This window comes from Streptomyces sp. NPDC006925 (assembly GCF_042869575.1).
GTDB lineage: Bacteria > Actinomycetota > Actinomycetes > Streptomycetales > Streptomycetaceae > Streptomyces.
This window is the reverse complement of record NZ_JBIAGB010000007.1, coordinates 201,129-293,635: the sequence shown is the minus strand read 5'-3', so window position 1 is coordinate 293,635 and position 92,507 is coordinate 201,129. Positions and strand designations below refer to the sequence as shown.

Annotated in this window: 79 protein-coding genes and 4 pseudogenes; 43 read left to right on the top strand and 40 right to left on the bottom strand. The window is 73.8% G+C overall.

Annotated elements, in window-relative coordinates; translation table 11 throughout:
- Positions 1–142: 142 nt before the first annotated feature.
- A complete protein-coding gene (locus ACFYNS_RS13315) occupies positions 143–1,042 on the bottom strand; it encodes an FAD-dependent oxidoreductase (protein WP_360291036.1) in 900 nt (299 codons plus the stop codon).
- Between the two features lie 218 nt (positions 1,043–1,260).
- On the opposite strand from ACFYNS_RS13315, the gene ACFYNS_RS13310 reads away from it, so the two are divergent.
- Entirely contained in the window at positions 1,261–3,309 is a 2,049-nt protein-coding gene (locus tag ACFYNS_RS13310) for a prolyl oligopeptidase family protein (protein WP_388602646.1), read from the top strand.
- A 33-nt stretch (positions 3,310–3,342) separates the two neighbouring features.
- Here ACFYNS_RS13310 and ACFYNS_RS13305 read toward each other — a convergent pair whose 3' ends face one another.
- On the bottom strand, positions 3,343–4,812 hold the full coding sequence (locus tag ACFYNS_RS13305) for an FAD-dependent monooxygenase (protein WP_388602643.1): 1,470 nt from the start codon (positions 4,810–4,812) through the stop codon (positions 3,343–3,345).
- A gap of 114 nt (positions 4,813–4,926) precedes the next feature.
- Between ACFYNS_RS13305 and ACFYNS_RS13300 the strand changes: the two genes are divergently transcribed.
- The gene (locus tag ACFYNS_RS13300; protein WP_360291090.1) at positions 4,927–5,523 is read left to right on the top strand and encodes a TetR family transcriptional regulator; all 597 of its coding nucleotides are present in this window, start codon (positions 4,927–4,929) and stop codon (positions 5,521–5,523) included.
- Between the two features lie 107 nt (positions 5,524–5,630).
- Here ACFYNS_RS13300 and ACFYNS_RS13295 read toward each other — a convergent pair whose 3' ends face one another.
- The gene (locus ACFYNS_RS13295) at positions 5,631–7,214 is read right to left on the bottom strand and encodes a glycoside hydrolase family 3 N-terminal domain-containing protein (protein WP_360291027.1); all 1,584 of its coding nucleotides are present in this window, start codon (positions 7,212–7,214) and stop codon (positions 5,631–5,633) included.
- A 574-nt stretch (positions 7,215–7,788) separates the two neighbouring features.
- On the opposite strand from ACFYNS_RS13295, the gene ACFYNS_RS13290 reads away from it, so the two are divergent.
- The 5 genes from ACFYNS_RS13290 to ACFYNS_RS13270 are packed head-to-tail and all read left to right on the top strand — an operon-like array spanning position 7,789 to position 13,297.
- The gene (locus tag ACFYNS_RS13290) at positions 7,789–8,913 is read left to right on the top strand and encodes a phytanoyl-CoA dioxygenase family protein (protein ID WP_388602641.1); all 1,125 of its coding nucleotides are present in this window, start codon (positions 7,789–7,791) and stop codon (positions 8,911–8,913) included.
- Positions 8,895–10,217 (top strand): DUF6271 family protein, encoded by a 1,323-nt coding sequence (locus tag ACFYNS_RS13285; protein WP_360291021.1) that lies wholly within the window; start codon positions 8,895–8,897, stop codon positions 10,215–10,217. The genes ACFYNS_RS13290 and ACFYNS_RS13285 overlap by 19 nt, the downstream gene beginning before the upstream one ends.
- Positions 10,214–11,509 carry a type III PLP-dependent enzyme gene (locus ACFYNS_RS13280; protein WP_388602638.1) on the top strand — a complete coding sequence of 432 codons (1,296 nt, stop codon included), beginning with the start codon at positions 10,214–10,216 and terminating at the stop codon, positions 11,507–11,509. The genes ACFYNS_RS13285 and ACFYNS_RS13280 overlap by 4 nt, the downstream gene beginning before the upstream one ends.
- Positions 11,502–12,122, top strand: coding sequence for a GNAT family N-acetyltransferase (locus tag ACFYNS_RS13275; protein WP_388602636.1), 621 nt, complete (start codon positions 11,502–11,504; stop codon positions 12,120–12,122). Before ACFYNS_RS13280 ends, ACFYNS_RS13275 begins: the two co-directional genes overlap by 8 nt.
- Positions 12,122–13,297 (top strand): MFS transporter, encoded by a 1,176-nt coding sequence (locus ACFYNS_RS13270; RefSeq protein WP_388602634.1) that lies wholly within the window; start codon positions 12,122–12,124, stop codon positions 13,295–13,297. Before ACFYNS_RS13275 ends, ACFYNS_RS13270 begins: the two co-directional genes overlap by 1 nt.
- Positions 13,298–13,348: 51 nt before the next feature.
- On the opposite strand, the gene ACFYNS_RS13265 is transcribed toward ACFYNS_RS13270, so the two are convergent.
- Complete coding sequence (locus tag ACFYNS_RS13265; protein WP_388602669.1) at positions 13,349–15,418, bottom strand: SpoIIE family protein phosphatase; 2,070 nt, start codon at positions 15,416–15,418, stop codon at positions 13,349–13,351.
- 626 nt (positions 15,419–16,044) lie between these two features.
- Here ACFYNS_RS13265 and ACFYNS_RS13260 point away from each other — a divergent pair.
- From ACFYNS_RS13260 to ACFYNS_RS13250, 3 genes are all read left to right on the top strand, one after another.
- Positions 16,045–16,638, top strand: coding sequence for a hypothetical protein (locus tag ACFYNS_RS13260; protein ID WP_360291010.1), 594 nt, complete (start codon positions 16,045–16,047; stop codon positions 16,636–16,638).
- 98 nt (positions 16,639–16,736) lie between these two features.
- The gene (locus tag ACFYNS_RS13255) at positions 16,737–17,354 is read left to right on the top strand and encodes a hypothetical protein (protein WP_360291007.1); all 618 of its coding nucleotides are present in this window, start codon (positions 16,737–16,739) and stop codon (positions 17,352–17,354) included.
- A gap of 154 nt (positions 17,355–17,508) precedes the next feature.
- Positions 17,509–17,694 (top strand): hypothetical protein, encoded by a 186-nt coding sequence (locus ACFYNS_RS13250; protein WP_360291004.1) that lies wholly within the window; start codon positions 17,509–17,511, stop codon positions 17,692–17,694.
- Here the strand turns inward: ACFYNS_RS13250 and ACFYNS_RS13245 are convergent.
- The 6 genes from ACFYNS_RS13245 to ACFYNS_RS13220 are packed head-to-tail and all read right to left on the bottom strand — an operon-like array spanning position 17,678 to position 25,258.
- Positions 17,678–18,922 (bottom strand): beta-ketoacyl-[acyl-carrier-protein] synthase family protein, encoded by a 1,245-nt coding sequence (locus ACFYNS_RS13245; protein ID WP_388602632.1) that lies wholly within the window; start codon positions 18,920–18,922, stop codon positions 17,678–17,680. The genes ACFYNS_RS13250 and ACFYNS_RS13245 overlap by 17 nt on opposite strands.
- Positions 18,919–20,349 (bottom strand): beta-ketoacyl-ACP synthase 3, encoded by a 1,431-nt coding sequence (locus tag ACFYNS_RS13240; protein ID WP_388602630.1) that lies wholly within the window; start codon positions 20,347–20,349, stop codon positions 18,919–18,921. The genes ACFYNS_RS13245 and ACFYNS_RS13240 overlap by 4 nt, the downstream gene beginning before the upstream one ends.
- A 4-nt stretch (positions 20,350–20,353) precedes the next feature.
- Entirely contained in the window at positions 20,354–21,211 is an 858-nt protein-coding gene (locus ACFYNS_RS13235) for an SDR family NAD(P)-dependent oxidoreductase (protein WP_360290994.1), read from the bottom strand.
- Entirely contained in the window at positions 21,208–22,302 is a 1,095-nt protein-coding gene (locus tag ACFYNS_RS13230; protein WP_388602626.1) for a 3-oxoacyl-ACP synthase III family protein, read from the bottom strand. Before ACFYNS_RS13230 ends, ACFYNS_RS13235 begins: the two co-directional genes overlap by 4 nt.
- Positions 22,299–24,179 (bottom strand): hypothetical protein, encoded by a 1,881-nt coding sequence (locus tag ACFYNS_RS13225; RefSeq protein ID WP_388602624.1) that lies wholly within the window; start codon positions 24,177–24,179, stop codon positions 22,299–22,301. Before ACFYNS_RS13225 ends, ACFYNS_RS13230 begins: the two co-directional genes overlap by 4 nt.
- Positions 24,176–25,258, bottom strand: coding sequence for an acyltransferase domain-containing protein (locus tag ACFYNS_RS13220; RefSeq protein WP_360290986.1), 1,083 nt, complete (start codon positions 25,256–25,258; stop codon positions 24,176–24,178). Before ACFYNS_RS13220 ends, ACFYNS_RS13225 begins: the two co-directional genes overlap by 4 nt.
- Before the next feature lie 545 nt (positions 25,259–25,803).
- Between ACFYNS_RS13220 and ACFYNS_RS13215 the strand changes: the two genes are divergently transcribed.
- The 7 genes and pseudogenes from ACFYNS_RS13215 to ACFYNS_RS13185 all read left to right on the top strand — a co-directional run bounded on the left by ACFYNS_RS13215 (position 25,804) and on the right by ACFYNS_RS13185 (position 32,749).
- Positions 25,804–27,186, top strand: coding sequence for a hypothetical protein (locus ACFYNS_RS13215; protein ID WP_360290983.1), 1,383 nt, complete (start codon positions 25,804–25,806; stop codon positions 27,184–27,186).
- Between the two features lie 89 nt (positions 27,187–27,275).
- Positions 27,276–27,821, top strand: coding sequence for a hydrogenase maturation protease (locus ACFYNS_RS13210; protein ID WP_388602622.1), 546 nt, complete (start codon positions 27,276–27,278; stop codon positions 27,819–27,821).
- Between the two features lie 181 nt (positions 27,822–28,002).
- Positions 28,003–29,181 (top strand): 4Fe-4S dicluster domain-containing protein, encoded by a 1,179-nt coding sequence (locus ACFYNS_RS13205; RefSeq protein ID WP_360295816.1) that lies wholly within the window; start codon positions 28,003–28,005, stop codon positions 29,179–29,181.
- Positions 29,178–29,632, top strand: a pseudogene (locus ACFYNS_RS13200) (cyclic nucleotide-binding domain-containing protein). Before ACFYNS_RS13205 ends, ACFYNS_RS13200 begins: the two are co-directional and overlap by 4 nt.
- Entirely contained in the window at positions 29,629–30,429 is an 801-nt protein-coding gene (locus ACFYNS_RS13195; protein WP_360295822.1) for an FAD/NAD(P)-binding protein, read from the top strand. Before ACFYNS_RS13200 ends, ACFYNS_RS13195 begins: the two are co-directional and overlap by 4 nt.
- 1 nt (position 30,430) lies before the next feature.
- Positions 30,431–31,216 carry an oxidoreductase gene (locus tag ACFYNS_RS13190; RefSeq protein ID WP_388602619.1) on the top strand — a complete coding sequence of 262 codons (786 nt, stop codon included), beginning with the start codon at positions 30,431–30,433 and terminating at the stop codon, positions 31,214–31,216.
- Between the two features lie 90 nt (positions 31,217–31,306).
- Positions 31,307–32,749, top strand: coding sequence for a Ni/Fe hydrogenase subunit alpha (locus ACFYNS_RS13185; RefSeq protein ID WP_388602616.1), 1,443 nt, complete (start codon positions 31,307–31,309; stop codon positions 32,747–32,749).
- Here ACFYNS_RS13185 and ACFYNS_RS13180 read toward each other — a convergent pair.
- Positions 32,669–33,088, bottom strand: a complete 420-nt coding sequence (locus ACFYNS_RS13180) for a hypothetical protein (protein WP_360295831.1) — start codon at positions 33,086–33,088, stop codon at positions 32,669–32,671. The genes ACFYNS_RS13185 and ACFYNS_RS13180 overlap by 81 nt on opposite strands.
- Positions 33,089–33,130: 42 nt before the next feature.
- Positions 33,131–33,763, bottom strand: a complete 633-nt coding sequence (locus ACFYNS_RS13175) for a GAP family protein (protein ID WP_360295833.1) — start codon at positions 33,761–33,763, stop codon at positions 33,131–33,133.
- Between the two features lie 305 nt (positions 33,764–34,068).
- Here ACFYNS_RS13175 and ACFYNS_RS13170 point away from each other — a divergent pair, with 305 nt between their 5' ends.
- Positions 34,069–34,350: a metal-sensitive transcriptional regulator gene (locus ACFYNS_RS13170; RefSeq protein WP_388602612.1), complete on the top strand. Its 282-nt coding sequence runs from the start codon at positions 34,069–34,071 to the stop codon at positions 34,348–34,350.
- Between the two features lie 122 nt (positions 34,351–34,472).
- A complete protein-coding gene (locus tag ACFYNS_RS13165; RefSeq protein ID WP_360295839.1) occupies positions 34,473–34,868 on the top strand; it encodes a DUF302 domain-containing protein in 396 nt (131 codons plus the stop codon).
- Between the two features lie 138 nt (positions 34,869–35,006).
- On the opposite strand, the gene ACFYNS_RS13160 is transcribed toward ACFYNS_RS13165, so the two are convergent.
- Positions 35,007–35,669 carry a fasciclin domain-containing protein gene (locus tag ACFYNS_RS13160; protein WP_360295841.1) on the bottom strand — a complete coding sequence of 221 codons (663 nt, stop codon included), beginning with the start codon at positions 35,667–35,669 and terminating at the stop codon, positions 35,007–35,009.
- A 105-nt stretch (positions 35,670–35,774) separates the two neighbouring features.
- Entirely contained in the window at positions 35,775–37,358 is a 1,584-nt protein-coding gene (locus ACFYNS_RS13155; RefSeq protein ID WP_360295883.1) for a molybdopterin-dependent oxidoreductase, read from the bottom strand.
- A gap of 254 nt (positions 37,359–37,612) precedes the next feature.
- Here ACFYNS_RS13155 and ACFYNS_RS13150 point away from each other — a divergent pair, with 254 nt between their 5' ends.
- Genes ACFYNS_RS13150 through ACFYNS_RS13130 form a run of 5 tightly spaced genes read left to right on the top strand, consistent with a single transcriptional unit; the run spans position 37,613 to position 43,091 of the window.
- The gene (locus ACFYNS_RS13150; RefSeq protein WP_388602609.1) at positions 37,613–38,911 is read left to right on the top strand and encodes an NAD(P)/FAD-dependent oxidoreductase; all 1,299 of its coding nucleotides are present in this window, start codon (positions 37,613–37,615) and stop codon (positions 38,909–38,911) included.
- Positions 38,912–38,931: 20 nt separating this feature from the next.
- Positions 38,932–39,693 (top strand): DUF1365 domain-containing protein, encoded by a 762-nt coding sequence (locus tag ACFYNS_RS13145; protein WP_360295885.1) that lies wholly within the window; start codon positions 38,932–38,934, stop codon positions 39,691–39,693.
- Positions 39,694–39,695: 2 nt separating this feature from the next.
- Complete coding sequence (locus tag ACFYNS_RS13140) at positions 39,696–40,958, top strand: class I SAM-dependent methyltransferase (RefSeq protein ID WP_388602665.1); 1,263 nt, start codon at positions 39,696–39,698, stop codon at positions 40,956–40,958.
- Positions 40,958–42,262, top strand: a complete 1,305-nt coding sequence (locus tag ACFYNS_RS13135) for a class I SAM-dependent methyltransferase (protein WP_388602663.1) — start codon at positions 40,958–40,960, stop codon at positions 42,260–42,262. Before ACFYNS_RS13140 ends, ACFYNS_RS13135 begins: the two co-directional genes overlap by 1 nt.
- A gap of 7 nt (positions 42,263–42,269) precedes the next feature.
- Positions 42,270–43,091, top strand: a complete 822-nt coding sequence (locus ACFYNS_RS13130) for a DUF1295 domain-containing protein (RefSeq protein WP_388602607.1) — start codon at positions 42,270–42,272, stop codon at positions 43,089–43,091.
- 181 nt (positions 43,092–43,272) lie between these two features.
- Here the strand turns inward: ACFYNS_RS13130 and ACFYNS_RS13125 are convergent, their stop codons facing one another.
- Both ACFYNS_RS13125 and ACFYNS_RS13120 read right to left on the bottom strand, forming a co-directional pair.
- Positions 43,273–44,037, bottom strand: a complete 765-nt coding sequence (locus ACFYNS_RS13125) for an anti-sigma factor (RefSeq protein WP_360295855.1) — start codon at positions 44,035–44,037, stop codon at positions 43,273–43,275.
- The gene (locus ACFYNS_RS13120) at positions 44,034–44,618 is read right to left on the bottom strand and encodes a sigma-70 family RNA polymerase sigma factor (protein WP_360295858.1); all 585 of its coding nucleotides are present in this window, start codon (positions 44,616–44,618) and stop codon (positions 44,034–44,036) included. Before ACFYNS_RS13120 ends, ACFYNS_RS13125 begins: the two co-directional genes overlap by 4 nt.
- A 288-nt stretch (positions 44,619–44,906) precedes the next feature.
- On the opposite strand from ACFYNS_RS13120, the gene ACFYNS_RS13115 reads away from it, so the two are divergent.
- Positions 44,907–46,466: an SDR family oxidoreductase gene (locus tag ACFYNS_RS13115; RefSeq protein WP_388602604.1), complete on the top strand. Its 1,560-nt coding sequence runs from the start codon at positions 44,907–44,909 to the stop codon at positions 46,464–46,466.
- A gap of 193 nt (positions 46,467–46,659) precedes the next feature.
- Complete coding sequence (locus ACFYNS_RS13110) at positions 46,660–47,349, top strand: pyridoxamine 5'-phosphate oxidase family protein (protein ID WP_360295864.1); 690 nt, start codon at positions 46,660–46,662, stop codon at positions 47,347–47,349.
- A gap of 129 nt (positions 47,350–47,478) precedes the next feature.
- Here ACFYNS_RS13110 and ACFYNS_RS13105 read toward each other — a convergent pair whose 3' ends face one another.
- Positions 47,479–48,381, bottom strand: a complete 903-nt coding sequence (locus ACFYNS_RS13105; protein WP_360295866.1) for a universal stress protein — start codon at positions 48,379–48,381, stop codon at positions 47,479–47,481.
- A gap of 320 nt (positions 48,382–48,701) precedes the next feature.
- Here ACFYNS_RS13105 and ACFYNS_RS13100 point away from each other — a divergent pair, with 320 nt between their 5' ends.
- Positions 48,702–49,589 (top strand): universal stress protein, encoded by an 888-nt coding sequence (locus ACFYNS_RS13100; RefSeq protein ID WP_360295869.1) that lies wholly within the window; start codon positions 48,702–48,704, stop codon positions 49,587–49,589.
- A 130-nt stretch (positions 49,590–49,719) separates the two neighbouring features.
- Here ACFYNS_RS13100 and ACFYNS_RS13095 read toward each other — a convergent pair whose 3' ends face one another.
- Complete coding sequence (locus ACFYNS_RS13095) at positions 49,720–50,925, bottom strand: low temperature requirement protein A (protein WP_360295872.1); 1,206 nt, start codon at positions 50,923–50,925, stop codon at positions 49,720–49,722.
- Between the two features lie 267 nt (positions 50,926–51,192).
- Positions 51,193–52,101: a universal stress protein gene (locus ACFYNS_RS13090; protein ID WP_360295874.1), complete on the bottom strand. Its 909-nt coding sequence runs from the start codon at positions 52,099–52,101 to the stop codon at positions 51,193–51,195.
- A gap of 512 nt (positions 52,102–52,613) precedes the next feature.
- Between ACFYNS_RS13090 and ACFYNS_RS13085 the strand changes: the two genes are divergently transcribed.
- A complete protein-coding gene (locus ACFYNS_RS13085) occupies positions 52,614–54,158 on the top strand; it encodes an alanine/glycine:cation symporter family protein (RefSeq protein ID WP_360295877.1) in 1,545 nt (514 codons plus the stop codon).
- Positions 54,159–54,723: 565 nt separating this feature from the next.
- Here ACFYNS_RS13085 and ACFYNS_RS13080 read toward each other — a convergent pair.
- The 4 genes from ACFYNS_RS13080 to ACFYNS_RS13065 form a co-directional block, all read right to left on the bottom strand.
- Positions 54,724–56,535, bottom strand: coding sequence for a GAF domain-containing protein (locus ACFYNS_RS13080; RefSeq protein WP_388602597.1), 1,812 nt, complete (start codon positions 56,533–56,535; stop codon positions 54,724–54,726).
- Positions 56,536–56,651: 116 nt separating this feature from the next.
- Positions 56,652–57,338: a response regulator transcription factor gene (locus tag ACFYNS_RS13075; protein ID WP_360302120.1), complete on the bottom strand. Its 687-nt coding sequence runs from the start codon at positions 57,336–57,338 to the stop codon at positions 56,652–56,654.
- Positions 57,339–57,632: 294 nt separating this feature from the next.
- Complete coding sequence (locus tag ACFYNS_RS13070; protein WP_388602595.1) at positions 57,633–58,325, bottom strand: universal stress protein; 693 nt, start codon at positions 58,323–58,325, stop codon at positions 57,633–57,635.
- Between the two features lie 206 nt (positions 58,326–58,531).
- Positions 58,532–58,987, bottom strand: a complete 456-nt coding sequence (locus ACFYNS_RS13065) for a pyridoxamine 5'-phosphate oxidase family protein (RefSeq protein ID WP_388602592.1) — start codon at positions 58,985–58,987, stop codon at positions 58,532–58,534.
- Positions 58,988–59,199: 212 nt separating this feature from the next.
- Here ACFYNS_RS13065 and ACFYNS_RS13060 point away from each other — a divergent pair, with 212 nt between their 5' ends.
- Positions 59,200–59,592, top strand: a complete 393-nt coding sequence (locus tag ACFYNS_RS13060; RefSeq protein WP_360302111.1) for an STAS domain-containing protein — start codon at positions 59,200–59,202, stop codon at positions 59,590–59,592.
- Between the two features lie 102 nt (positions 59,593–59,694).
- Here the strand turns inward: ACFYNS_RS13060 and ACFYNS_RS13055 are convergent.
- From ACFYNS_RS13055 to ACFYNS_RS13040, 4 genes and pseudogenes are all read right to left on the bottom strand, one after another.
- Positions 59,695–60,264: pseudogene (locus ACFYNS_RS13055) on the bottom strand (ABC transporter ATP-binding protein); the annotation flags it as partial.
- Between the two features lie 85 nt (positions 60,265–60,349).
- Positions 60,350–60,799: pseudogene (locus ACFYNS_RS13050) on the bottom strand (iron chelate uptake ABC transporter family permease subunit); the annotation flags it as partial.
- Between the two features lie 227 nt (positions 60,800–61,026).
- Positions 61,027–61,681, bottom strand: a pseudogene (locus ACFYNS_RS13045) (FecCD family ABC transporter permease); the annotation flags it as partial.
- A 443-nt stretch (positions 61,682–62,124) separates the two neighbouring features.
- Positions 62,125–62,610, bottom strand: coding sequence for a hypothetical protein (locus ACFYNS_RS13040; RefSeq protein WP_360302108.1), 486 nt, complete (start codon positions 62,608–62,610; stop codon positions 62,125–62,127).
- Positions 62,611–63,025: 415 nt separating this feature from the next.
- Between ACFYNS_RS13040 and ACFYNS_RS13035 the strand changes: the two genes are divergently transcribed.
- Positions 63,026–63,943 (top strand): phosphatase PAP2 family protein, encoded by a 918-nt coding sequence (locus ACFYNS_RS13035; RefSeq protein WP_388602660.1) that lies wholly within the window; start codon positions 63,026–63,028, stop codon positions 63,941–63,943.
- Between the two features lie 142 nt (positions 63,944–64,085).
- Here the strand turns inward: ACFYNS_RS13035 and ACFYNS_RS13030 are convergent, their stop codons facing one another.
- The 3 genes from ACFYNS_RS13030 to ACFYNS_RS13020 form a co-directional block, all read right to left on the bottom strand.
- The gene (locus ACFYNS_RS13030) at positions 64,086–64,775 is read right to left on the bottom strand and encodes a TrkA family potassium uptake protein (RefSeq protein ID WP_360295681.1); all 690 of its coding nucleotides are present in this window, start codon (positions 64,773–64,775) and stop codon (positions 64,086–64,088) included.
- Positions 64,768–66,087 carry a TrkH family potassium uptake protein gene (locus ACFYNS_RS13025; RefSeq protein WP_388602590.1) on the bottom strand — a complete coding sequence of 440 codons (1,320 nt, stop codon included), beginning with the start codon at positions 66,085–66,087 and terminating at the stop codon, positions 64,768–64,770. Before ACFYNS_RS13025 ends, ACFYNS_RS13030 begins: the two co-directional genes overlap by 8 nt.
- A gap of 282 nt (positions 66,088–66,369) precedes the next feature.
- Positions 66,370–68,100 (bottom strand): BCCT family transporter, encoded by a 1,731-nt coding sequence (locus ACFYNS_RS13020; protein ID WP_360295687.1) that lies wholly within the window; start codon positions 68,098–68,100, stop codon positions 66,370–66,372.
- Positions 68,101–68,604: 504 nt separating this feature from the next.
- Between ACFYNS_RS13020 and ACFYNS_RS13015 the strand changes: the two genes are divergently transcribed.
- Positions 68,605–71,187 carry an ATP-dependent Clp protease ATP-binding subunit gene (locus tag ACFYNS_RS13015; RefSeq protein WP_360295690.1) on the top strand — a complete coding sequence of 861 codons (2,583 nt, stop codon included), beginning with the start codon at positions 68,605–68,607 and terminating at the stop codon, positions 71,185–71,187.
- A gap of 95 nt (positions 71,188–71,282) precedes the next feature.
- On the opposite strand, the gene ACFYNS_RS13010 is transcribed toward ACFYNS_RS13015, so the two are convergent.
- Entirely contained in the window at positions 71,283–72,431 is a 1,149-nt protein-coding gene (locus ACFYNS_RS13010) for a PP2C family protein-serine/threonine phosphatase (RefSeq protein ID WP_360295693.1), read from the bottom strand.
- A gap of 265 nt (positions 72,432–72,696) precedes the next feature.
- A complete protein-coding gene (locus ACFYNS_RS13005) occupies positions 72,697–73,182 on the bottom strand; it encodes a MarR family transcriptional regulator (RefSeq protein ID WP_360295696.1) in 486 nt (161 codons plus the stop codon).
- A 90-nt stretch (positions 73,183–73,272) separates the two neighbouring features.
- On the opposite strand from ACFYNS_RS13005, the gene ACFYNS_RS13000 reads away from it, so the two are divergent.
- Positions 73,273–73,722 carry a MarR family transcriptional regulator gene (locus ACFYNS_RS13000; RefSeq protein WP_388602585.1) on the top strand — a complete coding sequence of 150 codons (450 nt, stop codon included), beginning with the start codon at positions 73,273–73,275 and terminating at the stop codon, positions 73,720–73,722.
- Between the two features lie 101 nt (positions 73,723–73,823).
- Here ACFYNS_RS13000 and ACFYNS_RS12995 read toward each other — a convergent pair whose 3' ends face one another.
- The 3 genes from ACFYNS_RS12995 to ACFYNS_RS12985 form a co-directional block, all read right to left on the bottom strand.
- Positions 73,824–74,840 (bottom strand): alpha/beta hydrolase, encoded by a 1,017-nt coding sequence (locus ACFYNS_RS12995; protein ID WP_360295698.1) that lies wholly within the window; start codon positions 74,838–74,840, stop codon positions 73,824–73,826.
- Positions 74,841–75,000: 160 nt separating this feature from the next.
- Positions 75,001–75,840 (bottom strand): helix-turn-helix transcriptional regulator, encoded by an 840-nt coding sequence (locus ACFYNS_RS12990; RefSeq protein WP_388602582.1) that lies wholly within the window; start codon positions 75,838–75,840, stop codon positions 75,001–75,003.
- Positions 75,841–75,902: 62 nt separating this feature from the next.
- On the bottom strand, positions 75,903–76,658 hold the full coding sequence (locus ACFYNS_RS12985) for an SDR family oxidoreductase (RefSeq protein ID WP_360295704.1): 756 nt from the start codon (positions 76,656–76,658) through the stop codon (positions 75,903–75,905).
- A gap of 243 nt (positions 76,659–76,901) precedes the next feature.
- Between ACFYNS_RS12985 and ACFYNS_RS12980 the strand changes: the two genes are divergently transcribed.
- Positions 76,902–77,747: a DUF4232 domain-containing protein gene (locus ACFYNS_RS12980; RefSeq protein WP_388602579.1), complete on the top strand. Its 846-nt coding sequence runs from the start codon at positions 76,902–76,904 to the stop codon at positions 77,745–77,747.
- Between the two features lie 45 nt (positions 77,748–77,792).
- A complete protein-coding gene (locus tag ACFYNS_RS12975) occupies positions 77,793–78,077 on the top strand; it encodes a hypothetical protein (RefSeq protein ID WP_388602576.1) in 285 nt (94 codons plus the stop codon).
- Between the two features lie 26 nt (positions 78,078–78,103).
- On the opposite strand, the gene ACFYNS_RS12970 is transcribed toward ACFYNS_RS12975, so the two are convergent.
- The 3 genes from ACFYNS_RS12970 to ACFYNS_RS12960 all read right to left on the bottom strand — a co-directional run bounded on the left by ACFYNS_RS12970 (position 78,104) and on the right by ACFYNS_RS12960 (position 81,544).
- Positions 78,104–79,348 (bottom strand): cytochrome P450, encoded by a 1,245-nt coding sequence (locus ACFYNS_RS12970; RefSeq protein WP_360295711.1) that lies wholly within the window; start codon positions 79,346–79,348, stop codon positions 78,104–78,106.
- A gap of 457 nt (positions 79,349–79,805) precedes the next feature.
- Positions 79,806–80,003, bottom strand: coding sequence for a hypothetical protein (locus ACFYNS_RS12965; RefSeq protein WP_360295713.1), 198 nt, complete (start codon positions 80,001–80,003; stop codon positions 79,806–79,808).
- Between the two features lie 134 nt (positions 80,004–80,137).
- On the bottom strand, positions 80,138–81,544 hold the full coding sequence (locus ACFYNS_RS12960; protein WP_360295716.1) for a hypothetical protein: 1,407 nt from the start codon (positions 81,542–81,544) through the stop codon (positions 80,138–80,140).
- A 716-nt stretch (positions 81,545–82,260) separates the two neighbouring features.
- Between ACFYNS_RS12960 and ACFYNS_RS12955 the strand changes: the two genes are divergently transcribed.
- From ACFYNS_RS12955 to ACFYNS_RS12940, 4 genes are all read left to right on the top strand, one after another.
- Positions 82,261–82,641: a hypothetical protein gene (locus ACFYNS_RS12955; protein ID WP_360295719.1), complete on the top strand. Its 381-nt coding sequence runs from the start codon at positions 82,261–82,263 to the stop codon at positions 82,639–82,641.
- 88 nt (positions 82,642–82,729) lie between these two features.
- Positions 82,730–83,335, top strand: a complete 606-nt coding sequence (locus ACFYNS_RS12950; protein WP_360295722.1) for a DUF5134 domain-containing protein — start codon at positions 82,730–82,732, stop codon at positions 83,333–83,335.
- A gap of 135 nt (positions 83,336–83,470) precedes the next feature.
- A complete protein-coding gene (locus tag ACFYNS_RS12945; RefSeq protein WP_388602573.1) occupies positions 83,471–84,412 on the top strand; it encodes a M56 family metallopeptidase in 942 nt (313 codons plus the stop codon).
- Positions 84,413–84,503: 91 nt separating this feature from the next.
- Positions 84,504–85,196, top strand: coding sequence for a phosphatase PAP2 family protein (locus tag ACFYNS_RS12940; RefSeq protein WP_360295726.1), 693 nt, complete (start codon positions 84,504–84,506; stop codon positions 85,194–85,196).
- Between the two features lie 47 nt (positions 85,197–85,243).
- On the opposite strand, the gene ACFYNS_RS12935 is transcribed toward ACFYNS_RS12940, so the two are convergent.
- Positions 85,244–86,044, bottom strand: a complete 801-nt coding sequence (locus tag ACFYNS_RS12935; RefSeq protein WP_360295729.1) for an SAM-dependent methyltransferase — start codon at positions 86,042–86,044, stop codon at positions 85,244–85,246.
- A 363-nt stretch (positions 86,045–86,407) separates the two neighbouring features.
- Here ACFYNS_RS12935 and ACFYNS_RS12930 point away from each other — a divergent pair, with 363 nt between their 5' ends.
- A complete protein-coding gene (locus tag ACFYNS_RS12930) occupies positions 86,408–87,112 on the top strand; it encodes a helix-turn-helix domain-containing protein (protein WP_360295731.1) in 705 nt (234 codons plus the stop codon).
- A 178-nt stretch (positions 87,113–87,290) separates the two neighbouring features.
- On the opposite strand, the gene ACFYNS_RS12925 is transcribed toward ACFYNS_RS12930, so the two are convergent.
- Positions 87,291–87,914: a DUF6214 family protein gene (locus tag ACFYNS_RS12925; RefSeq protein WP_388602658.1), complete on the bottom strand. Its 624-nt coding sequence runs from the start codon at positions 87,912–87,914 to the stop codon at positions 87,291–87,293.
- Between the two features lie 400 nt (positions 87,915–88,314).
- Between ACFYNS_RS12925 and ACFYNS_RS12920 the strand changes: the two genes are divergently transcribed.
- The 4 genes from ACFYNS_RS12920 to ACFYNS_RS12905 all read left to right on the top strand — a co-directional run bounded on the left by ACFYNS_RS12920 (position 88,315) and on the right by ACFYNS_RS12905 (position 92,464).
- The gene (locus tag ACFYNS_RS12920) at positions 88,315–89,421 is read left to right on the top strand and encodes an exo-alpha-sialidase (RefSeq protein WP_360295737.1); all 1,107 of its coding nucleotides are present in this window, start codon (positions 88,315–88,317) and stop codon (positions 89,419–89,421) included.
- A 55-nt stretch (positions 89,422–89,476) separates the two neighbouring features.
- Entirely contained in the window at positions 89,477–90,154 is a 678-nt protein-coding gene (locus tag ACFYNS_RS12915; protein WP_360295740.1) for a uracil-DNA glycosylase, read from the top strand.
- A complete protein-coding gene (locus tag ACFYNS_RS12910; RefSeq protein ID WP_388602569.1) occupies positions 90,151–91,299 on the top strand; it encodes an N-acetylglucosamine kinase in 1,149 nt (382 codons plus the stop codon). The genes ACFYNS_RS12915 and ACFYNS_RS12910 overlap by 4 nt, the downstream gene beginning before the upstream one ends.
- 196 nt (positions 91,300–91,495) lie before the next feature.
- On the top strand, positions 91,496–92,464 hold the full coding sequence (locus ACFYNS_RS12905) for a hypothetical protein (protein WP_360303236.1): 969 nt from the start codon (positions 91,496–91,498) through the stop codon (positions 92,462–92,464).
- The last annotated feature ends 43 nt before the right edge of the window (positions 92,465–92,507 follow it).

Genomic DNA, 92,507 nt, shown 5'->3' with positions numbered 1-92,507 from the left:
CACACCAACGCAACACCACCGCCACACCACAGCGGCGCACCACGGAGCGGGCAGGCGGGAGGAACACACCTCCCACCCACCCGCTCCCTCACGCGTCCGTCCACACAGCAGGCGTAGCGGACGAGGCGGCCGGTGAGCCGCTTCAGCCGGCACCGCCCCGCCCCGCGTAGTAGTGGGTGAGCACCGCCTCGGCCCCGGAGCCCTGGGCGGTGACGATGCGTTGGTGGCGGGCCGACCGGAGGTCACCCGCGACCAGGAGGCGGGGATGCTGGGCCGCGGGCGGGCAGTAGCCGTCGGGACCGGGCGCGAGGTCGCCGTCGAGCGGCGCGGCACGGGAGCCGAGATTGCCGAACAGCGCCCGGGTCCGTACCTCGTGCACCCGGCCGTCGGTGCACCGCGCCGCGATCCGATAACCGCTGTCCAGGGACACCACGGTGGCGTGCTCGACCTCGTACAGCCGTACCCGGGCGTCGTCGGCGACCTCCGTCGTCTTGTACGCGTCTCCCGCGGGGTGCAGTACCTCCAGCCGCGCGGCGGTCTCGGGGCGGGTCCGCAGCCAGGTGCCGAGCGGGCGGTCGGCACCGAGCACCACTGCCGGATCCCCCGCCCCGACGTCCTCGGACCGCGCCCGCCACAACGAGGGCGGCCGCAGCCCCTCCGGGGCCTCGATCCACGCCGCGTGCCCGGGTGTCAGCGCTGTGGCCCCGGTGGCCACCAGCACGGCGGCCGCGGTGAGCGTGCGGCCGTCCGCGAGGACGGTCTCCGCCCGGCCCCGGTGGGCTCGTACCCGGAGGGCGCGCGCCTGCAGGAGGGTGCACCGACCGGTCTCCCGCACCCGATCGACGTCCGCGGCGAGCGCCCGGGCGAGGGCGGCGCCGTCGCTCCAGCCTCCGGGAACGTTCTCCAGCGCGCCGATGTCCCACGTCTTGCCGCCCACCCGGTCGGCCTCGACGAGGACCGTGCGCAGTCCCAGCCCAGCCGCCATGAGCACCGCCGCGACCCCTGCCGGTCCGGCGCCGACGACCACCAGTTCCGGCTCCACGCACACTCCCTCGTCCGCACACCGGCGCCGGGCCGCTCCCGGAGTGCCGTGCCCCACACGGTCCCATCCCGGACGCGAGCGGCCCGTGACCGGCTCCATCCGATCACCGGCTCGCCTCCGGTACACCGCCGTGCTCCCGGTCGCCGTTCCCGCCGGAGTCAGGTCGCGGCAGGTCCCCGGTCCGCCGGTCGCCGGCCGCGGGGGACAATCGTGCGGTGATGGACGACGACCCGTATCTGTGGCTGGAAGAGGTCGAGGGCGACGCCGCGCTCGGCTGGGTGCGCGAACGCAACGCGGAGACCGTGGCGGAACTGACCGCCGACCCCGGGTTCGAGACGCTGCGCGGGGAAGTGCGGGAGATCCTGGGCGATCCCGCGCGGATTCCGTACGTCAGGCGCCGCGGGCCGTTTCTTTACAACTTCTGGCGCGACGCCGACCACCTCCGAGGGATGTGGCGGCGCACCACCCTGGAGGAGTACCGGCTGCCGGAACCGCGCTGGGAGACGCTGCTGGACCTGGACGCGCTGGCCGCGGCCGAGGACGTGCCCTGGGTGTGGGCGGGCGCCTCGGTGCGGCGGCCGGATCGGAGGCGGGCGCTGGTGGAGCTGTCCCGGGACGGGGCGGACGCCGCCGTCGTACGGGAGTACGACCTGGAAGCCCGCGCGTTCGTGGAGGACGGGCGACACGGCTTCGCGCTGCCGGAGGCCAAGAGCTCGGTCGGCTGGATCGACGAGGACCACCTCTTCGTCGGCACCGACACCGGCCCCGGTTCGCTCACCGCGTCGGGCTATCCCCGCACGGTGCGGCGGTGGCAGCGCGGCACCCCGCTCGCCGAGGCCCCGGTGGTCTTCGAGGGGCGGGAGGAGGATGTGTCGGTCGCCGCCTGGCACGACCCCACCCCGGGGTTCGAGCGGAGCCTGGCCGCCCGGAACCGGGACTTCTGGCACCGCGAACTCTTCCTGCTGGGCCCGGACGACACCCCGGTGCGGATCGAGGTGCCGGACGACTCGCTGGCCCGGGTGCACCGCCAGTGGCTGCTGGTGCGGCTGCGCTCGCCCTGGCTGGAGCGGCCTGCCGGAGCGCTGCTGGCCTTCGACTTCGACGCGTTCCTGGGCGGCGAGCGGTCACACGAGGTGCTGTTCACGCCCGACGAGCGCACCGTCCTGGAGGGCTACGCCGCCACCAGGCGCCATATCGTCCTGGAGACCCTCACCGACGTCTCCTCCGGTCTGCATCTGCTGACCCCGAACGCGGGCGGCGGCTGGTCGCGCAGTCCGCTGGGGGAGGTGCCGCCGCTGTCGACGGCCACCGTGACCGCGACCGCTCCGGACGAGGAGGACGAGAACGCGGAGGAGGTCCTCTTCGACGTCGACGGGTACCTGCAGCCGTCCGCGCTGTGCCGGGTGGCGGCCGACGCGCCGCAACCGGAGACGCTGAAGCGGGCACCGACCCGCTTCTCCGCCGAGGGGCTGTGCGTACGGCAGCACTTCGCCGTCTCGGCGGACGGGACCCGGGTGCCCTACTTCGTCGTCGGACCGGACCACCGGGAGGGCCCGGAACCGACGCTGCTGTACGGCTACGGCGGGTTCGAGGTGTCGCTCACCCCCTCCTACTCGGCGGTGACGGGCCGGACGTGGCTGGAGCGCGGCGGCACCTACGTGGTCGCGAACATCCGCGGCGGCGGCGAGTACGGTCCCGCGTGGCACCGCGCCGCGCTCGGTGCCGAACGGGACCGGGCCTTCGAGGACTTCGCCGCTGTCGCACGGGACCTGACGGCTCGGGGCATCACCGTTCCGGAGCGGCTCGGTATCGCCGGGGGCAGCAACGGGGGCCTACTGACGGGCGTGATGCTCACCCGCTGCCCCGAGCTCTTCGGTGCGGTGGTCGCCGAGGTGCCGCTGCTGGACATGCTGCGCTTCCACAAGCTTCTCGCCGGCAATTCCTGGATCGCCGAGTACGGCGACCCCGACGACCGTGACGAGCGGGCGCACCTGCGACGCTGGTCGCCGTACCACAATCTGGCCGCCGACCGCCGGTACCCGCCGCTGCTGCTGACCACCTCGACCCGTGACGACCGGGTCCACCCGGGCCACGCGCGGAAGATGGCCGCTCGGATGCGCGACCTGGGACTACCGGTCCGGTATTACGAGAACACCGGGGGCGGGCACGCGGGTGCCGCCGACCACGAACAGGCCGCCTTCGTCGAGGCCCTGGTCCACACCTTCCTCTGGACCACCCTGAGCGGCCCGGGCAGGGTTCCGGACTGAGCCGGGGCCCGGACTGAGCCGGGGCCCGGCGCCTCAGCCCAGGTGCGCCCGGAGTGCCTCGCGGACGGCGTCCGGGCCGGGCGCCTCGGCGGCCCACGCCGCGTACCCGTCGGGGCGGACCAGGAGGGCCGTGCGACGGTCGCTCGCCCAGTGCCGTACGGCCAGTGGGCCGGTTCCCCCGGCAGCCGGGGGCGTGGCCGCCTTCGGGGCGATCAGCACGAACCGGCCGCCGCGCAGGGCCTCGTGGAGGCGGCCGCCGCCCGCGAGGCGCACGTCGGGGACGCGGCGGCCGGTGAGCCGGTGGGAGCCGCGCGGCGCCGGGTAGCGGTAGCCGATGCCGGTGATCCGTCCGGTGACCGCGCGGCGGACCGGGCCGACGGTGTCGAGGACGGTGGTCAGGACCCCGCGCGCGGCACGCGCCCAGGGGGTCTTGGCCATGGCGAGCCGGACGATTCCGCCGCTGCTGCGCAGGACGGAGGCCCCGACGGGGTGCCGTTCGGAGTGGTAGGTGTCGAGCAGTGCGTCGGCGGCGTGCCCGTCCGCGACCCGGGCGAGCTTCCAGCCGAGGTTCGCCGCGTCCTGCAACCCGGTGTTCATGCCCTGGCCTCCGGCGGGAGTATGGACGTGGGCGGCGTCGCCCGCCAGGAATACCCGGCCGACCCGGTAGGCGGGCGCCTGGCGTTCGTCGCTGTGGAAGCGGGACATCCAGCGTGCGTCGTACATCCCGAAGTCCCGCCCCAGTGCGCGGCGGGTGAGGTCCTTGACCTCGTCGAGTGCGACCGCCTCGTGGTCGGGGAGGGCTCGGCCGCGGTGCCATCCGATGACCCGGTGGTAGCCGTCGCCGAACGGCGCGATGAACGCGAAGGCGTCCCCGACGGCGTTGACGGTGAGGAGCGACTCGGGCTGCTCGGCCAGTCGCACATCGGCCAGCACGACGGAGCTGATGACGGAACGGCCGGGGAAGGGGAGCCCGATCGCCTCGCGTACGGCGCTGCGCATGCCGTCGGCGCCGACCACGTAGGAGGCTCGGAGGGTCCCGGAATCCGCGGCCGGTCCGCGTACGTGGACCGCCACGCCGTCCGTGTCCTGGGTCAGACCGGTCAGTTCGGTCTCGTACCGGAAGTCGACACCGGCGTCGACGGCGCGCCGGTGCAGGACCTTCTCGACCTCGTACTGCGGGAGGACCAGGAGGTGGTTGAAGCGACTGGGAAGAGTGTCCAGCCCGATGGTCAGCCTTCCGAAGAGGCGCAGCCGCTCCAGAGGCCGGCCGACGGCCTCCAGGTCGTCGGCGAGTGCCCGCGCGTCGAGGAGTTCGAGGGTGCGGGCGTGCAGGACGAAGGCGCGGGAGAGGTTGCTGATCCCCGCACCGCGCTTCTCCAGGAGCGTCACCGGGAGGCCCGCAGCGGCCAGGTCACCGGCGAGGAGGAGGCCGGTGGGGCCTGCGCCGACCACGATCACGGTGCGGGTGCCGGGGGTGGTGGCGGATTCAGTCGTGCTGCTCATCAGGACCTCCTGGACTGCCAACGACTGTTGGCCAACACTCGTTGACCACACGGCGGCAACGTTAGGACCCGGGGCAGGAGTCGTCAACACTTGTTGGCCAACGCACGTTGGCATATGCTCGCCGACGTGACGCGAAGCAAGCCCCCCGCCCCCGCCGCCCCGCGGCGCTCCGCGACGACCCGGACCGCCATCCTCGAAGCCGCCCGCGAGCGCTTCGCCGCCGACGGGTACGAGCGGGCGACGATCCGCGCCATCGCCCGGGACGCCGGCATCGATCCGTCCATGGTGATGCGCTACTACGGCAACAAGGAGGGGCTGTTCGCCGCCGCCGTCACCGTGGACCTGGAACTGCCGGATCCGGGCGCCCTGCCGCGCGAGCGCATCGGACACACCCTGGTGGCGCACTTCCTGGGGATCTGGGAAGGCGACGGAGAGCTCACGGCGCTGCTCCGGGTCGGCGCGACCAACGAGGCCGGAGCGCAGCGCATGCAGCGCATCTTCCAGGAACAACTCCTCCCCGTCGTCCGGGAGATGCACCCCGACCCGGAGCAGGCACCGGTACGGGCCGCGCTGGCCGCCTCCCAACTGCTGGGCCTCGGGCTGACCCGCTACGTGCTGCGGCTGCCACCGGCCGTGGCACTGGAGCGGGAGGAGATCGTGGCATGGCTGGGGCCCACACTGCAGCGCTATCTGACCGCGGCCCACCCGTAGGCGACCGCGGACGGGCCTCTTCGGCGCCCGGCGGCGCCCGGCGGGGCCGCACCGGGGCCGACGGGCACCTGAGCGGCGGCCTCGAGGCCGCCGGGAGCCGCCGCCCCTCAGGCCGCTCCGGACACGCTCCCGGAGACAGCGGCCCGGGAGGCCGCCTCACCCGTCCCTGCGCCCGCCTGCCCCCGGACACCTGCCAGCACCTCGGCCGCGGCCACCCCCGAAGCGGCGCTGGCGCCGTGGGTGTAGATCTGCGCGGCCCCCTCGGCGGTGTCACCGGGCAATCCCATCTCCACCACGATCGCGTCCGGTCGCGCGGCGGTGAGCGCGGCGGCCGCCCGGCTCATCCACGCGTGCCGGGACGCGTCCCGGACCACCACGACCAGCGGCCGCCCCGCGGCGGGCGCCAGCGCACAGCCCTCCAGTGTGACGGCGCGCTCCTGCAGTTCGTCGCCGCGCACCCGCGCGGACGTCGTACCCGGAAGCCGCTCCTGCAGCGGAGCTGCGACGCCCCACGGGGTCTGCTTGCCGACGGCCATGTTGGTGACCGGCACCAGCTCCACCACGTGCGGCGCGGCGCGCAGGGGCAGACTCTCCCCGGCCGCCCCGCCGAGCCGGACGGCACGGCGGGCGGCGACGTGACCGATGTCCTCACCCGCTCCCCGGGCACTCCGGTCCGCGCGCAGCCGCGCCGACCAGTCGGCGAACTCCGCGACCCGGGCCGCAGCTTCGGCCAGCCGCTCCCCGGACAGGCCACCGTCGGCGACGGCACCGGCCAGCGCGTCGACCAGCTGCCCCACCGTGGCCTCCTCGGCGCTCTCCCCGCCGACGCAGATGGCGTCCACCCCGGCCGCGACGGCCCGCACCGTTGCTCCCTCGATCCCGTAGCGCCGGGTGACGGCACCCATTTCGATGGCGTCGCTGACGATCAGGCCGTCGAATCCCAGCTCCTGCCGCAGCAGCCCTTCGAGCACGGGCCGGCTGAGGGTGGCCGGGAGTTCGGGGTCGTAGGCGGGGACCAGCAGATGACCGCTCATCACCGCGCGGACACCGGCCTGAAGCGCCGCCCGGAAGGGGGGCAGCGCCTGCGCGGTGATCTCGGCCGCGGCGGCACCGTAGGTGGGCAGCTCGTGGTGCGAGTCGGCGGCGACGTCCCCGTGCCCGGGGAAGTGCTTGACGCAGGCGGCCACGCCGGAGGACTGGAGTCCGCGGATCCACCCGGCGGTGTGGCGGGAGACCAGCTCGGGGAACGCGCCGAAGGACCGGACCCCGATGACGGGGTTGTCGGGGTTGGAGTTGACGTCCGCGCTGGGTGCGTAGTCCAGGCTCACTCCGGCGGAGCGCAGTTGGCGGCCCAGGTCGGCGGCGACGGCCTCGGTCAGCTCCGGGTCGTCGACGGTGCCGAGGGCGAAGTTGCCCGGCCGCGTCGAGCCGGTCGCCCACTCCATCCTGGTGACGTCGCCCGCCTCCTCGTCGATGGCGACGACGAGGTCGGGGTTCTCCGCGCGGAGCCGGGCCGTCAGCCGGGCGACCTGGTCGGGCGAGGCGATGTTGCGGGAGAAGAGCACGACGGACGCCAGCCCGTCGCCGATCTCGCGCAGGATCCAGTCGGGCGCCTCGGTGCCGACGAATCCCGGCTGCAGGACGGAGAGCGCGAGTCGGCGCAACTCGCTGCTGTGTTTCTTGGCGGACATCGACCGCGCCTTTCGGTGAGACGGGTACGTCAGCGGCGGCAGGGAACGGTCTCCGCGCCGCCGATCATCTTGGTATAGACCAACGCTGTACGCCCCAGATTAACCACACGCGTCAAGGAGTGCCTCCGCACTTCGGAGGACCGCGCCCCGGCACCGCACGGCGCGATACCGCCACCGGGCTCCGGGCCGACGGGAGTTGACATTCGATTTGGTCTAGTCCAACTTTGGTGGGGCGCGAGCCAAAGGAGAGACACATGTGGCACGCGTTCCGTTTCGCAGCGGAGCGCCCCGCATCGCTGCGCCTCCGGACCGTCGCAACGTGACCCGCCCGTGGACCAGGGGACGGTCGCGGGCGCCCGCCGTCCGCGACCGGCGACCGGCGACCGGCGACCGGCGCCGAGCGCCCCGTCGTACCTCGCCCTCCGCGCCGCAACCCGGCCGCGAACCGCACCCCTGCCAGCCGGCCGGTCACCTGCCACCGCACACCCACCGGACGTACGACTACCGCACACCCACCGGCCGTACGGCTGCCGCTCGCCCTCCCGGGGACGGCAGTGAGCACCTGGAGTACCGCATGGCGACGTCTGACCCCTACCTCTATCGAGCCGCATCGAACATCCCCTACTTCAGCACGGACGGCGACACCTACCTGGCGCGGACGCCGCTGCGCGAGCTCCGCAAGACCCGCCCCCTGCGGGTGCTGTCCGAGGAGGACTTCACCTTCTGGCAGACCTTCGGCTACATCGTGGTGAAGCAGGCGATCCCCGCTTCGTCCGCACGGCGCCTGCTGGACTTCGCCTGGGACTTCCAGGGACTCGACCCGGACCGCCCGGAGACCTGGTACCAGGAGCGCACCTTCCGCTCCGACCTGGAACGGGAGCTGCACATCTACGGGTTCGTCGAGGCCTACCACCACCAGCTCATCTGGGACAGCCGCCAGACTCAGCGGGTGTACGACGCCTTCGTCGACGTGTGGGACTGCGAGGAGCTGTGGGTCACCCTGGACCGGCTCAACCTCAATCCGCCCAACATCCGCAACCGGGACCGGGCCCTGATCGAGCGCCGGGAGCGGGGCTTCGACATCGAACTCCACTGGGACATCGACACCTCGCTCGGCGTCCCGCCGCAGCGGGTGCAGGGCATCATCGCGCTCAACGAGACCGAACCGACCCTGGGCGGCTTCCAGTGCTGCCCCGAACTCTTCCGGCGGTTCGACCGGTGGAAGGCCCTGCAGCCGGAGGACCGCGACCCGATCCGGCCCGCGGTCGACCGGCGGGAGATGCCCGTGGTGCGGCCCGAACTCGCGGCCGGTGACCTGCTGATCTGGAACGGGCTGCTCGCGCACGGAGTCTCGCCCAACGCCTCCGAACAGGGGGTGCGCTCGGTCCAGTACCTGTCGATGATGCCCGCGCTGGAGAGCCACCGCGGCCTGCGGCGGTCGCGGACCGACTCCTGGCGCCACCTGAGCACCCCGGACTGGAACCCGACCCTGGTCGGTGATCCGGACCGGCACGAGTCCCAGCGGTACGGCCCGGCCGAACTCACCGGACTGGGCGCCAAGCTGTTGGGGCTGGAGTCCTGGCACGGCCCGCAAAGCGGCGCCGGCACCGGCACCGGCGCCCGCGAAGGCACCAACGAGAGCGAAGGCACCGAGACCACCGCGGCCACCGGGGAAGAGACATGCGCCGTATCTGTCTGACCCTGCCCACCAACAGGCCCTGCGCCGCCACGATCGCAGCCGTCGGCGCGGAGGCCGTCTACGCCGCCGCGCACTTCGGCATCGAGGTCCGGCTGCTGATCCTCGACTCCTGCTCCGCGGCCGTGTACGCCGAACACGCCGCGGCCGTGCGGAACCTGCCGCCCTCCCCCGGAGTCACCGTCCACCACCTGGACGAGGGCCGGCAGGCCGACTTCCTGCGGCGGGTGACCGAGCGCACCGGGTACGCCGAACCCGCTCTGCTGCGCGAACTGCTGCTGCCCGAAGCGCTCTCCTACGGCGCCTGCACCGACCGCGCCTTCCTGCTCGCCGCCGCGCTCGGCTGCGAGTCGGTGCACCGCAGGGACTCCGACAGCCGGTACCAGACCGTGGACGGCTCCCCCGTCTTCCCCGTGCACCAGGAGCTGATGTCGCTGGGCGAGCGGGCCGGTGACGCTGCGGCGCACGTGGCGGAGACCGCGCTGGCGGCGGAGCACATCGGCAGGCGCATCGCGCTGGTGGGCGGTTCGTTCATCGGGGCACCGTCGGTGGACCTCGGGGACATGCCGAGCACCGCCCCGGACATCCACCACGAGGTCGTCGCCCTGTGGGCGCCCGCGCACTGGTCCACTCGGCAGAAGCGGGAGCTGGTGCGGGAGTCGTTCCTGGGCGCCGGCACCCGGCCCTTCGAGCGGGACCACTCGCTGCTGACGCTGGTGGACCCGATGCGGGTGGACATGTGCAACGTCAGCTTCCACGGCGTGCACGAAAGGGTGCCGCTGCCGCCGGCACGGGACACCATCGGCAGCGACTACTTCCTGCTCCACCTCGTCCGTCACGCCGGGCTGCCCGGTGTGCTGCACAACCGGAACATCATCAACTACCACACCACCGAGCGGCGCACGGACCAGGGCTTTCTCGCCTACCAGCGGCGCTTCACCAAGTTCCTGCTGTCGATGCTCTACTTCCACTCCCTCTACGAGGCGATGGCCCGCGCGGGCGACGCGCTGCTCGACGGCGACGGGCAGGTGCGCGGCTCCGCGATCGCCGAACTCGCCGACCGGAGCACCGCACTGGACCAGCGGGAGAACGTCCAGCGGCTCGACACGCTGGAGACGGCCTACCGCAGGCTGGGCGGCCGCTACGCGACCGTCGCCGACCAGTTGAGCACCGACCGGGAGCAGCTGCTGGACGAGGCACGCAGCGACATCGCGGACTTCGCGCTGCTGACCGGGGCATGGGCGGAACTGGTCGCCGCCGCCCGGCGCACACCGGTGACCGCCGAGCCGGAGGTGAGCCACCGATGAGCACGGACACCCCGGTGCGGCCCGGGCCGGCCCTCCCGGACGCCGCCGCCCCCGGTGCGCACCCGGCCACGGCGCTCACCGCGGCGCTCACCGCGGCGGACACCGACCGGATCGTCTTCGACCTGGCGGGCATCGCGCGCAGCTACGACACCCTGTGCCGGGAACTGCCCGGCGTCCGGGTCCGGTTCGCGATGAAGGCGTGCCCGGTGGAGGAGGTGCTGGCCGTACTGGCGCGCAGGGGCGCGGGGGTCGACGCCGCCGGACCGAACGAGGTGCGGCAGGCGCTGCGGGCGGGGGTGCCGGCCGGGCGGATGCACTACGGGAACACCGTCAAGTCCGACGCGGACATCGCCGCCGCGTACCGGCTCGGTATCCGGCAGTTCGCCACCGACAGCCTGGAGGACGTGGCCGCCGTCGCCGCCCACGCCCCCGGATCGCGGGTCTTCTGCCGGGTGCTGACCAGCGGCGAGGGTGCCGTGTGGGGGTTCGGCACCAAGTTCGGGTGCCCGCCGGGCGAGGCAGCGGCGGTGCTGGAGGCCGCCCGGGCCGCGGGGCTGGTGCCCTCGGGTCTGTCGGTGCACGTCGGATCCCAGCAGATGACGGCAGAGGCGTGGCGTGGCGCTCTGCAGGAGCTGGACGGGGTGCTGCGCACCCTGGTCGGGCGGGGCATCCGCCCCGAACTCGTCAACCTCGGCGGCGGGCTGCCCGCGCTCGGATATCTCGACCGGCACGGGCGGCCCCTCGAACCGCCACTGGACAGGATCTTCGCGGTGCTGCGGGAGGGCATGACCCAGCTGCGGCGCACCGCGGGCGGCTCCCTGGAGTTCGTGGTGGAGCCGGGGCGCCATCTCGTCGCCGACCACGGGGCGATCCGGGCCCGGGTCAGCCGCCTCGCCAGACGCCACGGGCCGGACGGCGAGGAGCAGTACTGGCTGTATCTGAGCTGCGGCAAGTTCAACGGCCTCTACGAGATGGACGCTGTGCAGTACCGGCTGGTCTTCCCGGGGCACGCCTCCGGCCCTCAGGTGCCCGCGGTGGTCGCGGGCCCCACCTGCGACAGCGACGACGCCTACTCCGCCGAGCACGGGCTGGTGCCGGTACCGAGGGCGCTGGCGTCGGGCGATCCGGTCTGGGTGCTGTCCTGCGGCGCGTACGCGACCAGCTACACCACCCGCGGGTTCAACGGGATCGCCCCGCTCCCCCACCACTGCACGCCCGCGCCGGGCCGGCCGGCCGGGCAGCGGGCGGCACCGGAGAGCACCTCCGTCGCGGAGGAGGTGCTCGATGGCTGAGCCGGTGCGCTCGACGGCCGAGCGGGCGCGCCGCGACGCCAACGTCCGCATCCGCCCCATCGTGGAAGGCGACTGGGACGCCCTCGCGGAACTGGAGCGGGACGCCTACGGCAGCATCGGCCTCTCCGAGGGGCGGGCCGCGCTGCAGGCGCGGGCGAACGCCTCACCGGCCACCTGCTTCACGCTGGATCTCGGCCTGCGGACCGTCGGCTATGTGCTGGCGCTGCCCTACCCCGCCTTCCGCTACCCCGGCCTGGAGCGGACGGACGAGGCTTCGCACACCGTCCCCTCGGCGGCGGGCAACCTCCATCTGCACGACATCGTCGTCGCCGGGCCGCTGCGCCGCAGGGGTCTGGCGCAACACCTCCTGCGCCACCTCGGCCGGATCGCCCGGGCACGCGGGGACGAACGCATCTCGCTGGTCTCCGTCGGCGGCAGTGAAGGGTTCTGGTCGGCGCGGGGGTTCGTGCCGCATCCGCACGTCGTCCCCGCCGGGAGCGGATACGGCCTGGGTGCGGTGTACATGTCCAAGCCGGTCCGCGCTCCCGGCACCCCGTCCGCTCCGAGGAGCGCACCAAGGCGCGGCCCGGCGATGCATCACGAGGTGAGTTGATGCACGTGTCCACCGCAGCCGGTTCGTTCCTCAGAGCCCAGACGGCGATCGCCGCGCTGTTCTGCTCCCTGGGATTCCAGTACGCCACCTGGGCCTCCCGGATCCCGGCGCTCAAGAGCGGACTCGGCCTGACCGCCGCCCAGGTCGGCATGCTGCTGATGGCCGCCGGGGTCGGTGCAGCAGTGTCCTTCCCGCTGGTGGCCGTGCTGATGAGACGGCTGGGCTCGCTGCGGCTCGCGCTGCTCTCCCACCTGTGCCTGACGCTGCTGCTGCCGGCGCTGGCGGCGGCGCCCGACTACCCGGTCGCGCTGCTGGTGCTGTGCGTCGACGGGGTCTTCGTCGGATGCCTCAACGTCGCGATGAACGCGCAGGGGGCGGCGCTGGAGGAGCGGTTCGGGCGCAACGCCATGGCGCGGCTGCACGCGGTCTTCAGCGGCGGGTCTCTGCTGGCGGCCCTGCTCGCCTCGGCCATGAACGCGCTGACCCCGTCGGTGGGGGCGCACTTCGGTGCCGCGGCGGCCGTCCTGCTGGTGCTGGGCGGATACGCGCGGACCGGGTTGCCGGCGGACGGCGGTGCCACCGCGGAGGCGGAGAAGCCCGGCCGCGGCCGTTGGGCGCCGCCGTCCCGGGTGACGCTGTGGATGTGCTGCGCCATGGTGCTCGGTACGGTCACCGAAGCGGCCATGAACGACTGGTCCACGCTCTATCTGCGGGATGTCGCCGAGGCGTCGGCCGAGATCGCGCCGCTGGGGATCGCGGTGGTCTCGGGGATGATGGTCCTGGCGCGGCTGTTCGCCGACGGCTGGCGCAACCGCTGGGGCGACCGGCGGGTCGTCCTCCTGGGCAGCGCCCTGGCGGGTGCCGGGCTGGCCTGCGCGCTCGCGGCCGGCGGTGTGGTACCGGCCCTGGCGGGGTTCGCGTGCGTGGGCCTGGGCATCGCCGCGGTCACCCCCTGCGTGTACGCGGCCGCGGCCAGGGCGGGCTCGGACGCGCTGACGCTCGTCGCCGCCATGGGGACGACCGGGCTGCTGGCCGGGCCGCCCCTCATCGGCTTCATCGCGAGCGCGAGCAGTCTGGCCTGGGGCATGGCGACGGTCGCCGCCTCGGCTGTGGTGGTGTCGCTGTGCAGCACCCGGATCCGGTGGACCCCGCAGGTGACCACCACGTCCGGCTGAACCCCGCCGTACCGCACCGGGCGCCCCCGGCCGCGGCCCGTACCCACCGGGCTACGCGCCCGTGGGACGCAGCAGGAGCAGCGCGATGTCGTCGGTGACCGGCACCTGCCGCGCGGAGGGGTCGGCGAGGGCGTCGGCGAGGGCATCGAGGTCGGACTCGGTGGCCTCGGCCAGTCGGCGGGCCAGTGCGGCGGTGCACGCTCCGATGTCCGCCCCGGGGACCTCGACGAGCCCGTCGGTGTAGAGGGCCAGGACGGATCCGGGTTCGAGCGGGACGCGGACCGTGGAGTAGGCGCTGCCCGGCTCGATGCCGAGCAGCAACCCGGGGGGCAGGTCGAGGATCTCGGTACGGCCGTCCGGGTGGCGCAGCAGGGGCGGCGGATGTCCCGCCGTGGCAAGGCTGACCTCGTTCCGCGCCAGGTCGAGGTGCGCGTACAGGCAACTGGTGAACAGGCCGGTGTCCAGGTCGATGAGGAGTCGGTTGGTGCGGGCGAGGATCTCACCGGGGGGCGCGCCGCCGGTCGCGTGGGTGTGGACAGCTGTGCGCACCTGCCCCATCAGCGCGGCTGCTGTGGTGTTGTGTCCCTGGACGTCGCCGATGGCGGCGGCGGCGCATCCGGGGCCGCTGCGGACGAGGTCGTAGAAGTCGCCCCCGATGTCCAGTCCGCGTCCGGCGGGCAGATAGCGGGCGGCGACCTCCAGCGACGGGATGCGGGCCAGGCTGTGCGGCAGCAGTCCGGTCTGCAGGCTGTGGGCCAGGTGCCGCTGGGTGTCGTAGAGCCGGGCACGGTCGAGCGCCTGTGCGATCAGTCCGGCCAGGGAGGTGAAGAGGGCCCGTTCCGGAGAGGTGAAGGAATGGGGCTGGTCGTAGGCGAGCACGAGGGTGCCGATGGGCCTGCCGGACGCGGTCAGCGGCAGGAACGCCCAGGCGGACATCCCGTCCCGCTGGGCGTTGTGCGCGTGAGCCCGCTCCAGGTCGGCGGCGCTCGCGAAGAAGGCCGGGACGCCGGAAGCCAGGACGCGTGCCGCGGGTGCTCCGGAGGAGAGCGGCACCGCGTCCGAACGCTCCATCGCCTCGGCCCCGAAGCCGCGGTGCCCGACGATGTGGAGACGCCCCTCCTCGGCCGTCAGCAGGGCCATGGCGCCCGGGCCGAAGGCGGGCACGAGCTGGTCGGCGACGAGTTCCACGACGTCGGCGACACCGACCGCCTCACTGAGCACGGCCGCCAGATGGGTGAGGTGGTAGAGGGCGGCGGCGCCGCCCGGCGGGCTCGCCTCGGCCGGTGGCTGGTCCGGCGGTTGGAGGGCCTGCTCGGTGGCGGCGGGTGTGATGTGCACGCTCACCCCGCCCTCGCCGGGGAACAGCCGGAAGGAGAGCCAGGTGTCGGGTGGACGCCGCGCGGTGAAGGTCGTGGGCTGCCGGGCGATCACCGCGGCCCGGTACCGGTCCTCGAACACCGGATCGTGCAGCCACGGCAGCGACTCCCAGGGCCGGGTTCCCAGCAGCGACTCCGCATCGGCACCCACCAGCGCCGCTGCCGCCGGATTGAGGAGGACGATCCGGCCCTCCACGTCCAGGGAGCAGCAGCCGTCCGGGAGGCGTTCGAGGAACGTGAAGGCGGCCACGGCCTCGGCGGGTCCGGGTTCACGCGGCGGCCCCGGCTCCAGCAGCCGGGGTTCGTCCCCGGGCAGCAGCGGACGGCCGGTGTCGGCGGCCTGCCGCAGGACGCGGCTCGCGCTGCGGCAGCTGGCCCCCATGACGTGGCGTTCGTGGGTGCTCAGCTGCGTCGGGTGGGCGGACGGCCACAGCAGCACGATGCCGCCGCGCGCCGAACCGGAGGTGAGGATGGGTGCGGCGGCCAGCCGGAAGTCGTAGGGCAGCACCAGGCCGACTCTCGGATAGCGGCGGGCCATCTCCTCCTGGCTGGCCAGCCACACGATCCGCCGCTGGCGCATCGCGACGGCCACCGGGATCGGTGCCTCCAGCGGCACCCGGGCCCACGGCGCGGCGATCCGCCGGGAGACCCCGACCACCACGGCGAGGCGGAGCACCCGCTCGCCGGGCGGCAGCAGGTACAGCAGCCCCATCGAGGCGCCGGTGGCAGCCATCGCCTCGGACATCACCGCGTCCAGCCGCCCCCAGTCGGGTTCGTCGGCTTCAGCGGACCGCACCGTATCGCTCACACCGCTCCCGGAACTGGACGCAGGTAGCCAGGGCAGCCGGTGCGGCGCACTGTGCGCACCCGGCCGCCGCCTGACATTGTTCCGGTACAGGTCCGCGCTCCGGTGGCGGCGCACCGACGGGCGGCCAGGTAGCCGCGCGGGCGGGAGACCGGAGGGCGCCGCCGGACACGGCGCCGCCCGCGCGTGTCACCGGACCGGATGGGCCGGGCGGGATCCCGGGGGACGGCGGTACGCGGTCCGGCATCCGTGCTGCCACGGGGCTCCCGCACCCCCGCCGGCCGGACGCGCGTGCGACCTCCCGGGGCGGCGCAATCGGGCGGGGCGCGGGCTCCGGATCCCCAGAGCGGTCCGGCTGCCCGGCAGGCATCCCTCCCCGTCCGCGCGGCCCGCGCGGACGCTCTGGCCCGGGCCCCACAATTCCGGGCACCTTCCGGGAATCACCCCTGTTACGTCCGGTAACTTCCGGGCAATACCGGGCTTGCTGTTTCAGCCGGGAACCAGCGAGCACGCGTACTGCTGTTCCACGCCAAACCGGCGTGCCCCACGAACAGTTGGAGGATCACATGCACTCCCGGCCGAGACACCGCACTCGACGTACGGTCACCCTGGCCGCCTCCGTACTGCTGGCCGGGGCCGTGACGGCACCGGTCGCCCAAGCCGCCCCGCCGAGCGGCGGAGGCGGACCGCGACACTGCACCCTCGACCTCAACACCGGCGCCGAGCGCTGCTTCGCCGACTTCACCGCGGCAGTCGAGCACGCCAGCGACGGACGCATCGACGACGCTCCCGCCTCCGCCCGCGCGGCGGCCCACGACAGCGGGCTCCGTGCCCGGGCCCGGTCGCTGGCGGCGGACAGCGACCGGCAGGCCGACGGCGTCATCCAGGGCACCTTCTTCGAGGACGTCGACTTCGGCGGCGACTCGCTGACCATCACCGGCGAGGGCCTGTGCGAGAAGGACGGCTGGGTCGACTACCAGTACGACCTGCAGGACGCCTGGAAGAACCGCATCTCCTCGGTGCAGCCCTGGGGCAACTGCTGGCTCTGGCTCTACCCCGAGCCCGACCTCGGCGGCGACCGGGACGGACCGTTCAAGGAGAACACCGCGGACATCGGCTCGTTCATGAACGACCGCACGCAGTCCATCGGGTTCAGCTGACGCCGAGGGGAGGGACGGGCGCCCGGTGCACTCCGCCCTGCCCCGCCACCGCCCCGGCACTCTTCCGCCGCCCCCACCTTCCGTGAGGAGAAGCCCCCATGAACCAGCGCGTCAAGTGGTCCGTCCTGTTCGCAGCCCTGGCCACCGCGGGCAGCGCCGCGCTCGCCCCCGGCGTGGCGCAGGCCGACGACAATCCGCCGACCATCCGCGAACTGCTCGACAAGTGCGACAACGGCACCGACGTCTGCGTCTTCCACCCGGACGGGCCGCCCCGCGACTCGATGGGCGAGGCGCACCAGGTCGGCGACAGCGCCTTCAACTGCACCCAGGACCTGCAGCGCTCGACCGTCGGCTGGTCCGACACCACCAGCGAGAGCAACAGCGTGGGCGTGTCGCTGAGCGCGGAGTACGGCTTCGCCGAGGTGTTCAAGGTCAGCATCGAGACGAACTACCAGCACACCTGGGAGAGTTCGCACACCGAGACGGACCAGACGAACATCGACGTCCGGCCGGGTGAGGTCGGCTGGGTCACGCGCGAGGCGCAGCTGCAGACCGTCAGCGGGCAGTACGAGATGCACTTCCCCGACCGGTTCCACGGCCACTACATCTGGTACGTCCCCTTCGAGGCCACCGGCCCGGCACCGGACGCGCCCAGCACCAAGACCCAGCACACCCGCCAGATGACCGACGACGAGCGGGCCCAGCACTGCGGCTGACGCCGCGCGCCTTCCCCGGCCGGTCCCCGGTACGCCGAACAGGGGGACCGGCCGGGGCCACTCGGGCGGTCGGCCGCGGAGTGCCGTACCACAGCATGGGTGATACCCGGCGAGGCTCTCCGGTGCCGGGGGCCGGGCGCGGTACCCCTGTGGCATGACCGATCCGGAGCACTACGCGCTGGCCATGGCACACCGATCCGCACCGTCCGGCGACCCGGAGCCGGCCCCCGAGCGCCACGCGGCGGCGCCCCGCACCGGCACCGAGCCGGACGAGAAGGCGCCCGCACCGCAGCACACGGCGGCCCCGCCCCGAATCGGTCCTCTCAACCCGCCGACGTAGCAGCGGAGACGAACGCCAGCACCACGTTGTGGCCGCCGAATCCGCAGGAGTTGCTGAGGGCCAGTCCCACGGGCCGCGCACGCGCGGTCCCGTGCACGAGGTCGAGCTCCCGGGCCCCGGGGTCGGCCCCGCGGAAGTTGGCGGTCGGCGGTACCGTTCCGCGCTGCACGGCCAGCACGGTCAGCGCCGCCTCCACGGCACCGGCCGCGCCCATCATGTGCCCGGTGACCCCCTTGGTCGAGGTGACCGCTGCACCACTGCCGAAGAGGGAGTGCAGCACGGCCCCCTCGGTACGGTCGTTGAGCGGGGTTCCGGTGCCGTGGGCATTGACGTGGTCCACGTCCGCGCGGGCGGCACCGGCCCGGTCCAGCGCCTGCTCCGCCGCTCTCCGCAGCCGGCGGCCCTCCGGCTCCGGCGCCACCGTGTGGTGCGCGTCGGCGGACGAACCGTGCCCGGCGAGCAGGGCGCGGACGGGGGCACGCCGTGCCGCCGCGTCCGCGGCGCGCTCCAGCACCAGCGCTCCGGCGCCCTCCGCCAGCACGAAGCCGTCCCGCTCGGCGTCGAACGGGCGCGAGGCGCCGGCCGGATCACCGACCCGGCGGGAGAGGGCGCCCGCCCGGGCGAAGGCCGTCGCGCACAGCGGGGTCACCATGGCGTCGCTGCCGCCGGCGACGGCGATGTCGCAGGCGTCGGCGTCCAGCAACATGGCCGCGACGGCCACCGCGGTCGCACCCGAGGCGCAGGCCGTCGCGGTGTGCAGTACCGGTCCGTGCACTCCCAGGTCGATGGCGAGCCGGCCGGCGGCCATGTTCGGCAGGAAGGCCGGCAGGGTGAGCGGGGAGACCGCACGGTGCCCGGTGGTGAGGAACCTGTGGTGCTGCTCCTCGTAGGTACCCACGCCGCCGGCCGCCGAGCCCAGGACCACCGCGACCCGTGCGCCGTCCCAGGAGCGCGGCTCCAAGGCGGCGTCCCGCACCGCCTCCCGCGCCGCCACCAGGGCGAACTGGGTGAACCTGTCGTCCCGCCAGGGCTGGGCGCCGCCCACGTGCCGACGGGGCTCGAACCCCTCGACCCGGCACGAGAGCCCGACCGGCGCCCCGGCGAGTGCGGGGTCCTCCGCCGCGGTGGCCCGGCCCGAGCACACCCGCCGCCAGGTCTGCTCGGTTCCCAGGCCCGCCGGAGTCACCAGGCCCAGACCGGTCACTGCCGCGGCACCGCCGCCGCTCACTCCGGCGTCCCCTGCCCGGCGGACCGCTGCGCCCCGTTCTGCAGCTTCCGCACCAGTGCCGCGACGTCCTCGGGGGTGGCCTCGCCGGTGACGGCGTCGTCGGGCGGGCCGACGGCGTACCGCTCCTGGAGCGTGACCAGGAGCTCGGTGACGGCCAGGGAGTCCAGGCCGAGTTCGGTCAGGGTCGTGCCGGGCGAGATGCCCTCGGCGGGGATGTCGAACTTCTCGGTGAGCACAGTGATCACATGGTCGTGGACGGAGTCCATGGCGCTTCCTCCCGCTGCTGTCGGTTCTGTGGCAGGTCCGTGTCGTGGGGCAGGTCCGTGTCGTGGGGCAGGTCCGTGTCGTGGGGTGACCGGTCCTCGGCCGAAGTGGCGGGACCGGCTGGGGGGGTCGGCGCACGCCCGGGCTCCGGGCCAGGTCAGGGCGATCGACCCCCAGGTGAGCCCGCCCCCGAAGGCGGTCAGGAGGGTGGGGGCACCCGGCCGCACCACGCCGCGGGCCGCGGTGTCGGCCAGCGCCAGCGGAACGGAGGCGGCCGCGGTGTTGCCGACGTCGCGGATGTTGCCGAACCGGCGCTCGGCCGCGACGCCGAGCCGGTCGCCGACCGTGTCCAGAATCCGCTGGTTGGCCTGGTGCCCGATGAACGCGCCGAGCGTCGATGCCCGCCAGTCCGCCCGCCGCAGAGCGGTACGGGACGACTCCGTCATCCGGCGCACCGCGTGCGCGTACACCTCCCTCCCCCGCATCCGCAGATACCGGTCCTCCCGCGGCGGCCGGTCCGCGGCACCGGACGCGGCGGAACCGCCCGCGGCGATGGCGATCAGATCGCTTCCCGCACCGTCCGCCCCCAGGTCCCAGGCGAGCACCTCGCCCGGTTCCCCGCGTTCTCCGGCGCGCAGCAGCACGGCGCCCGCGCCGTCGCCGAAGACGACGGCGGTGTCCCGGTCCCGGGGGTCGACGATGCTGGAGTAGGTCTCCGCGCCGATGACCAGGGGCCGTTCACAGAGCCCGGCCCGGACCAGCCCGGTGGCCACGGTCAGCGCGTAGACGAACCCCGAGCAGACCGCTGCCAGGTCGAAGGCGGGGACGGGCCCCAGACCGAGCCGGTGCGCCACCTCCGGAGCCGTCGCGGGGCAGCGCCGGTCCGGTGTCGTCGTGGCCAGGAGCACCAGGTCGGGAGCGGCGCCGCCCGCCGACTGGAGCGCGGCCCCTCCGGCGGCCGTCGCCAGGTCCCCGGTGGCGATGCCGGGGCCCGCGCGGCGGCGGCGCGCGATGCCGGTACGCGAGCGGATCCACTCGTCGCTGGTGGCGAGGTCCCCCTCGCGCGCCACATCCGCGTTGCTCCGCTCCGCGGGCGGCAGCGAGGCGCCGATGCCGCACACCACACCGGACCGTCCGTCGTGCTGGGGTGTCCGGGACGCCACCGGCTCACACCTCCGCGAAGGGGGAGGCGGGCTTGGGGATGCCGGCGAGACCGCCGTCCGGTACCGACAGTCCGCCGTCCAGCAGCAGGGCCTGTCCGGTGAGATAGGCGGCCGCGGGCGAGGCCAGATACAGCGCGGCCCAGGCGGCCTCCTCGGGTTCGGCCCAGCGGCCCATCGGCACGTGCGCCATCAGCCAGTCGGAGACCGGAGCGGCGCCGGAGGCGAACGAGGTCATGTCGGTTCGGGCCCACCCGGGGCAGAGCGCGTTCACGCGGATGCCCTCCCGTGCCCACCCGACGGCCAGGCTGCGGGCCAGGGAGACCTGTCCGGCCTTGGTCGCCGCGTAGGCCTCCATCATCGGGGTGCCCACGGCTCCGGCCACCGAGGACATCAGCACCAGAGAGGCCCGGCGGGACGCTTTGAGGTGCGGATGGGCGTGCCGGCACAGCGCGGCGGAGGCGTTCAGATTGACGGTCACCACGGCGTCCCAGTCCTCCTGCCGTGTGTGCTGCAGGGGGGCGACGTGCGGTGTGCCGTCGGGGCCGCCGGGCAGGATGCCGGCGTTGTGGACGACGGCGTCGAGCCCGCCCAGCGCGTCGGCCGCCCGGTCGACCACGGCCCCGGCGGCGGACGGCTCGGAGAAATCGGCGGGTGCCAGGACGGCTGTCCGCCCGCGGCGTGCGACCTCGGCGGCGGTGTCCTCGAGCGCCGCCGAGGTACGCGCCGACAGCGCCAGGTCGGCGCCCGCGTCGGCGAAGGCGAGCGCGACGGCCCGGCCGATTCCGCGGGACGCGCCGGTCACCAGGGCGCGGATGCCGTCGAGCCGGAACGCCTCGGCGGTGGTGGGGGTGGTGGTGTTCATCGGGGGCTCCATTCCGAGGATTCCGGGGCGGGGGCGGTGCGGATGACGGGGGCGCCGCTCCAGGTGAGCAGCGCGCTGCCCCAGGTCATCCCGGCGCCGAAGGTGGTGAGCAGGACGCGGCCGCCGCGCGGCAGGTCACCGTCGGCGGCCGTGGCGGCCAGCGCGTAGGGCGTCGAGGCGGCACCGATGTTGCCCACCTCGTCCGCCACGATCGGGAGCCTGTCCGGCGGGATGCCCAGCGAGGTGCCGACCGAACGCAGCAGCCTGGGGTTGGGCTGGTGGGCGACGAAGGCGTCGACGTCCTCCATGCGCAGCCGGTTGCGGGCCAGGCCGTCGGCGACGACGGCGGGGAACACCTCGGCGATGAAGTCCCGCACGGCGCGGCCGTCCATCCGGATGGTGTGCCGGCCCGCGGCGATCGTGCCGGAGCTGGCCGGTGCCCGGCTCCCCCCTGCGGGGATCAGCACATGGTCGGCGAGGGCGCCGTCGGAGCCGAGGTGGAAGTCGGCGAACCCCTCCCCCGCGGGAACCGGGCCCAGGACCGAGGCGGCGGCGCCGTCGGCGAACAGCACCGCGGTGGCCCGGTCGGCGGGGTCGAGGAACTTCGAGTACGCCTCGACGCCCACCACCGCCGCGTGCCGGGCACAGGCGTCGGAGCGCAGGTAGTCGTGCGCGACGCGGACCGCGAACAGCCAGCCCGAGCAGGCCGCGCTGACATCGAGGGCGACCGCGTTGCGGGCCTTGGTGAGGGCCTGGACGCGGCAGGCGGTGGCCGGTCCCAGCTCGTCGGGGGTCGAGGTGGCCAGGATCAGCAGGTCGAGCTGCTCGCTGTCGAGGCCGGCCGCCGCCACGGCGGACCGTACCGCGGCCGCCGCCAGGTCGGAGGCAGCCTCGTCCGGGGCCGCTGCGTGCCGGTTGCGCACGCCGGTCCGTTCGGTGATCCAGCCGGGACTGACTCCGGCCGACCGGGCGACCTCGTCGTTGGAGCGCCGCCGGGCGGGCAGGTGGGTGCCCATGCCGAGCACGCCGATGGCGGGCGGCCGCGTGGCGGGCGCGGAAGCGGCGCCGGGGGTGGGCAGGGTGGTGGTCACGAGTGTCCTCCGTCGGGGCGGTCGAGGGTGGCGTGGAGCGCGGCGGCGTAGTCGGGGTCGGTCAGCGGGGTGGGGGCGAGCGATTCGGGTGGGGCGAGCGCCGTCGCCAGTTCGTCGACGTGCGGGGCGAGTCGCGCGCACTGGCGGTCCGCGGCCGCGTCCAGGGAGGCGGCCGTGCGGGCGGAGACGACACCGGTCCACTGCAGCGGCCCGGCCATCCGCAGCGCCTGCGTGGTGCCGTAGAGGGCGGTCAGCGTCCGCCGGGCCGGGTCGGAGCCGGCGCGGGTGGCCGCAGAGGCGGCCACGGACTGCGCGGCGAGCCGGAGGGTGTGGACCTCGCCGAGCTGCCGGGCACGCTCCAGCAGCGGGTTCCACAGGTCCATCCCCTCCAGTCCGCGGCCGCGGCCGTCCTCCAGCGCTGTCCGCAGTCCGGCCGCCAGCCGCTGCTCCAGGGCGGTGACGGTCCGACACCACCAGGTGGGGTCGTCGGGGTCGGGCGGCGGGCAGGTGTCGGCGGGCGGTCCGTCGGCGGGACGCTCCTCGGCCAGGGCGCAGCCGACGTCGAGCAGCACGAGCCGGTTGTCGCCGCCCGCCGCGCCGAAGGAGTCCGCGAAGCCGCTGTATCCGCTGAGCCGGTTGGCGGCGAGGTAGCCCGCGACACCGCAGCGGCGGCGGCACTCCGCTGTGACGCGCTCCGCGCCGTCCACGGCGGACGCCTTCAGCGCGGACAGCCTGCGGTCGACTGCCGCCCATGGGGTGAACGCCGCCTCCTCCGCCCCGTCGGCCGTGGCGGGGCGGTCGGCGGACCGCCGCATCTGTGCGTCCTCGGCCTGCTGCCAGAGGTCCAGCGCAGTGCCCGCCACGCAGTCGAGGGCGAACGCCTCCGCCAGCGCGCCCAGGATCGCGCGCTGTTGGGTGCGGTAGGCCAGCACGGGCGCGCCCGGGGCGAGCCGGCCGTGCGAGCGACGGTGCCGGGAGTGGCGCAGCGCGGCCACGGCCGACGCGCGGGCTGCGGCGGCGGCCGCGGTGGGTACCGTCGCCCACAGGCGGCGTCCGACGTCCAGGGTGCGCCGCAGCGCCTGGCCGGGGCCGCCGCCCGGGTCGTGCAGGACACCGTCGCCGTCGATCGAGGCGGCGCCGCGCAGCCAGCGGTCGTAGGGCAGCCGTGCTCCCTCGAACCGCACCAGCGCGTACTCCAGCGGGAGGGCCTCGACACCGAGCGGTCCGCTGATCGCGACCCCGGGAGCGGTGCTCCGCTCGTCGCACAGGTCGGCGAGGAAGGGGTGGACTCCGTGGCAGGTGCCGTCCACCATCAGGCGGGCGCACACCACGGCCGACTGCGGCCTGCCCGGGACGCCGACGCCGGAGAACTTGGCGGCCCCGGCGTCCGGCGTGCGCAGGACGAACTCGCGGCGTTCCGGGTCGAACTCGGCGGTGGTGCGGAGCGCGAGGTGGCTGTTGGCATCGCCGATCTCGGTGACCAGGAAGACGCCTTTGCGGTGGCCGCTCTCCAGGGCCTCCACCGGCTGTGCGAGCTCCTCCGTGCCGAGTTGCTCCGCGTCCGCCGCGCCCGCGACGGAGCCCAGGCAGAGAAGGTGGTGGTTGACGACGGTCATGTACAGCGCCGGGTCCACCAGGACCGTGCAGGCGCTCAGCGCGGCCAGCCACTCCCGGTCCCACAGCAGTTCGCGGGCGGGCGGCAGCACCGCCGCCAGACGCGTCAGCGCGTGGTGGGTCCGGTGGTTGCGGCTGGGTCCCTCGCCCGGTGCGGGAGGGCGCTGGGCTCCCAGGGCGTCCGCGATGCGCCGGGCCTGCCGGGTGCGAAGAGGGTCGCCGTCGCACCGGTGCGGGGGCGGCGAGCCGTTCGACGGTGTCACGCGATCACCCCGTGCTGCGCGCGGCGGCTCGCACCGGGCCCCTCGCTCCCGGCCGGCCCTCGGCCGGGGCACCGGTTGAGCCGGTGCGGCCGCTCCCAGGGGAAGTCCGGTTCGGTGAGCGGGCTCTGCGCCGCGACCAGGTCGTGCCGGGCCAGGACCCGACGGGCGTTGCGGGTGAGCGCCTGACCGGTACCGGCCTCCAGCAGCAGGGCGGGCCCGGGGGTCGCGGCCCGCTCCAGCACCGGGGGCAGATGCACCGGGTGGGTCAGGCAGGCGGCGAGCCCCCGGTACGGGTCGTCCCACCTGCTGTAGGGGCCGCCGTGGACGGCCGAGTGCACGGGCGTGTGGGCCGGTCGGGACGGCAGCGTACGAATCGCGTCCGCGAACCCTTCGGCGCACGAGCCCAGCGAGGGATGGTGGGAGGCGAAGGGCAGCCGGAGCCGGACCGCGGCCACCCCGTGCTGCTCGGCGCACGCCTCGGCCTGCGAGAGCTCATGGGTCGGGCCGCTCAGGACCGTCTCCTGCGGGTCGTTGACACACGCCACGGACACCCGGCGGGGCCCCGCAGCGTCGATCAGCTCCCGCGCCCGGTCCTCGCCTGCCTCGAGCAGGGTCATGCCGCCGCGGCAGCGGCTCAGATAGCGCGAGAGCCGACAGGCGATCCGGGTCCCGTCGGGGATGCCGAAGACGCCCGCGGCGGTGAGTGCGGCGATCTCCCCGAAGCTCACGGCGACGATCCGCCGGGGTGCCGCGCCGATGGCGCACAGCGCCCGGTGGATCGTCAGGGACGCTCCGAACAGCGCCACTTGCGGGGTGCCCACCGGGCCGGCCGCCAGAGTCCGGCCGCTGGGCGGTGTGCTGCCGAGCAGCGCAGGCCCCAGCGCGGGCACTCCGTAGCTGCCGCTGACCGCATCGACCTGGGCGAACACCTCCTCGGCCGCGGCGCGGACCACGGGATGGGCGCGGGCGGCCGCCACCAGTGGCGAGACGGCGAAATCCCCCTGGCCCGGGAAGAGATGAACGAAGTCGGGAGCGGCACCCCGGGCGGGCAGCTCGGGTCGGTCCGGTACTGAGGGCATGGTGCTCTCTCTCTTTGCGCAGGGGGCGCTGTCCGCACGACGGGCGGGGACAGCCGGATACGGTGGACGGATGGCGCCTCCGGGCGCCGGATGAGGTCTTTCGCTCGGTGGGTGCGGCGACGGCGGTCACCGGGGTGGCGCGCAGGGCCGGAAGCGTGCCGGGGCGGTGCCGGTTTCTGGACTTTTTTTCCGCGGCCCCGGGGCGGCCGCACCCCGGGCCGGACCGTTCCGTGAGAACCCCTCGTGACGTGCAGCGTTGCGGTGCGCCTCGGCGGCGTGTGACGACTGGTGTCGGGGGAACGGCAACAACTGACACACGGAAACCGCCGGGGCCAGTGGCACCCCCGTGCGTGCAGTCCGAAAACACTCCCGGTTGGTGCGGAGAGGTCTCCGCCCCGGGCATGTCTCCACCGAAGCACAAGCACGGGCGCGGTGATAATCGGATCCGGTCATCGGGACGTGAACGCGTTGAAAGCCCCGGGCCCGCGTGACCGGGCGACCCCGCGGAACGGAGCGGCCGGGCAGGAGCGAGCCAGGAGACGCCCATGGGCCGGTACCGGCCGAACCGCCATCTCGCCGCGCTGCTGGCCGAGTCCGGGTGGAGTGCGGGAGAACTCGCCCGGGCGGTGAACGCCCTGGGGACCAAGCACGGGCTGCGGCTGCGCTACGACCGGACCGCGGTGGCCCACTGGCTGGACGGGTCCAGACCGCGTGCACCGGTTCCCGGCCTGGTGGCGCAGGTGTTCGGCAAGCGCCTGGGCCGTGCCGTACACATCGGTGAGACAGGGCTGGGTACGACGGCAGCCGCGGCCGCGTCCGGCACGGCGCTGCAGGCGGATGACCCGGTGGAGCGCCTGACGGCGCTGTGCGAGGCGGACGCGGATCCGACCCGCAGGCTCGCGCTCAACCGGGAGCTGTTCGCCGCCGCCGATGTCCGGCTGCCCGTCTGGCCACCGCCGCCGCCGAGCGGCACCCGTACCGGCCCGTCCGCCGCGCGGGACCGCGCCCCACGTCCCGACGCGCGCCTGGCCGACCTGGTCGCCGTCTTCACCGAGTTGACGGAGAAGTACGGCGGTGCACACGCGCGTTCCGCACTGGGCGCCTACATCGCCAAGGAGGTCGTCCCCCGTCTGGTGACCACGCACGGCGGCGGCGCGGCCGCTCCGGCGGTGCTGACCGGCAGCGCATGCCTGATGCATCTGCTGGGCACGATGGCAGCCGACGCGGGGCTGCCCAACCTCGGACACCACTGCTACCTCGCCGCCCTCGACCTCGCCCACCGGGCCGGCGACCGGAACGTCTACGCCATCACCCTGCGCACCATGGCGGTGCTGGCCCTGCGGCTGGACGACCTCGCGCACGCACACCAGTGGTCGCGGATCGCCCTGGAGGTGGCGTCCTTCGCCGCGACCCCCCATGTACGGACCTACCTGTACGCCGGGCGGGCGGTGGTGCGAGCCGCCCACGGTGAGCGGGAGGAGGCCCTGGCCGATCTGCTGGCCGCGGAGCGCTCCTACGCCGCCGAGCCGGGCACCGGCGACGGCGCGCCGGGTCCCTGGACCCGGTACGCGCCGGAAGCCTTCCACTACCAGCGGGGTGAGGTACTGCTGTCGCTGGGCGACCGCGCGGCGGCCGTCCGGGCGTTCGAGGAATCGCTGGCCGCGCGCCCGCCGGAGCACCACATCGCCCAGGTCCTCACCCACGCCCAGTTGGCCGGGGCCCTGCTGCCGCTGGGCGAGCTGGAGAGGGCGCTGGGCCGGTGCCGGGAGCTCTTCGCGCACTACCCGTACACCTCCTCGCGGCGCACCACCGCCTCCCTGACCTCGCTGCACCGGTCTCTGGCGCCCTACCGTCGGCACCCGCAGGTCCGCGAGGTCCGCGACCGCATCTCGCGCCTGGCCCGGCCGGCCGCGGAGGGCACCAGGTGAGGTCCGCGTCCGCGGAGTGGCCGGCACCGAAGCGCGGGGGCCGGCCCGGTCACGGGACCCCGCCGGCCGGCCGCGCGAGGATGGCGGCCATGGACAGCGGCGGGCCGGACAGCGGGCAGCGGGCGACGGCGGAGACGGCGCGCGTCACCGTCATCGGGGTCGGCAACACCTTCCGCGGGGACGACGGCGCCGGACCGGCGGCCGTCGCCCGGCTGCGGGCCCGGACGCCCCTCTACGGGACCCCGGCAGGCGTGCGCACGGTGTGCTGCGACGGCGATCCGGCACGCCTGATCGCCCTGTGGACGGATGCCGCACTGGCGGTTGTGGTGGACGCGGCGCGCGCCCGGCCGGCGTGTCCGGGGCGCATCCACCGGCTGGAGCCAGGCCCGGGCGCGACCTGGCCGGTACGCACCACCAGCAGTCACGGGCTCGGTCTGGGATACGCGGTGGCGCTGGCCCGGACGCTCGGCAGGCTGCCGGGGCGGCTGGTGGTCTACGCGGTCGAAGGAGCGGACGCCTCCCTGGGCGAGGGACTGACCCCGGCGGTCGCCGCGGCCCTCGACCCGCTCGTGGAGCGGGTCCGCGCGGAGATCACCCGCGCGGCCGCGGCCCTGCCGGACGAGCGGCGGTACTGATCCCGAGGGCACCGCGGGAGGCTCCGGGGCCCGGCCGAGTTACATGGGGGCACCACCGGCGACGACAGCGGCACACGGGCAGGCGGGCGCACCCTGCGCAGCGCCCGGCGCGTCCCCGTGCGGGAAGGGGACGCCGTGGTCAGGCTGGGGGCAGCACATCCACCGAACGGCAGGAGCAGCGATGGCCGCCGCGCCGGCACCCCCGGACACCGAGGAAGCGCGCTGCGTGCTGGACCGCGAGGGCATCGATGCCCTGGTGCGGGAGCTGCGGGCCGACGGGCGCACGGTGGTCGGGCCCACCGTGCGTGACAGCGCCATCGTGCTGGACGAACTCGCCGGTGCCGGGGAGCTGCCCTGGGGATGGGGGGTGGAGCTGGAGGCGGGCCACTACCGGATCGTGCGGCGGACCGACGGCGCGGCGTTCGCCCACAGCGCGGGCCCGCAGTCCTGGAAGAACTTCCTCCACCCCGAGCGGGTGCGGCAGTGGACGGCCGACCGGGCACCGGACGGAGCGATGACGGTACGGGAGGAACGTCCCTCGCCCGTCTCCTTCGCGTTCCTGGGGGTGCGCCCCTGCGACCTGAGCGCCGTGCGGATCCAGGACCGGGTGATGACCGGCGGCCGGCACCGGGACGACACCTACCGGGAGCGCCGCACGGGCGCGTTCCTGATCGTCGTGGAGTGCACCGAACCGGGCGCCACCTGCTTCTGCGTCTCCATGGACACCGGACCCGCCGCCCACCCCGGCTACGATCTGGCGCTGACCGAGGTGGTGGACGCCGCGGGCCACCGCTTCCTGGCCCGTGCCGGGACTCCGCAGGGCGCGGAGCTGCTGCGACGGCTGCCGCACCGTCCGGCCGACGACGCGACGAGCGGTGCGGCGCGCCGGAGCGTCGAGGACGCCGCCGGGCGGATGGGCCGCACGATGCCTCCTGCGAGCCTGCGGGAACTGATGGCGGGCACCTTGGACGCCGCACGCTGGGACGATGTCGCCGCGCGCTGCCTCACCTGCGGCAACTGCACGATGGCCTGCCCCACCTGCTTCTGCACCACCGCAGAGGACGTCACCGACCTGACGGGAGATCACGCCGAGCGCTGGCGGCGCTGGGAGTCCTGCTACGACCTGGACTTCTCCCATCTGCCCGGCGGCTCGGTCCGCGCCTCGCCACGCAGCCGCTACCGGCAGTGGCTGACGCACAAGCTCGGAACGTGGTGGGACCAGTTCGGCAGCTCCGGATGCGTGGGATGCGGCCGCTGCATCGTCTGGTGCCCGGTCGGCATCGACATCACCGAGGAGGCGCACGCCCTGTACCAGGAGGGGCGCCAAGGCCAGGACGGTCGAGCGGACGGTGCGCGGTGAAGCACGCCGGGGTGCTGGCCGCGCTGCGCGAGGGCCCCCGCGCGCGCCTGCTGGCGCTGGGCCGCGAGGTGTCCTTCGGCGCCGGGACGCGGATCTTCGAGGAGGGCGAGCGGGCCGACCGGTTCTGGATCATCCGCAACGGAACCGTGAGCCTCGACATCCACGTCCCAGGCCGCCCGGCGGCGGTGGTCGACACGCTGGGCCCCGAGCGGCTGCTGGGCTGGTCGTGGCTGTGCCCCCGCACCAGTGGCACCTGGGCGCCGAGGCCGTCGGGCAAGTGCGGGCCTGGGAGTTCGACGCGGCGGAGGTGCTCTCGCTGTGCGAGGGCGACCACGAACTCGACCACGAGCTGCTCAGCTACGTCGTGGAGGTGATCGGCCGACGGCTGCGCGCCGCGCGCACCCGGCTGCTGGACCTCTACGGCCCCTACGGAAGCGGACCGCAGCCGTGACCGCGGCTCCCCTCCCCTACCGCGTGGTGGGCAACCGGGCCGAGAGCACCGACACCCGGACCCTGGAGCTGGAGCCGGTCGGGGAGGTGCTCACGGGCTTCCGGCCCGGCCGGTTCGCCATGCTCTACGCCTTCGGGGTGGGCGAGATCCCGGTGTCGGTCGCGGGGCTGCGGGACGGCGTGCTCACCCACACCGTCCGGGGCGTGGGTGCGGTCTCCCGGGCACTGTGCGCGATGCGGCCCGGCGAGCAGGTGGGAGTGCGCGGGCCGTTCGGTACGGAGTGGGATCTGCCGTCTGCGGACGGGGATCTGCTGGTGGTGGCGGGCGGCATCGGTCTGGCACCGCTGCGGCCGCTGGTGCGGGCCGCGCTGTCCGAGCCGGAGGCGCACGGCAGGCTGAACGTCCTGATCGGCGCCCGCACCCCGCAGGACCTGCTGTACCGGGACGAACTGGCCGTCTGGGGGCGGCCGTACTGCGGCGTGACGGTGGACCGTCCCGCCCCGGGCTGGGAGGGCGAGGTGGGCGTGGTGACCGCACTGCTCGACCAGGCTTCCTTCACCCCGCAGGACACGACCGCGTTCCTCTGCGGCCCGGAGGTCATGATCCGGGCCACCGCCCGGGAACTGCGGCACCGCGGCGTGCCGGCGCAGCGCATCCGGGTCTCCCTCGAACGCAATATGCACTGCGCCACAGGCCACTGCGGCCACTGCCAGCTCGGGCCGCTGCTGCTGTGCCGGGACGGCCCGGTGGTTGGCTACGACCGGGCGGAGCCCCTCCTCGCCGTACGGGAGCTGTGAGATGGCCGGGTCCGACCGCCCCCGCCTGGGCGTCTTCAAGTTCGCCTCCTGCGACGGCTGCCAACTGACCCTGCTGGACTGCGAGGAGGAACTGCTCCCGCTGGCGGCCGAGCTGGAGGTCGCGCACTTCGCCGAGGCCTCGAGCGACATCCGGCCCGGGCCCTATCAGCTCTCGCTGGTCGAGGGCTCGGTCTCCACTCCCGAGCATCTCGAACGCGTCCGCCGCATCCGCGCCGAGTCCCGCCACCTGGTGACCATCGGCGCGTGCGCCACGGCGGGCGGCATCCAGGCCCTGCGCAACTCCGCGGACGGCGACGCCTTCCGCGCGACGGTCTACGCGGAGCCCGAGTACATCGAGAGCCTCGCCACGTCCACGCCCGTCTCGGTGCATGTGCCCGTGGACTTCGAACTGCGGGGCTGCCCGATCGACCGGGGGCAGCTCCTGGAGGTCATCACCTCCTTCCTGGCGGGCCGCCGCCCGGACATCCCCGATCACAGTGTGTGCTTCGCCTGCAAGCGCCGCGGCACCACCTGTCTGCCCGTCGCGCGCGGCATCCCCTGTCTGGGGCCGGTGACCCACGCCGGATGCGGCGCCCTGTGCCCGGCCTACGGACGCGGCTGCTACGGGTGCTTCGGGCCATCCGCCTCGACGAACATGCCCGCCATGATCCCGCTGCTGCGCAGCGACGGGATGAGCGACGGGGACATCGTGCGCTTCCTGCACACCTACAACGTCGAGGACTTCGCCGCGCTCGAACCACCCGGCGCGCTGGAGGAGGACGACTGAGTGGTCGTCCCGCTACACGACGGTCGGCCATCCGGCTGCGCGCCGGGGCGGCAGCGCCCAGGGGCGGCCGGGGAGAAGGACGGAGCAGCCATGGCGGACAGCGGCACACGGGTACTGAGCGTGGGCGCGCTCGCCCGCGTCGAGGGCGAGGGGGCGCTGCGGCTGCGCGTCAGCGGTGACCGGGTCACCGAGGCGCGGCTGAGCATCTACGAGCCCCCGCGGTTCTTCGAGGCGTTTCTGCGCAACCGCCGGCACACCGAACCTCCCGACCTCACCTCGCGGGTGTGCGGTATCTGCCCGGTCGCCTATCAGACCAGCGCCTGCCACGCGATCGAGGACGCGTGCGGTGTCACCGTGGGCGGACAGCTCGCCACGCTGCGGCGTCTGCTCTACTGCGGCGAGTGGATCGAGAGCCACACTCTGCACATCCATCTGCTGCACGCGCCCGACTTCCTCGGTGTCGACAGCGCCCTGGAGGTGTCCCACCGGCACCGCGCGGCCATCGAGCGGGGGCTGCGGCTCAAGCAGGCGGGAAACAGCATTCTGGAGGTCCTCGGTGGCCGCTCCGTCCATCCGGTCAACGTCCGGGTCGGCGGCTTCCACCGGGTCCCCTCGCGGGCCGAACTCCGCCCGCTGGCCGAGCGGCTGGCGGGGGCCCGGGAGGACGCGCTGGCCGCCGTGGCCTGGGTGGCCGGCTTCGACTTCCCCGAAGCGGAGTGCCGCGCCGATCTGTTCGCGCTGGCGGAACCGGGCACCTACGCCATCGAGCGGGGTGTCCCCACCGTGCTGCCGTACGGGGACGAGGAGCGGCGCAGGTCGTTCCCGCTCACCGAGTTCGACGCGCATGTCGTCGAGGAGCAGGTGCCGTACTCCACCGCTTTGCAGGCCCGGCTGGACGGCGGCCGGCATCTCACCGGAGCACTGGCCCGGTACGCCGTCAGCGGGCATCTGCTGCCGTCAGCGGTGCGGGAGGCAGCCCGGGCGGCCGGGCTGCCGGACCCGGCGTCGGGTGAGGTCTGCCGCAACCCGTTCCGCAGCATCGTCATCCGGGCGGTCGAGGTCCTCTACGCCGTGGAGGAGGCGCTGCGTCTGATCGAGTGCTACGAGCCGCCCGCGCGCGCCGCCCTGGAGGTCGCGCCGCGTGCCGGCACCGGTCACGGGGCCACCGAGGCGCCGCGCGGGCTGCTGTACCACCGCTACAGCCTCGACCGGGACGGGCTGGTCACCGATGCGAGCCTCGTCCCGCCCACCTCGCAGAACCAGGGTGCCGTCGAGGAGGAGCTGCGCCTGGTCGTCCAGGAGCGGCTGGCCCGGGGGGAGGCCACGGACGCCGAACTGGCGGGGCTGTGCGAGCGAGCCGTCCGCAACCACGACCCCTGCATCTCCTGCTCCGCGCACTTCCTGGACCTCACGGTGCTGCGGGAGCGGGAAGCGGACCGGTCGGCCGCCTCGTCAGGGCGTGTCGGGGGATTCGGGCCGGGCGACGCACAGTGCCCAGATGACGAATCCGTAGAGCGCGATCAGCACGACTGACCAGACCGGGTAGTAGGGCAGCGACAGGAAGCTGCTCACCAGGAGCAGACCGGCGATGGCGACTCCGGCGACCCGGGCCCAGAGCGTGAACCTGAAGAGGCTGAGCCCGGTCATCAGAGCCACGATGCCGAGAGCGAGATGGATCCAGCCCCAGCCCTCCACGTTGAACTCGAAGACGTAGTCGGGCGTGTTCACGAAGACGCTGTCGTTGGCGATGGCCATGATGCCGCGGAGGATGCCGAGCACTCCCCCGATGACGAGCATCACCGCGGCGAACGTCGCTATACCGGCCGCCAGCGGCTCCCGGTGCGATGCGGGGTGTTTCACAGCCTGTGTCATGAGTACTCCTCGGTTGCTCGGCCGGTGCGGCCGACTCGGATGTCACGCCAGGATCAGTACGACGAAGATCAGGCAGACGATGATGTTGACCAGCCAGCTGTTGTTGTTCATCCAGTCGCGCAGGCCGGGCATCGCGGACGCGGCCCGGTGGCCCAGGAGGACGCGCAGCAGCAGCGGGGTGGCGGCGACCAGGGTGGTGAGGCCGATGAACGGCAGCGCGTCGACGAACGAGCCGTGGCCCTGGTCCAGGTGGATGCCGACGGTGAGCATCACCATCAGGTCGGAGGGCATCAGCAGCACGACCAGCAGGCCCGTCTCGAACGCCTTCCGGGTGTCGGCCGACATCAGCGCGTGCAGCCACTTCGGCGGCTCGACGGTCTCCCGTTTCCGCCAGTTCCGCAGCGCCGCCAGGATCAGCAGGGCCACCAGCACGTACTGGATCACCCGGCCGACGGAGCTTTTGTCCCCCGAGCTGCCGAAGTCGACGGCGCCGCCCAGCGCCGTGGCAATCCCGAGCATGATCGCCACGCCCAGCGACGTGGCGATCAGCACTCCGGCCACGAAGCCCAGGGAAACCCGCACAGCCCGTTGTGCCGTGGCCAGAATGACGGCCGACATGATCTGGGGTCCTGCCATCATGGTGATGGCGAGCGGCAGAATCTTCAGGCTGTCCATAGGAAACGCCATCCGTGCAGGTGCTGACGACAGCAGTCGCGTGCCTGATGCGCAGGCCCTGACGCGGCTCCCCTCCGCTCTTGCGGTTACCTCAATTGGACCAGCGCCACCGTCAGCCGCATCCGAACGTAGTCCGAACGGGTGAACCAGACGGTCGACGGGACCGTGCCGGGGCCTCCGGTGCGGGCGGCGCCGCGGGGAGGACGGGGCGGCAGCGACGGCCTGGTCACTCTTCGTGCATGCCAGCCCTCCCGGGTAGAATACCTGGAGGGGTATACCGGACGGGGTTGGCGAACGGAGTTGCCGTGGAACTGTCGATGGCGGCCGAGGAGCTCAGGACCGTGGTCAACCGGCTGCGCCGGGGGCAGGGGCAGATCGCCGGAGTGATCAGGATGATCGAGGAAGGGCGGGACTGCGAGGACGTGGTCACCCAGCTCGCGGCCGCCTCCCGGGCGCTGGACCGGGCGGGTTTCGCCATCATCGCCACCGGTCTGCAGCACTGCCTGACCGACACGGACCTGGCCGAGGGCGAGGACCGCGAGCAGTTGCGGGCCCGCCTGGAGAAGCTCTTCCTCTCCCTGGCCTGACGCGCCGGCCGCGCCCCCCTGGCGCCCGCGGTCGGCCCCCGGCGTGTCCTCGCGCTCCCCCCGGGATCCGGTGGGATACAGGGAGACCACCGCACCCCGCCGGACCGAGCCGAGGAGTCCCCGTGCCCTACGACCGCGCTGTCACTCTCGACGCCGACTTCGCCACCGCGGTGGCCGCCGTCCGCGCGGCGCTCGCGGAGGAGGGTTTCGGCATCCTCAGCGAGATCGACGTCCGCGCGACACTGAAGGCGAAACTCGACCACGACATGGAGGACTACCTGATCCTCGGCGCCTGCAACCCGGCCCTGGCCCGGCAGGCGCTGGCGGCGGACCGCAGCATCGGCCTGCTCCTGCCGTGCAACGTGGTCGTCCGGCGCGACGGCGACCGTACGGTCGTGCAGGCACTGGACCCGGGCACCATGGTCACCCTCACCGGACTGCCCGCGCTGGAGCCCGTGGCCTCGGACGCCACCAGGCGCCTGGACGCCGCCCTCGCCGCACTGCCCGGCATCGGCTGAGCACCGCAGGGCAGCGGTGCCGACCCGGCCGGCAGACGGCCGCGGCGACGCGCGGAAACGGCGGGTACCCCCACGGTGACGGCCGTGGGGGTACCCGCCGCGCTCTCCGGACGCCGCCCGCCCGGCGGGGGCGCGCGCTTACTTGGGGGGCATCAGCACGGTGTCGATGATGTGAACGGTGGCGTTGGCGGTCTTCACGTTGCCGCAGCCGATCTTGGCGTCGTCATTGACCGTGTAGGAGTCCCCGGAACCCTTGGTGGTGAGCTTCTGCTTCTCCAGGGTCGCGTACTCCCCGTCCTTCAGCTCGGGCTTGCCCAGCGGCTTGCCGACCACGTGGTAGGTCAGCACCTTGGTCAGCATCTCCTTGTCGTTGAGCACCTTCTCCAGGTCGGCCTTCGGAATCTTGTCGAAGGCGTCGTTGGTCGGCGCGAACACGGTGATGTTCTCGCTGCTGTTGAGCGTGTCGACCAGTCCGGCCTTCTTGACGGCGGAGACCAGCGTGGAGAGCTCGGGGTTGTTGGAAGCGGCAGTCGCGACCGGGTCCTGGGCCATGCCCTTGAAGCTGCCCTTGCCGGTCTTGGGCACAGAGGCGCAGGCCGGACCGAAGGTGTCCATGGCCATGTCGTCGCCACTGTCCTGCTTGTCGCTCTTCTCGCTCTTGTCGCTCTGCTTCTGCTCGCTCTTGCTCCCCTCGGACTTGTCGCCACCGCTGTCGTCACTGCCGCAGGCGGCCAGCCCGAACGGCAGCACGAGGGCGGCGGTGGCGGCCAGCAGAGCGTGACGGGTGCGATTGCGGTTCATTCTTCACTCCTACGTGGATGATGGTGCGGTTGCAGATGCGGATCACGGGCGTGACCCGCGGGATTCGCCCGGCGCCGGAGGGATCCGGCGCATGCGACGAGCGGTTCAGGTCACGTTGACCACCACCGAGTGGCGCCCGGTGGCACCGTCGGGAACTGTGCCGACCCGGTCCGCGGTCTGGGTGCGGCCCTTCTTGTCGGTGGCACGGACCTGGAGGGTGTGAGAGCCGGGTTCGGCGTCCCATTCCCACAGCCACTGGCGCCAGGTGTCCTCGCTGTCCTCCTCGGCCAACTGCGCGGTCCGCCAGGGGGCGTCGTCCACCCGGACCTCCACGCGGGCTATGCCGCGGTGCTGCGCCCAGGCCACCCCGGCCACCGCGACCTTGCCGGAGCGGACATCGGCGAGCGGCCGGGGGGTGTCGATACGGGACTGGATCTTGATGGGCGCCTCGCGGGCCCAGCCGCGCTCGACCCAGTAGACGTCCAGGTCCTCGAAGCGGGTCAGCTCCAGCTCACGCAGCCACTTGCAGGCCGAGACATAGCCGTACAGGCCCGGGACCAGCATGCGCACCGGGAAGCCGTGCTCGAAGGGCAGCGGCTCGCCGTTCATGCCCACCGCGAGCATCGCGTCGCGGCCGTCCATCACGGTCTCCACCGGGCTGCCGAGGGTCATTCCGTCCTCGGAGCGGGCCACCAACTGGTCGGCCGGCCCGCCCTTGGACGGGGGACGCACCCCCGCCTCGCGCAGCAGCGGAGCCAGCGGGACACCCAGCCAGCGCGCGTTGCCGACGTAGGAGCCGCCCACCTGGTTGGAGACGCAGGTCATGGTGATGTCCCGCTCGATCAGGCCACGTTCGAGCAGTGCGGCGAAGTCGAGGTTCACCGGCCGGGACACGCCCTTGCCGTGGATGCGCAGACTCCAGTCCTCGGTGGTCAGCCGCGGGACCCGCAGCAGAGTGTCCACCCGGTAGAAGCGGGAGTTGGACGTGATGAAGTCGCCCAGCCCCGCCACCTGGAGTTCGGCACCCCGGGGCACGGGCGCCGCGCGCGAGGATGGTGCGGGAAGCGTCACGGCCTCGCGGGACGCCTCGGCCGCGGCCCCGCGTGCGGCCCCCAGGAAGCGGCCCAGCCAGCCGGCACCGGTCGCGGTGACGGCCACCGCCCCCGCGACGAGGACAAAGCCGCGGCGGCCGGTCGGGGCCACTCGTCCCACCGGACCGGCGAGCACCGGGCCGGTGCCGTCCGGGTCCCCGTGCAGGAAGCCGATCAGGAGGTGGAGCACGGCCGCTCCGGCCACCGCCCCCACCAAGGAGGGCACCACATCGGTGTACTCCCCCTCCGGGCGGCTGAGCGCGGTCACGGCACCGACGACGCCGAACAGCAGCACGCCGCCCGCACCGGCCCTCCGGTACCGCAGCGAGACGACACCAAGGGCCGCCGCGCACAGCGCCAGCACCACGGCCATGCCGAGTTGGAGGACGAACTTGTCGTCACTGCCGAAGGTGCGGATCGCCCAGTCCTTGACCGGAGTCGGCGTCGCGTCGATCGCCGCGCCGCCCACGACCACCAGCGGGCCGCTGCGCGGCCGCACGGCCGCGGCCACCAACTCGGCGACCGCCAGCGCGGCGTAGCCGGCCAGCAGGCCGCACAGCCCCGCCAGCCCCGCACGGGCCGCCCGTGCGGTCGGCATGCGCGGCGACTCGGGATGCTGCCCGTCGGCCGAGGTCTCTTCCGTCTCACTCACGCCCCTGCTTCGGGTCCCGGAGCACGGTGGATTGGTCGACCCGCGAAAAGAATGAATCTTTTCCCGGGAGTTGACGCCGGGGTGCGGATTTCCCCGTCCGGGCCAATCCGCCACGCGCACAGCTTCGAATCCCATGCGGCTACCCGGCCCGGGGTGGTGTCCGGACGAGCGCCCACACGCGCGACGAGGAGAGGAGCGGCATGGCGGCACAGCGGCGGAGGACGGCCGTGATCGGCAGCGGGATCGCGGGACTGACGGCGGCCTGGCTGCTGCGCACCACCGACGAGGTGACCCTCTTCGAGGCCGACGACCGGCTCGGCGGGCACACCCACACCCATGAGGTCGTCACCGGGGACGGCCGCCCGCTGCCCGTGGACTCCGGGTTCATCGTCCACAACACGCGCACCTATCCCCTGCTGACCCGACTGTTCGGCGAACTCGGCGTGGCCACGCAGGAGTCGGAGATGAGCATGTCGGTGCAGTGCCAGGGCTGCGGACTGGAGTACGCCGGGGCCAAGGGGCCCGGCGGGCTGTTCCCCCGCCCCGGGCACCTGCTGCGCGGCCGCTATCTGCGGATGCTCACCGAGATCCCCGTCTTCCACCGGCGGGCCCTGCGGACCCTGGCCGCGGAGGAGGACCTGCCGGCGGACGGCTCGGGCTCCCCGCAGACCCTGGGCGCCTTCGTGCGCGGCGGCGGCTTCTCCCCCTACTTCACCTCCCACTACCTGGCGCCACTGGTCTCGGCCGTGTGGTCGTGCGCGCCGGACACCGCCCTGCGGTACCCGGCGCGCTATCTCTTCCGCTTCCTGTCCCAGCACGGCATGCTCGGCATCGGCGGCTCACCGGTGTGGCGCACCGTCACCGGCGGCTCGCACACCTATGTGCAGCGGATCGCCAAGGAACTGCCCGACGTCCGCACCTCGGCGCCGGTGCGCGCGGTCCGCCGGCACGCCACCGGGGGCGCCGGGGCCGAGATCGTCACCGCCGACGGCCACGTGCACCACTACGACAAGGTCGTCCTGGCCGTCCACGCGGACCAGGCACTGCGGGTGCTGGAGCGGCCCACCGAGGACGAGAAGCGGGTGCTCGGCGCCTTCCGCTGGTCCCGCAACCCGGCGCTGCTGCACACCGACTGCACGGTGCTGCCCCGCTCACCGGGTGCGGGGGCGAGCTGGAACTACCGGATGCCGGACTGCACGGCACCGCCCGGCCGGGTACGGGTCAGCTACGACATGACCCGGCTGCAGCAACTCGCGGCCCCGGACCGCTACGTGGTCTCCCTCGGCGAGGGTGAGTACGTCGACCCGGGCCGGGTGCTGGCGCGGATGGTCTACGAGCACCCCGTCTACACACCGGAGTCGGTCGCCGCCCAGCGCAGGCTGCCGCAGCTCGAGAGCGGACCCGTGGTGTACGCGGGCGCCTGGCACGGCTGGGGCTTCCACGAGGACGGCTGCCGCTCCGGCGTCGCCGCGGCGCGCTCCCTGGGGGTGCGCTGGTGACCGGGCGCACCGCAGCCCGCCTGCCGGACGGACGCGCACCGGCGCGCCGGGAGGCGCGCACACCGGCCCTCTACCGGTGCGTGATCTCCCACACCCGGCTCCGCCCGCTGCGCCACTCCTTCCGCCAGGGCACCTATCTGTGGTTCGTGGACCCGGAGCGTCCGCCCCGGCTGCCGCGACCACTGCGTGGCCTGGCCCGGTTCGAGGCGCGGGACCACTTCGGAGGTACCGCGCCGAGTATCCGCGCCGGACTCGACCGGTTCCTGACCGCACACGGCATAGCGCTCGGCGGCGGCCGGGTGCGCATGCTGACCTCCGCCCGGGTCCTGGGCCACGTGTTCAACCCGCTCACCCTCTACTGGTGCCGGCCCGCGGACGGGTCGCCGGAGTGCGTCGTCGCCGAAGTGCACAACACCTACGGCGAGCGGCACTGCTATCTGCTGCACCCCGACCCGGAGGGATGCGCCGAGGTCCCCAAGGACTTCTACGTCTCGCCGTTCTTCGCCGTCGACGGCGTCTACCGGATGCGGCTGCCCGAACCGGGCGACCGGCTGCGGCTCGGGGTGCGGCTGCGGCACGGGGACGACACCAGCTTCGTCGCCACCGTCACCGGGCGGCACCGGCCCGCGACGGCCGGACAGTTGCTGCGGACCGCTGTCCGCCACCCCTGGCCGACCGCGGCCACCACGGCCGGTATCCGGCTGCACGGCATCCGCCTGTGGCTGCGCGGACTGCCGGTGCGCCCCCGTCCACGAAACCCCCGGCAGAAAGGACTGTCTTGACCCTGCACGCCTCACCCGCCGTCCCCGCCACGCACAGCGTGGACCCTGTCCGATGGCCCGACGTGGCCGCGGTGCCGCGCTCCTCGTGGATGCGTACAGCAGTCACCGAGCGCCTGCTGCGCCGGGCCCTGGGCGAGCTGCCGCTGCGCGTGCGGCTTCCGAGCGGCGAGCAGTGGGGGCGGGGCGGCCCGCTGATGGAACTGCACGACCCCGCCGCCTTCCACCGCCGCGTCGGCCGGTTCGGACTGATCGGGTTCGGTGAGTCGTACATGGCCGGCGAGTGGGACACGCCCGATCCGGTCGGTCTGCTGTCCGTCTTCGCCGAGCACGCCGACCGGCTGCTGCCCGAGTCGCTGCAGCGGCTGCGGCATCTGTGGGCGCCGCGCAAGCCCGCCGCCGAGCGCAACACCGTCGCCGGTTCGCGTGCCCACATCAGCCACCACTACGACCTGTCCAACGAGCTGTTCGCCCTCTTCCTGGACGAGACCCTCAGCTACTCCGCCGGCCTCTTCCGCAGCCTGCCGGCCGACCAGGAGGCCCTGGCGCCCGCTCAGCGCCGCAAGATCGACCACATGCTCGACCTGGCCGACGTGGGACCCGGCACCCGGCTGCTGGAGATCGGCACCGGATGGGGCGAACTGGCGCTGCGGGCCGCCCGCAGAGGCGCCGAGGTGGTCAGCGTCACCCTCTCCCGGGAACAGCTCGACGTGGCCCGGCGCCGGGTCGAGGAGGCCGGGCTGAGCGACCGCGTCTCCGTCCGGCTGCACGACTACCGGCAGGTGCGGGGTTCCTTCGACGCCGTCGTCAGCGTGGAGATGATCGAGGCCGTCGGCGCGGAGCACTGGCCGGTCTACCTCGGTGCGCTCGACCGGCTGCTGGGGCCCGGCGGCCGGGCCGCGCTCCAGGCCATCACCATGTCGCACCAGCGGATGCTGGCCACCCGCAACACCTGGACGTGGATACACAAATACATCTTCCCCGGCGGGCTGATCCCCTCCCGCGAGGCGCTCACCCGCATCGCCCACGAGGAGACCGCGCTGTGCCTGGCCCGGTACGACCGGCGCGGTCCGCACTACGCCGAGACCCTGCGGCTGTGGCGGGAGCGGTTCGCCGAGCACTCGGCGGAGGTCTCCGCGCTCGGCTTCGACGCCGTCTTCCGCCGGATGTGGGATCTCTACCTCGCCTACTCGGAGGCCGGGTTCCGCACCGGGTACCTGGACGTCCAGCAACTGCTCTTCATCAAGGACGGAGCCACCGCACCGTGATCCAGCTCGTCTCCCGTACCGGCGCCGCACCGCGCCTGGCCGCCGTCGCCGAGGAGTTCCTCGGCGGCGCACTGCCGTTCCGGCTGCGGGCCTGGGACGGCAGCGAGGCCGGACCCTCCGGCGCGCCGCTGGTCGTCCTGCGCTCGCGGACGGCGCTGCGGCGGCTGCTGTGGCAGCCCGGCGAACTCGGTCTGGCCGACGCCTACATCAGCGGCGACCTGGAGGTCGGGGGCGACCCGGCGGAAGCGCTCGCCGCCCTCTGGCAGGCCGCGCGGGAGCGCGGCCTGAGCCGGCCGCGGCTCACGGCCCGGCAGTGGGCGGAGGCGGCTGCGCTGCTGGTGCGGCTCGGCGCGGTCGGTCCTCGGCCGCGCCCGCCGGGCCGACGCGCCCGGCAGGGCGGCACGCTGCACAGCGTGGCCCGGGACCGCAGCGCCATCAGCCACCACTACGACCTGTCCAACGACTTCTACGAGCTCCTGCTCGACGAGACGATGGCCTACTCCTGCGGCTACTGGAGGCAGCCACCCGGCACCGAGGGCTACGGGGCGGCCCAGGCCCAGCGCGACAAGCTGGATCTGATCTGCCGCAAGCTGGCGCTGCGCCCAGGGGCCCGGCTGCTCGACATGGGATGCGGCTGGGGTTCGCTGACGGTGCACGCGGCCGAGCACTTCCAGGCGCAGGTCACCGCCGTGACCCTCTCCGCCGAGCAGGCGCGCCACACCCGGGAGCGCGTGAGGGCCCGCGGGCTGGAGGACCGGGTGCGGGTGCGGCACTGCCACTACCGCGACCTGCCCGACGGCGGATTCGACGCGGCGGCCATCGTCGAGATGGGCGAGCACGTGGGTGCGGACGCCTACCCGCACTTCGCCGCACGGCTGCGGCACGCGCTCGCACCGCGCGGCAGGCTCCTGGTGCAGCAGATGTCCCGGGGCGCCGACGCACCGGGCGGCGGACCGTTCATCGAGACGTACATCGCCCCCGACATGCACATGCGACCCCTCGGCGAGACCGTCGCGCTGCTGGAGGACGCGGGACTGGAGGTCCGCGCCGCCACCTCGCTGCGGGAGCACTACGTGCACACCATCGACGCCTGGCGCGACACCCTGGAAGCACACTGGGACGCCGCCACAGCACTGGTCGGAGCCCCCACGGCGCGGCTGTGGCGACTGTATCTGGCGGGCGGCCGACTGGCCTTCGCCGAGCGGCGGATGGGTGTCGACCAGATCCTCGCCGTCCGACCGGACGAGGAGGGCCGCAGCGGGCTGGGCGCGAATCCGCTGGGCGGGCACGAGGGGACGTGGTGACGTGGTCATGACTGGCGGCACCGACTGGTCCGCGCTGGGCGGGGACGTGTGGGCGACGGCCGCCGCCGTCGCCGCCGTCATGCTGCTCACCTTCGCCGTCGCCCTCCGCAAGGGCGTCCACCGCATCGTGGACATCGCCTGGGGGCTGGCGTTCGCGTCGGTGGCGCTCACCACCTGCGGGTTCTCCGCGGGCGAGGGCGATCCGGCGCGCCGGGCGCTGGTCACCACCCTCACCGGGGTGTGGGGACTGCGGCTGGCGGGGCACATCGCCGGAAGGGGGCGGGGCAAGGGCGAGGACCCGCGCTACGCGCGCATGCTCGACAAGGCGCCGGGCAGCCGGAACGCCTACGCGCTGCGCAAGGTCTACATGCTGCAGGGCGCGCTCGTGCTGGTGGTCTCCCTCCCGGTGCAGGCGGGCCAGTACGCGCACACCCCGCCCGGTCCCACCGCCTGGGCGGGGTGTGCGGTGTGGCTGGTCGGGATGTTCTTCGAAACCGTCGGGGACGCCCAACTCGCCCGCTTCACCGCACGGCCGGAGAACCGGGGCACCGTCATGGACCGGGGACTGTGGTCGTGGACGCGGCACCCGAACTACTTCGGGGACTTCTGCGTGTGGTGGGGGCTGTACCTCGTGGCGGTGACCGACGGCACGACGGCGCTCGCGGTGCTCGTCTCCCCGCTGTTGATGAGTGCGCTGCTGACCGTGGGCAGCGGAAAGCGCCTGCTGGAACAGCACATGGCCGACCGCCCCGGCTACGCCGCCTACGCGGCGCGCACCAGCGGCTTCATCCCCCGACCGCCACGGCGGACGGCCGACGGGAGGAGCTGACCGCGTTCGCTGCCCCACGCCGGCGCGCGGGGTGCGCGGACACGGCTGCTCCCGCCCGCGGCCGTGGCACAGCGCGATGCCACGGGCGCGGGTGCGAAACCCTCCGTCCCGCAGGGCAGGACGGAGGGCGGGCCGCCGTGCCGCGAGCAGAGCACGCACGGCGACCCGGGCCCGCGGCGGATCACGTCGGGAAGTCCACCAGCATCACCGGCTCGGAGGTGGGCTGCGGGGAGCCCCCGTCCGGCTCGACGGTGACTCCCATGCCGGAGGCACCGTCGAGCCCCCCTTCGAGCAGGGCCGCTTCGGAGCCGGAGCCCGGATGCATCAGGCCCGCCGGACGCATCCGGCCGTCGTCGCTCAGCCACAGTTGGTAGACCTTGCCCTTCGGCGGCGCCGGCATCCCGGAGACCACCAGGGCCGCCCGGTTCTGCGACTGCGAGAGGACCACGGTGCCGGAGCCACCGCCCGGCAGCTCGCCGCCGGAGACGGCCTTCGCGTCGGAGGCGGACAGCACCTGCGCGAGGGCCTCGGCACGGTCCTGGGCCCGCTCGCTGCGCTGCCGCGCGTCCTGGGCCTCCTGGTGCTGCCACACGGCGACCCCGCCCAGCGCCCCCGCGGCCGCGACGCATGCCGCGAGTGCCCAGATGTGCCAGGCCCGACGCCGCCCGCGCGGCGCCCGGACGGAGATGTCCTCCTCCGCCGCCCGGCCTCCCGGCGACTCCTGACGCACCTCGCCGATCCGGCGCAGTACCCGTGCGCGCAGTTCCGCGGGGGGCTGCTCGGAGACGGCCTGGCCCAGCCGGGCTGCTGTGGCCCGCAGCTCGGCGACCTCCTGGGCGCAGAAGGAACAGGCACGCAGATGCTTCTCGAACTCCTCGCGCTCGTCCCCGGAGACGGCGTCCAGTGCGTAGGCGCCGGTGAGGGTGTGCAGTTCCGCGGTCTTCATCCCTGCACCCCCAGGCAGTCCCGCAGCCGGATCAGGCCGTCCCGCAACCGTGTCTTGACCGTGCCGAGCGGCTGGGAGAGCAGTTCGGCGACCTCACGGTAGGTCAGGCCCTTGTAGTAGGCCAGTGTCACGGACTGGCGCTGGATCTGGGTGAGCGTGCGCAGGCAGCGGCGCACCTGCTCCCGCTCCAGCCGCGCCTCGACCTGCTCGACGACGTGGTCGTAGTCGCGGGAGCCGGAGAGCTGCGCCGCCCGCAGTTCCCGGTCGCTCGCGGACTGCTCGGAGCGCACCCGGTCGACGGCGCGGCGGTGGGCGAGCGTCATCACCCAGGTCATCGCCGTGCCCTTGGCCGGGTCGAACCGGGCGGCCACCCGCCACACCTCCACCAGCACCTCCTGGGTGACCTCCTCCGACTGCGAAGGGTCGCGCAGGACGGACCGCACGAGCCCGAACACCGGACCGACCACTCTTTCGTACATGGCGGCGAAAGCGTCCTGATCGCCTCGCGCCACCTGGACCAACAGGGCACCCAGCTCGACGGGCCCCACCGCGGGGGACCCGAGGGCAGCGGCTTCATCCATCCGCACTCACCCCCGGCGCTTCCGGACCGGCCGGACGGTCACCGCGTGCGCGGCCTCGTACAGGAGACACAATCTTCCCTTCCCGACATGACAGCTCCACCGCTGCTTCGGAGCCGCACGCCCCGCGGATTGGCCCGCGCCCGCACCGGTCGGGGGCACCGGGCCGCCGATGCCCCGCAGACGTGTCGCGTGCTCCGGAGGGTATCCGTCACCGGGACGATGCGGGGAAGCGGGCCGCAGCGGGTACCGCGAGCGGGGATCGCGGGACGGCCGAGGTGGAGGCACAGGATGGCGGAGCAGCGGGCGGACGGGCGGCGGTGCCTGGTGACGGGCGCGACCGGCTACATCGGGGGGCGGCTGGTACCCGAGCTGCTGGAGGCCGGATACGCGGTGCGCTGCCTGGCGCGGTCGCCGGAGAAGCTGCGCGACCATCCCTGGGCCGATCGCGTCGAGGTGGTAGGCGGCGACCTCACGGACCGCGACCCGACCGCGGCCGCGCTGCGCGGCGTCGACGTCGCGTACTACCTGGTGCACTCGCTCGGCACCGGGAGCGGCTTCGAGGAGACCGACCGGAAGGCCGCCCGCCTCTTCGCCGAAGAGGCCCGGAGGGCCGGGGTGCGTCGCATCGTCTACCTCGGCGGGCTGGCACCCGCCGGGGTGGAGGAGCGGGGACTCTCGCCGCATCTGCGCTCCCGCGCCGAGGTCGGCCGCATCCTGCTGGAGTCGGGCGTGCCGACCGCGGTGCTGCGCGCCGCGGTCATCATCGGCTCCGGTTCGGCCTCCTTCGAGATGCTGCGGTATCTCACCGAGCGGCTGCCGCTGATGGTCACCCCGAGCTGGGTGCGCACCCGGATCCAGCCCATCGCCGTACGGGACGTGCTGCGGTATCTGGTCGCGGCCGCGGCACTGCCGGCCGGTCTCAACCGCACCTTCGACATCGGCGGCCCGGACGTACTGACCTACCGGGACATGATGCTGCGCTACGCGTCCGTGGCGCGGCTGCCCCGGAGGCTGATCCTTCCCGTCCCGGTACTGACCCCGGGCCTGTCCAGCCACTGGATCGGGCTGGTCACCCCCGTGCCGCCCACCGTGGCACGGCCACTGGCCGAGTCGCTGCGTCACGAGGTCGTCTGCCGCGAGAACGACATCGTGCGGTACCTCCCCGGACCGCCGCAGCAGCCGCTGCCGTTCACCCGCGCGGTGGAGTTGTCGTTGCGGCGGGTCCGCGACCAGGACGTGGCGACCCGCTGGTCCTCGGCGTCCGTACCGGGCGCCCCCAGCGATCCGCTGCCCACGGATCCCGACTGGGCGGGCGGCACCCTGTACACCGACCGGCGGGCGCGCCGGGTGTCCGCTTCTCCGGACGCGCTGTGGCGGGTCGTCGAGGGCATCGGCGGGGAGAACGGCTGGTACTCCTTCGGCCCGCTCTGGGCTGCGCGCGGCTGGCTGGACCGGCTGCAGGGCGGCGTGGGGCTGCGCCGCGGCCGGCGCGACCCGGGACGGCTGCGGGTCGGGGACTCGCTGGACTTCTGGCGGGTGGAGGAGGTCCGGCCGGGCGAGCTGCTGCGGCTGCGCGCCGAGATGCGGCTGCCCGGACGGGCCTGGCTGGAGGTGTACGTCGACCGGACCGCGGACGGCCGTACCCGCTACCGGCAGCGCGCGCTCTTCCGTCCGCACGGCCTGGCGGGCCACCTGTACTGGTGGAGTGTCGCCCCGTTCCACACCGTGCTCTTCGAGGGCATGGCCCGCAACATCGCCCGGGCCGCCGAGCACGGCACCGCGGACCGGCCCGCCGGCCGGAAGGCCGCACGCCGTCGCCGCCACCGTTCCCGGCGCCGTCGGCGGTAGGCCCCTTCGGCCCGATCGGACCGGGCCTGCGGACCGCCGGGGCCGGAGGCGGAGGCGAAGGGGAACGGGACCCCGATCGGCGGCGCCCCGGTGGCGCGACTCGCGCCGCCCTGCTGACCTGGAGCAGGCGGCTCGCGGGCCGCGAGACGCAGACGGCACGCCGCGCCGGGCGGCGGGGTGGAGGTCGGGGACGATGCACAGCAAAGAGCCGGAGTCGGGTGGTGGCGGCGCGGACGCCGCGGGCCCGCACCAGGACTCGTTCACGAACCGCTGTGCCGTGCGCCGCGAGCAGCTGGGCCTGTCCCGGAACGAGGTGGCCCGCCGTGCGGGCATGTCCGTGGCCTATCTCGACCGGCTGGAGTCCCTGAGCGACGACTTCGATCCGGCCGCCCTGATGCGCCTCGCCGCCGTCCTTGACCTCCCCTTCGACGAGCTGAAGGAGGGCCCGCGGGAGCCCGGGCCGGGCCGACGGCCGGCCGCTGCCCACCCGCAGCTGAGCCGGATGCCGGAGGACGAGTGCTGGCGCCGGCTCGGCACGCACGGAGTCGGCCGCGTCGGCCTGACCGACGGGCCCGCGCCGGTGATCCTGCCGGTCAACTTCCTGGCGGACGGGCGCACCGTGGTCTACCGGACCGAGGCGGACGGACCGGCGGCCGCGGCGGACGGGGACGAGGTGGCCTTCGAGGTCGACCGGGTGGACGAGCGCCTCAGCAGCGGTTGGAGCGTCCTCCTCACCGGGACCGCCCGGCACGTCACCGATCCCGGCACAGTCGAGGACCTCGCCTCCCGGCCGGGCGCGGATCCGTGGGCGGGCGGGCGGCGCGAGCTGTGGATCCGCGTGCTGCCCGGCGAGGTGACCGGGCGCCGGATCCGCACCCGGTGAGCCGGGTACGGCCCCCGAACGCCGCACGCCGGGTCCGGCGCCCCGGAGGAACGGGCAGCCGCACCTTCGTACGCTGCGCACGTGCGTGCGGGTACGCGGGGGCCTGCCGCGCGACCGGCGGGCGGTGGATCACGTGTGCGGGACGACGGCGACGGGGATGCGGGAGTGGTGCATCACCGCGTGCACCACGGATCCGACATGGGGGCGGAAACGGGAGGCGCGCCGCCGTCGTCCCACCACGAGCAGCGCACCGTTCTCGGCGGCCTTCACCAGCAGCGCCGCCGGCTGTTCGAGGAACGCCCGGACATCGACCTCCACGTCGGGATGTCTCTCGGTCCAGGGCCGCACCTTCGCGGTGACGGCGGCGGCGCGTTCCGCCAGCAGTTCGTCCAGAGCCATGGTCGCCCGGGGCAGGGTGCGCGCACCGTAGTAGGCGGGCGGCTCCCAGCCGTGCCGGATCTCCAGCGGCGCCGCGCGGCGCCCCGCGGCCTCGAAGGCGAAGTCCAGCAGTTCGTCGCAGGGGCGGCTCAGGTCCACGCCGGCCACCACAGGGCGCGCGGCGCCGTGCGCCGCGTCCCCTGCGGGCGCCTCGTCCGCCTGCGGGCTTCCCGCACGGGCCCGGACGAGGACGACGGGGCACTGCGCATGCGCGACGGCGGGCAGAGCGACGGAGCCGACCAGATAGCCCCCCAGGGTGCTCAGTCCGCGCGATCCGATGACCAGCAGATCCGAGGTCTCGGACAGTTCGGTGAGCAGCCGGGCCGGTTCCCCCGTCGCCGACTTCGTACTGACGGCGAGGTCCGGGAAGCCGTCCGACAGTTCGGCGGTGGCCTCGTGCAGGACCTGCTCGGTGTGGCGGCGGGGCGCGTCACTCTCGTCCGGGGCGACGAGCTGGTCCAGCGCGCTGTCGGCGACCTGCACGTGCACGAGCTGGAGCGATGCGTTACGGGCTGTCGCCTCGCGGGCCGCCCAGCGGACCGCGGCTGTGCTTTCCGGGGTTCCGTCGGTACCCGCCGTGACGAGATGGGCCATGTTCCGCTCCCTGGCCGGAAAACTCCGTGCTCCGCATAACCGGACCTCTCCAGGTTCGCGCGGTCCCGCTGAGCTGTCCACCGACGCCGGAGCACGGGCAGGCCCGGCGCGGTCGAAGCGTGCTCAGGGCTCAGGACGCGACGCGCGCGGCGCGTGCACGCCTGTGCGCCGCCCTCGGCGCCCCGGGCGCCGAGGGGCCACGTTGCGCCACCGGCATGCCACCCAGCGGGCACACCGTGCGGGCGGCGGCGGCAGCGGGTTCACTCCTTATGAGGGAGGTACGCAATTGCCGATCCGGCAGGGCGGAGGCTGAGTCATCCATGACGGACACCATCGCAGTGGGCTTCGACGGGTCTGCGGAGAGCCAGGCAGCGATCGACTGGGCCGCGCTGGAGGCCGAGCGGCAGGGCGCGGGGCTCCGCCTGGTCCACGTATGGCGCTGGCAGCCGCACACGTCGGCCGCCGACCCGGACAAGGAGCACGAGTGGATCGCCCGGGTTCCGCGGGAAGCGGCGCAGCGGCTGGCCGAGCACCACCCCGGTCTGCGGGTGGAGCAGTTGAGCGTGCCGGGGGTGGCGGCCGATGTGCTGGTCGAGCTGACGGAGGAGGCACGGCTGCTGGTGCTCGGCTCCCGGGCCCTGGGCAGGGCGAGCGGCTTCCTCCTGGGCTCGGTCGGACAGGAGGTCACCGCCCGGGCGGAGTGCCCGGTCGTGCTGGTACGCGCGTCCTTCCAGGACGAGGAAGTGCGGGAGAGCCGGACCCCACGGGAGGGCCCGTCCCCGGGGCCGGTCGTGGTCGGGCTCGATCTGGTCAAACCCAGCCGGGCGATCCTGCAGTTCGCCTTCGAGGCCGCGGCGCTGCGGGGTACGGGCCTGCGCGCGGTCCACGTGTGGAAGCTGCCCGCGGTCTTCACCTACGGCCCCCGGATGATCGACCAGACTCAGCGCTCGGAGCTGGGGCGGCGGGAACATCAGCTGCTCTCGACCGCGGTGCTTCCGTGGCGGGAGGAATACCCGCAGGTCACAGTGGACGAGCAGGCGGCGCCGGGGAACGCGGCGCGGCATCTGATCGAGCGGGCCGACGACGCGTCCCTGCTGGTGGTCGGGCGACGTGTGCAGCGGCCCGCGCTCGGCACCCGACTGGGCCCGGTCACCCAGGCCGCCCTGCACCATGCCACTCCGCCGGTGGCGGTGGTCCCGCACATCTGAGGCGGCGTGGACGGGGTCCGCGGTGCGGCCCCGGCGGCTCCCGGCCACAACCGCGCCGCCCGGTGGACGGAACCCGCACCGGGCGGCGCACCCACAGCCCGGTGCCGGTCGCGTTCGCCGTCCGCGCGCCTCAGCCCCGCTCGCCCGCCCGGCGCCGCAGGACCACCAGGTTGGCGGTGAGCGTCGCGGCGACGGCCAGCCCCATGCCGAACACGGCGGCGCCCATCCCGAACACCGGCGGGCTGAAGCCCAGTCCCAGCACCACGAGTGCACCGGCCACCACCAGCAGGGCGTGCCCGACCGCTCCGGTCCCGGTCATCCGGTGCAGCACTCCCAGCACGAGCAGCACGATCACCACCGGTACGGCGACCGCGAGCCCCGCGGCCTGCTCGGTCAGGTGCGCGTGGTGCTCGGTCGTGTCCAGGGCGACCTCCAGGCCGCCGCCCACCGCTGCCAGCGCAGCGAAGACCACATAGTGGCCGTATCCCCACACCAGCGCGGTGCGCAGCGTGGTCAGTTCGGCGTCGGTGCCGGTGAAGTAGATCCACCACAGAGCGAAGACCAGCAGCAGCCCGCCGAGGGCGATGAGCAGCACGGTGGCGGACAGACCGTGGTCGGTGACGGCGGACTGGACGGCTGTGAGACTGGCGAGGATGACCTCGCCGAGCACGATGATGGTGAACAGGCCGTACCGTTCGGCGATGTGCCCGGGGTGCCAGGTGGTGGCCCGGCCCCGGGACTCGGCCCAGGCGGGTACGGCCAGTTCGGCCACCACCAGCAGGACGAAGGTGGCAGGTGCCCATACGCCCGTGGTCCACAGCCGGGCGATCCAGCCGCACTGCACCACGGCGACACCCGCCGCGTACCGAAGGGCGCTCCGGCGCCCTGCGGGATGCCCGGCGGCGGCCCGGAGCCACTGGGCGATCATCGCGAGGCGCATCAGAACGTAGCCGACCACGACAATCGCGAAATCGCCGTCCTGGAACGCCTCGGGCACTCCGGCGGCCAGCACCAGGGCGCCCGCCATCTGCAGCAGCGTCAGCAACCGATAGGGCACGTCGTCGGTGTCGTAGGCGGAGGCGAACCAGGTGAAGTTCATCCACGCCCACCAGATCGCGAAGAACACGGCGGCGTACCCGAGGAGTCCGGACCCCAGATGCCCCTCGGCCCAGGCGTGGTGGAGCTCGGCGGCGGCCTGGGCGACCGCCACCACGAAGGTGAGGTCGAACAGCAGCTCCAGGGGTGTGGCGGCACGGTGCTCCTCACCGGGGTCCCGTCCGCGCATCACCCGCCGCAGGGTTCCGGTCCGCTCCCCGGGATTCCCGCCTGTGCTCATCCTGCTCCTCCCGCCCGGTGCTCGTCCGCCACCCGCGGTCTGCCGCCGCGGAGGACCACAGCAGATCCAACCGGAGGTACCCGGAGCGCGGCCCTGCGACGCACCGGCCGGCCGGAACCCGTGCCGGGTCCGCCGGTCCGGCAGACGGGGGCCCGCGGCGCGGCGGGGCGGCCCCGGGTGGGGCGGCGGCTCCTCGGTGGCACGCCGCCCCGGCCGACGGCGCGCACGCGGCAGCCGTCCGGCGGCGGGGCACGGAGCCGAGGGGCGTCAGCCGTGGGCGACGACGGCGACGGGAACGGCGGCGTGGTGCAGGACGGCGTGGGTGACCGAGCCGATGCGGGCGCCGATCCGGCCGTGCCGCGTGCGGCGGCCCACGACGAGCAGCGATCCGTCCTCTGACGCCTCCACCAGGTGGCCCGCGGGACTGCCGATCCGGGACTCCTCGCGGACTTCCACGTCGGGGTACTTCTGGCACCACGGCCGCAGCGCCCCGGCGATCTCGGCGGCCTTCTGCCGGGCGAGCTCCTCGTGCAGGCCGAGGACCGCCGACATGCCGTAGACGTAGTACGGAGGCAGGTTCCAGGCGTGGACGGCCCGCAACGGGGCGGCGCGGCGGGCCGCCTCCTCGAAGGCGAAGGCGAGCACCGCGTCGTTGGGGCTGTCCGCGTCGAGGCCGAGCACGACGGGGCGGAATCCGGTCGCGGCGGAGGGGATTCCGGCGGGGTCCATGGCGTGCTCGTCCGCGGCCTGCTCACCGGCCCGCACGAAGACCACCGGCCGCTCCACCCGCGCGGCGACGGCCAGTCCCACCGAACCGACCAGGTATCCGCCGATCCCGCCGAGCCCGCGGGAACCGAGCACCAGCAGTTCGGCGTCCTTGGCGGCGGCGGTCAGCACCGCGTCGGGCGCTCCCTCGTGCAGCTCGACGGCCACCTCCACCCCTGGGTGGCGCAGCCGGATGCCGTCGGCCGCCTCGCGGGGGATCCGGTCGGCCCAGTCCTGGAACGTCTCCGCAGCGGCTGTGGGGGGCGTGTACGTGAGCGGTGCCGGGGCGGGCTCCCGTACGTGCAGGAGCCGCAGCGGCAGGCCGCGCAGCCCGGCCTCCCGGGCTGCCCACTCGGCGGCGGCGCGGCTCTCGGGCGAGCCGTCGAGGCCCACGGTCACATTGCGGGACATGGCGTCCACCTCTCGTTGCGGGTGCTGCTCCCAGCATCGGCGCCGGGCGGGGCGCCGGGCAGGGGCCGCAGGTCCCGGGCCGGTTCCCGTCGGCCCCACGCACCGCGGCCCCTCCGGCCCAAAGCGGCGGGAAGGCGGACGCGGCCGCGAGTATCCCCGCGGGAGAACATTGCCGCGCCTGAATCGGCGTTCACCCGATAACAGGATGAACCTGTCCGGATAACGGTCACGTCACGCGCCCAGGCACTTTGATTAGTTACTCGCCGTTATGTGATTTACATCACGTGTGAATCCGCAATGAACATGCTAGAACAACGCAATCCCGTATCCGGCTCCACCCCATGCCGGCTCTGCGGACTACCGGTATCAACAGCACAACCTGGGCGGTCGCGGTTCCGAGTCCGCGGACCGATTCCCTCCCCTCGCCGATCGGACGACGGCGTTCTGCTCCATGTCCGCTCACCGCGGCGCAGTCTCCCATGCGTCGGCCCGCCCTACAGGTGGTAACCACTGTGTCACTCGATTCCATAACCAACTCCGTCGACAAGGCTGTAAGCGACTTCGTCGAACCCATCGCCACCAAGCTGGGTGAGATCGTCTTCTACTCCGTCCCCGTCGGCGGAACGGAACTGCCCCTCATCGTCACCTGGCTCGTCGTGGCCGGCCTCGTCTTCTCCGCCTGGTTCGGGCTCGTCCAGATCCGCAAGTTCCGGCTCGCGGTCGACGTCGTGAGAGGCAAGTACGACGAAAAGGGGTCGGACGGCGAGGTCAACCACTTCCAGGCGCTGACCGCTGCGGTATCCGGCACCGTCGGCCTCGGCAACATCGCCGGTGTCGCCGTCGCCGTCTCCATCGGCGGTCCCGGCGCCACCTTCTGGATGGTCCTCTGCGGTCTGCTGGGCATGGCCACGAAGTTCGTCGAGGTCACCCTCGGCGTGAAGTACCGTGAGGTGCACCCGGACGGCACCGTCTCCGGCGGCCCGATGCACTACCTCCCCAAGGGACTCACCGAGCGCTTCGGCCGCAACGGCAAGGTCCTCGGCCGGGTGCTGGCGGTCCTGGCCTCGGCCATGATCCTCTTCTTCGGCCTCTTCGGCGGCAACCTCTTCCAGGTCAACCAGAGCTACGCGCAGCTCGTCTCCGTCTCGGGCGGCGAGGACGGCGCGCTGGGTTCCTCCGCCGGTGCCCTGTTCTTCGGTCTCCTGATCGCCGCGGTCGTCGGCATCGTGCTGCTCGGCGGCATCCGCTCCATCGCCACCGTCACCAGCCGGCTGGTTCCGTCCATGGCGGCCATGTACATTGTCGCGTGCCTGATCGTCATCCTGGCCAACATCACCGCCGTCCCGGACGCGATCGGCTCGATCTTCGAGGGCGCCTTCAACCCGGAGGGTGTCGCCGGCGGTATCCTCGGTGCGCTGATCATCGGCTTCAAGCGGGCCGCCTTCTCCAACGAGGCCGGTCTGGGCTCCGCCCCGATCGCGCACTCCGCGGTGAAGACCAAGCACCCCGCCAGCGAGGGCCTGGTCGCCCTGCTGGAGCCCTTCATCGACACCGTGGTCGTGTGCACCATGACGGCCCTCACCATCGTCATCGCCAGCCCCGACAGCTGGACCAAGGCCCGCACGGACGAGTCCATCGGCGGCGTCACCATCACCTCCGACGCCTTCGAGACCGTGCTCCCCTGGTTCCCGTACATCCTGACCATCGCGGTCATGCTGTTCGCCGTCTCGACGGTGCTGACGTGGGGCTACTACTGCCTCAAGGCGTGGACCTACCTGTTCGGCCGCAGCAAGCTCAGTGAGCTGTCCTTCAAGGTCGTCTACACGCTGTTCGCCGTCGCGGGCGCCCTGCTCACTCTGCAGACCCTGATCGACCTGGCGGACGCCGTTCTCTTCTCGCTGGCCGTCATCAACATCATCGGCCTCTACCTGCTCGCCCCGATAGTCAAGCGGGAGCTGAACTCCTTCCTGGAGTACATCCGCAACCGCAAGGCCGGCGCACCGGACAGCTCCGGAGGCGCCGACGAGGACAAGGACCCGGTCACCACGACCGTCTGACGGTCACACCGACCCACCGCGGAAGGGGTCCGGGTACGCCGAGCACGGCGTACCCGGGCCCCTTCCGCGTGTCCGGGGTACGGCGTTGCCCGGCCCGGTGTCCGACGGGGTGCCCGCACCGAACCGCGGAGGCCCGGAGCAGCAGCTCAGCGGCCGGACGGCGCGTCCGGGTGCCGGAGACCTGGCTCAGGCGACGCAGCAAACACGGCGTCGGTAGGCCCAGGGCAGGGATGCCGGCGACCGAGTGCCGGCGCATACTCCCCCACGACCTCCCGGGCCTCTGACCTCCCCGGTGCCCGCTGCTGTACCGAGCCTCATGTTCCTCCTCTCGGCACAGGGCCCAGGCCCGCGCCCCGCACACAGCGCTCGCGGCCTTCGGCGTGGCCCTCGCTCATCGCCACGGTGCCGGACGAGGAACAGGACTAGAGCGGGGAGCCGCCGCAGACGTTCTTGCGCTCCACGTGCCGGTGGATCTGCGGCGACCACACTTGCCGCGCGCCCGCTCCTCGGGCCACGGCCACTCGATCCGGCCGTCGACGGTGCCGGGAGGGGGAAACGGGGCTCGTCAGGCTACCCCGCGGCCTGCTTCGCGAGGGGGTGTCCGAGCCGGAGCCCCAGGGCCGTGGAGGGGCACCCGCCACACCAGTGCGGCGCCGCCCGACGGGGGACCGGCCAGCTCCAGCTCGCCGCCCAGCTGCCGGGCCCGCTCGGCCATGTTGCGCAGTCCACTGCGCCGACCGCCGGGCGGGATCCCCCTGCCGTCGTCCGAGACCGCCAGCCGCAGCTGCTGCCCGTCGGTCTCCAGCACCACCTCGGCCCGGCTCGCACCCGCGTGCCGCGCCGTGTTGGTCAGGGCCTCGGAGAGGACGGCCACCACGTGGTCGGCGACCTCGCCGGACACCTGGGTGTCCAGCAGCCCCTCCATCCGCAGGCTCGGCGGGAAGCCGAGCACGGGAGCCGCCTCGCCCACCGCACGCACCGCGCGGGCACGCAGGCCGGATCCGGCCGCGTCCTCCCGCGCCCGCAGGCCGAAGATGGTGGTTCTGATGATCTTGATGGTCTCGTCCAGATCGTCCACCGCACGCAACACCCGCTCGGACGCCTCCGCGTGGTCGATGAAGCGCCCCGCGCTCTGCAGCGTCATCCCGGTGGCGAACAGCCGCTGGATCGCCAGGTCGTGCAGATCACGGGCGATGCGGTCGCGGTCCTGGAGCACCGCGATCTCCTCGGCATCCCGGCGGCGTTCGGCCAACTCCATGGCGACGGCGGCCTGGGCAGCGAACCCGCGCAGCGGCTCGGTCTCCTTCTCCGAGAAGGGGGTCCGACCCGCCGCCCGGACCAGCAGCACGACGCCCCGTACACGGTCACCGGAGCCGATGGGCACGGCCACGGCCGCGCCGAGCCCAGCCGACGGGAGCCCGTCGCCCGGCCCCTGCCCCTCGCCCGCGGCGGGAGGAGGACCGGTCTTGCCCCCGCCGGTGCCGGAGAGGTCCGGAGCCGAGACCGCGGCGGCGCTCTCGAAGGCCCGCCCGATCAGGCCGTTCCCGGCGGGCAGCACCAGCCCGCGGTAGGCCTCCGCCTGGAGCCCGATGGCCAGTTCGACGGTGAGCGCGTCGGTCTCCTCCATCGGCACAGCGACCACGGCCAGCGCCGCCGCGGTGATCTCCCGGGCCCGTTCGGCGATCAGCCCGAGGACCTGGCCGCGGTCGCTGCCGGACATCAGGTTGTGGGTGATCTCCGCACTGGCCTGCAACCAGCGCTCGCGCAGCCGGGACTCCTCGTAGAGGCGGGCGTTGTCGATGGCCACCCCGGCCGCCACGGCCAGAGTGGAGAGGACCGACTCGTCCTCCTCGTCGAACTGCGCGCCACCACGCTTCTCGGTCAGATAGAGATTGCCGAAGACCTGGTCCCGCACCCGGATCGGGACGCCGAGGAACGTGTTCATCGGCGGGTGGTGGGGCGGGAATCCGTAGGAGGCGGGATGCGCGGAGAGCTTCGGCAGCCGCAGCGGCTGCGGATTGCGGATCAGCTCCCCCAGAATGCCGTGCCCCTCAGGGAACGGCCCGATCCCGGCGATCTGCTCGTCGGTGACGCCCACGGTGAGGAACTCCGAGAGCCGCCTGCCGCCCGGGCCGATGACCCCCAACGCGGCGTACTCGGCGTCCACCAGGACGGCTGCGGCCTGCACGATGCCGCGCAGCGCCTGTTCCAGGTCCAGTTCGCGGCCGACCGAGAGCACCGCTTCCAGCAGATTGTGCACCCGGTCCCGCGTGCCGCGGGCCGCGTCGAGCCGGGCCTGCAGCTCCTCCAGCAGTTCGTCGAGGCGTAACTGCGGCAGCCGCAGGCGGGGTTCGCGGGCCTCCCCGGAGTCTCCCACCGGTGCTCCTCCACCTCCGCTGGACCGTGCCGCGGGGCGGCGGCCGTCATGCTTGCGCACCACGGTAGCGGCCGTCGGCGGGGGGCGGTACCGGGCGCCCATCGGGCGGGGGCCGCTCAGCGCTCCGGCGTCGCCGGCCGGTGCCGGGCCTGGGTGGCGATGACGGCCGCCTGGACCCGCCGCTCCACCCCCAGTTTGGCCAGCAGCCGGGAGATGTGGTTCTTCACCGTCTTCTCGGCCAGATACAGCCGCCGGCCGATCTGCCGGTTGGTGAGCCCCTCACCGATCAGGACCAGGATCTCCCGCTCCCGGTCGGTGAGTCCCAGCAGCGCGTCCGGCTCCTCCTGCGGCCCCCCGCGCAGCCGGTCCATCAGCCGGGTCGCCGCGCGCGGGTCCAGCAGCGACTGGCCCTGCGCGACGGTCCGCACCGCCGAGACCAGGTCGGAGCCCTGGATCTGCTTCAGCACGTACCCGGACGCCCCGGCCATGATCGAGTCCAGCAGCGCCTCCTCGTCGTCGAACGAGGTCAGCATCAGGCACGCCAGGCCGGGCAGCCGGGAGCGCAGTTCGCGGCAGACACTCACGCCGTCGCCGTCCGGGAGGCGGACGTCGAGCACCGCCACGTCCGGGGAGAGGGCGGGTACCCGCACCAGGGCCTGCTCGGCCGTGGCCGCCTCCCCGACCACGTCGATGTCGGGCTCGTCGTCGAGCAGATCGTGCATACCGCGCCGCACCACTTCGTGATCGTCCATCAGGAAGACCCTCGTGGGCTCGCCGGGTCCGGGACGGTCGCCGTCCGCCATCGCATGCTCCTCGTGTTCCCGTGGTTCCCGCGTGCCGTGCTCCGGGGGCCGGCACCGCGGTGTGCGGAGTCCGGCTGCCTCCGGATCCTTGCGCGCTTCCGGCCCGGAACGCGAGGGCCGGACGGCCCTGATCCCGCGTGCGGAAGCGGGGCCACCTCGATGATGCCGGAGCGCGGCCATCCCCCGGCGGCCGTACCCTGGGGCGGTCCGACAGGGCGAGGCGTCCGACGCACCGGCGCCACGGGGCCGGTGGGTCCTCCGCCGGCGGACCGGGGTCCGCTGCCGCGACGACGCCTACACCGGTGACGCCGGTACCACGAGCACCGGGCAGCACGAGTGGTGCAGCAGGGTCTGCGCGACCTGTCCCAGCTGCGGACCGAGCCGGTGGGTGCGGCGGTGCGCCTCGACGACGGCGACGGACGCCTCGCGGGTGGCCGCCAGCAGGGCCCGTACGGGATCCGGGCGGTCGGCCCCGGTCGCGTTGCGGGAGTGCAGGAAGACCCGCAGCCGGGCGCCGCGCCGCTCCGCCTCGGCGAAGGCGAAGGCCGCGGCGTCGGCCTCGGCGTCGCTCTCCAGGCCGAGCAGTACCGCGCGTCCCTCGTCCCGTGTCCATGCCCCGCGTACGATCAGCAGCGGGCCGGGCGGGCGGGCGGCCAGCCGCAGGCTCACCGAACCGAACAGGGCACCGGCAACGGCGCCCAGTCCCCCGGCGCCGATCACGGTGAGGGACGCTCCGGCGCTCTCGCGCACCAGGGCGCGCACCGCACCGCCCTCGGCGGCCGTGGCGGCCACCGGCAGACCGGGGTGGCGGGCCCGCAGCCGGGTCCGGGCCGAGGCCAGCACGGGCGCGGCCTCGTCGCGGTCGGGGACCGCGTACACGAGGCGGAGTCCGGTGCGTCGGCGGGCGGCCTCGTCGGCGGCCCGGTCCAGTGCCCGTACCGCGGCCGCCGAACCGTCCACCCCGACGACCACGTTCGGAGGGGTCATGGCAGTCCCTTCCCCTGGCCGGCACCGCTGGGGTGCCGACGGTGAGCGAGTGCGGCGGAACCGGCGCCGGTGCGTGCCGGGTTGCGGGCGGCCGGTCCGTCCCCGTCCGCCTTCGATGGTCCGCCACCGGCCGCTACGGCGGCAGGGCCACGGGGTGTGCCGCGGCGGTACCGGACGGCCCTCTTGCGCGGGGCCGTCCGGACCCGCTATCCGGGCGGATGCGCCGCCGGGCCGGTTCCGCACACCTCGTCCGGGCGGCCGGCCAGTTCCCGCCCGGCGACCAGCGCGGGGTCGACGCGCAGGAAGAGTCCCTCGGCCGAAGGTGCCCAGGAGCCCGGGCCGTTGCGCCGGAGCCGGGCCTGTTCGAGAGGGTCGGTGACCACCGCGGCGCGCCCGGTGACGACGACGCTCCAGCCGGACGCCGCCCGCTCGTCGACATCGTCCACCTCGAACGCCACCACCACCTGGTCGATCGCGCGCGCCAGTTCGGAGGCGGCCGGTGTCCGCAGCAGCACGGCCCCGTCGTGGTCCAGGCGGAAGGTGACCGGCAGGACGGCGGGGAGTGCGTGGCGGGTGTGGACGAGGCGGCCGAGCCGCGCCGAGGCCAGACGGCGGAAGCACTCCCGCCGGTCCAGTTCACGGAAGCCGTCGTTCGGGTACATGTCCACTCCGTCATCGGGATGTGCCGGCCGGGCGGTCTTCAACCTGCCCGGGGGCGCGGAGCCGCGGTCAGGGCCCGTCGGTCCCGGGTTCGCGGCGAGCGGCCCCGCTCCGCCGTGCGGCGACGGGACCGGCCGGCCCCTGGCCGTCTCGAACACAGGCGCGGGACCGACCGGCCCTACCCGGCGGCCGGCCCCCGCGCTTACCTGGACGCATGTCCGAGAACTCCCCCGAGTCCGCGCACTGCCACACGGAACGCGTCGACGGCGGCGTGACCGTGCTGGAAGTGGGCGGAGAGCTCGACATCAGTACAGCGCCGCTGCTCGCCTCCCGGCTGGACGCGCTGACCGCGGGCCCGCGGCCCGACCTGGTGCTGGATCTGCGACCGGTCTCCTTCATGGACTGCAGCGGGCTGAGTCTGCTGTGCCGGGCCAGGAACCGCACCGCGGCACGGCACGGCCGGCTCAGGCTGGTCTGCGACAGCAACCACTTCCTGCGGATCCTGGAACACGCCCGGCTGGCCGACACCTTCGAGATACACCCCCGGCTGCCGGACGCCCCGCCCGCCTCCCGCTCCGCTTCCCGCGCCCGCACCGGTACCGGGTGACCGTGCCGACGGGATGAGCCTTCCCGACAAGGGCGGACGCACCCCGGCGGCCGAACGGCGGGCCACAGAACCCCCGTTCGGTGCCGCGGGGCGGGAGCAGCGTCAGCGCGCGGCCGCCACCCCGCTCGGCCGGGGGCGCGGCCGGGGAACGACGAGGGGAGCGGCGTCGCCGGGCGCCGGGAGGATGTCCGCCTCCAGGCCGTAGAGCTCCTCGACGAGGGCCTGGTCGACCGTGGCGCGGGGCGGCCCCTGGGCGAGGACGCGGCCGTCCTTCATCGCCACCAGGGTGTCCGGGTAGCGCGCCGCGGCCGTCAGGTCGTGCTGGACCATGACGACGGTGCGGCCGGCGGCGACGTCCCGGACGAGTTCGAGGACATCGACGGCGTGTCCGGGATCGAGTGGGCTGGTGGGCTCGTCGAGCAGCACCACGGGGGTGTGCTGCGCGAGGGCCATGGCGAGCCAGCAGCGCTGGCGCCGGCCGCCGGAGAGCCGGTCCAGGCGTTGGGCGGCCAGTCCGGTGGTGCCGGTGGCCTCCAGCGCCTCGTGCACGGCGCGTTCGTCCTCCCGGGACCACTGGCGCAGCAGCCCCTGGTGCGGATGGCGGCCGTAGCGGACGAGTCCGGCGACGGTGACGGCCTCGGGAGCGCGGGGCGACTGGGGCAGCAGGACGGCCAGGGCGGCCAGGAGCGGGGTGCCCACGTGTCCAGTCGCGGCCGCTGAGGCTGCCGACCGCCCACAGGAAGACGCCGCCCGCGGTGTTGTCGTTCTCCCGCGACATGACCAGGTCGCTGACGGCGCCGATGACGATGGAGACCCCGATGCCGACGACGAGGACCCGGTAGCCGGCCGAACCGGCTCCGCCCGCGCACAGCACGACGAGGACCGCGGCGGCCACGGCGCCGAGCGGGCCGAGCGGGCCGAGCGGGCCGAGCGGGCCGAGCGGGCCGAGCGGGCCGAGCCACCAGCGTCCGACCATGCCGGTCGACGAGCCCGCCGCCGAGGCGACGACGGCGGCGGTGGCGCCCTCGTCGACGCCGATGATGTCGGGGGTCGCCAGCCGGTTGCCCGCCAGTGTCTGGGTGAAGCAGCCGGAGACGCCGAGTGCGGATCCGACCATCAGCGCCACGCACAGGCGCGGCAGCCGGAACTCCCGCACGATCATCACCGTGCCCCGCTCCCCCGTACCGAGCAGCCCGAAGAGGGCGTCCGGCAGGCTCGTCCCGGTCGAGCTCACCACCACGCCGGCGGCGACGAGGAGGACGAGCAGCGGGAGGAGCAGGGCGGCGGCGAGCACGCTGCGGCGCGGGAGGAGCCAGGAGAAGGATCCGGCCCGCAGCAGGGTGCTGTCGGGCGGGGTGAGCCCGGGTCCGTCGGCCGGCCGGCCGCCACCGGGTTCCCGGCCGGGACGGAGGAGCGGGGTGGGGCGGGGTCCGGTCATGCCGTCGCTCCCGCGGTGGACAGCCGCCGCGAGCGGGCGACACCGATGAGCAGCGGGCCCCCGACGAAGGCGAGCAGCACGCTGACCGGGGTCTCCCAGGGCCGGATGAGCACTCGGGCGAGGATGTCGGCCAGGATCAGCCCCTCGGCCGCCACCAGTGCGGACATTAGGAGTTGGGCGGTCATCCGCGGTCCGGTCACGGCCCGCGCCGCGTAGGGGGCGAGCAGCCCGAGGAAGGCGACGGGTCCGGCGATCGCCACCACGCAGCCGCCGAGCAGCGCGACGGCACCGGCCACCAGCAGCCGGATGCGTTCGGGGTGGTGGCCCGGCGTCCGGGCGCTGTCGTCGCCGAGACCGAGCGCGGACAGCGGGCCGGGCGCAGGCCAGGGCGGTGCCCAGGCCGAGGGCGACCGGCAGCAGCAGCGAGATCATCTCGCCGGTCCCGACCCCGGCGAGGGAGCCGAGTGCCCAGTAGCGGTAGGTGTCGAACGTGGCCTGCGTGCCCAGCAGGACGTACGAGGTCAGACCGTGGAAGGTGGCGCCCGGCGCGGAGCCGACGAGCACCAGCCGCAGTGGGGATCCCGCGGTGCGCCCGGATGCGGCGAGCAGCAGCACGACGGCGCTCGCGGCGATGCCGCCCAGGAGGGCCCACCCGTGGGGGAAGAACGAGGCCGCATGGGTACTCTCACCTGCCGTATCCGCCGCACCGCCGCCCTCGCCGCCGGAAGCACGCTGGCGGCGACCGGCACCGCCGCCGCACCCGACCGCGCACCCGGACCCCGCCACCGGTCCGGACGCCTCCCCGCCCGTGACCGCCGGGCTCTACCAGTCCGCCCACTCCGCGAGGACCACGTCCTGTGGGCCACCTCGGTGGTGGGCCGCCCGCCGGTGACCACGTCCGCAGCTCGGAGCGGGCACCCGGGGCGGTGCGAGGAGAGCCGCCCCGGGCAGCGGTCCGGCGGTACCGGCACGGCGCTCGCCCGGGCCATGCCGGTACCGCAGCGCGCACTCGCGGCGGCCGCGCCCCGCCCAGCCGGGGAGCGCCACCGGGCGCAGCGGCTTCGGCGGGCGGCCGGAACCGCGCCGCCTCGGACTCAGGTACGCCCCTCGCGCTCCTGCGCCGCCTCCAGTGCCGCCGGTGCCGCCATCCAATCGGCGAGGACCACCTGGAAGCCGGCCCTCCGGTACGCGGCGACCACCTGCTCGTCGTCGTCCACCACCAGGGCCACGGTGCGCTCCACGGCCAGCCGACGCAGCAGTTCGGGCTTGACGACCCGGCCGGGGCGGCGGTCGTCCCACGGGCGCATCAGGAGCTGCCCTGCGGGGAGCCCGTGCTGTCGCAGCCACCGCACCGAATCCGTCCGGCAGCGTTCCGGCCGCCCGGTGAGGTAGGCCAGTTCGCACCGCTCGGCCGTCTCCAGAGCCAGCGCCACCCCCTTCACCAGCGGCGGATCGTCCGCGGCGGCGCGGAAGAACGCGTCCCAGTCCCGCGGCCGCCGCTGCAGGAAGGGCAACCGGTGCCGGACATCGGCCAGCGTCCCGTCCAGGTCGAACACCGCCAACGGCGCACGCACAGCCATCGCCACCTCACTCCCGTCGCGCACATTCTGGCGCATCCGACCGTGGCGGCCGAGCCGCACCGACACCGCGTCGGCCGGCCGTCCGACGACGGCACGGCGGCAGCCGCTGCGGCCCCTCGGCCGGATGCCGCAGCGGCTGCCCCCAAGGAGCGAGTGGCAGCACCTGCTGTCCGCTTTTCGGGTGCCCTGGTCGGCAGACGCGGCAGCAGCGGGGTACCGACCAAGCGTCCGAGGCAGCTCCGTCCCGCACCGTCGTGCGCAGCGATCGGCATCCCATCCCGCGCCACCCGGCGACGGGCGGGTCCCCGGCCGGTCGCCCCGGTGCCCGACCGCGGCCGGGCACCGGGGCGGCAGCAGCGCGGAACTGCGGGTCGCCGGAGCGCCGCGGGACGGAAAGGAGTGGGAACCGTTGACGGTGGGTGGAGCCTCGGCGTGGCTGCTGTCGGCGGGCGTGCCGCTGCTCCTCCTGGCGCTGAGCCTGCCGGTGTGGCACTGGCGCTGGCCGCGGGCGCCGGCGCTGCTGCGCGAGGCGGCGCTCGTCTCCACGGTCTTCCTGATCTGGCAGATCCCGGCCCGGATGTCGGCGGGGAACCTGCGGCCGGCTCTGGAGCGGGCGCGGTGGATCTACCACTGGGAGCAGCGCCTGCGCCTGCCGGACGAGGTGGACTGGCAACAGGCCGTGCTGCCCCATCCGTGGCTGGTGCAGGCCGCCAACTTCTACTACGCGGTGATGCACTTCGGGGCGATGGCGGCGCTGCTGGTCTGGCTGTTCTGGCGGCACCGGGACTCCTACGGCAGGGTGCGCACCTACGTCGTCCTGGTCACGGTGGTCTCCCTGCTGATCCAGCTCGTCGCGGTGGCACCGCCGCGCCTGCTGACGCGGCTCGGTTTCGCGGACACGGCCGAACGCTACGGGCAGTCGGTCTACGGCAGCGGTCCGGGCAGCGTGGTGGCCGACGAACTGTCGGCCGTCCCGTCCGTGCACGTGGCCTGGGCGGTCCTCGTCGCCGCTGTCGTCATCCGGGTGAGCCGCCGGCGGGTGCGCTGGCTGGTGATTGTCCACCCGCTGCTGACCCTTGCCGTGATCGTGGTGACCGCCAATCACTTCTGGCTCGACGCCGCGGCCGCCGTCGCCGTCCTGGGGGTGTGCGCGCTGCTGCAGTGGGCGGTGGGGGCCTGCGCACACCGGCTCGCCCGAGCTGTCCGGCGCACCCGCGTCTCGGCGGACAGCCCGGCGGGTGGGAGCACGGATCCGCCCGGCCCGCCGGACGGGTCAGGGAGCGCCGAGGGAGCAGACCGCGGCTCCCGGAACCCGCACCACCCGCGGGAGTGACGGCAGCCCCGCGTACGGGCGGCGATCCGGGGGCTGCCGGTGTGTCCTCTTCGTCCGGGACCGTGCGGGCCCTAGGCTGCGCGGGCCGACAGTTCCGGCGCTGCCCAGCCTGCCGGGACTGTCGGTCTCCGGCCGCCGCGGCTCAGCGCAGTTCGCTGAAGCGTTCGGTCGCCCGGGTGCGTCCGGCCACGATGAGAGTGTCGTCCGCTTGGACCACCGTGTCGGGTGTGGCGTAGCTGAAGCCCTCGCCGGGCCGTTTGATGGCGACGACGGTGACGCCGTAGCGGGTGCGGACGGCGCTGCTGGACAGCGGGATGTCGAGGATGTCGGGCGGCGGGGTGGTCTTGACCATGGCGAAGTCGTCCTCGAACTCGATGTAGTCGAGCATGCCGCCGCGGACGAGGTGCGCGACGCGCTGCCCCATGTCGTGCTCGGGGAAGACGACGTGCTGGACACCGAGCTGGGTGAGGATGCGGCCGTGGGCTTCGCTGGTGGCCTTCGCCCACACGTTCTCGATCCCGAAGGAGATCAGCAGCGAGGCGGTGAGGATGCTGGCCTCCAGATCGCTGCCGATGGCGACGACGGCGCGGTCGAACTCGTGGACCGCGAGCTGCCGCAGGGCGTCCTCCTTCGTGGAGTCGGCGCGCACGGTGTGGGTGAGCGAACCGGAGAGGGACTGGACGACCTCGGGGTTCTCGTCGATGCCCAGGACCTCGGTGTCCTCGTCCACGAGTTCGAGTGCCAGGGACCGGCCGAACCTGCCGAGCCCGATGACCACCACGGACTCGTGTTGGGAGCCGCGGCGGTTCCGGTTGCTGCGCTTCCTAGCCAATGACGGGTCGCTCCTCGGGAAGATCGTACATACGGACGCGCAGCCGCAGGGCCAGCGCGGAGGCGACGGTGATGGGACCGAGCCGCCCGATGAACATCAGTACCGTCAGCAGGACCTGCTCACCCCCGGGCAGTCCGGAGGTGATGCCGGTCGAGAGCCCGACGGTGGCGAAGGCCGAGGTCACCTCGAACAGCGACTGGTCCAGGCTGAAGTCGGTGAAGACCATGAAGACCAGCGTCGAGGTCGCGACGGCGGCCACCGAGAGCAGCACCACCGTCAGGGCCTGCCGCTGCAGGTCGCCGGGCAGCCGGCGGCGGAAGATGTCGACCGCGCCCTCGCCCCGGATCTCGGCGTAGAGCACGAAGAACAGCACGGCGAAGGTGGTGACCTTGATGCCCCCGGCGGTACCGGCACTGGCGCCGCCGATGAACATCAGCACATCGGTGCCCAGCCAGGTGGCCGGGCTCAGCGCCCCGGTGTCGACGCTGTTGAAACCCGCGGTGCGCGGCATGACGCCCTGGACGAATCCGGCCAGCAGCTTCCCCGGCACGTCCAGCGGCCCCAGCGTCGCCGGGTTGTCCCATTCGAGAGCGGTGACGAACGCGCTGCCGCCGACCAGGAAGACCGCGGAGGCACCGAGCACGATCTTGGTGTGCAGGGACCAGGTGCGCGGCCTGCGGAATCTGCGGCGCAACTCGAACAGCACCGGGAAGCCGAGCCCCCCGGCGATCACCGCGCCCGACAGCGGCAGGCAGATCCACGGGTCGGTGACGAAACCCATCAGGCTGTCGGAGTAGAGCGCGAATCCCGCGTTGTTGAACGCCGAGACGGCGTGGAAGACACCCAGCCACACCGCGCGCGGCAGGGACTCACCGTAGGCGGTGGCGAACCGCACGGCGAGGATCGCCGCGGTGACCGCCTCCAGCAGCAGGCTGACCTTCACCACGCGGACGACGACCGTGCGCACGTCCCCCAGGCCCAGGGTCTTGGTCTCGGTCGCCGCGGTGAGCCGGGCCCGCAGCCCCATCCGGTGGGAGACCAGCAGCACCAGCCAGGAGGCGAACGTCATGATCCCGAAGCCGCCGACCTGGATCAGCGCGAGGATCACCGCCTGCCCGAACCCGCTCCAGTAGTCGGGGGTGTCGACCACCACCAGCCCGGTCACACACACCGCGGAGGTGGAGGTGAAGAGCGCCTCCAGCCCGGTGGCCGAACCCGCCCCCGCCTTGGCCACCGGCAGCGTCAGCAGACCGGTCCCGATGCCGATCGCCACGGCGAAGCCGACCACGACCATCTGGGCAGGGTGCCGCACACGGGGCCGCCACCGGGTCACCACAGCAAGCCCTCCGCCCCGCAGACACGTCCGACGTTTGTTCGCACCGGGAGACGATATGCAATCGCGCCGCGTCCCGGGAACCGGTACCCCCGATGTCTCCACGGACCTGCCCCGCAGGCCGGGAACCACCCAGACGTCGCCGCAGCGGCGGGAGAACAGCCAAGGCCGCAGCAGCGGGAGAACGGCCGAGGCCGCAGCCTGGTCGGCTGCGGCCTCGGCATCCGGTACCGGCACCTCCGGTGACGGCTCCCGGGTGTACTACTTCTCGGCGTCCTTGGACGTGCTCTTGGCGGAGGACTCGACCGCGTCGGAGAGCGTTCCGTTCTCGAGGCTGTCCTCGAGCGCGGCCACCGTCTGGTCGATCAGCTCCTCCTGCTGCTTCTGCTCCTTGGCCCGCAGGTACGCCTGGCGCTCCTGGTGGAAGGACTTCAGCGTGGCGATGCACATGCCGATCATCACGATGCTGAACGGCAGCGCGATGACGATCGCCGCTGTCTTCAAGGTGTTCAGCGACGCGGCTCCGGCACCGAGATCGGAGGCCAGCAGCAGCGCGATGGCGACGGCACCCTCGGCCAGCGCCCAGAACACCCGGCTCCAGACCGGCGGGTTCGGGTCGCCGCCGGAGGCCAGCATGTCGACCACGTACGAGCCGGAGTCCGAGGAGGTGACGAAGAACAGCACGATCAGCAGGATCGACACACCGGCGACGAACTTGCCGCCGGGCAGCGTGTCGAGCATCTCGAACAGCGCGTTGTTGGTGCTGATCGCGTCGTCGTGGACGTAGTCGTGCTTGTCGTTCATCTGCTGGAAGAGGCCGGTGCCGCCGAAGATGGCGAACCAGACGAAGGTCAGCAGGGTGGGGACGAGCAGCACGCCGCAGACGAACTGACGCACCGTACGACCCCGGGAAATGCGGGCGATGAAGATGCCGACGAACGGCGCCCAGGAGATCCACCAGCCCCAGTAGAAGACGGTCCAGCCGTTGACCCAGCTGGTCCCCTCCTTGCCGTGGGCCGCGCCGGTGTCGAAGCTGAGCTGCAGCACGTTCTGCAGGTACCCGCCGACGTCCTGCGCCAGCCCGTTGAGCAGGAAGACCGTCGGCCCGGCGATCAGCACGAAGAGCATGATGATCGCTGCCACACCCATGTTGATGTTGGACAGCCACTTGATGCCCTTGCCGATGCCGGTGACCACCGACACGGTGGCGATGCCGGTGATGCAGGAGATCAGGACGACCAGCAGCAGCTTGCTGTTCGGGTCGTCCACCCAGCCGAGGAAGTGCATTCCGCTGGCGACCTGCATGACGCCGAAGCCGAGCGAGGTCGCCACACCGAAGAGGGTGCCGATGACCGCGACCGAGTCGATGACGTTGCCCAGGACGCCGTTCACCCTGTTGCCGAGGATCGGCTCCAGTGCCCAGCGGATGGAGACCGGACGCCCCTTGCGGTGCACGGAGTAGGCGACGGCCAGACCGACGACCACGTAGATCGCCCAGGGGTGGATGCCCCAGTGCAGGAACGTCTGCACCATGGCGAACTGCTCACGGTCGGCCGCTCCCTCGCCGATGCCCGGCCGGGGTGCGTGGAAGAAGTTCAGCGGCTCGGCGACGCCCCAGAAGACCAGACCGATACCCATGCCTGCGGCGAACAGCATGGCGAACCAGGAGAGCGTACTGAACTCCGGCTTCTCATGGTCCTTACCGAGCTTGATGTCCCCGTAGCGCCCGATCCCGATCCAGATGACGAAGATCACGAAGAGCGAGACCAGAGCCATGTAGAACCAGCTCAGGTTGCCGACGATCTCGTCCTGAACCTTCTGCACCTGCTCCGCGGCCGTGTCCTGGCCGATGACGGCGTAGAGCACGAAAAGCAGGATGACGACGGCCGAGGGGTAGAAGACCCACGGCGCGATCGAGCCATCTCTCGGTGGCGCCGGAGGCTTCGCCTCCGGCTCTTGGTCAGAAGTTCTGGCCGTTGTCTGCGCAGCCACGCGTTCATCCTTTGCGGTCAGGTTCATAGGCCACCAGGTCGAAGGGAGTCTCCGGCCTGTCGCGGCAGCTGCCCCAAAACCCTCATGTCATTCATTACGAAAGGATTACTGTCAACAGGCAAAACGGAACGAGACGTTCATCACAGCGCGCTCGAGTCGAGCCCAACCGCCTGACCAGCACTTCTTTCCTCACATCGGCGGACGCAGGTCAAGCCCGCCGACCCGTTCGCGCCCGAAATCCGGACCAGGCACACACAGCGATGGGTAACGGATCAGCCACACACCGCCCTGTGCGGGTGGCGTGGACAGCTCGGTGCACGGCGGTCGCCTGCTGCCCAGCCCCCGCGGAAGCGCGGCGCACTCCGGCGCAGCGCCGAACGCAGCCGCGCCCCCGAAACCGGGCTCACGTGTCATTCCCGCACAGCTGGGAACCCCCGCACCAGTAGCCACCCGTACTCAGCACAGCATGGCCCGGCCGGGCCGGGTCAGCGGGACGGATCCACCATGACCAGCGGATACACGGGTCCCGGGGATTTCGGTCGGGACCCGTTCGAGGAGTTCATCGCGCACTTCCTGCGCGGAGCCCGGCCCGGGAACGGCGGACAGTTCAGCGATCCCCGCTACTACGACTTCCTCCGGCTGATGAGCGAGCCCGCACGGCAGCTCGTCTCCGACGCTGCCTCCTACGCGGCCGAGCACGGCAGCGACGACCTGGACACCGAGCATCTGCTGCGGGCGGCGCTCGCGGCCGAGCCAACCCGCAGCATGGTCTCCCGGGCCGGGGCCGACCCCGACGCGCTCGTCGCCGAGATCGACCGCGAGGTCGGGACCGGGCAGCCCCGCAACTCGCTGTCCGTCAGCCCCGCGGTCAAGCGGGCGCTGATGGACGCGCACGAGATCGCACGCGCCCGCGGCGCCTCCTACATCGGTGCCGAACACGTGCTGGTCGCGCTCGCGGCCAACCGCGACTCCACCGCCGGGCAGATCCTCAACTCCGCCCACTTCGACCCCCGTTCGGCCACCTCGGGCGGCGGCCCCGGCGCCGGGCAGGGCGGCGGAGCGGAGACACCGGCCCGCGGCGGTCCCGAGGCCCGCCCCAGCAACACTCCCAAGCTGGACAAGTTCAGCCGCGATCTGACCGAGCTGGCCCGCGAGGGGCGGATCGACCCGGTCATCGGCCGGGACGAGCAGATCGAGCAGACCGTGGAGGTCCTCGCCCGGCGGGGCAAGAACAACCCGGTACTGATCGGAGAGGCGGGCGTCGGGAAGACGGCCATCGTGGAGGGCCTGGCCCAGCGCATCGCCGACGGCGACGTACCCGACAACCTGCTGGGCCGACGGGTGGTCCAGCTCGACTTCGGCAGCGTCGTCGCGGGCACCCGCTACCGGGGCGACTTCGAGGAGCGGCTCACCGGCATCATCGACGAGATCCGCGCCCACACCGAGGAACTCATCGTCTTCATCGACGAGCTGCACACCGTGGTCGGGGCCGGAGGCGGCGGGGAGAGCGGGTCGATGGACGCGAGCAACATGCTCAAACCGCCCCTCTCTCGGGGCGAGTTGCACGTCATCGGCGCCACGACCCTGGAGGAGCACCGGCGCTACATCGAGAAGGACGCGGCACTGGCCCGCCGCTTCCAGCCGGTCCTGGTCCCCGAGCCCACCGCGGCGGACGCCGTCGAGATCCTGCGCGGCCTGCGGGACCGCTACGAGGCCCACCACCAGGTGCGCTACACCGACGAGGCACTCGTGGCCGCTGTGGAGCTGTCCGACCGCTATCTGACCGGGCGCTTCCTGCCCGACAAGGCCATCGACCTGCTGGACCAGGCGGGCGCCCGGGTGCGGTTGCGTACCGCGACCCGCGGCACGGACGTACGGGCGCTGGAGCGCGAGGCCGAACAGGTGCGCCGCGACAAGGACCAGGCGGTGGCCGCGGAGGACTACGAGCGGGCCACGCAGCTGCGGGACCGGCTCACGGAGCTGGAGGAGGCGATCGGCCGGGACGGGCACAGGCAGGAGACCCGCTCCGGCCACCGGATCGTGGAGGTCACGGTCGAGGACATCGCCGACATCGTCTCGCAGCAGACCGGCATCCCGGTCAGCAATCTCACCCAGGAGGAGAAGGAGCGGCTGCTCGGGCTGGAGGAACGGCTGCAGCAGCGGGTCATCGGGCAGGACGAGGCGGTCACGGTCGTCGCCGACGCGGTGCTGCGCTCGCGCTCCGGCCTCTCCAGCCCGGAGCGGCCCATCGGCAGCTTCCTCTTCCTGGGGCCCACCGGGGTCGGCAAGACGGAGCTGGCCCGGGCGCTGGCGGAGGCACTGTTCGGCTCGGACGAGAAGATGGTGCGGCTCGACATGAGCGAGTACCAGGAGCGGCACACCGTCAGCCGGCTGGTGGGCGCCCCGCCCGGATACGTGGGGCACGAGGAGGCCGGGCAGCTCACGGAGACCGTGCGGCGCAACCCCTACTCGCTCCTGCTGCTGGACGAGGTGGAGAAGGCGCACCCCGACGTCTTCAACATGCTGCTGCAGGTCCTGGACGACGGGCGGCTCACCGACTCCCAGGGCCGCACGGTCGACTTCACCAACACCGTCATCGTGATGACCAGCAACCTCGGTTCGGAGGCCATCACCGGACGCGGCGCGGTGCTCGGTTTCGGCGGCGGCGAGGAGGCCGACGAAGGCGCCCGGCGGGAGCGGGTGCTGCGGCCGCTGCGCGAGCACTTCCGCCCCGAGTTCCTCAACCGCATCGACGAGATCGTGGTCTTCCGGCAGCTGGACGACGCACAGCTGCGGCAGATCACCGACCTGTTGCTGGAGGAGACCCGGCGCCGGGTGCACGCCCAGGACCTGGAGATCGAGTTCTCCCCCGCAGCCGTCGGGTGGCTGGCCCACCGGGGCTACCAGCCCGAGTACGGCGCCCGTCCGCTGCGCCGCACGATCCAGCGCGAGGTCGACAACCGGCTGTCCCGGATGCTGCTGGGCGGCGATCTGGCGCCGCACTCCAGGCTGCTGGTCGATGTGGCGGACGGGCAGCTGGAGTTCCGCTCCGAGGGTCGTGCGGACCTGGCCGGGGCCCGACGCTGAGGCGCGGCCCCGCCCACCGCCGCGGGACGGGCCGGGGCACGGTGCGGCTCCGGGCACGGCTCCGGGCCGGGTCGCCCGGCGCTGAGCGGAACAGCTCAGGACACGGGAGACGGGCCGGCCGGGGTGAGGAGGTCGCTGCGGCGGGCGGGGCGGGTGAGGGCGAGGAGCGCCTGGTCGTCCTGGGCGGGGCCGGAGCTGTGCCGGTGCACATCCGTGACCAGGAAGTCGAGCACGGTGGGCGGGTCCGCCGGGTAGCCGGTGTTGCGCCGGTAGGCGTCCAGCATCTGCGAGATCCTCTCGGCCGGCTGGTAGAAGGTACCGCTGCGGTCCCGGGCCTCGGTGACGCCGTCCGTGAAGCACAGCAGTGTCCCGCCGGGCGGCAGGTCGTAGGTCTCCACGGGCGAGGCCCAGGAGCCCAGCGTCGTGATGCCCAGCGGTGGCGCCTCCCGGGCGGGCTCCAGCACGCGGGCCGAGCCCGCCGGATCCAGCAGCAGCGGCGCGGGGTGACCGCGGTTGACGAGTCGGATCTGTTCCAGGTCCTGGGTGAACTCCACCAGCAGCGCCGTGGTGAAGCCCTCGGCCTGTTCGAGTCCGCCCTGCCGCTCCCCCTCCCGGACGAGCGTCTCCTCCAGGGTCTCGACCACGGTGGGCAGATCGGCGCAGTGGTCGGCGGCGTAACGGAAAGCGCCGATGTCGGCGCTGACGACCGCGATGGCGGACAGTCCCTTGCCGCGCACGTCGCCGATCATCGCGCGCACCCCGTAGGGCGTCTCCTGGACCACGTACAGGTCGCCGCCGATCAGGGCGGTCTCGTCGGCGGGCACGTAGCGGGCGGCGACCTGCAGTCCGCCGGTGCGCTCGGGCGGGGTGGGCAGCACCGCCTGCTGCGCCACCTGTGCGGCGTGCCGGGCCTTGTCGGCAGAGGCGTGGTGCGAGCGCAGGGTGCGGTTGAGGCCGACCGCCAGCGCGGTGATGGCCACCAGGGTGAGCTGGGTGCCGATGCCGCTCTGCGGCCCGAACGTGCCGTTGGAATAGGCGAGCCCGGCCTGTGCCGCCATCGCCGCGACTCCCACCGCGATGATCGTCGGAGGTTCCAGCACCGGCGCCGCCACCACCGGTGCGACCGCGAGCAGCGGCGCCGTGGAGACCCAGTGGCGCGCCAGCAGGTCCAGCCCGACCGCGAGCACCAGCACCCCGGCGGGCACCCACCGGTAGATCCGTCGCCACACCCACACCTGACTCACCCGGACATCCTGCCCCGCGACCGTGCCGCCGCGCGCGTCCCCGCACCGCCGGGTCGGAAGGTTGTGGCACACCTCCGCCCGCCTGCCCGCGCAGGCCGGTCGCCGAGGGGCTCCGCACGCTCTCCCGGTGGGGACGGACCGGCGGAGCGGCCCGCGCGGCCGGCCTCGGCCGGCTCCGGTACGCCGCACGGCCGCCACCCGGCCGTGCCTCCGGTGGCACCGCGCACTCCCGCGCGCCCGGTCGGCGCCCGTCGGCGCGGCCGTCTCAGGGCGCGGTCAGCGCGGTGAAGTCCCGCACGAAGCGGGTGAGGAGGCGGGCGAGGGCCGCGCGGTCCGGTTCGGGCCAGTCGCGCAGGGCTTCGGCCACGATGCTGCCGCGGAACTCCCTGACGCGGGCGAGCAGTGCTCTCCCTTCGCCGGTGAGCACCAGGAGTGAGCGCCGCCCGTCCCGCTGGTCGGCCTCCCGGCGCAGCAGCCCGGCGTCCTGCGCCTGAGCGGCCAGCCGACTGGCACGGGGCTGGTCGACCCCGAGCGCCGCGGCCGCCTCGGTGACGGTGAGGGCGCTTCCCGCCTCGTCCTCGGCCGCGACCGCGTCCACGAGTTCGACGACCGCGTCCGGCAGCCCGGCGTGCGGTCCCGTGCGCTCACCGCGCCGCTCCGCGAGCCGGGCCAGCGCCCGCCGCTTCTGCGCCCGGCGCAGCGCGACCAGCGCGGACTCCAGTGCCGCGACATCGGGTTCCGGGTTGTCCACGGCACGCTCCCCACTGCCCAGGCCACCGTATGGCCAATCACATTCACATGTTATTTTACATGTATTACTCCCTGGGGACGGAGCACCGGCATGGACGCGACCAAGCCCATCGGCTACTGGCTCAAGCACCTGGACAACCTGCTGGAGCGGCAGTTCGACGCCACCCTCGCCGATCTGGGCATCGGCCGTCGGCACTGGCAACTGCTGAACACGCTCAGTCGCGGCCCGGCCTCCCGTGAGGAGCTGACCCACGCGCTCGCCCCCTTCTGGCAGGCGGGCGCGGCGGAGCCGGCGGAGGTCCTCGACGGCCCCGGGAACAGCCTCACCGCCCGCGGATGGGCAACCACCGGGGGGCAGAAGATCGCCCTCACCGCGGAGGGCCGCGCCGCGCACGCCCGGATCGCCGACCGGATCGCGCACAGTCGCCGCACCGTACTGGGCGAGCTCACGCCCGAGCAGTACACCGCGACGGTGCGGACTCTCTCGTTCATGGCCGCGAATGTGGAGGCCGACCTCGCCTCCGGCGGGCGCCCGGCCTGAGGCCTGAACGCATGGCCTCCGGCGACAGCAGCCCCCGGACGGCCCACCCCGGCCGGGCTCCGCGAGGTCGGGCGCGGCCGGCTCCGGGCAGACGGACCGACTCAGGCAGGCGGGGCCGGCAGCGCGGCGAGCCACTCGGTCAGGATCCGGTTGATCTCCTTGGGACGCTCCTGCTGGATCCAGTGGCCGCAGTTCTCGAGGATGTGCGAGGCGTGCAGCCCGGGGAGGGTCGCGGGGTAGGCGTCGATGGCGTCGGCCATCCAGGTGGTGGAGGCGTCCCGGCCGCCGCCGACGAACAGCGAGGGCTGGGTGAGCGGTGCGCCGTCGAAGTCCGCGAGATCCTCCCAGTCCCGGTCCATGTTGCGGTAGCGGTTGAGCGCCCCGGTGAAACCGGTGCGCTCGAACTCCCCCGCGAAGAAGTCGAGCTCCTCCTCGGTCAGCCAGGAGGGCAGTCGGCCGGTGGGGAACCGGTCGCGCATCCGGCCGCCGGGGGCGACGAAGTGCGGGCCGGGCGCGTCCGCCGGCATGGTCTCCGCGGACAGCGCGGCGTAGACGCCCGCGAGCCAACCGCGCACGTCGGGCTCGATCTCGCTCTCCGCCCGGCCGGGCTGCTGGAAGTAGGAGATGTAGAACTCCTCGCCCCTGCCGATCCGGGAGAAGACCTCGGAGGGCCGGGGGCCGCCGCGCGGGCTGTAGGGAACGCTCAGCATCCCCACGGCCCGGAAGACGTCCGGCCGCAGCAGACCGGAGTTGGCGGCGATCGGCGAGCCCCAGTCGTGCCCGACGACGACGGCGGTCCGCTCCCCCAGGGCGTGCACGACCGCGACGTTGTCCTCCACCAGGTCGAGCATCCGGTAGGCGGCCGTCCCGGCGGGCTTCGAGGAGCGGCCGTAGCCGCGGACGTCGAGCGCGACGGCGCGGTATCCGGCCGCGGCCAGCACGGGCAGTTGGCGGCGCCAGGAGAACCAGGACTCGGGGAAGCCGTGCACGAGCAGCACCAGCGGCCCGACGCCCTGTTCGACCAGATGGATCCGCCCCGCCGGGGAGGGAACCAGCCGGTGCGTCGGGGTCCGGATCGGATCGGTCTGGTCGGTCTGGTCGGTGGCCTGCCGGGACATCTACCCCTCCGGAGCTGCTGAACTCGCGAACGCCGCACCCGGCCGACCGGCGACCGGGCACCCTGGCAACGATCATGGGGCCTGCCCCGCCCGAACGCCACCCCCCGCATCCCGCTGGGGCGTTGCCGGTGCCGGACGCGCCCGCCGTGCCCGCCCGCCGTCAGCTGTCCGCCCCGAAGCGCGAGCCGACGGCGGGCAGCAGCCGGAGCTTCTCGTCGCTCTCCGAGCCGGGGACGGCCGTGTACACCAGCAGTGCCTGGCCCTGGTCCGGATCGAGGAGCACCTGGCAGTCCACCTCGATCTCCCCCAGCTCGGAGTGCAGGAACCGTTTCGGCTCCACCCGGGGCGCCCCGACCTCATGGGCGCTCCAGTACCGGGCGAACTCCTCGCTGGCCGCGAGCAGTTGTTCGACCAGCGCCTCGGCCCGGCTGCCCCGGCCCTGCCGGGAGTAGGCGGCCCGCAGCCCCGAGGCGAAGAACCGGCTGTGCCGCGGATGGTCCTCCTCCGGGAACAGCAGCCGGGTGGCCGGATCGGTGAACCAGCGGTAGTACAGGCTGCGGGCCACTCCGGTGAACCGGGACTCGTCACCGAGGAGCCCGGTCGCCAGCGGGGTCTGCCAGAGCGTCTCGGCGAGGTCGTTGATGACCTGCGCCGGGGTGTCGTCCAACCGGCCCAGGATGCGCATCAGTCCGGGAGTGATGTGGTCCGAACCGGCCCGCGGAGGTGCGTTGTGTCCCGCGAGCCGGAAGAGGTGGTCCCGCTCGGGGAGCGACAGATGCAGCCCCTGGGCGATCGCGGCCAGCATCGGCGCCGAGGGCTGCGGTCCGCGCTGCTGCTCGAGACGGCTGTAGTAGTCCGTGGACATGCCGCTCAGGGCCGCCGCCTCCTCGCGGCGCAGTCCCCTGGTCCTGCGCCGCGGACCGCGGGGCAACCCCACGTCCTCCGGTTGCAGAGCCTCCCTGCGGGTACGCAGGAAGTCCGCGAGCTGCGCTCGGTCCACGGTCTGCCACTCCCTGTCCGTCGCTCGCCGGTACGGTGCCATTCTCCCTCCCCCGCGGTCGCCTACAGCAGCATGCCGCCCGATGCCTCGATGCGCTGGCCGGTGATCCAGGACGTGCCCTCGGCGAGCAGCGCCGCGGCGGCGGCACCGATGTCGTCCGCCTCGCCGACCCTGCCCCTCGCGGTGACCGCACCGAGAGCGGACCGGGTCTCCTGCCGGTCGCGGACGGCGCCGCCGCCGAAGTCGGTCGCGGTGGCACCGGGGGCCAGCACGTTGACGGCGATTCCGCGCGGCCCCAGTTCCTTGGCGAGATAGCGGGTGAGGACCTCGACCGCGCCCTTCGCCGCCGCGTAAGCGGACGTCTCGGCGGCGACGAAGCGGGTCAGCCCGGTGGAGGTGTTGAGGATCGTGCCGCCGTCCACGAGCAGCGGCAGCAGCGCCTTGGTGAGGAAGAAGACGCCCTTGACGTGGACGTTCATCAGCCCGTCGAATTCCTCCTCGGTGGTCTCCACGAACGGCCTGTGCACGCCGTGTCCGGCGTTGTTGAGCAGGATGTCGAAGTCCTCGCGGTCCCAGTGCTCCTTGAGCACCCCGCGCACGGTGTCGGCGAAGGCCGGGAAGGCGGCGGTGTCCGAGGCGTCCAGCGGCAGCGCGACCGCCGTCCGGCCCAGCGCACGGAGCTGCGCGACGACGGCCTCGGCCTCGGCCGCGTGCGAGCGGTAGGTGAGCAGCACATCGGTGCCGGCCTCGGCGAGGTGCAGCGCGGTGCTGCGGCCCAGTCCGCGGTTGGCACCGGTGATCAGAGCGATGCGGGTCATGCCGTGTTCTCCGTTCACGAAGCGGGTTCCTGCAGCTCAACGATGCTGCGGGCGGGGAACGGGAGGAAGGCAGCACCTGTCCGGGGATCGCCGGTCCCCCCCCTTAGGGTGCGAGGGGGGCGGTGGAGAACAGGGCTTCGACCACCGTGAACTTTTCCGTCCGCCCCGCCGTCGAAGGCTGTGCACGGTCCGACAGCGGGGGACAGCACGAGCAGGGACACGAGCAGGGAGTCGACGAGAGCGATGGCACCGGACGCGGACATGACCTACGCCACCCCGAGGGCGAACCGGCGCGCGCGGACGGCCCCTGCCGCGGGCGGCAGCTCCCTCGCGCGGCGCGCCCGCCTCCGGCATCCGGCGAGAGCCGCCGCGTCGGCCGCCGCGGCGCTGGTGGCGGCGGGACTGCTGGCCGGGTGCGGCAGTCAGGACGGCGGCGCCCCGGAACTCCGGCGGGTCTCCGGTGAGGCGACGCCCGCGGGGATCTCCCCGTCCGGCAAGGAGAAGGGCGACAGCGCGAAGGACGGCGACAGCAAGGGCAAGAAGGGCGACGGTGGGAGCACCGAGCCCTCTGCTTCGTCCTCCGAAGGCTCCGGCAGCTCCGCGGACGGCGGACCCGGTGGCGGCGGCACGGACGCCGGCGGCGACGGCACCGAGCCCGGCTCCGGCTCGGGAGGCGCGTGCGCGGCCTCCGACCTCACGGCGTCCATCGGCCCCAACCACCCGGGGGCCGGCCAGCACCACCACGCGCTGGTCTTCACCAACAACTCCGGCAGCTCCTGCACGATGAGCGGCTTCCCGGGGTTCGCCTTCGTCGACGCCTCGGGGAACCGGGTCTCCGTCCCCCCGCAGCGCGAGGGCAGCAGCGCGCAGCAGGTCGAGCTGGCGCCCGGCTCGAGCGCCTGGGCGCCGCTGTCGTTCGCCGACCCACGGATGACGGGTACCGCGACCGTCACCCCGGACGGCGCGCTGCTCACCCCGCCCGACCAGCAGTCCTCGCTGCGGGTCGGATGGTCCGGCGGTCCGGTGACCGCTTCGGGGGACGCATCGGTGCCGAAGATCGGCCCGGTCTCCCCCGGCACCGGCGGCTGAGCGCCCCGCCCCGCACGCGATCGGCAGACCTTTGGAAGGAACCGGATGAGCGACCGGCACACCGACGAGCCCCGCACCCCGGAGGCGGAGTCCGCACCGTGGTGGGGAGGCACTGGGCCGGTGGGCGGAATCGTGCTGATCCTGCTGGGCGTGGGGGCGGCCGCCGCCCTCTTCCTCACCGGCCACGCGGCTCCGGACACATATCCGAACCTGTACGGGGCCGCCAAGGTCGTGGCCGTCGGTCTGGTGGTCGCGGGCACCGGCCTGCTCGCCAAGCGGCGCCGCACGCGTGAGACGTGCGACGCCGCCCGGCCGGACGAGGAGCGGTAGCCGGGCACCGGGACCCGGCCGGCCGCTCAGTCCGCGGCGGACCGCGGGCGCAGCACCACCGGGAGGGTCTGGTGACCGTTGCTGATGAGAGAGGGAACGGGGCGCAGCTCCTCCTCCGGGACGCCCAGCCGGGCGTCGGGGAAGCGGGCGAAGAACTTCTCCAGCGCCGTGATGCCCTCCAGGCGGGCGAGCGGGGCGCCGAGGCAGAAGTGCACCCCGTGGCCGAAGGCGAGGTGCTCGGGGCCGGGATCGGTGCGGGTGAGGTCGAAGGTGTCCGCGCTCTCGCCGTGCCAGTCGGGGTGCCGGTTGGCGGCGGCGTACGAGGCGAGGACAGGCTCGCCCTTGGCGATGACCTGCCCGTCGGGCAGCGGGATGTCGCGGACGGCGAAGCGCAGCGGCAGGTGCTTGACGGCCGGTTCGAAGCGCAGCGTCTCCTCGACCACGCCGGCCCAGTCGGCGCGGCCCTCGCGGACGAGCGCCAGCTGCTCGGGGTGGGTGAGCAGCACGGTGATGGCTTGGTCGAGGAGGTTGACCGTGGTCTCGTAGCCCGCGCTGATCATCAGCAGCAGGGTGTCGCGCAGTTCGGCCTCCGAGAGCGCGGACCCGTCTCCCTCCTCGTCCCGCGCGTCGATGAGCAGGGAGGTCATGTCCTCGCCGGGCTGCTCGCGCTTCTCGGCTATCAACTCGTCGAGCACTCCGTAGAGGCTCGCGGTGTTGGCGGCGGCCTCCTCGGGGGTCAGCGTGGTGGCGAAGACGTTGTCGACCAGTTGGCGGAAGCCCGCACGACGCCCCTCCGGCACCCCCATCAGATGGCAGATCACCTGGATGGGCAGCGGGTAGGCGAACAGCTCCCGCACATCCGCCGCTTCCCCTTCGGGGGTGCGCGCCAGCACGTCCAGCAGGTCGTCGACGATGCTCTCGACGCGCTCGCCGAGCGCCGCCACCCGGCGTGCGCTGAAGGAGGGGGCCACCATCCTGCGCAGCCTGCGGTGGTCGCTGCCGAACGAGGTGAACATGTTCTCCACCGCGACCCACAGCGCCAGCGGCCAGGTGGGAACCGTCTCGGCGAACTGCGGCCAGTGCTGCCGCGCGTCCTTGGAGACATCCGGGCCGGTCAGCAGCTTCTTGAGGAGGACCGGGTCGCTGACCGACCAGGCGGTGACGCCCAGCAGGTCGACCCGGGTCGCCGGCCCCCGCGCATGGAGGGCCTTGTGTTCACCGTGCGGGTCGCTACCGGTGGGATCGAGAGTCAAAAGCTCGGGAACAGACACGGTGAGTCGCAATCTCCGTTCGGGGGGCGGGGAATTGACGCGGTGACGCCTGCCCACAGTACGAGCCGATCACGCGTCCGTGTAGGGGTCAGACGGTGCAAGATCATCTCACGTTGTGCGGCATGCGCCAGGGCCCGGGCGCCCCGGCCCACCGGCCGCACGCTCCACAGGGGCGCCCGGCGGGTGCGGTTCTCTCCCCGTGCCGGCCCGGACGGGCTTCCGAAGGCGGTACGCGCGGCGAAAAGTTGGCGGTGCGTCGCATCCTTCCCGGCGCGGCCGAGGCCGGGGGCGCAGTGGTGGCCCGCGGCCGATCCCCGGGCCGCTCCCGGGCGGTCGGCGGACGCACTCGGGACGGGTCATGCCGCCCCGGGCACACCGGCGGGCCGACCGCCGCCGCCCCGGCGGGAACCGGGCCGGCCGGCCGCGGTCCCGGCCGGGTACCCGGCGCCGGATCCCCTCAGTTCCCGCCCAGGGACACCGCACCGCCCAGCAGCGTGCCCAGGGCCTTCTCCGCGGCCTTGAGTGCGGCCTGTTCACGGGGGGTCAGCTCGTCGGTCTTCGGCACGGGGGCTTCGGCGGCCGCAGCGGCGGGTGCCACCGCGAGGACGGTCGTGGCCAGCAGCGTGGCCAGGGCCAGTACGGATCGACGGAACATGCGCGCTCCTCAGGAGACGTCTGGGGCAGTACGCCACCCAGCGTCCGGGAGCGGTCGGCGGCGGTGCGGGCGGCCGGTCCGGTGCTGCTGCGAACGGACCAGCCGGTGCCACTCGTGCGGCCGTTACCGAGGGTTCACTGTTCGACACCGCCGAGCAGCCGCTCCGCGCGTTCCTCCACCAGTCGTACCGCACCGGGCTGGCGGCCGGGGACCCGGCGGCGCAGGAGGACCAGTTCCGGGGCCAACTCGCGGGCGGTCTCCCCCTCGTCCAGGCACTGCCACTGGTGGTGGGCCCGGTCCACGGCGCCCTCCACCTCCAAGGCCCGCTCGGACTCGCCGCGTTCGAGACGCCCACGGGCAACCCGCAGCCACAGTTCGCAACTGCGGGCCGGGGCACCGGCCAGCCGGGCGAGGTCGGCGCGGACCTCCACCCAGTGCAGCGCTCCTTCCGAACCGGGCCCCTCCGTACGCTCGGCGGCCTCCTCCCAGCCCACCGCGAGCGTCTCGGCCTCCTCGTGGCGGCCGGCGCGGGCCGCAGCCATGATCGTTTCGTGCGGGTCCTCGGCCGGCTCCGTACGCGGACCGCGGGCCGCCGGGGGCGGCGGCGCGGGCTGGTGCCGGGAGGCCGCCCCGTTCCCGGGCACCGGCTCGGCACCGGTCTGCCCGTGCGGAGCCGGGACCGCCAGCGGGTGGGGAGCGGCAGGCTGCCACTGGGCGGGGAGGTCCGGCGGGGGCTGGTGCTCCCATCCGGTCGGGCTCACGGGTGCGGCAGCGGGTTGGTAGCCGTCCGGCGGTCCGGCCGCCGGCTGCGGGACCGCCACAGGTGCCGCGGCCGCGGACGAGGCGACGAACAGCGCCTGCTCGTGCTCCGTCGTTCCGGAGACGGCCGCCGCCCGCTGATGCAGTTCGGCGAACGGCATCCGGCCGCCCGCCCGCCACAGCCGAATGCACTCCATCAGATAGGCGGGCTCCACGGGGGCGTTGCCGCCGCGCAGCCGGCGCCACGCGGACTCGCGGCTGTGCCGGACCACGCGGCCCAGCACGGCCACCCCGTGGGCGTCCGGCAGGCCGCCCACCCGGACCGCCTCCCACGCGCCGGGCTCGGTGGCCACATCCAGCAGCACGGTGGTCGACCCGGGAGGCCGCACGGCCAGCTCCGCGGTCAGCCACTCCCAGGGCAGCCCGCTGTACCGCACCGCGGCCGAGTGCTGGCCGGGCGCTCCCAGTCCGATGTGCAGCCCGCCCTTGCGCGGGTCCTTGCGCAGTTCTCCCACCACGACCACCAGGAGCCGGCCGGAGGCACCGGCCACCAGGCGCACGCGCGCCAGCACCATCTGCGGATCGACCGGACCGGCCAGTTCCACGACGTTCACCGCGCCGGGACCGGCGGTGTGCACGTCCGCACCGGCGAGTATGCCGCTCCAGGACACTCCGCCCAGGCCCGCCATCACGACGCCGACGTCCATCAGGCCCCCGCCGACACCCGCCATCACCAGCACTCCGTCGCTCGCGCCTTCGGAGCCCGCACCCGGAACCGACACCAGAACCCCCCACACACCAAACCGATCAGAACACGGACAGTTGTCAGCCCAAGGCCCCGGTGGGCCGTTGCCGCCACGCGGAGCGCAGGCGGCCCTGCCCGGCCGTGCCGGGCCGGTGGCGCGCTCCCGCCGGGCCCGCAGCCGAGCCCCTCGCTACGGCGACCTCCAACCCTTCGACGGCGGACTCCAATTCAACACGACGGCGTCGGCGTCGGCGATCCGGCTGCCGCCACCTGCCCCGACCTCGGGGGACATTGCGGCTGATTCGGACGCGGTGCCGGTTCGCCACCCTCAAGAGTGAATTCCGCGTGGCTCACTCCGATGGTTGGCATGTGGCTCCGGCGCGGAGTGAAGAGCGACAGCCCGACCAGCAACACATCAAGAATGCTATCGAATTTGGCTAAATCGATCTGCGTCGATCACAGAAGAACAATGGCGCGGCAATTCCTCGCTCGGAGGTTCGACACCGAACCGGCTTTCATGCAGGGCGACTGCTCGTGCAATTGCCGATGAATTTGCACGGTGCAGAAGCTCGTGGCGCCCGACGCATCTGGAGCTGTAGCTTCCGCAGGAGGGGAACCGCGACGGAGGGATGGGAGGGGAGAGGAACGTTGAACGTTCGTATGCCCTTGCCGTGCGAACAGAGCGCCGCGCCCACGGCGCCGCCACAGACCTGCCGGGAGCCGCAGCACCCGGAATCCGTACCGGAACCTCCGGTGGCCTTCACCGCTTTCTGCGTCCTCTACCGGCAACGGTATCTGGAGTACGCGCACAACCGCCTGGCCGATGCACGGCAGGCGGACACCGTTGTACGCCTGGCCTTCGCCGAGTTGGCCGACCAGTGGGACCAGGCACTGCGCAGCCCCCACACCAACGCCTACGCCTGGCAGCTGCTCAGCCGCCGCATCCGCGACCACGCACACGGGGCCGCTGACGAGCGAGGAGGACACCCGGGCGGCGAAAGCCCCACCGGACACGGCGACCACGCCTTTCTCCCGGACCACACGGACGACACCCGCGTTCTCCTCCAGGACCTGGGCATGCCGCTGTTGGAGGCCACCGAGATGATGGGGCACACCGCCCCCCGGCCCCGCTGAAGCACCGGAGGCGGACGCGCCCTCACTGCGCCCGTGCGCTCCCGTGTGCTGTCCGCCGGCGGGCAGCCTTCCGCGGGGAGGTGGGCGGATGCACGGCCCTGCCACGGTCGGATGGCTGCTGACGGCGCTCTGCGCGGTGGCGGGCGTCTCATGCCTGCTGCGGGCCCGCGGCGCCGGACCGGGCCGGCGGGCGGAGGCGGGAGGTGAGGCCGCGATGGGGTTCGGGATGGCGGCGATGGCCGCACCGGCCCCCTGGAGCGGAACGCCCACGGGGCACACGGTCTCGGGGTGGGTCTTCGGCGCGCTGTTCGGCGCGCTGCTGGTGCGTGAGCTGCGGCTGACGGCGGCCGAGCGGCACACAGCCGCCTCGCCGGGACGGCATCTGCACCATTTCCTGGGGAGCGCGGCGATGGTGTACATGTCGCTGGCGATGGCCCTGGGCCCGTCCGGCGGAGCGGCCGCGCACCACTCCGGAGCGGGGGGCCTGCCGCTGGTGACGGGGATGCTGCTGGTCTACTTCGCCGGATACGTGCTCTGGACCGGGACGCGTCTGATGCCGGCGGGAGCCGCCCCGGCGAGCGGCCCCGCCGCACGGAGGACCGCGATGCCGCCCGTGGCGCGGCAGGCCGGGGTCGCGGCCGGCTGCAGAGTCGCCATGGGGACGGGGATGTTCGCGATGCTGCTCGCGCTCTGAGGAGCGCCCGCGCAGGACCGGAGGCCCTCCCCCGCGCGCGGCACCGGCCGGAAACCCGGGCAGGGTTGTGAACCGCGTCACTTCTGCACTGCCGGGCGTATCACTGTCTCGTAACGGCCTTCTAGGCTGAGTGGTATGACCGTCCCGCTCGCGCTGATGGTGCTCGCCCTGTTCGCCGCGGGTCTCGCGCCGCGCGTACTGACCCGCTCCACCTGGCCCGACCGGGAACCGGTCCTCGCCCTGTGGGTGTGGCAGTGCGTGGTGGGAGCGGTGCTGCTGTGCTGCTTGCTGGCGATGGCCCTCTCGGGTGCGGCCGCCTTCACCGCGGTACGCAGCCACGTCTTCGCCGGGGCGCCGCACGGTGTGGCCGAGGCGTACTCCTCCAGTGCCTCCACGCTCTGGGCCGGCGCCCTGAGCGTGTTGCTGGCCTGCGGAGGTGCCTGGACCGGCGCGATGCTGCTGCGGGAGATCAGGGACGCGCGGGCCAGGCGCCGCAGGCGGCGGGCGGAGCTGCGCGAGCGTGCACCGCGCCTGCCGGGCGAGAGCACCTCCTCGAGCGAGCGGCTGGTGATCCTGGAGGAGGAGAAGGCGGACGCCTGGTGGCTGCCGGGCGCCAACCCGCAGTTGGCCATCACCACCGGCGCGCTGGGCCGGCTCAAAGGCCGGCAGCTGGACGCGGTGCTGGAACACGAGCAGGGACACGCGCGGGCGCGCCACGACTGGCTGCTGCACTGCTCCTCGGCGCTGGCCGCGGGGTTCTCGCGGGTCCCGGTCTTCGCGGGCTTCCGCGACCAGGTGCACCGGCTGGTGGAACTGGCCGCCGACGACGCCGCCTCCCGCCGCTACGGCAGGCTCACGATCGCCCTGGCCCTGGTGGAACTGAACGAAGGGCGCGGGGTCTTCGGGCCCTGCCCGACACCGGTGGCGCTGGTGCCGCAACGGGTGCACCGGCTGCTCGCGCCCGGACCGCGGCTGTCCGTCAGCCGCCGGCTGCGGATGACGGCGGTGGCCTCCCTGGTACCGGTGATCCCGGTACTCGTGGCGTTCGCTCCCGGACTGTCCGCGCTGCGCCACTGACCCGCTCCCGGACCGGCAGGCCCCTGCCGTCCGGCGGGGAACACCCGCCGGGAGTTGTACCGCGGCCGGTGTCAGGGGCGATGATCGGGACATGCGAGGTGCGACCCGGGCCGGTCCGGCAGGCGCGTGGCAGGCCGCTGCGGCCGCCGCGCTGGGTGCCGCGGCCGTGCTGCTGACCAGCCTGGCCCTGCTGCCCTGGGAACCGCTGGCCGTGCTCGACCGGAGCACGGCCTCCGGGCTGCACACGTCGGCGCTGGAGCACCCGGCGCTGACGCGGACCATGCGGGTCCTCACCGACTGGGTGTGGGATCCGTGGACCTTCCGGCTGCTGCTGGCGGCGGTGTGCGTCCGGCTGCTGTGGCGCGGGGAGCGTCCGGCGGCGTACTGGGCGGCGGGCACGGCACTGGTCGGCGCCGGGGTGCAGCAGGGGATGAAGGCGGCGCTCGGCAGGGAGCGGCCCCACTGGCCGGAGCCGGTGGCCTCGGCGGAGTACGCCGCGATGCCGTCGGGGCATGTGCTGACGGCCGCGCTGGTGTGCACGGTGCTGCTGTGGCTGTGGCGGGAGCGGGGAACACCGGTGACCACCGCGAGGTGGCGGACGGCGCTCGCCGCCGCCGCGGTGAGCGTTCTCGGCGTCGCGTTCACCCGGCTGTGGCTGGGCGTGCACTGGCTGACGGACACCGTGGTGGGCGCGCTGCTCGGGACGGCTGTGGCACTGGCGTCCGCGGCCGCGTGGGCTGCCCTGCGGCCCGGGGAGCGGCTGCCCGGCCCCGTACCCGGATAGGACCGGCGGGGGCCCGGCAGCCCGCGGTGGCCGCTCCCGGTGGCCGCTCAGGGCTTGCGGGCCACCGCGCCCACGTTGTCCACCTCCTCGGGTTCACCGAAGGGAAGCGCCTCGGGGCGCCACCGGGTGACCGAGACCAGCCCCGGTTCCAGGACCTCCAGTCCGTCGAAGAACCGGAGGATCTGCTCGCGGGAGCGGTTGACGCGCGGGTTGTCGCTGGTGCGGTTCCACTGGCGCACCATGGCCCGGACCGCCTCCGGGTTGACCACTTCGGCCGAGTCGCTGAACACCAGGTGGCTGCCGGCCGGGAGGGCCGCCGTCAACCGCGCCACCACGTCGTAGGCGCTGTCGTCGGCGAGATGGGCGACGACGCCGAGCAGCATCAGCGCCACGGGCCTGTCGAAGTCGAGTATCCCTGCCGCGCCCTCGATGATGGCGTCCGGATCGCGCAGATCGGCGTCGAGGTAGTGGGTGACACCCTCCGAGGTGCTGGTCAGCAGGGCGCGGGCGTGCGTGAGGACGAGCGGGTCGTGGTCCACGTAGACGATCCGCGCGTCGGGGGCGATGCGCTGGGCGACCTCGTGGGTGTTGTCGACGGTGGGCAGACCGGTGCCGACATCCAGGAACTGCCGGATACCGAGGTCCCCTGCGAGGTGGCGGACAGCCCGGCACAGGAAGGCCCGCTGGGCACGGGCCGTGGTCACGATGCCGGGGTTGGTGCGCGCGATCTCGTCACCCACCTGCCGGTCGACGTCGTAGAAATCCTTGCCGCCGAGCCAGTAGTTCCAGATCCGCGCCGAATGCGGCAACGTGTTGTCGATCTCCCTGGGGTCCGGTCCCGGCACCATGGCTCTCCCTGCCCTCGGCTGTGTGTGCGTCGTGCGCTCGGTGCGCACCAACGTACCGGGGGCGGGCAGTTGCCGTACCGGGGGCGGCGGCCGGAGCCGGCCGGGGAAAGTCGCGGCGTCAGGAGGGGTGTTGAGCGGAAGCTCGTCCTCTAGAGTCGGTCCCGGGACCGCAGATGCCGGTACGCTCGCCCGGACCTCGCCGGTTCACCGCACCGAGGCGCCTGGTCGGCGCCGATACCGGGGCGATCCCCCGCGTCGCCCCGATATCGGCTGCTGCAGCGGGCGTTCCGGCTCCCCTGGAGGGAACACCCGAAGTCGTGCTGAATATATTGGCTGCCGGCCAGTCAACGCAGGAGTTACAGGATGTCCCCCCGGAGCGCATCGGTCAATGAAGAGTTGCGCCGACGCTCGCGTGAACGCCTGCTGCAGGCGACCGTCGAGCTGGTCGCCGAGCACGGGTACGAGTCGACGACCCTGGGCGCGATCGCCGATCGGGCCGGCTCGGCACGCGGGCTCATCTCGTACTACTTCCCCGGCAAGCGGCAGCTCTTCCAGTCGGCGGTGCACCGGCTGATGCATCTGACGCTGACCGAGGCCCTGGAGCGCGGACCGTCGCCGGAGGGGCCGGACAGCGGACGGGAAGTGCTGGCGCGGGCCATCGACGCCGTACTCGGACTGGCCTGCAGCCAACCGGTGCTGATGCGTGCCCACATGGCGGGGATCCTGCAGCAGGAGGGGTTCGTCCGGTGCGACGAGCAGCAGCGCCTGGCGGCCGTGCTGCGCGGCGCCGTGGTCCGCTACGGCTCCCCCGACCCGGACACCGACTATCCGCTGCTGCGCGCCAATCTGATGGGTGCCGTCGTCGCAGTGCTGCTGCCCGGTGCACCGATGCCGCTCGGACGGCTGCGGGGAGAGCTGTTCGCCCGGTACGGCCTCGCCTGGCGGCAGGGGACGCCGCCCGAGGGGGAGGACGGCCCCGAGGTGTCGCATGCGGCCCGGGTACGGCAGTTGGAACGGCTGCGTCCGTGCGGTTGGGGCACCGGCTCCGGACCGCACGGCGGGCCGTGAGCCGCGCGGGGGCGCGATGCGCCGCGCGGGGCGCAGGACCGGCACGCCCGGTGGACGGCGACGGCGGACTCCGCGGGAAGCCACGGGGCACGGCAGCGGGCACCGGGCTCACCGCAGGCGGCGCGTACGGACGCGCGGGACGGGCGTGCTGTGCCCGGCCTGCCCCGTTCACCGCCGTTCACCGCCGCCGGCGGGCATGACGCGGGCTCAGCAGCCCCGCGTCGCGGGCGCTCGCGATGACGCGCAGTGACCTGCGTCGGCTGTGCCCGGTGACCCGCATGACGGCCAGCACCGGGTCCTGGCCCTGCGCCCGGGCCGCGGAGTAGGCACCGGCCGCCGTGTGCAGCGCGGCCGTGCCGCGGAGCCCGGGCGGCCGCCTCCGCCCTCTCGCCGCCGCAACCACTGGCGGTCTGCGCTGCGGGGCCGCCGCGGGAGCCGGTACCGGTGCGGGGGGCTGCGGGGGCGCGGGGGCGGACGGAGCGACGGACACCGGCGGGACGGGGCGCGGCGCCGCGGGCAGCACGCAGGGCCCGGTGGTCCGGACGGTGGGGGCGGGCGCCGGCGGCCGGAGCGCGGAGGGGCAGGCCAGCGTCAGCCGCTCGCCGAGGTACGGCGCGAGCTCCGCGAACTCCCGGAGGGAGAGCGGCGGATCGGCCCGCACCTCCTCCAGCCGGATCCCGCCGTCCACCACGGCGGCCACCATCTCCACCTGGGTACCGTCCGGACGGCTGACACCGACGGCGAACCAGGGCGCCCCGGCGGCGTGCGGGACAGTACCCGCGCCGCTGCCGTAGCCGCGCAGTTTCCACGCGGGACCGGGCGGCGACGAGGGCCGGCACGCGGACGGGCAGCCGTCCTGCCGACAGGACTGGTCCGACGCACAGCACGGACATGAGGATCTCTCCGACACGGCGGCACCGTAGCCCCGGCGTCCGCGGCCGGACCCGCGCGGCGCGCTCGGCCGGGCCCGGGGCAACCCTGACGACGGAGCCGGTCGCAGCCCGTTCGGCGCACCGGTATGCCGCCGATCGGGGGTCGCGGCGCTCGCCTCCGGGGGCCGAACGGGCGCGGCGGGTGCCGCCCCGGGACACCGTCCGCGCCAGTCCGGGGGGAGTGTCCGTGGGGGGGTGCAGACTGTTCCGTGTTCCGGACGACTCGGAGACGGACACCTCGGACAACGACGTCTCGAAGGCGGTGCCGCAATGGCGGACGTACTGCTCGCGGTAGGTACGAGAAAAGGCCTGTTCCTCGCCCGGCGGCCGGTGGCCCGGCGAGGCGGAGCGCACTGGGATTTCACCGGCCCATATTTCGACGCGCAGGCCGTCTACTCCTTCAGCATCGACCGGCGCGGCTCCACGCCCAGGCTGCTGGCCGGAGGGGACAGCGCGCACTGGGGCCCCTCGGTCTTCCACTCCGACGACCTGGGCAGGACCTGGAAGGAGCCCCCGCAGCCCCCGGTGGCCTACCCGCGGGACACCGGGGCCTCTCTGGAGCGCGTCTGGCAGCTCCAGCCCGGCGGGGAGGACGAACCCGGTGTGGTCTACGCCGGGACGGAGCCCGGCGGGCTGTTCCGCTCCACGGACGGCGGCGAGTCCTTCTCCCTCGTCCGCGCGCTGTGGGAGCACCCCACCCGACGGGAGTGGGCGCCCGGCGGCGGCGGGCTGGGGCTGCACACCGTCCTGGTCGACCCGCGGGACGCGCGGCAAGTCACCGTCGCCGTCTCGACCGGCGGCGCCTACCGCACCCGGGACGGCGGCGAGAGCTGGGAGCCGTGCAACCGCGGGGTCTCGGCGGTGTTCCTGCCGGAGGGCCGCCGCTACCCCGAGTACGGGCAGTGCGTACACAAGATCGCGCGGGACGCGGAGCACCCCGACCGGTTCTACCTGCAGAACCACTGGGGCGTCTTCCGCAGCGACGACAGCGCCTCCAGCTGGCATTCGATCGGCGACTCCCTCCCCTCGGACTTCGGTTTCCCCGTCGCGGCCCATCCGCGGCGTGGCGGCGTGGCCTACCTCTTCCCGCTCAACGCGGACGCGGACCGGGTGCCGTCCGGGCACCGCTGCCGCGTCTACCGCACCCAGGATGCGGGCGGCAGCTGGGAGGCGCTGGGGACGGGCCTTCCCGAGGCCGCGCACTACGGACCGGTGCTGCGGGACGCGCTGAGCACGGACGACGCCGACCCGGCCGGGATCTACTTCGGGAACCGGAACGGCGAGGTCTTCGCCAGCGCGGACGAGGGCGAGAGCTGGCAGCAGCTGGCCTCGCACCTGCCGGACGTGCTGTGTGTGCGGGCGGCGGTGGTCGGCTGAGGAGATCCCCGAGTGCGGACCGGAGCGCCCGGCTGAGCCAGTAGAGTGACCGCTCGTGGCTGCACGACCGTTGAACGAGATTGTCGAGCCGGGCTGGGCGAAGGCGCTGGAGCCGGTGTCCGAACGGATCGCCGCGATGGGCGACTTCCTCCGCACGGAGGTCGCCGCGGGGAGGACCTACCTGCCGTCGGGGCCGAATGTGCTGCGGGCCTTCCAGCAGCCCTTCGACGAGGTGCGCGTCCTCATCGTGGGCCAGGATCCCTATCCCACGCCCGGGCACGCCGTCGGACTGTCCTTCTCGGTGGCTCCGGACGTCCACCGGCTGCCGGGCAGTCTGGAGAACATCTTCCGGGAGATGCACAGCGACCTGGGCCTCCCCCGCCCCTCGAACGGTGATCTGACGCCGTGGACGAGGCAGGGGGTGCTGCTGCTCAACAGGGCGCTGACGACGGCCCCGCGCCGGCCCGCGGCGCACCGCGGCAAGGGCTGGGAAGAGGTCACCGAGCAGGCGATCCGCGCCCTGGTCGCCCGCGGACGCCCCATGGTGTCGGTGCTGTGGGGCCGCGACGCCCGGAATCTGCGTCCGCTGCTGGGCGAACTGCCCGCGGTCGAGTCCTCGCACCCCTCACCCATGTCGGCCGATCGCGGGTTCTTCGGCTCGCGGCCCTTCAGCCGGGTCAACGAACTGCTCGCCGCCCAGGGGGTCGACCCGGTGGACTGGCGCCTGCCGTGACCGCGGCGGCGCAGGGCACCAGAGCGGCCCCGCGGGGCGCGGGTGGCTGGCTGCTGGGCGTGGACTCGGGCGGGTCCGGACTCCGGGTCGCGCTGGCGCGCCTCCCCCGCGCCGGACACACGGCCGGCGGGCCACCGGAAGCCGTCGGTACCGTCACCTGTCCGGAACCCGTACGCACCGGTCCGGCCGGAATCGACGCAGCGCACCTGTCCGGCCAGTTGGTTCCCGCGGTGCGAGGGCTCCTGGCGGACGCGGGCGCCGCGCACCTCGCGGCGGCCTGCGTGGGCGCCGCCGGGATGGCGACCCTCGGCACGGGGCTGCGGGCCGAACTGCCGGGCGTGTTCGCGGCGGAGTTCGGAGTACGGCGCCTGGCGCTGGCCGCCGACGCGGTGACCGGGTACGCCGGTGCCCTGGGAGAACGGCCCGGTGCCGTGGTGGCGGCCGGGACCGGAATGATCGCCATGGGCACCGATCTGGAGACCTGGCGGCGCGCCGACGGCTGGGGGCATCTGCTGGGCGACTGCGGCAGCGGCGCGTGGATCGGGCGCGCCGGACTGGAGGCGGCGCTGCGCGCCCTCGACGGCCGGACGGGAGGTTCGTGGGCGCTGCGGAGGCGCGCCGAGGCGGTGTTCGGCACCCCGCTGAGCGCACTGCCCGGGCAGCTGTATCCGCGGACGGACCGGGCGGCCGTCCTCGCCTCGTTCGCGCCCGAGGTCGCCCGGTGCGCGGAGGAGGACGCCGTCGCGGCGGGGATCGTCCGAGCGGCGGCCCGGGAGATCGCCGCCGCGGCCGCGGCCGTGTGCCCTGGCCAGGAGGGTGGGCCTCCGCCCGCGAAGGCTCCGGCCGCTGACCGCGGACCGGCGCAGCGCCGCGGGCGGGCGGTGCGGGTCGCCTTCACCGGGGGCCTGTTCAAGCTCGGCGAGGCTCTGCAGGGCCCGCTGCGCGCGGAGTTGGCCGGGCGGCTTCCGCACGCCCGGATCGGGGAGGCGGCGGGCGGCCCGCTCGAAGGCGCGCTGCTGGTCGCCGCGCGGCTGGCGGACGGCGCCTTGGCGCTCCCGAGGGATCCGGCGCTGCTGTCGGTGACGGATCCGGACGCCCGGGAAGCCCCGGGGGCGCCTGGCCGGGGCGCGGGCAGCGGGGACTGAGGCGGAGCCGGGCAGCGCGGCGCCCAGCCCGGGCCCGGAGCGCGGGCCAGGGTCTCGTGCACCGTATCCTCTGCGGGGGGCCGCACTCCAGAATGCCCGGAGAAGCAGCCGTCTCGCTCGGATGAATCGGGACATAAGCCCATCGGTCTGCCCCGGCCGAACAGCCAAGCCCATGAAGGCATTAGCATGCGGGCGCATGAGCTCCCCCACAGGACCGGACAATGGCCTGCCCGTACGAATGCCACGTCCCCGCCAGCCCGGACGGCACCGCCGGCCGGAGCCCGTCGTCGCCCCCGAGGGTGCGCCGGCACTGGTTCTGGCCGTCCCCGGCGCTCCCTCCGGCGCCACGCGCAGTCTCGCCGAGGAGACGCTGAGCATCGCGCGCTCGGAGCTGCCCGGCCTCGACGCGCGCATCGGTTTCGCCGAGGGCGACGACGGGGAGTTCCCGACCATCCGCTCGGCGCTCGGGCAGGCGGTCGAGGACCGGGCGACGCGCCGCCGGTACGCGCGCGAGGCGGCGGCCATGGCGGAGGAGGCCGGTTCTCCCCAGGAGGCAGCGGTCGCGGCACCGCCGGCCGACGCCGCGGACGAGGGGCTGCCCGCCGTGGTGGTGCCGCTGCTGGCCGGCCCGGACGCCGCGCAGCTGCGCCGCATCCGCCAGGAGGTGCTCAACAGCGGCTCCGGGGCCGAGCTGACCGACGTACTGGGTCCGCACCCGCTGCTCGCGGAGGGCGTGCATGTGCGGCTCTCCGAGGCGGGGCTGGCACGTGCCGACCGGGCACGGCTGTTCACGGTCGCGACGGCGGCCGACGGCATCATCCTGGCGACCATAGGCGGGGAAGAGGCCGTGCAGGCGGCCGGTATCACCGGCATGCTGCTGGCCGCCCGGCTCGCGGTGCCGGTGCTCGCCGCGGCGCTCGACGACGAGGGCGCCGTGCAGCAGATCGCCGAGCAGCTCCGCAACTCCGGTTCCCAGCAGTTGGCCATCGCGCCGTGCCTGATCGGCCCGGAGATCGCCGAGGGCCTGCTGGAGGCCGCGGCGGAGGAGGCGGGCTGCTCCGCCGCCGAACCGCTGGGTGCCTACCCGGCGCTGGGCAAGCTCGTGGCCTCCACGTACGCCGCCAAGGCGGGTATCGCGCAGCAGCAGGGGGCGACGGCGCACTGAGCCCGCCCGGCCGCCCAGGGCGCCACCCGCAGGGGGCGACCGC

Coding starts and splice junctions, on each gene's coding strand:
- ACFYNS_RS13310 (WP_388602646.1), top strand. CDS start 1,261: ATGGACGACGACCCGTATCTGTGGCTGGAAGAGGTCGAGGGCGACGCC.
- ACFYNS_RS13305 (WP_388602643.1), bottom strand. CDS start 4,812: ATGAGCAGCACGACTGAATCCGCCACCACCCCCGGCACCCGCACCGTG.
- ACFYNS_RS13300 (WP_360291090.1), top strand. CDS start 4,927: ATGCTCGCCGACGTGACGCGAAGCAAGCCCCCCGCCCCCGCCGCCCCG.
- ACFYNS_RS13295 (WP_360291027.1), bottom strand. CDS start 7,214: ATGTCCGCCAAGAAACACAGCAGCGAGTTGCGCCGACTCGCGCTCTCC.
- ACFYNS_RS13290 (WP_388602641.1), top strand. CDS start 7,789: ATGGCGACGTCTGACCCCTACCTCTATCGAGCCGCATCGAACATCCCC.
- ACFYNS_RS13285 (WP_360291021.1), top strand. CDS start 8,895: ATGCGCCGTATCTGTCTGACCCTGCCCACCAACAGGCCCTGCGCCGCC.
- ACFYNS_RS13280 (WP_388602638.1), top strand. CDS start 10,214: ATGAGCACGGACACCCCGGTGCGGCCCGGGCCGGCCCTCCCGGACGCC.
- ACFYNS_RS13275 (WP_388602636.1), top strand. CDS start 11,502: ATGGCTGAGCCGGTGCGCTCGACGGCCGAGCGGGCGCGCCGCGACGCC.
- ACFYNS_RS13270 (WP_388602634.1), top strand. CDS start 12,122: ATGCACGTGTCCACCGCAGCCGGTTCGTTCCTCAGAGCCCAGACGGCG.
- ACFYNS_RS13265 (WP_388602669.1), bottom strand. CDS start 15,418: ATGTCCGAGGCGATGGCTGCCACCGGCGCCTCGATGGGGCTGCTGTAC.
- ACFYNS_RS13260 (WP_360291010.1), top strand. CDS start 16,045: ATGCACTCCCGGCCGAGACACCGCACTCGACGTACGGTCACCCTGGCC.
- ACFYNS_RS13255 (WP_360291007.1), top strand. CDS start 16,737: ATGAACCAGCGCGTCAAGTGGTCCGTCCTGTTCGCAGCCCTGGCCACC.
- ACFYNS_RS13250 (WP_360291004.1), top strand. CDS start 17,509: ATGACCGATCCGGAGCACTACGCGCTGGCCATGGCACACCGATCCGCA.
- ACFYNS_RS13235 (WP_360290994.1), bottom strand. CDS start 21,211: ATGAACACCACCACCCCCACCACCGCCGAGGCGTTCCGGCTCGACGGC.
- ACFYNS_RS13220 (WP_360290986.1), bottom strand. CDS start 25,258: ATGCCCTCAGTACCGGACCGACCCGAGCTGCCCGCCCGGGGTGCCGCT.
- ACFYNS_RS13215 (WP_360290983.1), top strand. CDS start 25,804: ATGGGCCGGTACCGGCCGAACCGCCATCTCGCCGCGCTGCTGGCCGAG.
- ACFYNS_RS13210 (WP_388602622.1), top strand. CDS start 27,276: ATGGACAGCGGCGGGCCGGACAGCGGGCAGCGGGCGACGGCGGAGACG.
- ACFYNS_RS13205 (WP_360295816.1), top strand. CDS start 28,003: ATGGCCGCCGCGCCGGCACCCCCGGACACCGAGGAAGCGCGCTGCGTG.
- ACFYNS_RS13190 (WP_388602619.1), top strand. CDS start 30,431: ATGGCCGGGTCCGACCGCCCCCGCCTGGGCGTCTTCAAGTTCGCCTCC.
- ACFYNS_RS13185 (WP_388602616.1), top strand. CDS start 31,307: ATGGCGGACAGCGGCACACGGGTACTGAGCGTGGGCGCGCTCGCCCGC.
- ACFYNS_RS13180 (WP_360295831.1), bottom strand. CDS start 33,088: ATGACACAGGCTGTGAAACACCCCGCATCGCACCGGGAGCCGCTGGCG.
- ACFYNS_RS13175 (WP_360295833.1), bottom strand. CDS start 33,763: ATGGACAGCCTGAAGATTCTGCCGCTCGCCATCACCATGATGGCAGGA.
- ACFYNS_RS13160 (WP_360295841.1), bottom strand. CDS start 35,669: ATGAACCGCAATCGCACCCGTCACGCTCTGCTGGCCGCCACCGCCGCC.
- ACFYNS_RS13155 (WP_360295883.1), bottom strand. CDS start 37,358: ATGCCGACCGCACGGGCGGCCCGTGCGGGGCTGGCGGGGCTGTGCGGC.
- ACFYNS_RS13150 (WP_388602609.1), top strand. CDS start 37,613: ATGGCGGCACAGCGGCGGAGGACGGCCGTGATCGGCAGCGGGATCGCG.
- ACFYNS_RS13130 (WP_388602607.1), top strand. CDS start 42,270: ATGACTGGCGGCACCGACTGGTCCGCGCTGGGCGGGGACGTGTGGGCG.
- ACFYNS_RS13125 (WP_360295855.1), bottom strand. CDS start 44,037: ATGAAGACCGCGGAACTGCACACCCTCACCGGCGCCTACGCACTGGAC.
- ACFYNS_RS13120 (WP_360295858.1), bottom strand. CDS start 44,618: ATGGATGAAGCCGCTGCCCTCGGGTCCCCCGCGGTGGGGCCCGTCGAG.
- ACFYNS_RS13115 (WP_388602604.1), top strand. CDS start 44,907: ATGGCGGAGCAGCGGGCGGACGGGCGGCGGTGCCTGGTGACGGGCGCG.
- ACFYNS_RS13110 (WP_360295864.1), top strand. CDS start 46,660: ATGCACAGCAAAGAGCCGGAGTCGGGTGGTGGCGGCGCGGACGCCGCG.
- ACFYNS_RS13105 (WP_360295866.1), bottom strand. CDS start 48,381: ATGGCCCATCTCGTCACGGCGGGTACCGACGGAACCCCGGAAAGCACA.
- ACFYNS_RS13100 (WP_360295869.1), top strand. CDS start 48,702: ATGACGGACACCATCGCAGTGGGCTTCGACGGGTCTGCGGAGAGCCAG.
- ACFYNS_RS13095 (WP_360295872.1), bottom strand. CDS start 50,925: ATGAGCACAGGCGGGAATCCCGGGGAGCGGACCGGAACCCTGCGGCGG.
- ACFYNS_RS13090 (WP_360295874.1), bottom strand. CDS start 52,101: ATGTCCCGCAATGTGACCGTGGGCCTCGACGGCTCGCCCGAGAGCCGC.
- ACFYNS_RS13075 (WP_360302120.1), bottom strand. CDS start 57,338: ATGGCGGACGGCGACCGTCCCGGACCCGGCGAGCCCACGAGGGTCTTC.
- ACFYNS_RS13070 (WP_388602595.1), bottom strand. CDS start 58,325: ATGACCCCTCCGAACGTGGTCGTCGGGGTGGACGGTTCGGCGGCCGCG.
- ACFYNS_RS13065 (WP_388602592.1), bottom strand. CDS start 58,987: ATGTACCCGAACGACGGCTTCCGTGAACTGGACCGGCGGGAGTGCTTC.
- ACFYNS_RS13060 (WP_360302111.1), top strand. CDS start 59,200: ATGTCCGAGAACTCCCCCGAGTCCGCGCACTGCCACACGGAACGCGTC.
- ACFYNS_RS13040 (WP_360302108.1), bottom strand. CDS start 62,610: ATGGCTGTGCGTGCGCCGTTGGCGGTGTTCGACCTGGACGGGACGCTG.
- ACFYNS_RS13015 (WP_360295690.1), top strand. CDS start 68,605: ATGACCAGCGGATACACGGGTCCCGGGGATTTCGGTCGGGACCCGTTC.
- ACFYNS_RS13000 (WP_388602585.1), top strand. CDS start 73,273: ATGGACGCGACCAAGCCCATCGGCTACTGGCTCAAGCACCTGGACAAC.
- ACFYNS_RS12995 (WP_360295698.1), bottom strand. CDS start 74,840: ATGTCCCGGCAGGCCACCGACCAGACCGACCAGACCGATCCGATCCGG.
- ACFYNS_RS12985 (WP_360295704.1), bottom strand. CDS start 76,658: ATGACCCGCATCGCTCTGATCACCGGTGCCAACCGCGGACTGGGCCGC.
- ACFYNS_RS12980 (WP_388602579.1), top strand. CDS start 76,902: ATGGCACCGGACGCGGACATGACCTACGCCACCCCGAGGGCGAACCGG.
- ACFYNS_RS12975 (WP_388602576.1), top strand. CDS start 77,793: ATGAGCGACCGGCACACCGACGAGCCCCGCACCCCGGAGGCGGAGTCC.
- ACFYNS_RS12965 (WP_360295713.1), bottom strand. CDS start 80,003: ATGTTCCGTCGATCCGTACTGGCCCTGGCCACGCTGCTGGCCACGACC.
- ACFYNS_RS12950 (WP_360295722.1), top strand. CDS start 82,730: ATGCACGGCCCTGCCACGGTCGGATGGCTGCTGACGGCGCTCTGCGCG.
- ACFYNS_RS12945 (WP_388602573.1), top strand. CDS start 83,471: ATGACCGTCCCGCTCGCGCTGATGGTGCTCGCCCTGTTCGCCGCGGGT.
- ACFYNS_RS12940 (WP_360295726.1), top strand. CDS start 84,504: ATGCGAGGTGCGACCCGGGCCGGTCCGGCAGGCGCGTGGCAGGCCGCT.
- ACFYNS_RS12935 (WP_360295729.1), bottom strand. CDS start 86,044: ATGGTGCCGGGACCGGACCCCAGGGAGATCGACAACACGTTGCCGCAT.
- ACFYNS_RS12930 (WP_360295731.1), top strand. CDS start 86,408: ATGTCCCCCCGGAGCGCATCGGTCAATGAAGAGTTGCGCCGACGCTCG.
- ACFYNS_RS12920 (WP_360295737.1), top strand. CDS start 88,315: ATGGCGGACGTACTGCTCGCGGTAGGTACGAGAAAAGGCCTGTTCCTC.
- ACFYNS_RS12905 (WP_360303236.1), top strand. CDS start 91,496: ATGAGCTCCCCCACAGGACCGGACAATGGCCTGCCCGTACGAATGCCA.